Raw genomic sequence first — 115343 nt, forward strand, 5'->3', positions numbered from 1 at the left:
AGATTGAGGGATACGAGCATGTGCAGACGGCAGTTGCGCAGGGTAAAGGGGTGTTTGGGCTGGCATTGCACAACATGAACCTGGAGTTTGCCTGTCGGGGTTTAGGGTATACCCATCCTGCTATAGCGTTTTATCGTAAACACAATAATCCGTTGATAGATTATCTGCAGTACCATGGCCGGGCGCGCTCAAACAAATACATGATTCATAAACGCAACGCCAAAGCATTAATTCAGGCGCTGGACAATCAGGAGTTGTGTTTGTATCTGCCCGATCAGGATTACGGCAAAAGTCAGAGTATTTTTGTGCCTTTTGGCGGAGTGAAAGAAACCGCGACCTCTACCGCAACCCTTATGTTTGCCCGGCGGGCCAATTGCACTCCCATGATTTTCACCTCACATTACACGGCTAAAGGGTACAAGGTGAAGATATATCCGCCTATGCCCGAGCTGGCCGATATGGAATCTTATGAAGCACTTACTCATCTTAATGCGCAGGTAGCCGATATAGTTGCCGAGCAGCCCGAAAGCTATTTATGGATGCACAAACGTTTTAAAACCCGCCCTAATGAATCCGATCCGTCTTTGTATGATGGCTGATTTAACGCGGTGTCTGGGTTTTTACAAGCGCTGTGCTAGTGCGATAGCAAAAATTTTTTGCTACTCAGGCAAATAATCTGTTTAAAATAAAGTAAAAAAACAGGTTCACAAGTAAGTTTGTAAGCGTGGTTTACCAATACGGCGAGGTTCAAATAACAACTATGGCATCAAAAGGTTATTCAGGTACCGCGTTTTGGGCCAAACAAATTGGTCTGGCTATAGCTTTGATTGTGGTTGCGGGCTTACTTATTTATTTTCAGGATGGCGCTGAAACCGAGAGTCAGCAAGAACAACCTAAAAAATCGGTGTCTAAAGGATTAAGCGAGTTTTATCGCGACTTTCGGCAGTCAGCTTCAAATGCAGGCAGCGAGACATCATCTGAATTTGTGATTGAGGTAGAACAAGCCGAGGGTGGGTTAGACAAACAGCTGGAAAACCGTGGCAGCGAACGTCGGCCGGTAAACGATGCCTGGGTGGGCGAGCACAAATTCCGAAGCTTTAAAGCCGGAAGTACATTGCGACAAGCCATCTCTGATTATGCTGAAAAAGAAGGCATGCAGGTAATATGGGATCTAAAACAGGACTTTGTGATTAAGCATCAGTTTCAGGTTGATGACACGTTAGTGGGCTCGTTAACTCAAATTGCCAGCGCCGTGAACAGCAACTTTGCTGGCGATGTTCATACTTATGTGTGCCCCGATCAGCGGGCGCTGGTGGTTACCGCACAAGCCACCGGTTTTTTAGATAAAAAGTGCTCAAAAGTAAATTAAATCGATAATATTTTCTGCCATGCGCTTCTTACCCAGTGGCGCAGTTCATCAAGGGAGTCTGTACTTTGGGCGTATTTGTCATCAGCCAGGGTCAATTGATGATAATGATCGCGCAATTTAAGATAAGCTTGCTGTAATTGTTCACAAACATCGGCGCTGATAACCCCATGGTCTCTGGCGGTATCTAAAATGCTGAGATTATCGGTATGACTAATTAGCCGCTCAAACCGATGACTGTAGCCTAGCACCAGATACTGGGTCACAAATTCGACGTCTGTGATCCCGCCTGCGCATTGTTTCAAATCTACGCCTTCTTCGCGCTGATGCTCAAGGTGAGTGCGCATTTTTTCACGCATCGACGTAACATCACTAATTAGCGAGGGGAGGGGGCGCTGTTGGGTCAGAATTTGCTGGCGCACCACATCAAAGTGTGACAACAAACCAGCGTCGCCGGCTACTCCACGCGCTCTGACCAATGCCTGATGCTCCCAGGTCCAGGCTTCGTCGCGCTGATAGGTCTCAAAGCCGTCGATATGACAACATAGCAAGCCGGCAGAGCCAGAAGGACGAAGCCGCAGATCGGTTTCATAGAGCTGACCAAACAAGGTAGTCGTGTTAAGAAAATGCATAATACGTTGGGCCAGTTTTATATAAAACTGCTGCGCGCTGACTTGGCGCTTGCCGTTGGTTTGGGCATCGCGTGGGGCGTTATGTAAAAACACTAAATCTAAGTCAGAACCATAGCCCAGCTCGTATCCGCCCAGCTTGCCGTAGCCCACAACGGCAAAGCCCAGATTATTGTCGTCTAAGTGTTCAGGTTGACCGTAGCGCAGGGCAACCTGTTGCCAGGCGTAACGAATCACCGAATTTAAAATTGCTTCGGCCAGCATTGTCAGTTTATCACTCACTTTATTAATAGGCAGCGACCCATTAATGTCAGAGGCGGCAATGCGCAGTTGCTGACACAGCTTAAACTGACGACAAATGTCCATGGTAAGTTCAACATCGTCGGGGTCAACCCGTAACAAAAGCTGGCGCAATTCGTCCTGATATTCGCGCAGGCTATCAGCCGAACTGGTATTTTGCTGCTCTAAATACAAGGGTGTAAGTAGCTCATCCAGCAACAACGGAAACCGTTTTATCTGTATGGCAATCCACTCGCTGCGTTCACACAGTTTTACCAGCTGCTTTAATACATTCAAATTTTCGAGCAGTAAGTTCAAATAGGTGGTGCGGCCCGTGATAGCTTTAATCACACTTAATACCCGGCGCATAACCTGCTCAATACGGTCGGGGTGTGCTTCTACCAGGGTGTGTAATAATTCGGGCATCAACCCATCCAGAGTACTGCCACCACGCTCACCTAACCGAAACTGACGAAGTTTGGTTCGAAAATCTGTTAATCGTTTGAACACCTGCTCGCTTTCTGTTTTATCCAGATAATCCTTAAACAGGTTAATAAATTCGTCTGCAGCCAGATCAACCTGCCAGGCATCCTGACAAATAGAAAATAAGGTGTCGGTTTCATCGTGCGCCTGATGATGTTCTTCAACCAGGTCGTTAAACTGAGCATGAATAGCACTCATTTTATGATTGAGCTCAGTAATCAGGCTGTCATAATCTTCAAACCCCATAACTGCAGCGACGACCGTTTTGTCATTCTCGTCGTCAGGCAGTGTTTGGGTTTGTTCATCGTTTAGCTGCTGCAAGGTATGCTCTAGCTTACGCAAAAACAAATAGTTCTGATAAATCATCTCGATAGTATCAGACTCGACAATGTTTAATTCGTCCAGTGCCTCTAAGGTTTGTCTAAGCCCACGCTGGCGTAGCAATGGCTCCCGGCCACCATGAATCAACTGAAAACTTTGCGCGAAAAATTCGACCTCACGAATGCCCCCCGGACCCAATTTAATATTATTGCGCAAGCCGCGACGGCGAATTTCGCGATTTATAAGGCCTTTCATGTGACGTAATGCATCAATAGTGGTGAAATCCAGATACCGACGAAACGTAAAAGGGCGTAAAATTTGTAATAGCTCGTCGTTGTAATCGCCCCGCGGGTTTACTGGTCGGGCTTTGATCATCGCAAAGCGCTCCCAGCTGCGACCCTGCTCCTGATAATAATCTTCAAAGGCAGAAAAGTGACTTACCAGTGGACCACTGTCGCCAAACGGACGTAAGCGCATATCGACCCGAAACACCTGGCCATCAACGGTCACTTTATCCAGCGCGGCAATAAGCTTTTGCGCAACTTTGTTAAAAAACTGCTGATGTTCGAGTGACTTTCTGCCCCCCTGGGTTTCGCCTTTATAGGGATAACAAAATATGAGGTCTATGTCAGAAGAAAAGTTGAGCTCCATTCCGCCCAGCTTGCCCATCGCAAGTATCAACATTGGCTGAGGTCCGTAAGGGCCGTCGGGGGTGCCATAGCGCTTGCACAGACTGTCGTAAATCCATTGATAGGTGAAATAAATTAACGCATCGGCAAGTTCAGAAGTGGCGGCTAACGATATTTCAATCGTTTGCCGATTGTGCAGATCGTACCAGGCAAGTCGCAGCATATGCTGGTTACGATACATCCGAATGGCTTTTTGCATCGCCTCTTCGCTGGTAATATCCTTAAGTAGGTGGGTTAATTGCGCGGCATGATCGATATCGGTTGCGGGCTGCCGGGTAACGATTTCGTACAGCCACTCAGGATGGGCCAGACACTGACGTGCAATAAATTCGCTGCGTCCAAATGCGGTGACAATTTCATCCTGATGTGACATTAACTGGGCGGTATCATGCTGCTCACAAAAACGCGCCCAATGCACGGCGCCTTGTTCTTCAATAATCCTGTTCTTCTGCAATTGCGTAGGCATAATACACACCTTATGTGCCATCGGTGCACACCGATAAAAAAGTAAAGTATGTGAGGAGTCTGGCATATTCGCCAAACAGGCTCCAGCCTCTTGTGATATTACAAACCGTAGTTAGGGAGAAAAAATGGAAGCTTTGGTCAAATTGGTACCGCTGCCGCGTGATTTGTGGGTATATCTGACCATCGACCTGCTACTGGCCCTGGTATTACTGGTGGTGATGAAATGGCTGGCCGGTGTGTTTAAAAAGAGCTCTGTAGCTGATGAACTGGGCGTTAAAGACAATTTTGCATTCGGCATCAGTATTGCCGGCGGCATGTTGTCATTATGTATTGTGTTAGGCTCGGTGGTGGGTCGGCATGTGGGAGAAGGGTTCGAAGCTGCTGCTACGGGAATGATCACCTTCGGTCTTATCGGTATTGTGTTAGTGCAGTTTGGCCGCTATGCCCACGATAAGCTGGTATTGAACCGGGTCGATACCCGCGCGCTTATTAATGATCGCAGTGTCAGTATTGCTTTGGTTGATGCGGCCAGTCTTATCGGTAGCGCCATTATTTTAAGAAGCATGGTGTTATGGGTAGATGGCAGCGATGTTAACGCTCTGATTGCTATTTGCACGGGCTTTACCGTGGTATTAATTATACTGCTGTTTATGACGCGCATTTATGAAGTTCGTTACGCCCGGGATAATCAAAATGACTCGTTTCAGGGGGCCTTGCAAAAAGGTCAGCTGGCTTTAGCTGTTGAGCACGCTGGTAATTTGCTGGGGACTGCGCTTATTGTGGCCTCGGCGCGCCATTTGCTGAATTATCACCCAGACGGCTATGTCAGTAACGTTACAGGCTGGCTAATTGTGAGCGTAGTGCTATCACTGGCTTTATATGTGCTGGTTAACCTAAGTAAAAAGGTTATTTTATGGGGCCTGGATTATCGCCAGGAAGTCGACAAACAACATAATATCGGGGTGGCCTGCTTAGAGTTGTGTCTGGCGGTAGGTATTGCAACTATAGTAAATGGGGTTTTTGAATTTTTATCCTAACCTAAAATTTGGGCGACCAGCTGCGGCGGCAAACGTTCTCTGCAGCCTTTTATCAGGCTTAGCTTATGCGCTTTATTGAGCTGTTTAATCGCATATTCAAGTTGCATAGCACTTTGTTTTGTAGTCAGTTTAAAAGAGAGCCTATAATGCAACGGGGCTTTGCCTTTTAACGCTTTTGCGCCTCCGGCAAGTTCGCCCCGATGTTGTCGCAGTCGCCGATCTAAATCCACCGTTACGCCCGTATACAGTTGCCCTAAGCGGTTTTCGAGGATGTACACATACCACAGAGGTGTAGGGTTATCCTCATTTTGTGCTGAGACTGATATACTCATTATCAACTTTACTTATCTACGTCGAAAAAAACGCCATGATGTTACCAGATTTCAGTAAAACCCGGGTATTGATTGTGGGCGATCTGATGCTTGACCGCTATTGGGGCGGCAGTACCCAGCGCATCTCGCCCGAAGCACCGGTACCGGTGGTTAATGTAAATAGCAGCGAAGATCGGCCGGGTGGGGCCGCTAATGTGGCCATTAACGCCGCTATGCTGGGTGCTAAAGTTAGCTTACTGGGACTGGTTGGTGAAGATGAAAATGCCACAATACTTAAGCAGCGTTTGAAGTCGTTTGATATTGACTGCCAGTTTACCGCTATTGCTGACAAAGAAACCATCACCAAGCTTCGGGTAATGAGCCGTAATCAGCAGCTACTGCGTCTTGATTTTGAACAATCGTTTGCCTTGGTTGATAAATCGTATTTGCTAGAAAAATTTGAAGCGCAACTGCCGCACACCGACGTAGTTATTTTATCTGACTACGCGAAGGGATGCTTAAGTGAACCTCAGCAATTCATCGCTATGGCGCGGGCGCATCAAAAAGTTGTAATAGTTGATCCAAAAGGCACAGATTTTGCGAAGTATCGTGGGGCCTCGTTAATTACACCCAATATGGCCGAGTTTGCTGCGGTAGCAGGAGATGCAGATGACGAAGCTATGCTTACTCAGCAAGCGCAAGATTTAAAGCACGAACTCAGTTTAGAAGCCTTACTTTTAACCCGTTCTGAAGAAGGTATGACGCTTTATCAAAGCTCGCAGGGTGGTTTTCATTTACCTGCCAAGGCTAAAGAAGTGTTTGATGTGACTGGCGCAGGCGACACGGTGGTGTCAACACTTGCGCTGGCGTATGGCTCCGGCTCTTCGTTAGAAGATGCCTGTGTGCTTGCCAATACTGCAGCCAGTATTGTGGTTGGTAAACTAGGCACATCGGCGGTCACCGCCACCGAGCTGGCCCTGGCATTGCAAGAACAACATGGTCATAAAGATACGGGTGTATTAACCGAAGACAAACTGGCTCTGGCACTAACACAAGCAGGAGCGCGTGCCGAAACGGTGGTTATGACTAATGGCTGTTTTGATATTCTACACGCAGGGCATGTGTCTTATTTAGAAGCTGCCGCCAAACTGGGCGACAGGCTGATTGTGGCGGTTAATGACGATGCGTCGGTAAGCCGGTTAAAAGGGCCAGGTCGGCCGGTAAATAATGTTCAGCGCCGTATGGCGGTACTGGCGGGCCTGGGCGCGGTAGACTGGGTAGTGCCGTTTAGCGAAGACACACCGCAGCGCTTAATCGCCAGGTTATTGCCCGACATTTTGGTTAAGGGCGGCGACTATAAAATAGAAGACATTGCCGGTGGACAGGAAGTCATCGCTAACGGCGGGCAGGTAAAAGTACTGCATTTTGAAGAGGGGGTGTCGACCACCGCAATCATTAAACAGATTGTTAATAAAGATTCGCAGTTGTCGTCATCATAAACTATAAATTCTTCACTGCACAAAGGTCGTAGCACAGCGTAAGCGTTTAGGCTAAGCTAGCGTATCTTTTGAGCAGTAAGTCAGATGTTGAAGCGGTATTTTCATGTATGAAAGCTATTACGGACTGGACTCGAAACCATTCCAGTTAACGCCAGATCCAGATTTTTTCTTTGCCAGTCGCTGGCATAAACGTGCTATGTCGTACTTACAGTATGGTTTATCGCAGGCCGAAGGTTTTATTGTCATTACCGGTGACATAGGCACAGGTAAAACCACTATTGCCAATAGTCTGGTTGCCGAAATTGAAGACGACATCATGGTGGCGCACATTGTCACCCCTAAACTTAGTCCTGACGAGCTGGTTAAAATGGTCGCCTCTAAGTTTGGCTTAGAGGTAGCAGGTCAAACCAAAGCGGATATTTTAAAAGCCCTGGAAGTTTACCTGTACGACCTTAGCGCTACAGGCCGCCGGGCCTTGCTGCTGGTGGATGAAGCACAAAACCTGCCTCTGGAAACTATTGAAGAGCTGCGCATGTTGTCGAACTTTCAGGAGTTTGGTAAGCCCCTGTTACAAAGCTTTTTGCTGGGCCAGGAAGAACTGCAGCCTATTTTACGTGCGCCTAACATGGAACAGTTTCGCCAGCGTATTGTGGCCTCGTGCCACCTGGCACCACTGACTTTTGAAGAAACCAAAGAATACATCGAGTTTCGTCTGCATCATGCCGGCTGGAACGGTTCAGCGTTGTTTTCTGAAGAAGCCTATGCCCGTATCCACCACTTTACCCGGGGCGTACCGCGAAAAATTAATACCCTGATGGACCGTATCTTATTATTTGGATATTTAGAAGAGCTGGAAACGCTGGACGAAAAAGCGGTCGATTCGGTTATCAGTGAAGTAAGCGAAGAAATGTTTTTGCCCGAACAAAATGAAGCAGAGCAGGGGGCAGGCGAAGAAGATGAGTACGAGCCTACCGTAGGTATTGATTCGAACCATCGCCCTAAGAAAAAACTGATGACACCCAACGGCAACGAAATTCAGGATGCCGAATACTATAAAGCTATGTTAAGTGAGCTGGTCGATGCCCTTGATGACGCGATAAGCCATAAAATAAAGCTTACTCAATATATAGATAAACTGTTGAAGAAAAAGTATCGCACCTATGTACGATTAAAAGAAGACGATTAATAAAGTTGAATCGACATATTATTGACGCTGGAATAATTTATAGAAACACCGGATTTCATTTTTATTAAAGGTATTAAAATAAATAATAAGTTCAGTTACGGTATGCTCGGGGACAGACTTTATTTAAAAAGAAGGGGAAGGTAATTGTCTATTTGGTGTTTTTTCTAAAATAAATGGGTTAGTTTCAGCCATTAGTTATAAAGTGCGACAATTACTGGATATTTCTAATTGTTTGGTGGCATAATGCAGTTGCTAAAGAAGCTAACGGACGAGCTTTAAATAATAATAACAATAAATCCATATTCCACACATCAGCGAGCTTTTAGCTCGCTTTTTTTTGCCAAAAAAAACGCACCTTTTTATTTCTAAAAAGGTGCATCCATTTGAAACACAATTCCACACATGTTCTTTTGCAAAGACCGACAACCATCCTAATTGCCTTCTTACCAATACAAAAGCAATACCTGTGCCATAAATAGTAATGAGAAGGTACTATAAGTAATCATTAGGTATTAGAGAATAATCAGTGTCTTAGCTGAGTATTCAGGCGGATTGGCCGGACATACATTTGACACTGTAGCCTCAAAAACCTTTTACTGCGGCCAATTTTCCCGAAAGCATTGTAATAATTACACAGACCTTACGGGCTAACCTTAACGATACCTGCGCTTCGGCAGCGCAGTGTAGGCAAAGAGGTACATCGACTGGATTAAAAGAAAACCTGACAGCGGTGACGGCATAGCAGTACTTTGCAAAGTAGTACTTTACAAGGCAGCTATAGCACGCTGGTACGAGGTTGTAGAACAGTGGATGGCAGGGGGTTTAATGTAGCCCATATAGCAGGGTGTCATCGATTGGGCACGTTTACCTTAGACAGCGCACCAAAGCATCAAAGCCTTTTTTTGTATAATAACCAAGGCACAAAAAAGCTCTCCGAAGAGAGCTTTTTTAATATACCTTACAGGTACAACCGCGTTATCTGCCTTTACCAAACAGAACAATTTCGACGGTGCGTATTAAAATAAGGATATCTAATAGCATACTTTGGTGCTTAACGTAATACAGATCAAATTTAAGCTTTTCCATTGAATCTTCAACACTGGCCCCGTATGGGTAGTTAAGCTGGGCCCAACCCGCCAGGCCGGGCTTCACATTATGGCGCTGGTTGTAATAAGGCACTTCGCGCACCAGCTTTTCGACAAACTCAGGGCGTTCCGGGCGCGGGCCGATAAACGACATTTCGCCTTTGAAAACATTGAATAACTGAGGCAGTTCATCAATGCGGTATTTGCGAATAAAGTGACCAATACGCGTTACCCTGTCATCGTTTTTGCTGGCCCATTTGGCCCCATCTTTTTCAGCGTCAGGACGCATGCTTCGAAACTTAATGATGTTAAACAGTTTACCGTTTAAGCCCACACGTTCTTGCTTATAAAACACGGAAGTACTGGTACGCCGGCCATCATCTAACCAGATAATGGTGGCGGTAAGCAACATAAACGGCCAGGCAAATAAAAATATCACGGTGGCTAATACCGCGTTGATGGTGTAGTCCAACGCATCGCGCAGATAATTTTGGCTATGAAAACCATTTGAATAAATTACCCAGCTTGGGTACATCAGATTAACCACAATCTGGCCCGTTTCACGTTCCATAAAGTCAAGTAAATCGGTGACTTCTATGCCTCTTAACCGGCATTCAAACAATACCTCAATGGGTAGCGTGCCCCGGCGCTGGTCACAGGCTATGACAATTTCTTCAATATCATTATCGGAAATAAACTGCTGAAAGTTGTCATCCACTTTAACGTGAATAATTTCTTCCCGCTTTATGCCTTCTTCGCGATTGTCGCCTGGAATAGGTATAAAGCCGACAAGATCAAAGGCGATACGGTCTACATCGCGACGCATCCGTTTTTCGATGATGGAAGCGCGCTCGCCGGCTCCCAGTACCACAATGCGTACTTTGCCTAAGCCCAGCAGACCAAGACGATTGGTAAAGTACCGAAATATAACCAACGTAATGATAATGCTGGCTACCGCAGCCGGTAGGTAATACGGATGCATTGCTAATTCATCAAAAAAGGCTCGACTGATAATTTCGACAAAGAAATAACTTAACCCTACGCTAACAAATATCCGGCGTATTATTCCGCGAAATGTTTCTCTGAGCTTGGCTTCGTATAACCCCACAGACAATGAGCAAAGTAAAATAGAAACGGTTAATAAACCGACGTTAACCGCCAGTTTTTCAATATGTGCTGAATTTGTCAGCTCTAATTGAACCAAAATGAAATGGGTAATGTAACCCATATACGCTATAAGTAATGCCTCTGTAACAACTAATATGTTGGAACGCTTACTTTGATTGTGCTTATTTAAAGCCACACTTGGCCCCCTGATACTGCAACGTCGAAGTACATCATAAACTAATTATTGTAATAGACTACAAATGATGTTGGCATTATAGTGTTATTTACCGTAGGGTAAATTATCTTATTAAAAAAAATTCACCATAACGAGTTTGGGAAGATCTCTTATGTTTAACTCTAAAAGCATTATTCCTGTAGTTCTTGGGGCCGCAGTAACTTTATTATATGGGTGCAGCAGTACTTCCGACTTACCGCAAGCGAAGACTCGTGCATCAAAAACATCTAATGTTGATAATTACCAGTACCTCATTGGTCCTGGTGACGCTCTTAACATTTTTGTTTGGCGCAACCCAGAAATTTCTGGTCAATACACGGTACGTCCCGATGGCAAAGTCACCACGTCGTTGGTTGAAGACATTGAAGTTGCTGGCCGTACGCCTTCAACTTTGGCCCGCCAAATTGAGGAAAAATTATCTACGTTCATCAATAACCCTCGGGTAACTGTAAGCGTAAATAACTTCCAGGGCCCTCTTGCCGAGCAAGTACGGGTTATCGGCGAAGCAGCGAATCCACAGGCCATCAGTTATAAGCAAAACTTAACTTTGCTTGATCTAATGATTGCAGTGGGTGGGTTGACCGAATTTGCCGATGGTAACGGTGCTAAGTTAGTTCGGGTCAAAAATGGCGAGCAACATACTTATAATATCAATATTGACGATCTGATCCGCGACGGCGACATCTCGAAAAACGTCGATATTCTTCCGGGTGATATCATTATTATCCCAGAGGCCTGGTTCTAGCAGTAACGGAACAATTTAAATGCAGGATTTACAACCATCGATTGCGCAGTTCTTTGATTTTCTCAAAGGAATATGGATAAAAAAGCGCATCATAGTTATTTGCTCATGGATAATCTGTCCTATCGGGTTTTTTTATGTAGCGACATTGCCAAACCAGTATGAATCTTCTGCCAAGGTATATGTGGATACCGGCTCTCCGTTAGACCAGGTTCTATCGGGTATCGCTATCAAATCTGATCCTAAAGAAGAAATTAGGATGATGGCCAGGACATTACTTAGCCGGTCCAACCTGGAAACCATTGCAAGAGAAAGCGATCTTGATATTGCTACTACCAGCGACAGTGAGTTTAACGCTCTGGTTTCTGAGCTAAGTGATGAAATTGAGCTTATTTACACCGGCGAAGACAACATCTATGACATTATTTATACCAATGAAGCGCCAAATGCGGCGCAGCGTGTGGTACAGGAAACGTTGGAGTTATTTGTTGAAGGCTCGTTAGGCAATAATCGACGCGACACCGATACAGCCGGTCGCTTTTTAGATGAGCAAATTGCTGATTATGAAAATCGATTGGCAGAAAGTGAACAAAGGCTTGCTGAATTTAAGCGCAAATACAGCGAAATTTTGCCATTATCCGGAACTTATTATGGTTCGTTACAGGCCATGAAAAATTCACTGGAAGCAACCCGGCTAGAGATTCGTCAGACAAAGCAGCAAATAGATGCAATGAAAGCTCAAATCTCTAGCGGCAAAATGTCAGACAGCTTTGGTGTCAGAAACGAAGGCGAAAATGCGTTAAAGACTCGCTATGACGATCGTATTAAGTCGCTTGAAGATCAGCTTGATACTTTGACATTGCGTTATACTGAACAGCATCCTGATGTAGTAGAAACCAAGGCACTATTAGCTAACCTTGAAGAAGCGCGTCAAGAAGAGATACAGCAGTTCTTTAGCGAACAAGGCGATGACACAGGCCAGCCTGTTGGCGAATATAATAGCCAGCTATCGCTTGAAGTCAGTCGTTTGCAAAGCAATATTGCTTCTCTTGAGGTAAAAGAAGACGACCTTGAGAAAAAGATTGCTGATGTTGAATCAAGAATTGATTTGGTTCCGCAAATTGAAGCTGAACAAGCATCGCTTAACCGCGATTATGGTATTACTAAAAAGCGCTACGAAGAATTGTTATCACGTCGCGAATCGTCAGATTTATCTCGTCGCGCCGATGTGTCAGCTGAAGAATTTCAGTTCCGCATCATTGAGCCGCCTATGGTACCTAACAGTCCCTCTGGCCCCCAACGTTTAATGCTTTATACACTAGTGTTACTGGTTGGTTTTGGCGTTGGTATTGGTATAGCGTTCTTGTTAAATCAGGTGGCACCTATACTTGTCAGGGCGAGGCAGCTTAAAGATCTTACCGACTACCCTATTTGGGGCACGGTGACGCATCTTGAGGTAGAGCGAATCTCTAAAGTGAACAAAGGCAGAATTATGGCCTTTACACTAAGTTCACTGGCGATAGTAGTACTTTACGGAGCACTAATGACCGCCGAATTATTAAATGTTAATTTCCAGGGTATGTTGTAATGAGTAATACCATTGAAAAAGCACTGCAGCGTCGCCGTGAGGCGGCGGCTGCAGAAAACGCAAAAAATGAAAAACAACCTACACCTGGTGCCAATACTCCTAAACGCCGAAGTGCAGCACCTGCACGTGGTCCTCAGACGTTGGTAGAACCGTTCGATATTAATATTGAACGGTTAGAGGCTAACGGCCACGTTTCGGTTACTGGCCAGCGTCGGGGTATTAACGAGGAATATCGGGAAATCAAACGTAAGCTGTTAGCAAATGCGTTTGGCCCGTTAGCGTCAACCCTGAAAAACAGCAATATTATTATGGTTACCAGTGGGCGGGCTTCTGAGGGTAAAACCTTTACGGCTACCAATCTGGCGCTAAGTATTGCCGCTGAACAGGACAAAACGGTGCTGCTGGTTGATGCCGACGTGTTAAAACCCAATGTGTTAAACACGTTGGGCCTAGAGCGGCGTCAGGGCATTATGGAATACCTTACCGGTGAGGTAGACGATATCGCCGATGTGTTGTATCCCACCAACATCGATAAGCTTAAAATTGTTCCGGCGGGCCGAACTCACCACTTAAGTACCGAGTTACTGGCCAGCCAGAAAATGCATGAAACCGTAGACGAATTTGCCAATCGTTACCCAGATCGGATAGTTATTATTGATACCCCGCCGTTAATTGGTATTACCGAAAGTGCGGTACTGGCTAATTTTGCTGGTCAGGCCGTGGTGGTAGTTGAAGAGGGCCGTTCTAAACTGTCTGATATTCGTTTAAGTACAGAGCGTCTTAACCCAAACATGGCTATCGGGTTTGTGGTAAACAAAGTAGTGAATAAGGACGCCAACGACCCAGGCTACTATGGATATTACTATGCAGAAGACGAAAAAAAGGCTAATGAAGCATAATTTTGCTGTTTCAAAGTTAGCTGCTTTAACTACGCTATCGCTGGGCACTTCAAGTGCCTTCGCGGGCGATTTAACGTTAGAGCCAAAAGTGAGCTCGCAGGCTATTTTTCAGCAGCTTGAGTCTGGCACGCGAGGTGACCGAGATTTAACCACGCTTCAAATCGAACCTTCGTTACGTGCGTTGTATCACAGTCGTAAAGCAACGGTATCTGTCACCGGTACTGGCACTTACCTGGACCGAGAGTCTCAGGCAGGCAACAACAAAGACAGTTATCTTGAATACAGGTACGATGCAGAGTTTCGGCCAATAGATCGGTTACTTACGTTACAAGCGCGGGGAAGCTCGACTTACCGAAACGCCAATACTAACAATTTTTTGTTATCAGACTTTTTGGTAAATTCAAATGACTTAACACGTACCGAGTCAAATACCTTTAGTGCCATCACTGATCTTAGGCGAGGGGAGTGGGTAGCCGGTTCGGCAACAGCGGCGTATTCAAAAGTCCGAACCGAACAAAACGACTTTGACCAGAACAATAGCCGCCTGAACAACGATACTATTTCGTTGTACGGCACGTTATACAACGGAGACACTGCACGTTCGTACGCCTGGAAGGTGGTTGGTGACTACAGTGATACCGACCGCACATCCTCCACTCAACGTGATTTTGAAAGTTACAATGTTGATGGTTTTGTTGATAAGCAGGTCTACAATAATTGGGCTTTTCGTGTTTCGGCACAAAGCGAATCTCATACGTTTGGCTCATTTACCGATGGAGCGGAGCAGGAACGAGAGTTTGATAGTGTAGGTGCAGGTATTGCCTACCGGCAAAGTGCCTCCCGCTATTTAGCTGTTACGGCCAATAAAGCCAACTCTTCAAATGAAGAAAACGACGGTGATGTGTATCCAAGTATCGAAGTAGACTGGGCATTTACTACGCGCACCAGTTTGTTTGCTCGTTACGGCAAGCGGTTTTACGGAGACGCGGCCACGGTTCGATTTGAGCACGCGGCGAAACGAATCCGTACCTCATTCACCTACTCAGAAGATGTCAGTAATTTTTCTCAACTGTTGTCCAGCGAATCTAATGCGGCAGTATTTGTATGCCCGGGTAGCTTTTTATCAGCATTGTGTTTTCAGCCCTCAGGTCAGGGCTACGACTTACAGGCGGGTGAGCAACTGGTACAGTTAGGCGAAGACAACAACGCGCTTGAAGATGATGTAATTTTACGTAAAAACGGTAAATTACAAATTTCTTATCAGGCGAGCAAGCTGCGGGTGGGGGTATTTGCCCAATACAGCGACGACGATTATCTGGCGCAAAACCGTTTACGAACCACGCAGACGTTTGGCGTAAATGCCGATTACCGTGTGGGAGCGTTCACAAACTTTAATACCGCATTAAGTTTTGCAAATATTGAGCGTTCTCTAGAAGACGGTATATCTGGCGATGGTGACAATACACGCTTTTCTATGGCACTGAGCCGCCAGTTTTCACGCTATTTCAATGTGAATATTGGTTACTCTTATATCGATAGTAGCGGAGATATTCAAACCGGGGTGTTTGGTAACAATTACACCGACCAGCGTATTACGTTGGGTGTAGTGTACCAATACTAGCTAAACAAGCAGGCTACAAAAGAAAAAGACCAGTAGTGCAAACTACTGGTCTTTTTTAGTTTAAGAGTATTATTACCTGCGAGTTGCTGCTAACAAATATGTATTTTTAAAAACTTACTGATGAGTACGAAGCTTTTCTAACCAAGAGGTGTAGCGTACAGCTGTGTTTAAGCTTGCCGGAAGACTAAGTCTTGGCACAGTAAAAGGTTTTTTGTCGGCAATCTCGCGGATAAAATAACCTGGTTCTGAGGTGAGTGCACCAATAAATCCAGCTTCTTGCACTGCTTCTATACCTCTGGTGTCAAAATCTTCATTCATGCCTACCGGATAACAAAAAACGTTTGACGGGTTAGATACATGCGATGCCAGTATATTTTTACTGCGCTCAAGCTCTTCACGAATATCTTCTTTGGTTAACGTGGCCAAAGGGCTATGCGAGCAGGTGTGCGAGCCTATTGTCAGGCCATGAGACTCTAACTCTTTAAGACGAACCCAGTTGGTAGGCGTAAAATGCAGGCTGTTAATGGGGGTATCTGCGCAAAGTACTTCTTTTAATGCCTTTACGAAAGTCTGCCGGGCACTTTTTTCTAAGCGCTTAGCATGCAGCGATAAATAGCGTCTGATATAGCGCCGGTCTGTTAACGACAGCCACTTTTCACCAGGCACACCTAGTTCAGCTGCATTTAAACTGGTTTCTCTGGTAGAGAGCACGGTAGTGGTTATTTGAGCATCCCAAGGCAAGCTTTCACCTTCGACTAAATCTGTAATAACAAACAATGTCGGTTTTGTTTTGTACTTCAGAAGTAGCGGTATGAGTAATTCAGCCTGGTCCTCATAGCCATCATCTACAGTAAAGCAGATATAATTTTTGGCGGGATTAAGCGAAGCCGATGGGCTGAGTAGTTTATCAATACTTATAAACTCACACCCATGACGAGTTAACAGCTGAAGCAAAGCCTCAAGCATTTCTAAATCGACGCCGGTAAGCCCATGTGGGCCGGCGGGGCGGTGTAAGGTAAAAATGCAAACATGCTGACTTAATGCTTTGTTTAGCATCCAGTTCAGCCCGCGATTAAGATAAAGCGAGTGTATCAAGTTAATCTTCCAACTTCTTAATTAACGTCCTGTTGTCGTGACTGACAACTCTGCCTGAAATACCCGGCGCAATCTCTATACGCATAACTACAAAAAAAGCTGCATTTTGCTTTAATCTAATTCTTAAATTGGATGCATCAAACTTTCTGGTTAGCCTTAAATATTATGCTCTGCTAATATTCTGTAGCTACTATTCGCATCCATGCAGTTTTTTTATATGGGCACAATGCGACCTAGCACCAGTACGCTAAAAGAAATTACTGGCTTACGCATCGTTTATTATTACCAAATAAGCTACCATACTCGGCGCAGTAAGCCCACTTTTCCTTTAGTGGTGAAATGCCGTCGAATCTGACTAAAATTTGACGTCAACAGTATAGAAGTAGATCTCATTATTGAGTTCAACACTATAAACACCAAGTGTAATATGCGCACAGATTGCGCTTAAACAGGTTTGAAGTTTGTATGACAAATGTTAATGCGATGACCGTGGACGTAGAAGAATATTTTCAGGTTGAAGCCTTCGCCCAGGATATTTCGGTTAACGAATGGTCCAGTTATGAGTCTCGTTTACATATTCAGATGGAACGGTTGCTTACCACCTTTGCTCAAAATAATGTTAAAGCAACGTTTTTCACATTAGGATGGATAGCCGAAGCGCATCCAGAATTACTTAAAAAATTGGTAAGCGAAGGCCATGAGGTCGCCAGTCATGGGTTTATGCATCAGCATTTGTCCAAACAAAATGCGGATGTATTTTACGAAGATATCACTAAAGCGAAAAAGCTGATTGAAGATATCACCGGAACCGAGGTGAAAGGCTACCGTGCCCCATGTTTTTCTATTAGCGCCGATAACGACTGGGCTCATGATCTAATAGCCAAAGCCGGCTACAAATATAGCTCAAGCAGTTATCCGATTAATCATGACCTTTACGGGGTACCCAAAGCTCCGCGTGATGCGTATCGCTTATCAAATGGCTTACTTGAAATTCCGGTAACCACGGCGACAATAGGAGATAAAATTCTTCCTGCTGGCGGTGGTGGTTATTTTCGTTTATTGCCATTTTGGATGTTTAATTACCTATTCAATAAAGGCCAGAAGGGTCGCATCGGTAACTTTTATACCCATCCGTGGGAGTTTGACCCCGAACAGCCACGAATTGAAAGCAACATGAAGTCGCGTTTCCGTCATCATGTTAACCAGAAAACAGCGATGCAAAAGTTGGCAAAACTTTGTGCCAGCTACAACTGGACGAGTATGGAACAGGCTTACCTGGGTCAGGAGCATCCGGTTCTGGGAGACTGGCCAAGCGTAGCTAACGGCTTGTACACCGCCCCAGCGGTTTAGTTTTCAAAGGGAGCGTTGGCTCCCTTTTTTTGTATCCCTATACATATTTCCGGAAATATGGTCCCCTTTGTCGCGTTGGCGACAGCAACCAGAGGGGCGTAGCTTCGCTCTTCTGGGCTTCTCCGGATTTTGCCCCGGTGGCCCTTACGAAGCGTAAGCCATTTTTGCATTGCCCAGGCAACCCGAACCAGGGCAAACGGCACGTCCTGTGCCGGTTACCCTTGCCTGCAGCTTCCTGCCTTGGCTCTCGGGTTGCTTATCTGTGCATTACAAAAATACGCTTCTATGGGCGGTAAAGACGCTAGGAAGTATTAAGCTAATATGGACATTTGCTTACGAAGAATGAAGAAATCCCCTTAGAGTGAAATTAGCTCAGTGACACAGAAAAATGAGTGCCAGACGAGGGAGGGATCCCGAGTCAGGCCGTGCCGGTGCACGGATGCGCCGTCGCGGTTGGTGGCATTCATCTGTGGCGCTGGGGTAATGCTTTTCACGACAGGGTCGACAGGGGTTTCTAAAGGGGAGGAGAGAATTCCTCCCCTTTAGCTGCTGCCGGCAGCCCGGCGAGATGGTGGGTAAATTTGTTTGGTCCGGTAGGGATTATCCTGAAACTACTGCAATACATTTGATGATTCTTTGGAGGTATCCCTAATCATATTTGATGAAATATAACCGCCTTTGTCGCGTTGGCGACAGTAACCAGAGGGGCGTAGCTTCGCACTTCTGGGCTTTCACTTTTTCCCGCAAGAATACTTTCTAAACTACCGACAGCTTTTCTCTGCTTATCCCTATACATAATTCAGGAAATATAACCCTCTTTGTCGCGTTGGCGACAGCAACCAGAGGGACGGGCGTCGCCCCTCTGGGCTTCTCCGGATTTTCCCCCGCAGGCCCTGACGAAGCGTAAACTATTTTTGCATTGCTCAGGCAACCCGAACCAGGGCAAACGGCACGTCCTGTGCCGGTTACCCTTGCCTGCGACATCCTGTCTTGGCTCTCGGTCTGCTTATCTGTGCACTACAAAAATACGCTTCTATGGGCGGTAAAGACACGAGGAAGTATTAGACTAATATGGTCATTAGCTTACGACGAATAAAAAGATCCCCTTTAGCTGCTGCCGGCAGCCCGGCGTAGTGGTAGGTGATTTTGCTGTGTGCAGCAGGGATTATCCTGAAACTACTGCAATACATTTGCAGATATTTTAGAAATATCCCTAATTATATTTGGGGAAATATAACCACCTCTGTCGCGTTGGCGACAGCAACCAGAGGGACGGGCGTCTCCCCTCTGGGCATCTCCGGATTTTTCCCCGCTGGCCCTTACGAAGCGTAAGCCATTTTTGCATTGCACAGGCAACCCGAACCAGGGCAAACGGCACGTCCTGTGCCGGTTACCCTTGCCTGCGACTTCCTGTCTTGGCTCCCGGGTTTGCTTATCTGGGCCCTGCAAAAATACACTTCTAGGGGCGAAATAGCGCCGAGGATGTTGCCAATTCGGTTCAAATTCTACTTACGAAGAATGAAGAAATCCCCTTAGAGTGAAATTAGCACAGTGACACAGAAAAATGAGTGCCAGACGAGGGAGGGATCCCGAGTCAGGCCGTGCCGGTGCACGGATGCGCCGTCGCGGTTGGTGGCATTCATCTGTGGCGCTGGGGTAATGCTTTTCACGACAGGGTCGACAGGGGTTTCTAAAGGGGAGGAGAGAATTCCTCCCCTTTAGCTGCTGCCGGCAGCCCGGCGCGGAGGTGGGTAATTTCGCTGGGTCAGCAGGGATTATACTGAAACGACTACAATACATTTGATGATATTTTGGAAATATCCCTAATTATATTTGATGAAATATAACCGCCTTTGTCGCGTTGGCGACAGCAACCAGAGGGACGGGCGTCGTCCCTCTGGGCTTCCCCCTTTAGCTGCTGCCGGCAGCCCGGCGCGGTGGTGGGTAATTTCGCTGGGTCCGCAGGGAGTGTCTTAATAATTCTATAGAGGTATCAGCACATACCTGAATACATTTTGAATACGCTTCTATAAGCCGAAGAAATACAAGGCTGTAGCAAGCCTACGGCTAGCCACTGTTCCGTTTAAGCCATAACTCAGTAAACAACCGGTCTTTTGCATTTAATCCAAAAGAGCCTTTAAGCAACACGCCGCTATGGTTACTAAATGTATTCCCCCAGTCCTGCTTGTAACTTTCTTCGCCTCGTAAAAAATCGATGGTATCTAACTGCATGGTGGGTAGCTGCTGAATGATTTCGTGTAGCAAGATAATGCCAGGGGATAAAGAGCGCTGCTCGTCGGTAGTAACCGGAACATAATAATAGAGGGTATTTTGTTGTTTAAAACCTAAATGCGCGGCCAGATAGTCACCATCTTTTTTAATATACGCCAGATGCAGGTGGGCGCGGTAGTGTTTAAACAGTGCCAGCACGCTCTCGCGGTGCTTTTGGTCGGTAAGGCTATTACTGCCATGGCGCTGGGCACTTCTGTCTAAAATCCAGAGGATTAGTGACTCGTCAAACGCGGCATCAGCATTTACTTCAATATGTCCGGTTTGCTCAAGTTTGCGCTTTCGGCGGCGCGCCTCACGGGCAACTTTGGCTTTTACCGGTGCACCATTAAGCCGGTATAACGTGTGCTGCCAGGGCTGGCATTCATTTGCCCCGGCGCTGCAAAGTGCTTCATGAAATACCGGGGCGGGATAGGGTACATACCAGGATAATTGCTTAAGCGGTGATGTGCTGGTTTTTATATGCTCGTGCATTGCAGTAAAAACAGACGCGGTGTGCGCGTCATCGGTACATAAAAGGTGCTGATAATCGGTAAAACGCTGACAAAGGTGGGTAACTACGCGGGTGTTAAATCGTTTAGATAACCTCTTTGTAGTAAGGGGTAACACTGCAATGCACTCATTTTGTTCCCAGGCGCTGAGCACGTACACATCGTCCTGAGCCTGGAAACTCGCCTGGTGCTCACACCATTCATAACTGATAAAAGCAGTGGCAGAGGCATGTTGTTCCAGACTCTGCCAATGCGGTTTTAATGTTTTAAAGCCGCTCAGACCGGTATCAAGCTGAATACGCATCAGGGTAGCTGACTTGAAACAAAAGGCCCTATTTTTCGGGTCACCCATACCGGCAAACGTTGCCACACACCAATTGCCAGTTTAAATTTTGGATTGTCCGGGTTCAATGATTCGCCGGCCGGGTCCTGGCTAAATTGATACCAGTAATGTTGATGGGGTTCAGCGCCCCATTGTTTTTTAAACCGATAAGTACCAGCATCCTGGGTGGAGCGCCCAAAGTCGAACCAATGCATGCCTTTTGAAATAGCGAATTTAAGCATATTGTCGTAAAGCCACATATTCATGTTCATTTTGTTGGCTTCACGAACGGTAGAGGCCCACGGAATTTCCATCATATTTTGATGACGTAGCAAAAAACCGGTAGCAACAGGTTGGTTGTCAACATAGGCCATCGCGATGTAAGTATGTTCGGGTAACTTCTCAAGTAACAGTGCAAAAAAATCGCGGCTGTTCACCGGCGTACCTAAATCGCGCATGTTTCGGGCAAAAACATCATAGAAATCGTCAAGCAGTTCTTTGCCACCGACTTTAAAGCGTGGGCGGTAAGGTTCTGCTTTTTTAACCTGCGCGCGAATTTTTGCTCCAATCTCGTCATCAAATATTTCGGCTGAATCGGGCAATGCCCGCAGCATCGACACCTTTTTAGTTGAGGCCGAGTGCGATGATTTATGCAAAGTACGCACTTCAATATACTTGAGTGAGCCTTTTTCGCCTTCTTCTTTGGCCACACCCAGCAGTGCATCAAAAACATTTGAAAAACGTGTTACCGGCCCACCGTAGTTGAAAAACGGCATCGACACAGCAAAGTCACCTAATAGCGGTGTAGTCATAAACACCAGCGGCATGCCGCCAATAATGTTATCTGAAGCATCGCGAGCAATGAGTATTTCGGCGGTAACATGGGGCTGAGATGTTAAAAACTCCCACACCGGCCGGCTATGATAGGCAGAAGCACGGGGTTCTTTAGCGACAAAATTCCACCACGGATCTAAGTTCGCCGTATCTGCGGTTCGGGTGATGCTAAAGTCGCGATTAAAGCTTTCTTCGTGGGGTGCAAATTGTTTAGGTAAAACCCGTTTTGGAGTTTTGGCGCCATCATCATTATTTTGGGCCTTGAGTAACTTTTTTTGCTGAGCCTCAAGCGCTTTTACATCGGCGCTAACCTGTTGCATTTGTTCAATAAGGGCCGAATGCTCGGCGCTGCCCGTTTCAACACTTTTAAATTGCCGGGCAATTTTACCCTTACTGGCTTTTAACTTTTTTAATTCCGCTTTTACCGCTTCTGGTTCCATCGTGTTTTGCTTACTCATAAATCAGGCCGCAGGCTTGGAGGCAAGCCATTGGCGATGCGCATCAATGATATGAATCATTTGCTGTACATGTTTGGGTTTAACCCCTTTATGAAGAGGTAGAGTGAGTAGCCCGTCTGCTAATTGCTGGCAAACCGGCGTACTAAAAGGGGTTTGAACTAATGCTTTTACGCCCTCGATGCTTGCAAGCGAACGGGCATACATAGGCGATGCGCCTAATCCAGCCCGGTTTAGCTGCGCTACTAATGCATCGCGGTTTTCTTTTGAATGGGCAATAAGTGGAAATCGCAATAACCGTTTATGCGAAGCCTGTTCGGGCCACAGTACCGGTGCAGCCTGCAATAGCTGTTGCTGAATCTCACAATGACCCCGTAAATAGGCCAATACAGCTGCTGTCATGCCTTGCTGACGAACCCCCGAAAGTGACTCAACCGTGGTTAGTGGATGATATTCAGTTGCGCCAAGGTTAAGGCCTGGGGCCCGGGTTAACGCGCCGTATAAAAATGGGTGGCACAGCATATTAAATGCCTGAGATTTAAATCGTAACTGCGTACTGCTTTCTGACTGAGCGTTAAGATGTAACTTAAAATCGTTCACACGCTCATTATTCCAGGCCAGCATGCCACCACCTAACAGATTAACGGGTTTACCACGCCCAAATGAAGTGATAAAAAAGTCGGCCTGGTGCGTGTTTTCGGGTAATTTGTATTTTTCAAGACTGATCCGGCGGCAATTAATCTCGGTCTCAGGGAACCACTGCGCGTTATCTTCTATAATCAGGGTTTGCTGGCCCACACTGTCGCGCAGAGGTTGTAGCGGCATACTAATACCAAACAGGGCGGGGCAAATTATGGCATCAATTGCGCTGCCTAATTCTGCAATCTGCGTCTGATTGTACTGGTAAGAATCTGCCTCCAGGTCAACAATAACTGGCGTTGCATTGGCATAAACGCAGGCCGCCACTAAATCGGGACAAGCGTAACCCGGGATAACCACCGTAAAACGGGCGTCGCCAGAGCGCTGCTGAACTGCCCAGCGTAAAATAGCGCCAAGCGCCGCGGTGCCAGAGTTAACCAACGTATAGTCAAAGCCCACAAAATTCAGTGGGCTTGCTGCATAATCGGCAGACCACGACAACGCTTTGGTCCCTACCGGAGGAAGTTGGTTCCAGCTCATCGCGCTGATGGCTGCCAAACAGTCATGCGCTTACCTGATAAAAACTGAATGCCAGCATCTAGCAGGGCAATGTTTACCTGAGTGAAAAAATAAATAATTTTCGCCCATGATCTATTGCGTAGCGATTCTGACCAGTGCGCTGCTATGGCAATACCATAAAAGGCCAGCTGCGCCAAATACGCCAGAACATAAAACCCGCCTTCTTCCATCATACAAAACGGAGTGACGATAAACAGCGCGGCCAATGTCCACGGCACGGTCCAGCGCATTAGCTTGTGAGCAAATACCTGGTACGAAAACAAACCAAATTTACCCGGGTTCAATACCTCGGTGTGTCGCTCCAGGGCGGTCATACCACGTATTACTGTGCGAATTTTGCGCGCATATTCTTTGCTGGGGTCGGCAAGGTCGGTATAAAAACCCAATACATCAGGGGCAGTGACCGCTTTATAACCGGCTTGTACACAATTTAGCGCGGTATTAAAATCGCTGGGCGAATGAATGTCCCATTGCTCGCAAACTTCTACCCGGGCGGCAAAAAATGAACCGCTAAGGCCCACCAGCCCTGCCAGCTTAGACTCCTGGTTACGCAACCACATTTCGTATTTAACATACGCGCCTTCGCCAGCAACACTGCCATCTTTACTGACAAAGCGGTCTTCGCTTGAAATTGCGCCAACCTCGGGGTCGTCAAAATAGCGAGCCAACTTTAAAATACCGTCAGATTCAATACGGGTGGCCACATCAGAAAACACAATAATGCCGTAGTCTACGGTTTTAATTGCCGCTAACTGCGCATTTTCTTTTCCTAAGCGTTCTTGCGCCCGCACTAAGCGTACATTGCGGTCGGCGTAAGATTTCACTATTTCGTCGGTATTGTCGGTAGAGCTGTCTGATGCTACTACCAGCTTAAGTTTACCTTCGGGGTATTCAAGCTCTAACGAGTTTTCAATTTTGTCTTCAATCCGCTTTTCTTCATTATAAGCGGTGACAATAAGGGTAATGTCAGGGTATTCCTCGGGTTCTGACTCTGAAGCTGGCACATGATTACGCGCTTTGAACTTGTTCAGTAAAAGCAGGGTAAAAGGGTAAATAAAATAACTAAATACGGAAAGTAGTAAAAATAACCAGAATAAAAACGTCATATCCATTGTTTTAGTGGCTGCTCATGTTGTTGTTACTTTACAGAGAATCTCTGCCGAAGTACAAACATCCTGACGGGTTTCGATAAACCACGTGATTACTTTGTTCAAGATGCTTGAGTTGCACTAATATACGTAAAGAGTAAGATATGGCTCATCAAAATTAAGATAATTTTTAATGACTATCTGACAATATCTCTCATGCACAAATATGAGTTTTGTTAGCATTCCGGTAGAGTGACGATAGCGCCTTTGTAGTAACAGGAAACCGAAGTAAATATGGACAAATCAGGTTTAGTATCGTCAGTCAGCTGGAAAGTGCTGGCTGTTATTGTGGTCGCACTGGTTGTAACCGGGCTGGCCATCCCCGACACCTACCATACTCTGCATCAGTTATGGACCAAAAATAACGAAACCTACTCGCACGGTTATATCCTGTTAGGCTTTGCTATTTATGTATTGGTTACCGATTTTCGCTGGCAACATTTTTCCCCCTCATTTTTGTATGCCCCTTTAGCGTTAGCAGCCGGTCTGGTGTGGCTGGCAGCCGAGGCGGTGCAGATAATGCTCATTCAAACCCTGGTGTTGCCAGGGGTGTTTTGGTGTTTACTTGCTTCAATGGTTGGGTTTAAAAATAGCCTGAAGACGCTGGTGCCCGTGTTGTCTTTGTATCTGGCTCTGCCGGTAATGGACATTTTGGTGGTGCCGCTACAAAACCTGACTACCTGGGTAAATACTCGTTTAATTCAGGCGATAGGCATTACAGCTTATATCGAAACCTACAACATACACATGCCCTACGGCATTATGCGCATTGCCCATGGCTGCGCAGGTTTAAACTATTTATTAGCCGGGATGAGCCTGGGTATTTTTTATTCTTATTTAAATTTGCAGCGCTTGTCGCTGCAAATACGTGCCGTGGCGGTCATTCTTGTATTGTCGTTAGTGGGCAACTGGATTCGTGTTTTTGGCCTGATAATGATTGGCTATGAAAGCAAAATGCAAAGCGAGTTGGTGTACGATCACGGTTTTTTTGGTTGGATAATTTTTGCGATACTGGCGGTGGGTTTCTTTTTCTACGCAAAACGTCTTGAAGCTAAAGATGGTGAATTTGTAAGCAGTGGTCGTAAGCCCTCACTACCACTTTCAGCCAAGATGATTTCAGCTGTGGTGGTTACTTTGGTAGCTTTTTGGATAGTGCCGGTAAGCTGGCAGATGCTTAATAATAAAGTATCTGCAGAGGCTGTTGAGGTTAGTTTACCCGAGTCATTGTCTATGCTTAAGGCCACCAATGTGTCTTTGAATCGGCTAGGTGCAACTTACGAAGGCAATGACACTCATGCGGTTTACAGTGGTCGCGTGAACAATTACCGTTTAAATGTATTTGTGGCGTCTTATCGCACGCAAAAACAGGGTAAAGAGTTGATTTACTATGCAAATAAACCCGCTAACCGCCTACGCGAAAAAGGCACAGTGGAGGTTCAAGGTACACGTTTGAATGTCGCCAGTCCGGCGGCCTCGCAGCGTGTATTCTGGCTGTATAAAGTGGGTAATAGCATTACCCTTACCGATATGCAGACAAAACTGGCACAGCTGACTCATTTACTAGATACGCCGGTAGTCAGTGTTATGGCGGTTCAGGTAAATTGCCAGCGCCAGTGCCCCGATAACAATCAACTTAAGCAAGACCTGATGCCGCAATTACAGGCCATAGCTAATATCGAGGTTCGGTAATGAGTGGCCCCGCAGTAAAAAACACAACAATGAAAATTATGCACATTGCTTCTGGCGATAAATGGGCCGGGGCAGAAGTTCAGGTATGGACGTTGTGCGCCGAACTGGTAAAACAGGGACATCAGGTTAGTGCAATTTTACTCAACCCTGGGCGCCTGGCTGAGCAACTGGCAAAAGCGGGCGTAATCACCACGGTACTTAGTGAAAATCAGTTCAATTTTACTAAGCTGCTAAAAAAGATAAAGCTGGAGCTACGCCGAACCCAGCCCGATGTTGTGCATACACATCGGCAAAAAGAAAACATACTGGGTTCGCTGGCAAACCGCTTAACAATCAACACAAAGTGTTTTCGCACCGTGCATGGTGCCCCCGAGTTTGCCCCCAGCGCAAAACAACGCGTACAAATAACACTCGATCGCTATTGCGGTCGCTATTTACAGCATGGTGTTATTAGTGTGGCTGACGAGCTTACGCAAAAGCTGACTAAAATGTATCCGGCTTCGCATATACATACTATTGCCAACGGCATCAGCGCCGAAGCTGTACAACAAGACGCTGCGTCGCAACAGGTAAATGCGCTGCCAACAAACGTGCGTCATATCGGTTTTGTGGGACGTATAGAGCCGGTAAAGCGTGTAGATTTGTTTTTACAGACAGCAAAGCTATTGCTTAGCGAAAATAAGCATAAGGTTCATTTTCATTTATTTGGTGACGGACGCTTAAAGCCAGATTTTGAACAGTGGGTACAGGCCGAAAATCTTGAACAGCACATTACCTTTTATGGCCATACTGACAGTATCAGAGGCTGGATAAAGCAAATGGATATGCTGCTGATGCCTTCTGACCATGAAGGGCTGCCAATGACAGCACTAGAAAGCCTGGCACTGGGAACGCCAATGGTTGCACACGCCACCGGCGGGCTGGTTCCGCTGCTAAATGCTGCGCACTGCGACGGGCTGGTAAGCAACCACACTGCACAAGCTTATGCTAATAAAGTAAACCAAATGCTAAGCTCGCCAGGGCAGGTTGTTTTACCCGGCGAGTACGATGCAGCGCACAATGCGCAAAATATTTTGGCGTTGTATCGGCGATAGGTACTTAATAGACGTTGCCTTCCAGTTATTATGTTTAAAACGCGACGGTATGCGAAGTGGCCGTAAACAATAAAACAGGTGGTATTTACCTATACACTGACACGCTGGCCATACAACGAATTGATCAAGGCTATATGTATTCCAGTTAATGCATCCGGTGTTAGAGAAAGTTCCAACATAATAGTACTAATCCATTCTAAAACCTTCCAATCGTCGATGCTGTCGTACCCAGGCCGCATCTAACTTAAAAGTTAGTCAGCAGAAATTTCCGTTCTTCGATAGAAATTTGAGCGGTTATCGTAAATTCAAATTTGCAAACGCATTTAAAAACTTTTGGCGCCTGGCGATTAATAGAAAAACGTAGCAGTGATGAGGGTGAGGTGTGACTAGTTTCGTATTGACTACCCACCACTTTCTATAATCACAGACCCATTGCAGAATCTCACTTTTTAGCTCAAAAAAACAAGTCTTGGCATTTTTAGTGCATGCTTATCGTGTGCAGAAAATGGGGATAACAATCAAATAGCTATATGTAAACCACAGAATTTTTATTTATGCTGAAATGCAACGCCAAATCAGAGAAAAAATCCATGACTAAATCGTGGCGCGCCGCGGTATCTGAGCTTCGGATTCTGCAAGGTCTGGCTGGTAGAGAGAAGGAATAATACTGTCAAGATAGAGTTATGGTGCTGTCTTAGACACAACTGTCATTAGCTGCAATGGTACTCCTGTAATAAGGAGTGAGATATGGGTGGCTATGGTAGCTAAACGACTGTAACTAGATTGCTACTATCTTTACCATAATGAAAAATAAGCCCTTTCTTTGATTGTCAGGAGGCTATACGTTGAATATGACTTGGTTCAGTCATTTAGTCTTGGCTACTTATTGTATTACTGTAGTTACTAAATAAGAGTATTAATGTGAATGATTAAAGAGTTGTTTTATAAGGCAAAAAACTTACAATATTTCTTTACAAAGCCTGAGGAAATGAGGGTTCATATAGGCGCTCATAAAACAGCGACAACGCATTTACAGGATACGCTTGAACTATGTGAAAGCGAACTGAAAAAGTCAGGTATCAGATATATCAGCCGAGACAGGTTTAGAAACGAACTTGCATTTCTTGCTCAAGAGAAGGTTTTCACCGGTCAAAATAAAAGCGCTTTGGAAAAGCGATATACATTAGCTTCTAAGCTTTTTCAGTTTCACGGGAAAGGAGTGATTTTAACCGTGTCTGAAGAAAATATTATGGGAAATATTCTAGACGGATTATCTCCTTTTCCCTATCAAAACCCAAAGCTGAACTTCATCAATTATGCGAGACAAGTTACGAAGGTAAAGGTATTTGTTAGTTTAAGAAGTTTTTCTGGCTTCTATCCTGGCGCATACATTACGGCTTTACGATTTAATCCATCAGAAGCATTGCATCGAAAAAAAGTTTTGTTAAATCAACTTAATGAAGGTGCGTGCCCTTCGTGGGAAGAGGTGGTTAAGCGGCTACAGGCGGGGCTTACAGGCTGCGAACTGAAATGCTGGACCTTCGATGATTATCTACAAGACAAGAAGCATGTTCTAACTCATTTTTTAGCTAAAAAGCCGCCCGAATTACCAAATTTGCCAAAAACGATCAAAACCGCCACCCCCAGTACAGACGCTATCCAGGAGATTGAGTCAGTTATTGGCAAAAAAAGTTTCACTGTTACTCCAGCCTGGCGAAATCAGTGTGATAATATCTTTCAAAAATATACGGTAAGCGAGAACAATCCTAAATATACTTTTCTCTCAGAGACACTTCAGCAAAAGCTTGATGAGCAATTTGATAAAGATATCTCTGAATTAAAAAAAATGAATTATTTTATATAGCACCTACTTAAACAAAGAGGGAAGTATTTTTGAGAATGGAATTTTAGCAAAGTCAGCCGGGATCGGCGCTTTCTTCTGACTAATATGGGTATATGAGACGTAAAATTCACTGGGGTTATCGGTGTAATCGACAAAGCAATGCTGAAGTGTTTTCTTCCACGTCATAAAATGTAGGTACATAATTTCGCCACCTTCACTACCTTCTTCAAAAAGCTTACCTTCCTCCCAACGCCAGTGATTGAGTACTTTAGGAACGTGAGAAGGCTTCTGTTTACGCGGTTTTTTAAAGTTAAGCAGATAGTCAGGCCAGTAGACACGGATGTTTTCCCCGTTTTTTTGTTTCTTCTTTATAACTTCTGTCATACCGACTTCGTCGAAGTAATAACTATCGAGATTCAAAAAAGCATCTTTGTAAACGGGATGTGACTGATAAAGCGAATTTATTTCATCGTTGTTTCTGTATAGCGTAAAATGGCCTGCGATATTATTTTTTCTTGCCGAGATAACATCATGGTTATTCAGTATGTCGTCAGTTATAAATGAACGGATATTACCAAAAATGACATCGATATCGCAGTGTCCCCAGAACTCATAGCCTTGTAACTCGTTATTGAAAATTTTGCCGAATAAAGGCCGAATATCGTTTAGCTTATAAGGCCTTTGCATTTTGATGTCTAAACCAGTGACTTCACTAGCCTGTGCACTAAGCTCGGCAAGACTGCTTTTTACGAAAATTACATTTTCAGGGTGATTTTTTGGTATCTCGCAATCAGTAGGAATAAACCATGTAACCGATGGGTTTGCTTTACATGAGAGCAAAAATGCAGGCATCCATGTTGGCCACTTACCATAATATGGATTAATTAAAAGAATTTTATTAACATTGTTCCCGGGCATAGCAATTCCTAAGTAATCTAGCTATCGAATTAAATATCAGCAAATTAATGCTTTGAAGAAGGCGAAAAACAAGCGTCGTCACTTATTAGTTCCGACCTATCGCTTTTTTAATATTCTTTTTTATTTTAAACCACTTACGCTTTTTGTATTCCTGGAAAGGCTTAACCGGGTGATAAAGCATATTTTTTTCAAAACCAGCAAAAAGTTTGGGCGGCATATAGATAAAAGTACCTGGGCCCATACCCATCACTTCAGGCGAACTGGTATAGCACTTTGTGATGCTGTTTATATCAGTTATGGTCATCTTGTTGTAGCGTAGTACTGACGGCCAGCTGATTTCATGATGCCCGCTCCAACCGTTAGCGTAAGCGTTAATCAGTTTATGTGCAGCCGTATTCGATATTCTGAAGAACGGTAAGAAAACTGATTTATCAGACATACTTCCTTCTACTGGTGAAGTATAACTGTTTTGGGGCCACCATTCGGGGCCATAGCCTCGATAATTGGTCGCTAGTAACGCATCATTATTGTGGTTAAATTTTTGGATAAACGACGCCATATTACCTGTATAACGCACGTCATCTTCACAAAACCAATAATAATCATAGTTTTTGTTTTGATTAACAAACAACAGATGAGCAAGATCAAGGTTACCTGGCATAATAGCCCAGTTTTCCAGTGCAAACTTAGGCGTGCTACCCGAAAACACGGTACTTAATGAACGCCGGTTGTAAACCACGTGCCTAACGCCATCATCTACCACATCTTTGGCCTCGCCCGTATCATCGTAGGTAAGTACGCAAAAATCACTATTACCCTTGAATTGCTGCGCTAATTTTTTAGCATTCTTATCAATAGTACGTGAAAATAAAACGAAGCATACTTTCGAGCTCTGATTTTGATCTGATGATTTTTTAACGTCTTTGGTCATATGTTCGATATTATCTTTTTTGATATTTTCATCTACAGCAGGTGTTCAATAAACTAAGATAAACCTACATGAAGTACAAATGGGCGTTGTATGAATGACGATTTACTATGCTTGAACTGAGATAGCATAAGCTATCTCAGTTATTTATTACTCAAGCAGGCTCTTCGGTACCTTCTACAAGCTCTCTGAAATAATCTGAGTTATCAAGCAGCTGTTGATAGGTACCCTGATGCTCAATTTGTCCGTTTGAAAAGAGGTAGATTCTGTCACATTTTTCAACCGTACTAAGTCGGTGCGCAATCATAATTACTAACATTTCATCAGTTAGTTTATTAATCTCTGACAAAATTCTTCGTTCAGTAATATTATCCAACGCACTGGTTGCTTCATCCAGAATTAAAATTGAAGGTTGTTTATACAGCGCCCGTGCAATTGCCAAACGCTGTCGTTGTCCACCGCTAAGCATTTCTCCGTTTTCGCCAACCATTGTTTCGTAGCTATCGGGCAGACCTTCTATAAACTCATGCAGGTTGGCCTTTTTAGCCACTTCTACAACACGCTCATGGTCAATATCTGCTTTGGGTATTCCAAAGCAAATGTTACTGGTTATAGTGTCGTCTACGATAAACACAGACTGAGGTACATAGCCGATTTTGTTTTGCCAAGCGCGTGATCGGCTATAGGTAAGTGGTATACCATCAATTTCAACGGTACCCTGGCTGGGCGTAATGAGCCCGGCCACTAAATTAGCTACCGTCGTTTTACCAGCGCCTGACCCGCCTACAAAAGCAACTAATTTGTTGACTTCAAGGGTCATATTAAGGTTTGAAATCACGTTTACTTCGCTATTAGGATAATGGTAATTGACAGACTGTAGTTGCATACGCTGAAAACCATCAAATGAAACCGAGGTATCCTGTTTTTGAGTAATTTTACGGGCGCGTTCACTTGCTGTGCTAAAGGATGTCCATACCTCATCAACCACGCTTGAGTTGCCCTTAATAGAGGTAACCGCTTTATAAATAGTTTGCGCGGCAGGAAGTAGCTTGTATCCCGCCATCGCATAGAAGCTAAGCGTGGTAACAATTTGCTGCTGAGGTGTGCCTGAAGTTATAAGATAAATGCCCAATACAATAATCGCACTAAAGACAATTGTTTCTACAATAAAGCGGGGAAGCTCACCAGAAAGACGAATATAGGCCTGAGCGGTCAGACCACGTTTTGTAGTTTTATCAATTTCGCGTTCGTACCAGGGTTCAGCACCTAATAGCTTTATCTCTCGAATTCCTTTAATAGACTCAGTTAGCATTTTAAGTTTGCTGCGGCTGACAGCTGACACTGTTTTACCGGATTCGACCGCACGCCGTCTGATTGCAAAATAAATAACAACATAAACAGAACTAACAATTAGTGCGGCAATAAGCGCCAGTAGCGGGTCGACCACAATAAGCCCGATAACAATAAACAGGGTTAGAATGACCTGAGAAACAGCCTGTAAAAAAGGCTGAAAGACCATATACACCATACGGGGTATCTGGCCTGAGATAGTAGTAATCAAGTGACTGGAGTTTTTTTCCAGGAAGAATATATACTGATTTTTCATATATGCGGAAAAAAGCTTTCGCTGTAAGCCACTACCAATATCAATAGTAAATTTTATTGAAAGCCACAGCACCGCTGATGCGACAACATTCGATATTAGAATTATGGAGCAAACACAAATCGAGTAAATCAATAGAAAATTCAGATAGCTGTCGGCGCCGGTTAGCTCATAAGCCATTCTGAAATATTTGTTAGTTTCCAGGTAGCTAGGGTCAGAAAGTAGAGTAATGTAAGGAGCTAAAAATCCAATACTTCCCATTTGAAGCGCAGCAGAAAAAATAAAACAGGCCTGAAGTATCAGAAATTTTATTTTTTGCGTGCGGTTAAGTAGCTGTCGAATATGGTTAAGGGGCAACATCTATTTTTCTCTTTAATCAATCATACCGGTTTGGTAATTATACGTCTGAGAGACTCGAATTGTGGCGTTCAGGACTATTCTACAGGATAAACGAAGCATCTTCAGAATAGTGATCAGGTGACGGTTTATCAAACAAAAGCCTTTTTGTTTTTTAAATATCTAATGGGGGCTGATGCTACCTTTAATCATAGAGCAGGTAAATAAACTGACCGTTCTTATTACTAAATACAGGGATACAAATTTTTAACATATTGTACACTTTACTATTCCCGCATTAATACAATTGTACATGTATAGGCGTTAAACCGTGCGTAGTGTACTAGTTGTACTGCCCAAATACTTCTTAGAGATCACCTAAAATAAAACTCACCCAAAAATATGAAAAAATGAAGCAAAACTATATAAGCGTTTTGTAATAATAAGGCGCACAATAAAGAATAATTACATACCTCTATAAGTCTTAATATATTACTACCATGCCTTTCAGACGTTCATCGCTGCTAACCAGGCTTAAAGAAAGAGTGTCCGCAGCCAAGGTTATGCGCTACAGAAACGCAAATCACTGAAACGCAACGATAGGGTAGCGGACACCTCGCCGGGGTAACCGGCGAGCAAGAATAATAGTCGGGCATAGTGAAAGTGTAAAAATATCAAGGCTGAGCGCATGATCAACAGTTAAGCGATGAATATTACAACTGTTCGTACCCTAAACGGTTTAGCATAAAGCCTGCTTTACCATTAAATATTTTAATGTCTTCTGGCGATAACCTTTTAATGCTGCTGGCATTCATGTCTTTCACACTGTCGTTACGTTCATGAATCGAAAAGTTTTCTGACGTGACATCAGGAAACTCAGGCAGGTCTAAAAAGTTGGCAATTTTATTGAGTTCGTCCTGTGGCGAGCGTGCCAGGTCTTCATAACGCATTAAATGAAATTTATTAAGATGTTTTGCATCATCTAACATAACTTCATTGCTGCGCGCCCACTGCCAGGCCGACTTATCCATTGGCCAGCCATCTTTAATAGACTTAGGGTCCCCTTTACGCGAAATACCTTCGGCAACAGCATAACCGTTGCGAACAATGCCAATAAAATGGGCATTTTCAAAATGCTTTTGAAACCAACGGGTACGGGCAGCATTGGGCGGTGATTTTTCTACTAATACCGGTTTGCTTAAGTCTAAGCGCATACCCCATTCTTTTTTTATGCGTTCGACATCAGGGCCCTCATCATTTTCATTCAGGCAAAAAATATCTTCCCGATCGACCCACATTCTGGGAATGCCCAGGTCGTAGTCCTTTTGAAACTGGTCTGTAATAAAATGACCTTCGGTAGGCAGGGCAGACATATCAGGGTGGCGGCCCATAAGCTCCGAAAGCAGGGTCGTACCTGAGTTGTAGCAACCCACTATAAAAACCCATTTTTTAGGTTTTGGAGTGGGTTTGGCCGCAATTTTTACTTCGCGATAAATATTGCCTAGTGCTTCGCGGGTTACCGCCTTAAATCGGGTTCCTTTCATAGGTATTTTTACTTTCTCTGTCGCTACATATTTAAACTAATACGCATTTTCTAAACGATAGACTTAGCCGAAGATCAAAATAATGATATCTTACGCGTCGTTTTGTCGGCTAACCGTGGCTGCAGTACTTTACCGGAGTAATAATGTTTAAGATAGAGAAGCCTACCGCAATTGACAGAATTAGGTTTGGTATTACGTCTTTATATTCAAAAATTGCGAAAAGGGTAGGTTATCACCAGTCTCAGATTGTAGTCTGTGGTTACCCCAGAGGGGGAACATCTCTACTTTACAACATGCTATCGGCAACATTGCAGCATAAGTTTACGTTTACGTCTTTTGAAAAATACTATATTCACCATATTCATAAGTTGGGGAATATCGCGTCCAAGGCTCCGTTAGACATAAACCACCTAGAGTATATAGACCAACTCAACATACATAAAAAGAATATCACGGCCATTATTGTCATCCGGGATATCCGTGATGTCGTGACCTCAAAACATCCTATTCAAAGCGATGAGTACTTCATTGGGTATGATTTTAGTTACTGGCCGCAAGGTAACTCTCTTGCAGACTGGAAGTACGATGCGCCTGGTGTTCTGGCGATTACAGATAAAATTAGAAAGCTGCAGAATAACCCTGAAATCTACGTGTTGAGATACGAAGATCTAGTAAAAGAGCCTGATGTAATTCAGTCAGATTTGAAGAGCCGGTTTGGCTTACCTTTCAAGGGTCTGTTTTCTAAATATCATGAGTTCAAGGGTGATCTTGCCTACAAGTACGAAGGTAAATACAAAGCCAAAGATGAAAGCCTGGTGATGGAAGGCAAAGCCGTTCAAAATCGGGCGAAACGCTGGCATCAGGAGAAGTATCGCGAGCGTTTGGTTTCACAGTTTGAACAATGCCCAGAATTGTTTGATATCTTAATTGAGTTCGGTTACGAATCTGATCGTACGTGGTTTGAACAATATAAAAACAACTCCAAGATTGATGTGTAGTAATGAATAAAGTTACATCAAACCGTCGTCCCGCTATTTTATGTGTTGCTAACTGGAAGTCAGACGTGGGCTATGCCTGGTGGCTTATGGAAAGCTATTGGGTAAAAATTAGCGAAATGTATGCAAAACAGTACGATACCTTGTTGGCGTATCCTGAAATAAATTCGGTACCGGAGGCTATTGAACACAGCGATATTACCTATTTTCAGCATACATTTCGCGCCACTTCTTTTGACGATATTAAACGTAATATCGCCTTGATTAAAAAGTACAATATCAAAGTGCTTTATTTGTCAGATTATGGTGTTTCAAGCCCCGCATTTGCACTATACCGTATGGCGGGCGTAGAAAAAATTATTGTGCATGACCACACACCGGGCTTACGAAGCAAAGCTACCGGTTTAAAAAAACAGCTTAAAAAGATTAAAGCAAATCTACCGCTGTTGCGGGCCGACGCTGCCTTTGGTGCCACCAGTTTTGTTACTCGCCGGCTTACCGAAACCGCGTGTTTTGATGCGTCTCGCTGCTATACCGTGCAAAATGGAATACTTCCGTTTAACGCTACCGCTACCTCAAAAGACAGGTGGCACCAACTTGTTGGCGACACTAACGCCAAAGTTATTGTTACTGCTGCGCGGGCCAATCGGTATAAGGGCATCGACTTCGCTTTAAAAACCATTGCTAATTTGGTGCATACACATAATCAAATCAATATTGTTTACCTGTTATGCGGAGACGGACCCGACTTAGAAGGCTTTAAACAACAGGCAAAAGCCCTGAACATAGAAGCGTATTGCCGTTTTCCGGGGCGCGTGAACAATGCCAGCGAATTGCTGGGATATTGCTATGTAGGCTTTCAGCCAGCTCAGGGCGAGGTGGGTTACTCATTGTCTATTTTAGAATATATGTACGCAGGTTTACCCGTGATTGTGCCTGACAACGTGTCGGTATGTGAAGCGACTGAAAATAATAAAACAGGCGCCATTTATCCATCGGCAGATGATGAACTGGCCGCCAAAGCTATCGCCGGTTATTTGGATAACACTGATCGCCAGCAGCAGCATGGCGCAATGGCTAAACAAACGGTAGAGCAATGCTTTACTTTACAGGCAACGCATCAGGCGTTAGCAGATGCATTAACGTCAGTAGTAGGACGCCAATAAATGAGTGGACCCGCCTTTAAAGCATTTCAAACATATAACAATGAATCAACGCTAAAGATACTGAGCCTGGCTGCGATGTATCCCAGCAAAGTTCAGCCCTGGATGATTAATCATCTTTATCAGATTGAACAAAACGGTGGGCAAAACAGAGTTCTTTCTGTTGAAACAGAAGACTATGCTTTTGATTCAAAGCTCAGCAGCTACGATCTTGCGAACTACTACTGGAGTATGGGCAGCCATCGTAAAGATCAGATGGCAAATGCACTTAAACAGCTTTGTCGTCCGACAGTTGCAGCAAATACTGTCAAACTATTAAGTAAAGACTATTGGCCCGAGTCGCTTAAGAAAAAAGTGATGCATGGATTAAATGCTTACAGCTTTACACTAAAGCCAGACATTATTCATAGTCACAGCGAAATAGCAGGGTCTCGGTTCTTAAGCTTAATAAAAGCGAATGGGGCGCCATTGGTGCATACTTTTCATGGGCAAACTCCCGTTGGCGTTCCCTCTATTAGCGTAGAAGCCCGACAGCGTTACTCAAAATACGCACAAGCTATTTTTGTGAATACACAATTTGCAAAAAAGCAATACGAAGCGTTAGGCGCCCAAAGTGACAATTTTGCCATTATTCCACAAGGTATCGAACTTGCCCAATGGCCCTTTAAACCTAGTGCGCCACCTACCGGGGGCCAGCCTTTGCATCTGCTTACCGTAGGTCGGATCGTAGCTGAAAAAGGACATAGGTATGTTATTGACGCTTTAAAGTTACTCATCGATTCGGGTATAAATAGTCAGTATCATATTGTCGGCCGCGGCCCGGAATCTGAAGCCCTTGAAGAGCAAGCACAACGATTAGGCATAGCTGACCGTGTTGTTTTTCACGGCGTATTAATGGGGCAGGCATTAAAGCAGCAATATACAAACTCGCACATTTTTGTTTTGCCCAGTCTTAAAGGCGATGGGCAGGAATGGGAAGAAACTCAGGGCGTTGTGATTCAGGAGGCCCAGGCATCAGGCTTATTAGTTATTGGTGCCGACTCAGGTGGTATAGCTGAATGTATCGTAGATGGTGAAAATGGATTTGTTGTGCCCGACCAACAACCGAAAGCTTTGGCTTATAAAATTATGGAAATTATGAATGCACCTGATAAATGGCAGCAATGGCAGCGTGCTGGCAGGCAGTGGACGAAGAATAACTACGACCTTGAGGTAGTAGGTTATAAAGTTTTTGACATATACCAAGACATAAATAAACGTAATAGTAGTCGCTAACCACCCATCAGTCGTTAGTGTCTTACCCTATCTTTATCGCTCTCCATCATTAATATAAAAATTGCATTGAAATATATATGCAATAAAAACCGTATTTTAAGTAAAACCTCTTAATTGTCGTGAAAATTGTAAAGGCAGCAGTATGGACTTAAGTAAGTTAAATAAAAACCCCGTAGCATGGTATACCACTGGTACTATACTTCGGCAACTTACTGCAATTATTATGCTGCCCATATATACCCAGTATCTTTCGCCAGAAGAATACGGAATAGTAGGGGTGCTTGCGGTAATATTAGGTGTTTATGAGCTTTTTTTGGGTGCCAGATTTGGGGTGGCATTGCCTAAATTCTTTTACGACAGAGAAACGTCAGAACAAAGATATGGTTTGATTTCTACCGCATTATTGTCGACCATTACTATGAGCGTAATTGGAGCCGCAGTATTTAGTGCATCAGCCCCTTATTTGGCGGCCGATTTCTTTGAACGACCTGAGCTAACCTATGCATTAGTTGCTTACGGTATAACATTATTAACAAGTTCTATAGAAGAGTATACGCTCGTCTTCTTTCGTCTGGAAGATAAGCCTTTTTTCTTTTTTGTAATGTCTATGGCTAAGTTATGTATGCAGTTATCTTTAAATGTATATTTCTTGATATACCTGGGCATGGGTGTAGAAGGTGTGATTTACAGTGGTGTTATCGCGTCCGGATTTTTCGCAGCTATTTCATTTGTGTATACGATTGGCAAATGTGGCTTTAAGTTTAATAAAGCTGAACTAAATTTATTGTTAGTTTTTACCTGGCCTATTTGGCTTTCGGGTTTTGCGACGCTGTATATTACTTTAACAACAAACTTTTTAATAAAGCATTTTGCATCATTAGAAGAAGTCGGGTTTTATCACTTTGCGCTTAAATTCAGTAGCTTAATAGGGTTGTTGATTTGGCGACCATTTAACCAGTGGTGGCAAACAGAACGGTTTAAAGTTGCTAAAGATATATCCGATCCAAAGCCTATTTTCTCTTCCGCGTTTATTTTAATCACTACGTTAATGAGCATAGGTGCTTTCGGAATAAGTACAGGTGTAGAAACACTCATCGACATAATGGCTGACCCTGCCTATTTAGCGGCCTCTAATATTGTTCCCGTACTTTGCTTAATGACTCTTTTGAATCTACTGAACTTCTTTTTAAACTTTTCTTTTTTTAAGGCTGAAAAAACAAAAGTTTTGCCTAAGGTGATAGCTTTCAAAGCAATCCTGCTAACGCTAACGCTAACCAGTTTTTCGTATCAGTGGCAGTTGTACGGAGCTTTGTCTGCGTTATTACTGTGCCAAATCGTAGAGTTTTTCACTATGTATATATTGAGTAAGAAGTATTACGATTTAGGGTTGCCAATTTTAGCGTTTCTTACAATGATATCAGCAACAGCAATAGGGATACTGGTAACGATAAACTTTGTAGGCCTTGATATACCATTGTGGCCACGTATAGGTTACCTGGTTGGGTGTTTCCTCCTTTACCTGATATTTGTTACCGTTTTCCTCTTTGTTATCACCGAACATGGGAAACAGTTAATCAGCTTTACACGAAGGCGTTGGAGTTAAATACTCAAATTTTTTGCCGTGCTTTGACAGCTAGCCGAGATTGAAAATGTTTTATAGAAAAGAAATAGATGGTTTAAGAGCGTTAGCTATACTTCCGGTAATTTGGCTTCATGCTGACTTGCCTTATCTGTCCGGCGGATATCTTGGCGTCGATGTTTTTTTTATCATTAGTGGCTTTCTTATCACTTCCATCATTGTTCATGAAATCAATAAGGATAAATTTTCATTAATCTCGTTTTATGAGCGTCGGGCACGGCGAATATTACCCGCCTTATTGTTTGTTATTGCTGTAACAAGTATCTTCGTACCCTTGGTGAGTTCAAACCCGGATTATCTAAATAGCTATGGCCTTAGTGTTTTAAGCACTTTAGCTTTTTCGTCGAATTTGTATTTTTGGCAAACTTCAGGTTATTTTGGTTCAGTTTCTGAGTTGTCGCCAATGTTGCATACCTGGAGTTTGGCTGTTGAAGAACAGTTCTATATATTCTTTCCATTGGTTACCTTATTTTTACTTCCCTTGGGAAAAAAGAAATTCTTTTATACCTTATTGGTATTTTTAGCAATAAGCTTAGTTATTGCACAATGGGGAGCTTCTTACTCACCTACCGGCAATTTTTATCTTCTACCCTCCAGAGGATGGGAGTTACTTGCAGGAGCTATAGCGGCGCTGATATTTTCAGGTAAACGAATATCTTTAATTAAAGATACTTACAAATCAGCTTTATCAATGATAGGTTTTTTATTGATAATCGTGTCGTATTTTTTATTTGATGCTTCGACACCGCATCCTTCCTTTCTGACCTTGCTACCCGTGGCAGGAACAGCACTAATATTACTTTTTTCTAACGAGAAAAATTTTATAGGAAAGGCGCTTTCCAATAAAGTTTTAACTACTATAGGTTTGTTGAGTTATAGCCTTTATTTATGGCATCAACCTATCTTAGCTTTAATGAAAAAAAGCTATTCAGAACATCTTTCAGTCGTCCAGATACTGTTCGCTGTCACTCTTACATTTATACTGAGCTATATATCGTGGCGTTTTATCGAAAATCCTTTCAGGAAGAAAAATAAGTTTAGCCAAGGCTTCATTTTCAAAACATCTCTTTTTTCGATTTTAGTGTTTTTTGTTATAGGGGCAATTTTTAAAGAAAATTTGCATATTCAGCGTTATTTTTATCCAAGCGAAATGACGAGATTTGACAAAATAAACGAAGCCAAAGCTGCACATGCAAATCAAACTATGTTTGATAATGGGCAGTGCAAATTCTGGTCACCCGTATTAGATGAGAAATTTGTCCAGCGTTTTGCCGATTGCGCAGAAAAGCACAGGCGAGCGGTCTTTATTCTTGGCGGAAGCCATGGAATGGATTTGTATAACGCCATAGCTTTAAACAGCGCTAATCACTTTGTTGTAAGCGTATCAAGAGGGTTTTGTCGGGCTCACGATTTTTTGGAGAAAACCTCTAATCTACCCAAATGTCAGTATGAGGATTTTAAGACTTTTTCTGAAAGGTACAAAAATAGCATTTCGCTTGTACTATATACGCAAACGCCTGATAGGCTATTTTCAGTAAACTCGCTAGATAAAGCTTCCCCTGATACACTTTCCAAGACTAGTATGGACGAAGTCGTGACGTATTTAGCAAGTCTGAAAAACGATCTGTCGCTTGATGTAATGATGATAGGAATGCTACCACCGTTAAATAAGTCGCCAATAGACTGGGATTATCGGCTGCCATTCTCAAAACAATACGAACATATCATCTCTCCAAACTCTATTTTACTCACAAAATTGGTAGACAAAGAGTTTAAGAGCAAACTTGCAAAGCATAGTATTCCTTACATTTCTAAGTTTGAGGGGTTTGCTTTAAATTTACCAGAAGATTTACATCATAGTGGCAACATAACTTACTCGGATAATAGACATATTAGTTATTACGGTGAAAAATTATTTGGAAGAAAACTAGTTCAGTATTTGAATAAAAATAACTTTAAGCAGTTATCTCCTTTGCCTGAAAATAATACTCAATAAAGCGGTTGAGCATTGTACTGAAGGTATTATCATAGGGTTTAATTAAAGAAAATAATGCCAATGAAACGAATAATTACTTTCGGCACATTTGACCTGTTTCATGTTGGTCATGCTAATCTTTTTGAACGCGCTGCAGCTATGGGTGACACATTGATTGTGGGCGTTTCTACCGATGATCTAAATGCTGATAAAAAGGGACGCACGCCTATTTATAGCTTTGCAGACAGGGTAAAGATTATCAGTAGTCTTCGTTACGTAGATTTGTGTTTTGCAGAAGAATCGCTTGAAAAAAAATCAGAATATTTGCGACATTACCAGGCTGATATATTGGTGATGGGGGATGACTGGAAGGGACGGTTTGATCATCTTAAAGATATTTGCGACGTTGTTTATCTTGAACGCACCCCGTCGGTTTCGACCACTGAAATTATCGAAGTTATTACATCGAAGTAGCGGTGAAAAAGGACGCTTAAAGGTGCACCAGCCCACTTTTCATGAAGTCAGCATCGGCACCTTATTAAACAAGCTACCGAAGTCCGAAGTTACTTAACTTGGCTTTAAATTTTAGCGGAGTATCGCTGATATCATTATGAACACCAATGCGCAGTAGTGAATGTGGCGAAAGATTATCCGCAGTATTAATGCCTCGCATGGTGGTTACCGCAGCATCATAGTGCTGGCATACCAGGTTATGCGCTTCTTCTGAAAAATCTCCGTTAGGAAAACAAAACGTTGATACAGCCACACCTGTTTTTTGTTCAAGAATAGACTTAGCTTCAACCACTTCTTCAAACAACTGTTCGGCAGACAAATTCTCTTTCAGGCGGTAATGCCGGCGAGTATGGCAGCCCACTTCCACATGCATGGTATTTTTGGCATCTAACAATTGCTCTAAAGAAATCATCTCTACCGGTGCATGGGTGGCTGCCGGTATTGGTTTTAATGCCTGATAAATATCATGGTCAGAATACTGTTTTAGCTTGTCGATAACCTGGGCTGCGTTGTCGCGACTCATCGGCACTTTAATATCTTCACCGGTGAGTTTAAGTAACGCCTGCCATTCATCGGTAATGGCTGCTTCAGGGCTAAGCAGCAGGGTTAATACTTTATTTGGCCAGAAAGGGGCGGGCTGACCTAAAAAGTCGGTAACGACATACAAGGTGCTAGGGTACCCAAACTGTTTTAGTACCGGAAACGCATATTCGTAGTTGTCTAACCAGCCGTCGTCAAAGGTAATGGCTACCGTTAGCGGGGCGCGCTCCTCGGTGGTTTGTGTCATCCATTGCGACACCGTCATCACCGGTAGGCGTTCGTCTTTAAGCGTTTGCATGTGCATAGCAAAGGTAGCTTCTGATACCACCATGCCGGGTTCTTCGCGCTGGTAGCGGGCATCGGTAACCGGCAATACACGATGGTACATTAATACAATCAGCTTCTTGTCACCGCGCTTTACTAACGACCAGCCCAGGGTGCCTGCTGTAGCCGAAACAATATTTTTAATAAATTGCTTAACCACGTAAAATTCCTATCGGTAATGCTTTAACTCAAACCAGAACGGACCCATATCGTCCAGCCGGTTTACCTCGTGTTTGCGGCCGCTGAATTTGGGGGTTAAAAAATGCCCCACGGCGGCCAGTTTATCACCTACCGAGCTTTTCGTGTCTTTAAGCTGCAGATATAAATTATCAACATCACCCAGGAACCAGCGTAGCTGTACGCCTTCGTTAAAACCGGTAACCGGTTCAAGCTGCTTGTATTCGCCGTCAAATAACAGGGCGGGAAAGTTTACCCCGGCATCAATTGAAAGCTGTAGCGACCCCCACAGCCGGGTGTTAATTTCCATTAAATAAGGCGTACCGTCGCTGGCGACTTTAAATTCGACCATGGCCGCACCGTGCCAGTTAACATTATCAAGCAAGGCTTTGGCGTGTTGTTTCATTAACGGGTTAACCGGGGCGCTTTCACTTAGTACACTCACGCCGCCAGAGGGCGGTTTTTCGCGCAAACGCTTATGGGCAAAAAAAGCTTTGGCCTGACCTTGTTGGTAATAACAAAAAATACCCGCACCCTGGCCATCAATATACTGCTGAACCATAAACGGATAATACTTAAGGTACTCTTTTTCGGTAAGCAGTTGTTCCATTTGCTGTTGGGTGTCGACAATATGCACCTGAGTTTCAAGCCAGCGATTTTCGACCAGCACTTTAGACAGTGCCGGTTTTAATACGCACGGAAAACTGACGTCCGTCCAGTTAATATCGTCGGGGGTTTCGCAATACTGAGAAAACGGTACCGGTACACCTAAGCGTTGTGCCAGCTGCGTAAGTTCAGTTTTATTGCTCAGGTCTAGTAATGTTTTAAAGTTGCTGAATGGCAGCTTACAAGGCGGCAGCGTATCGCGGTGCTCTACCAGGGTGCGGCTGGTAACTTCGGTAACCGGCAACAAAAAGTCTATCTCATACTTTATTACGGTAGAATGAACCCACTTTAAGAATTCAGCCGTATCAGCACTCGGATTCGGCCCCTGAAGATACTTTTGGGTATATTTGGAACACCCGGCCAGGGCGCTGGGCGTGCTGTCGGTTGTGTAAACAATAATATCTTTGCGCTTACCCAGGGCACGGGTGGCTGCCAGCGCACTGCGCTGAGCGGCATCAAAAATAAGAACGGCTGTTTTTTCCATGGCGTTACAACAATGTCCAGTATGCAGCAAGGATTATGCTTGGTATCCTTGTCTTTAGTAGTAAAACATTAGGAAGTTTGTCGGCTTACGCCTTACACTCCATTATGACTTATAAAATCTTACATTTAATCGACACCACCGGCCCTGGCGGGGCCGAAGATGTGTTTATTACCTTAGCCGATAAGCTTCGTACTGAGCAAACCGACTCTGTGGCGGTAATACGTGGTGAAGGCTATGTTGCCAACACTTTACGTAAACGCGGTATTGAACCGATCATAATTGACTCAAAAGGCAGCTTTAATGTTGGCTTTATTCGTCAGCTTTGTCAGCTTATAAAAAAGCATAACATTGGGTTGATACAATCACACCTTTTAGGCTCAAATGTTTATGCCAGCATTGTAGGGTTGATTACGCGTACCCCGGTTATTGCAACCTACCATGGTATGGTAGATGTGTCGCCTAACGAACGCTTTAAAAAGCTCAAACTGTGGTTTATGCGAAATGGTATTGCCCGGTTTGTGGCGGTAAGCCAGTCGTTGCAACAAAAAATACAAGAACACCAGTTACTGGTGCCCGAACGTACCAGCGTTATCTACAATGGTATTGACGTGTCGCTGTATTCACCAACACGTAATACACAATTAAAAAACAAACTAAACCTGCCTGAAAACACCTATCTTTTAGGGGCCCTGGGTAATGTACGCACATCAAAACGGTACGATTTACTGGTAGACGCCGTAGCAAAAGTTAACGCAAAAGGAATAAACTTTGCTGTAGTGGTTGCCGGTGACCCCAAAGCTTCACTAAAAACAAAATTGAATGCCCAGATGCAAAAGGCAGGGGTGAGCAATATTCATTTTATCGGTTTTATAGACGATACCGCTGAGTACCTGCAAAGCCTTGATGGCTTTGTTTTATCGTCTGACGCCGAAGGGTTTTCAATCAGTACCATTGAAGCCATGGCCAGCGGCTTGCCGGTTATTGCCACTAAGTGTGGCGGCCCAGAAGAAATCATTCAAAACGAAAACCAGGCAACGCTGGTAGAGGTTAATGCAGAAGCATTGGCACAGGCAATAACGGCGAACATAACACATCACCAGCCCGGTACAGTGAATAAGCAGGCAATGGAGCGGGTGAGTCAAACCTTTTCGCAATCGGCCATGGTATTAGCTTATGCACAGCTGTATAAAACAGCAGACAGCCAATACCCCGAATATAAAGTAAAAATGGAGCCCAGCGCTTGAATTATACAAAATATATAGCTGATAACTATGGCTCAAAGCGTGGGCTTGCCAGGTATGTCAAATTTAACCTAAAGCATTTGTTGGGTACTTATCGCAGTGCCGACCGCGATCAGGTTGGCAAAGTTGAACGGCTTATTTATATTTGTAGCGGCAATATTTGCCGTAGCCCATTTGGCGAAGCCGTAAGCATGAAAGCAGGGTTTCCGGCAATCTCTTTTGGTTTGCACTGCCGTGGCGACGATGAAGCGTTTGAAAAAACCCTGCATTACGCTAAACGACATGGCTACAACTTAGAACGCCACCGTTCAGCCCGCATGCAAGATTATCAGCCCATGCCTGACGATTTACTGATTGTGATGGAACCTGCGCATTTAGATGAGCTGAACAAACTCTACCCAGAACAAAACAAAGTACTCATTGGCCGCTTTGCCAATAAGCCAACGGTGTATTTGCACGATCCCTACAACACCAATCAGGTGTTTTTTGATAAATGCATGCAACAAATTGAAGAAGCAACCTTGTCTTTAATCAATACAATAAAGAAGTAGAAGTATATGAAAACCCAGGCAACGGAACTCAAGGACACTGACTTTGTCTTTTTGAAAGTCAAAAATCTATGGACCTATTTCAAATCCGAATCTTTGGCGTTTAAAAGTATTTGCGCTTATTTATTTATTGAATATGCTCGGCCCCAAGAAATTTTCCCTATTATAGATATACTGCCGTGGGCGCAGGCTTTTCTTGTACTGAGCTTCCTGGGGCTTTTTGCTGACAATAAAGCAAAGTTCAATTTCTCAGGAATGCATTTTCTGGTTTTACTTTTTACGCTGATAATTCATCTTTCTATTGCAGGCGCTTATGAGGTTACTTGGGGCTTGGAATTTTATATTCTATTTATGCAATGGGTAGTTATCTATTTTCTCATCACCTCCTTAGTTTCTACGAAAGAAAGATTCTATATCTTTTTTCTTGTGTTCTTTATTTGTAGTTTAAAGATTGCATTTGGTACAGCCAGAAACTTTGCTTTTCGGGGATTTGGTTTTACTAGTTGGGGCTTGAAAGGACCGTCAGGATATTTTGAGAATTCCGGAGAGCTAGCAGTTTTGATGTTGATTCTTTTCCCCATAAGTTATTTTTTCTACAGAACATATAAAAAAGATGTCCGTGTATGGGAGAAATATCTTTTGATGGCAGCCGTGATCTGCCCCATTTTGACTATACTCGGCTCAAGTAGCCGCGGAGCTCAGATAGCTCTGGTTGTTCAGTTACTGGTAATGTTTTGGCGGCAAATATTTAAACCAAAAATTTTTATATCTATAGCGGTTTTGGCTTGGCTGGGGTGGCAGGTTTTACCTGCTGAACAGAAGCTTAGATTCACCGAAATTGGAGAGGACAAGTCATCTATTCAACGCACATTATATTGGGAGAATGGTTGGGAAATGATGAAAGACCATCCTGTATTGGGGGTGGGATACTTCAATTTCAGACCGTACTTTCAGGATCACTATCCCGAAGACGTGCTATACGGATATGCGCAGCTTCCCCACAATATTTTCATTCAGGTAGGTACTGATGCAGGGTTCCTAGGCTTGGGAGTCTATATATTAATTATCGTACTTTCGCTAACACGTCGTCTACCACTAAAATTAGGTTCGAACCGAGATATTGGGCCTTATTATTTAGCTGCCTGGCAGGGGCTTAAGATAGGAATAATAGGTTTTGTCATCGCTGGGCAGTTTGTAACCATTGGTTACTATCCATTCCTCTGGATTTCAATTGCCCTTCAAACAGCACTTAAATTTGCCATTCAGGAAAATTTCAACAGAAAAGCGTAACCTTTCATATGAGTTCACAAGCAGTAAATACAAACAAAGCCTGGATAACCTGGGAACGACAACCGAGAAATCGCTCAATGGCGGCTGTATTTGAGGCCGATTATATTGAGCTGTGTACTTCGAAGAAAGGGGTATCCAGATACTTGGAATGTATAAGTTACACCTTTAAAGCTTTACGTCGAAGCCATTACGATATTGTTTTTGCGCAAAACCCATCGATAGTTTTGGTTGCTGTCGTAGCTGTACTAAAACTATTTTTCAAGTTTAAGCTAGTTATTGATGCTCATAACGCAGGGGTGCGACCCAAAGAAGGGCGAATAGCAACGCTAAACTGGTTAAACCTCTTTCTTCTGAAACGCGCTGATGTTGTTATCGTAACTAACGAACAATTAAAGCACTATCTAGAAACTCATAACGTAACGGCGGTAGTGTTCACCGATCCTCTTCCTAATCTGGCGAAGCCAAAATCACTTGGATTAGACAATTTTGTTTTTGTTATCTGTTCATGGGCTGAAGATGAACCTATCCATGAGTATTTACAGGTAGCGAAAGAGCGAAAAGATCTTAACTTCGTATTTTCTGGGAACTACAAAAAGTATTTCACTGAAAACGAGGTAGCTTCTTTACCAGAAAATATTAAACTGCCGGGCTTCGTCGCTGAGGATGAATACGCAGGTTTAGTGATTGATGCAAAAGTTATTTTAGATCTGACTACGAGGGAGGACTGTCTGGTGTGTGGGGCATACGAAGCAATATCAGCGAACAAAAAAGTTATTCTTTCCGATACTAAGGTCAATAAAGACTTATTTGGTAAAGCCGCATTTTATACTAAAAATAATAGTATTGATCTGAATATCGCCATTGATATAGCGTTGCGTACTGATATTGATGAACACATCTTACAATTCAAATCGGACTATAATACCACTCAGGTCAATGCCAAACAAAATGTGTTCGCCACACTTTGAACTTTTTATATACTCGAATTTATGCATATTCGTAAGGTGCAGTTATGCCATATTTTAAGAAAATAGTAGCCGTAGCCCTGGCAATGTTAGTCTTTCAACCGTCTTTTGCGGCTGAAAGTAAGAAGGAATGGACTTACGAAGCAAAAATGCCAATGCATGTGGTATACCCTCGACCAGATTGTGAAACTAGAGATGTGGCCAGACATAGATGGGCGCATACGGGTATGATATATCGAATCCCCATCGGCATCCAAGGCGGCGCTTGGCCATTTACATATCAATTAATTGAAGGGCCAGAAGGTGCTACTATTGGACGAAGTGAAGCTGACGAAAACTACGGCATCGTTTCGTGGAAACCTGAAACAGCGTCATCTTTCGAGACAACATTTCGTGTAAGAGTAAAGGATAAAGTAGGGAATAATACCGACATTAGATGGTCCGTAAAGGTAGATAACAGTAAATTTTTATTTATCCAGGATGGTTATGAAGGACGTAAGCTGGGTACTATCGATCAACCATTAGAAGATATTGAAGATTGGTATCAAAATGATAGAGACAATTCTGACTATCACAATAAAATAGTCGTATTTCGAGGAGGTGAATACTCTTTAATTGGAGACGATGGGGCGAACAATAATATTGCTTTAGATGCAGATACGAAAACCCCTAGCTTAATTGGTTTTCCCGGCGAACAAGCTGTAATCGACTCATCGCGTTCCAAGATTTTTACCGATGTGGGGAGCCTAAAAGATTTGTATGTTGCGGATCTAAACTGGAAAAACTCACGGCAGGACGTTAAAAACGCACATTTTTTTTGGGCTATTGGTGATGTAACAAGAGCCACATGGTGGAATAATAGTTTTTCGAATCACGGGATGGGTACAAAAGGTAATGATAATCCCGCCGGTGTTTTTATATCAAACCGATCTCATCATAAAAAAAATATCCTATACAAAGATAATAAACATGATGGCTTTATGAATGGCCGTGGTAATGGCTCATATGTAGATATCTACTATTCTAGCTATGTCTTGATTGAAGGCAATTACGCTTCAAATAGTGATAATGCATGCGGATTCTGGGCAAAAGGCACAACAAGCTTTGTTACTATAAGAGATAATCACGCTTACGAAAATATTGGAAGTGGCGGCATTTGTGTAGGTTATGGTAAGGAATCGCCTGAAATACCTCATGATCACGAAGTTGCATGGAATAGAATTGTTATAGCCGAAGGAAACAAACGTGGAATGGCACTTCTATGGGCTAATCAGAAATCATGGGATGGTAAACACTACAACTCACATATTTACAGAAACACATTAGTCAATGGTATGAGTTGGATCCGATTTAAAGGACAGAATGGTTATTTTTCAGACGGAAATGTTGTAGTAAACAATAATCAGAGGTATTGGGGGGAAAAAATAATGAAAACGTACCAACCAAATTTAACTGGAACTCAATCCGACTTTATTGTTGATAAGGAAGGAAATTTAACAGGGTTCGCAAAAGATTACGAGGGCTTGGCGGGTTATCAGCGGTAAACTAATTTCTTTATTTTTAAGCTGGAAAAGTTTAATTTATCTTTTTCAGCTTTTTTATTTTTCAATTATTAGAGAATTTCATTCTTAAAATAAACTCACTATCTAAAGGTAAAGCTTTCAAGATTTTTTATATTTCTCTAACGTTTGGCGAGGGTTACATTATTTGTGTAAATACACTGTTAATAACACAGCTATTTCGGAGAATATACATGCGGCGCTTCTATACTCCGCAAGTGTTATATCATTGGGTGAGTTATGCGTCGGCTCCTTGTAATAAATCTCAATCCAATTTTCAGTGATTTTCCTCACTAGATTTAGCTTGTTGAAGAGGTAGTTACAAGCGCGCAGATTGCTCTCAATTAAGACGTTTTATATTGTCGATTGATGTGATTGTACAATGAGTTTACTTTTTATTTATCTCTAATGTCTCCGAGGTTCTGCTAGCGAAAATGTGATACTTTGTCAGATGATTTTTCAAACGGAAGTGAGTTGAAAATATTGTGTACCTAAGCATATTTTTTAAACTGTAACTAGGTTTAGAATTACTATATCCAAAATTCTTTAGGGATTTGTGGCATCCAAAAGTAAATTCTTTTACCAATTCTGGTTCAATATTTTTCCAGCGTGCTAAAGCCGAACGATTGTGGTCCTGGCCCAAACGACCAAAAGCACTATTCGGTTGTGTAGGGTTAAGGATAGTCTGTAAATCATAATTAGTGCTTTCTGTGTCAAGAAAACTGGAGAGCGTAGCCACCCCTTTTTCAAGGTCACTTAAAAAATTCTCATATCTTATAGTTAAAACATTTTTTTCAGTCTCAAGCGAAGTTTTGCTATTAGTAATACCCCACGCTACTAAAGTATAATTTAATTTATCTGCTTTTGACCGGAAAGGCGATGGTGGGTTTACCCAACCTAATTTCTCCTGAGAAAGACTAACATCTCTACCATCTCTCACAATACGGACGAACTTCGCTTGTGGACATACCTTAGAAATTTGATTCACAAAATGTATATTTGCAGGAGTGCTGTCTACGATGTACTTTTTATTATCTTTCAAAGCCATTTCAGTCAAGAAGTTAACTAATAATGTTGGGTAACTAACGCTTTTTTCTAAAACCTCTTCAAACTCTTTCTCTGAAAGATTGGAGCGAACAAATTGACGTGAGCTAAACCAATCATTTAAAAAAATTTTTTTTCTGCTAATAGAGTTGAAGATATCGCCGTAACGTTTACGACAAACTGTCATAAGCAGTGTTTCTGCACGGTAATTAAAGAAAGATGCATCTGACGATAACAATTTTCCGAGCATCGTAGTTCCTGAGCGAGCGGAACCAATTACAAAGATGGGGGTAACTTCCATAGTCACATAAACTCCGTTTCATCCATGGGTTATATAGCAAGCTCAGCTAACATATTTTTTCACAGAAACAGCTATAAAAAAATATTGATAAAGGTACTTGTATTTAATACCTATCACACGTAGCCGGCTGTCTTCCAAGCTCTTTTAAACTTATAAAATAAAGAGTATCAGATATTAGAGTAATAGAATATGTATATCTAATACTTTCCATTGTATAGATAACTCAGAGAGCGGACCTTCAATATCACTGTACGGTGTAAGAGGTATGTAGTTAGAAATACCGCTACGCAACTAATTACAAAACCTAAGAGTGGCGGGGGAGCCAGTTTCACCATGTAAACGCTGATGAGCATGAGTGCCAGAAAGTGGAACAGATATATGGAATAGGAAGCATCAGAAAGCTTTCTGGATATATTAGAATGATTGGGGAGAAACTTAGAGAAAAAGTAAAAACACAGCGAAACACTGCACCATTGAGCTAGTAGGTAACCATACTCCTTTGCGATAATAGTCGGTAGGCCCCATGATGCCGGCAACAGCATATAGGGAATATACAGTGCTGCACCAAGAATTGCACCGCTGTAAATAGGTTTTAACCCGGTGAAGGAATGGTAGATTTCCCGCCGCATGGAGATGGCATAACCGAATGCAAAAAAGACAAAGTTGTAAAGTAAGCTATAGGGCGTAAACAGACCATATTTACGAACATAGATAGGAACGCCAAGTTTATTTAAAGACATGATACCCAGGGTTACAAAGGGCAAAACAAAGACCAGAAGCCAGAATGGAACGTAGTTAAAAGCTTTTATTGAAGAGACCAGGTTAACCAGTTTTTGAATAACGCCCCATTGGTGAAGCAGAGCAGTTATCAGAAAAAAGTAGATAAGGTCAATCAGGAACCATAAGTGATTGATATAACGGCCTGAGCTGAAAAAATCGGCGAGGCTGAGTTCCATCCAACCTGTATTTACTAATAAAAAATACATAGCAAGGTTGAGGGTGAATATGGTGGTTATTAGCGGAATAGCGATACGCGCGAGGCGTAGCTTTAAAAACCGACTGACACCGTATTTCTCCAGGGTCAGATAACAAAAAAAGCCGGAAACCACGAAAAAGGCAGGCATTCTGAAAAGATGAATGCTATCTACAAGATAATGCATAATAACACTAGTGTGCGGGTTTACCACCTTCAGCACTGCCTCTGGGCTGTAAATCTCAGCACCATGATATGCGATGCCCAGAATCATCAAAATGCCCCGCATCGTATCCAGATAATGGATTCGGGCACCTAACTTTTCGTACAAAAGATCGTCCTTTGAAGTTTTATATTATCAAAATTAAAAATACTGTGCAAAGCTTGTTGTTCCAAAACGAAACATTAATATACGTAAAATCTATCACTGCCCCGATCTAATTTAATTAGCAATAAGCTGCGTTGATTCATACTGCGTCAGTTGGAGTCATGTTGTGTTCTAATCGGTATTGTCGTTCGACTATAAGTTTTGGATGATACTGGTCAGTCTGTGTACAGTCCAGAAGCAATACGGGTATCGTCAACAGTTTTTTATAGCAACGCATGGGGTAAGTCACTAAGTTAGTGAGGTTTCCGAAACGTTGCGGGTTAAAGCCTGTGTGGTTAGCGAAATGCTCCAGTTACTTTCTGTCTCATTCTTAGCTTCATAAACGGCCTTTCTATTATAATGAGGGAAAGCGTAGCGAGAATTACAGTGCAAGCAGTACCTATAATCATCCCAATAAACATATTATCGGAAAACTTGAATCCTACGCCGAGACCAATTGGATGATATAAGTACATTGGATAAGAGATTTTAGCTAAATTTGTAATTAAACGTGCGTTTGCAAGCTTTAACCAGGGGGTTTCTGATAGTTTCATAATACATAGCATAATCGCTATTGCTAAGCTTCCTTCGAAAGTGAAGCCTACTGTATAGTGAAACGCCTGGATAGACGTCGAAATGTTAAGGCTTACCCCTGCTAGTAAAAGAATAAGCAGCCAACCGAAAGAAGGCAACGAGAATGAAGAGTAGGGTTTTCTAGATAAAAGAAATGCTGCAAGAGATCCTATTAAAAGTGAATCAAAACGTGTATCAAGCGCGTTATAGATCCACGGTATTTTATGTTCAATCGGAACGATATCAGTGTAGATAATTGTTCGCCACATGATACTAAGAATTATCGTACCTACAATCACCTGTACAGGCCTATTTATTTTAAAGGCAAATAGCAGAACTAATGGATAAATCAGATAAAATTGCTCCATAGTCGATAGCGTCCATAAATGCGCCACCATACCTGAACCATGGCCAAATAGTGCGTTGTAATAGTTGACTGTGTGGGTAGCCGCGAAAAGGATTAAGTTATGATCCCATGTATCGCCAAGAATTACGGTATCTAACACGTATGCTGCGATAATAAATGTATAGTAGGCAGGTGCAATTCTCAAAAATCGATTTTTCCAAAACCTTTTTGTATTTACCGCTTTTTGTAAATCGAATTCTTTGAGTAACGATCTTGTGATTAAAAAGCCAGAAAGTGCTAAAAGAAATGGTACGCCGATGCCCCGAAATGTCGTAAAACCCGCGTGACTCAAAATGATAAAATAAACAGCTAATACTCTGACTAAATCGAGCCCTGGCAGTCTTTCCTCACCTACAGTAAACGATCTTTTAATATTTTCTGACAAAATCCTGCTCGCTACGTACTTCTTTAAGATACAAAATAAATTAAGTTTACATTATATGACGCGATAAGAAAAAGCCCGGTAAGTGCCGGGCTATCTGATTACATCTTCGCTTCAATCTCTTTTTTAGTATTTATCAGAGCTTTTTGATTAGGTTTAACCTTCAAAGCCTGCTGAATCCATTTGTAGGCTTCATCTTGCTGACCCTGTTCGTTTAGCAGCCATGCCAGGTTATTCATTGCCTGCCAGTTTTGTGCGTTTGCTTCAACTACCTTGCGATATTGCGCAATAGACTCACTTTGATTATTGGCCCGGGCCAGTTCGCTGGCATACATTTCACGGGTATTGCTGTTAGCTGGCTGGTTAGCCAGATACTGTTTTAATACCGTAAAGCCTTCTTGCTGGTTACCTTGTTCTTTCAGGGCCTGATACAGTGCCTGAACCGTTCGGCTGTTGGCCGAGGCTTCATACGCTGCCCGTAAGTTATTTACCGCCTCACTGCTATTACCGCTGGCAAGGGCTACTTTACCTTGTAACAGTTTAACTGCAGGCGACTGAGCTTGCTGCTCGCTCAGTTTGTCCAATTGGGCTTTTGCTTCGTCAGGTTGCTTTTTAGCCAGGTAGATATCGGCAGCCAGAAGTATCGCCTGGGTTGTTACCGGGGTGTTGTTGTTAATTAACGGCTGTAATGTACGCATGGCTGTATCGTTGGCCCCTTGCAGGGTTTGCGTGCGTGCCAGCATATAATGAACTGCCGGTGTCGACATTTCATTTTCAATCAGCTTGTTTAAACGATATTCAGCTTTGGCATGTTCACCTATTTGTAAAAACGAGCGCGCAAGCAAAAACTCAGCTTTAGGTTTAGTCTGTATCGGGAAATTTGCATTTTTACCAATGTCGATGGCTTCGTCGAAATTACCGGTCAGTACATTTGCATACATTTTGGTGTATTGTTGTGAATCTTCGGCAGTGGTTACCTGATCAAGCAGTTGTTTTGTTTTATCTGCTGAATTCTTACTGTTCTGCGCAGCTAAATAGGCACCTTTTAACGCTTGTTCATCGTTAGGGGCTTTGTTCAAAACGTCGGTGAAAAGAGTAAATGCCTGGTCGAACTGCTGGGCTTCCATCGTACGCATGGCTTCATGATTAAGCGCCGATATATTGTCTTTATCAAGTTGTCTTACTTTTTTATATATTGCATCTAGCGCATCGTAGTTGCCCTGATACTTCTCAAACTCTGCGGCAATCAAATAATTATCGACGTTGTCAGGTTCTTCGTTTTGCCATTGTTCAAGCTTTTCTCTGGCGGCGTCTTCGCCTTCTTCGTTCACTTTAAGGGTTAGCAGAATAAGTTTGGCTTGTTTAGTGTTACCTTCAGCTTCTTGCGCCAAAATGCGGTTAGAGGATTGACGCACCATGTCTAAGCCTGACTGGTCACCCGAAATCAGTTTAAATAAGCCCACTTCCTGACGTTGTTGTTCAGTTTTGATGCTCTCGCCATCAATTTGAGACAGCAACTGGTTTGCACCCTTAGAAAAACCATCACCTATAAGACGCATACTGGTGATAACCGACAGCTCTGCATTGTCGTTTATCATTTCGGGGCTACGGTCAAATATCTCTAATGCGTCGTTGCTGGCGCCGGTTTCAAGCTTAGCGGCAATATAAAGCTGTTTGGCGGGGTGGTTAGCCGGTACACGATTTACGATGCGCTCTAAGTTAGCAATAGACTGTTCGTAGTTTTTCAGCTTGAAATGGGTCATACCTGCCACATAGGCAGTAAGCGGGCTTTGTAATCCTCCGTTTTGCGCTTTTTCTATATGGTTAGAGGCTTTTTCAAAGTCTTCATCAGCCAACGCCACAATAGCGGCAAGCTGATTTGCCATTGCCTGGTTAGGATAACGATTTAAAATTTCGTTAATATACTTAGTGGCTTCATCAAACCGCTCTAGTCGAATTAACGACTCGGCAATATTAAAGTTCAGACGTAAAAAGGCAGGTTTGTCTTCAAGCAATTGCTGAAAGTTTTCCAGCGCGGCTTCGGTTGCCCCCATGCCGTATTGAATTTCAGCAATAAGAGTACGGGTAACCCAGTCGTTCGACTGCTTCTTTTCGACGTCAGCCAAAGCCTGTTCGTCGGCACTGTTAGGATTGATTACAAACTGATCTACCAGGGTAAGTAAGGTGGCGTCACGTTCGTCCAGCTGACTCTTATCAAGTTTGTCAATTATTGACTGAGCTGCTTGTTTATCGCCCTGACGACCTAGTACTAATGCTTCGATAATTTTTACAAATGCAGAAGCTTCAAAACCCTCGCGTTGTTCAAGTTGCTCGATAGTGTGCAAGGTAGCATCATTATTGGCATAGGCATAAGTAGCACCGATGTAACTGTCAGAAAACTTTACAGGTGATTCGCCGGCCTCTATGGCTTTATCAAACGCGCTGACGGCATTTTCCATACTGCCCATTTTGTAATAGGCCTGGGCCAGCAGTAAACGGGCCTCTGCGTTGTCAGGTGCCTCTTGAATAGCTTGTTTTAATTCTATCAAGGCTTGCTGATATTCATTATTTTCAATAGAGGTGCGGGCCTGAGAAAGCTGCTCTTCGATGGTTTGTTCGGCACAACCGGCCATAAGAGCCAGGGGCAGTGCGGCAATCAGTATTTTTTTAGTAAATGTTTTTTTCATAAATAAGGACTTTTTAATGAAGATATACAGGCACTTTAAGCGGTTTGGCAATAAAGTTAAAGAAGATACGCCAGAATGAAAGTTTTATATTTAAATAGGCGTTGATGATCCTTGCTGCTTTGACGGATCAGTATATTTAATAAATTTTGCAGGAACACCACCTACTACGGTGCTGGGCATAACATCTTTTACCACTACAGAACCCGCTGCTATTACTGCACCTTTTCCAATTGTTACGCCCTGAGTAATGATACAACCTGCGCCAATCCACACTTCGTCTTCTACGGTTATAGGCTTAGAACTGGTGCCTCGACCTGTTTTTTCATCATGGACTAACCCATGACTTGCTGTTTCAAACATAGTATTTGGACCAATAAGCGCATTTTTGCCAATGGTTACTTTTTCTTCGGGTACACCGAACCGAACGTTAGTGTTTAAAAACGAACCTTTTCCTATTGTAATGTTCTTTGCCCCACCAATAGGACGAATAGTAATAGGTGCCCATATTTGGCAGGCGCCTTCTATTACCACACCTGCTAACGAAAGAAGCCGATGTCGTGATTTATCAAAGAATTTAAAGCGAGGTAAGTAGTTTGCGAGTGTGAGAAATACTGTTTCGCGCATCATGTCTGTTTAGAAATGTATGGGGGATTTATTTTATAGTGTTGTCAGGCTTGCGGCTAATCTTTTATTAGTGGGTAACTTTAAATCTAGCGGCAGTCTTACTTAAAGGCTGAGGATTTGAAAACTGAAAGCCACAAAAAAAGCGACCCGAAGGTCGCTTTTTTAAACTATGGCGTGCGTAAAATTAAGATTTACGACGGCTGGTAGCACCAAGACCTAACAGGCCAAGTGACAATACAGCAATAGTTGAAGGTTCTGGTACATCAAATACGGCGCTTACGTCGCCAGTAATTTGCTGCTCGCCTTCTAGAGGAATGTTATCAAAGTCGCCATCTACACGAACGTTCATGTAGAAAGGAGTAGGAGATACAAAGTAAGTATCGCCATCTTCAGTTAATTCGAAGTCACGGAACATGAAATCAAACACGCCACCGAAACCGTAAAGCAAACCAACGTTTTGGCCGATAGTTTGGCTTGAACCTAACAGCATGTCATCAGCAGTGTTCGCTAAATCTAATGTTGCTACGTCGTTAGCAAAAGTATCCTGGTCGGCATCAAGGTACAAAGAAAAAGAACCAGTATCTGCAGATAATGAAGAGTTAGAACCCATTGCGCCAGGGCTCATTACCGTACCTTCAGCAGTAAACGTTGCATAAAGGTTATAGTTAGCGCCAATTACTGAACCGATTTGTGAACTGTTAGCAGTACCGCCGTTGCCAAACAACTGGTTCATTGAAGCGAATGCAGAAACGGTAAAACCACCTTCGTCATCAAAGTTGATGATTTCGGTATAGCCGCCATTTAGCTTATCAGCCTGAACGATTCCGCCACCGTATGGAGTTTCGTCAATTTCGAAATCCAGGAAGTCAGCTTGGCTAGCAAAAGAAGCCGAAAGACCAGCAGTAAGTGCGATAGATTTTACCAATGTTTTAATTTTCATTACTTTCTCCATATTCCAATGTGAAGAGCTTGTAGTAAACCCTGCACAACCCTATGCACGTGGAGTACCAACTTTATAGGTCGTTGATACCCTCAGAGTTTTGTTTATTGCGAAAAAATGAATGTAAAAAAGTGTAAATTACTCTGACACCAAATAGGTTGAAAAGTGAGCTTTTCAGACTTGTTTTTATAACTTGTCCCGCTTGTAGCAGCTGGTGTGGAAACAAGTGAAATTGATATAGGCTACTAAAATAGGGTGGTATAGCACTATTTTGTATTTTTTCAAATTAAAAAGTATTGGATTTAATCAAGTGTATTAAAGGTTATAAGGTGGGGACAAAGGGATTTTGGTCTGCAGGGTGGTTATAAAAAGCGTACTTACCAATACCTATGTTAAAGAAGGCGGCTAATGTGAGCCATTTTTTATTATGCCATAAAATAGGCGGCCTGGTAGCCGCCTATTGTGCAATATAAACTAACCTTCGTCATTAACATTTTCGACGGCGGGTTGCGCCAACGCCTATCAGTCCTAAAGCTAATATAGCCAGTGTTGAAGGTTCGGGGATAAATACCGCACTCACATCCCCAGTGATGGTTTGTTGGCCTTCTAACGGAATAGTATCAAAGTCGCCATCTACGTTTACAAACATATAAAACGGCTTAGGAGATACAAAGTAAGTATCGCCCTGCTGCGTTAATTCAAATTCGTTAAACATAAAGTCAAACACTCCACCAAACCCGAATAGCAGGCCCACATTGCTACCTATTGAGTTGCTGGAGCCTAGCACAAGGTCATCACTGTTATTGCTCAGGGTGAGTGATTCTACGTCCAGGGCACTCGTATCCTGTTCAGGATCCAGGTACAGCGTGAACGAACCGGTTTGGGCAGAAAGTGATGAATTAGACCCCATGGCCCCCGGTGTCATCACAGTGCCTGTTGCGGTAAAGGTAGCGTATAGATTGTAATTAGCCCCGATAACCGAACCTATCTGCGAACTATTAGCCGTGCCATCGTTACCAAATAGCTGATTCATTGAGGCGAAGGCAGACACCATAAAACCGCCTTCATCGTCAAACGTGATTATTTCAGTAAAACCGCCATTTAATTTATCGGCGGTAATAACTTCGCCGCCGTATGGCGATTCATCAACCTGAAAATCCAGAAAGTCAGCATGACTCGCAAACGTTGCAGCAAGACCCGCTGTTAAAGCTAAAGATTTTACCAATGTTTTGATTTTCATAACTATCTCCGTATCTCACATGACAGGCTGAAGTAGCCCTAATCTAGTACTGCATTACTAGTGCCAAACCTTAAGTAACTAAAAAGTATTAGGTTAATTTTTGAGCAAAATGAATGTGTAAAATAAATCGACAGTGTTGGAGAGCCCGCCGCGAAAGACGTAGGCGTTATGACATAGCTGGGTGGGCAGGTCTTACTACAATAGATAAGAATATCGGTAGAGGATATTCAGGTTTACCAAAACTGGATGAAGCGGTGAATCGCCGCATGGTTTTCGTACAACAAAAAGGACGACCAAAACGTTTAATGTAGAGCTATGAATGATTAATTAGGCAAGACTGTATTTATATAAGTTAACTGATAGGAGTGTATGGATAAAACACGGTTTTAGGTAATGGCTTTTGAGAGAGCTTGAAAGGACGACGTTTGGATAGCGAACAAAGGCGACTAAAGCGGTATAGAAGCGTACCAGTTAACCTAAATAAAAAAGGCGACCCTGAGGCCGCCTTTCTTTAATAGCGTTTCGTAAAATTAAGATTTACGACGGCTGGTAGCACCAAGACCTAACAGGCCAAGTGACAATACAGCAATAGTTGATGGCTCTGGCACATCAAATACGGCGCTTACGTCACCAGTAACTAATTGCTCACCTTCCAAAGGAATGGTGTCGAAGTCACCGTCTACACGTACACTCATGTAGAAAGGAGTAGGTGATACAAAGTAAGTGTCGCCGTCAGCAGTTAGTTCGAAGTCACGGAACATGAAATCAAACACGCCACCGAAGCCATACAACAAGCCAACATTTTGTGCCAGGTTAGAACTTGAACCTAACAGCATGTCGTCAGAAGTCATCGACAAGTCTGAAGGTGAGTTCACGTCTGCAGTCGTATCTTTGTTAGGATCTAAGAACAACGAGAACGAACCAGATTCTGCTGATAATGATGAGTTAGAACCCATTACACCAGGAGTCATCACAGTACCAGTGGCAGTAAACGTTGCATACAAGTTGTAGTTTGCGCCGATTACAGAACCAATTTGTGAGCTGTTTGCAGTACCGTCGTTACCGAACAACTGATTCATAGAAGCAAAGGCTGTTGCGGTAAAGTTACCGGCATCATCAAAGCTTAGTAATTCAAAGTAACCGCCATTCAGTTTATCAGCAGTAACAACTTCACCGCCATACGGAGTTTCGTCTACTGAGAAATCAAGAAAGTCAGCCTGACTTGAGAAAGATGCTGCAATACCAGCAGTAAGTGCTAAAGATTTTACTAATGTTTTAAGTTTCATATTCCGTACTCCATATTCCAATGTGAAGTGAAGCTTCAATAAGCCTCTGGTATTAGATAGCAGTAACCGTGCCAGTGTGTAAGATGCTGTTTTTTATGAGTTATAAAGTTTGGTCTAAAGTATAGTGTAAATTTTGTTGACACTTTATCATTAGCATTTGTTAAAAGTCTGATTAGTATTTTAAAGGGGGGTGCAGCAACAGGTGACATACTTTTGTGCAAATCAGCAATCAGTAAAACTAACGTGGCCAACAAGGCACAAACAAAAGACCCAAAGGTGTAAAATATTAAATTGGTATGGAATGGAGTAGAGCAGTTTGCCTAGGTACTCTTAACCAGCGCAAGGTACTTGGTCGCTGACACTCGTTACAGAAGTTAAGGTTAAGGGGTAAGGTAAGGGGCTGGATTTTCAGATAACAAAAAGGCGACCCGAAGGTCGCCTTTCTTTAATTAATAGCGTTTCGTAAAATTATGATTTACGACGGCTAGTAGCACCAAGACCTAACAGGCCAAGTGACAATACAGCAATAGTTGATGGCTCTGGCACATCAAATACAGCGCTTACGTCACCAGTAACTAGTTGCTCACCTTCCAAAGGAATGGTGTCGAAGTCACCGTCTACACGTACACTCATGTAGAAAGGAGTAGGTGATACAAAGTAAGTGTCGCCGTCAGCAGTTAGTTCGAAGTCACGGAACATGAAATCAAACACGCCACCGAAGCCATACAACAAGCCAACATTTTGTGCCAGGTTAGAACTTGAACCTAACAGCATGTCGTCAGAAGTCATCGACAAGTCTGAAGGTGAGTTCACGTCTGCAGTAGTATCCTGGTTAGGATCTAAGAACAACGAGAACGAACCAGATTGTGCTGACAATGATGAGTTAGCGCCTTGAGCACCAGGAGTCATCACGGTACCAGTTGCAGTAAAGGTTGCATACAAGCTGTAGTTTGCACCAATTACAGAACCGATTTGCGAGCTGTTAGCAGTACCGTCGTTACCGAACAACTGATTCATAGACGCAAAAGCGGTAGCGGTAAAGTTACCAGCATCGTCAAAGCTTAATAATTCAAAGTAACCGCCATTCAGTTTATCAGCAGTAACAACTTCACCACCGTAAGGGGTTTCGTCTACTGAGAAATCAAGAAAGTCAGCCTGGCTTGAGAAAGATGCTGCAATACCAGCAGTAAGTGCTAAAGATTTTACTAATGTTTTAAGTTTCATATTCCGAACTCCATATTCCAATGTGAAGTGAAGCTTCAATAAGCCTCTGATATTAGATAGCAGTAACCGTGCCAAAGTGTAACACCTTGTTTTCTATAGATTATAAAATTTGATCTAAAGTATAGTGTAAATTTTGTTGACACTTTATTATTAGCATTTGTTGAAGAGTTAGTAGGTATATACTATTCAGGTAATAGCGAACAACCCTCGGGTGACCTACGTTTGTGCGAAGCGGCCAATGGGTAAAATTGGCGTGGCTAGCAAGACATAAAGAAGAATGCCCGATGCTATAAAAATGTTTTCGTGGTATTAAGTAGAGCCAGCGGTCTGCTTAGGTAGCCTTTATAATCAGAGCAGGGTAGCTGCGCACCGCAATTTGCGATAGAGGCTAAGGTTAGCAGTGACCGGCGTTTATATCTTCAGATAACAAAAAGGCGACCCGAAGGCCGCCTTTCTTTAATAGCGTTTCGTAAAATTAAGATTTACGACGGCTGGTAGCACCAAGACCTAACAGGCCAAGTGACAATACAGCAATAGTTGATGGCTCTGGCACATCAAATACGGCGCTTACGTCACCAGTAACTAATTGCTCGCCTTCTAGAGGTATGGTGTCGAAGTCACCGTCAACACGAACTGTCATGTGGAAAGGAGTAGGAGATACAAAGTAAGTATCGCCGTCTGCAGTTAGTTCGAAGTCACGGAAAGTAAAGTCAAATACACCGCCGAAACCATACAACAAACCGATGTTTCGACCCAGGTCGCTGCTTGAACCTAACAACATATCGTCTGTAGTGTTAGAAAGGTTAAGAGGGTTTGTTACATCAGCAGTCGTATCCTGGTTTTGGTCAAGGAACAAAGAGAATGAACCTGAATTACCTTGCAAAGATGAGTTTGCACCTTCAGCTCCAGGAGTCATCACTGTGCCGTTTGCTGTGAATGTTGCATAAAGGTTGTAGTTAGCACCCACTACTGAACCAATTTGTGAACCGTTAGCAGTACCTTCGTTACCGAACAATTGATTCATAGAAGCAAACGCTGTAGCAGTAAAGTTACCGGCACCGTCAAAGCTTATTAGTTCAAAGTAACCGCCATTTAGTTTATCAGCAGTAACAACTTCACCACCATAAGGAGTTTCGTCAACCTGGAAGTCCAGGAAGTCAGCCTGACTAGAAAAAGACGCTGCGATACCAGCAGTAAGGGCTAAAGATTTAACTAATGCTTTAAGTTTCATATTTTGAATTCCAAATTCCAATTTGAGTGTTGCTTCAATAAGCTTCTGACATAGGTAATGCACTAGCCGTGCCAAATTATAAGTTCATGTTTTTGATATATTAATATCTTTAGTAATGATCGCCGTGTAAATTTTGTTGACACTTTTGGGTGGTTTTTTATGGCACTGCTACCAATAATTTAGCTATATAAAGGCTGCACACAAATTTTGTGGCCGCAAATGCTAAGTTGCTTTGCGCAGCATAGGTTAAACTGGCGTTTAAAAGCAGTTTAACCTATGCCTGCGAAGGTAAGGTCTACGGTTAATACAAGAGACGGCATCGATTGTTATTAAATTAGTATGCTATAGGTGTAGATGGGAACAAAAAAGGCGACCGTTTCTGGTCGCCTGTTATAATAAACGTTTGTCGCCGCTAGTTATTGGCAGCTTATGACTTGCGACGGCGAGTAGCGCCTAAGCCTAATAAGCCTAAAGACAACACCGCAACAGTCGAAGGCTCTGGAACATCGAACACTGCGCTTACGTCGCCTGTTACAAATTGCTCGCCCTCAAGAGGGATATTATCTAAATCGCCATCTACCCTTACGCTCATGTAAAACGGCATTGGAGAGACAAAATAAGTATCGCCTTGTGCGGTTAGTTCAAAGTTATGGAACATGAAATCAAACACGCCGCCAAAACCGTAAAGCAACCCAGCGTTTTCACCCAACATGTTGCTAAAACCTAATAGTTCATCATCTGCGGTGTTGCTCAGCGTTAGTGTGGCCAGGTCGGTAGCCGCAGTGTCCTGGTTTTTGTCTAAGAACAAAGAAAAAGACCCGGCTTCACCTTTTAAAGAAGAGTTAGACCCGAATTCACCCGGTACCACCACGCGCCCAGACGCTGAGAAGGTGGCATATAAATTGTAATTGGCGCCCACGACCGACCCAACCTGTGAACTGTTTGCCGTACCGTCGTTACCAAAAAGCTGGTTCATCGATGCAAAGGCTACCGCAGTAAAATTACCGGCATTATCAAAGTTAATAATTTCGGTGTAGCCGCCATTTAACTTATCGGCTGTGATGATTTCGCCGCCATAAGGGGTTTCGGCAATCTGAAAATCAAGAAAGTCGGCGTTGCTTGCAAAAGAAGCAGCAATACCTGCAATTAACGCCAGTGTTTTAATCGTTTTTGTAAATCTCATCATATCTCCACAGTCCGTTTTGAAGTACAACATACCTGATGCTCGTTAAGCATAATTAGCACCAAGGTTTAACTTGTTGAAAGTGAGAATAAAATTAGAGCTAAAAATGGGATATGTAAAAAAACCTGACAAAGATGAATGGAGGTGTGTAATAAAAGCTGACAGTCTTGTAGACAATGGGCAACCTACGCTGCCTGGCTATGCATTGTGGGCAATGCATGGTTTGCCAGGTAGCAGAGTAGGTTACTTACACTAGAGGGACCATTAAGATATATGTCAGCGTTTATGGAGTCTCAGGCCATTTAATCATCGCTGACTATGCGCTTCGCAATAGTAAATTTTAAACGCTGAATAAGTCCACGGTTACCTCTTGGGCAGTGGGTGCGGGTGAGCTTATTGCGATAGGCATCAAAGTGCAGCCCGTAAGGCGCACATTCTACCTTGCCCCGATTCAGCAAAATTTTTAATGCATAGGTTTGGGCCATGCCTGCACACAGGTTAACTGCCATAGGCGTAGAAGGGCCGCGACGTTCTTTAAAGCTCACGGCCGTGTCGTCGACTAAATAGTTGCGCTGCAGCATGGCAGGCGACAAACCTATAAGAAACTGAATTAGCTGGCCCTCTTCGGTTTGTTTGTCGTTAAACCGAAAATATTCTTCAAAGGTCATTTTGCCGGGCATAAAACATAAAATGGCACAGCCCATACCTAATGGTGCAGCAGTAACCACCGGTATGTTTTTGTCGTAACATTTTTGAAAAACCAGTTTGCGCGCTTTCAGAGCAAAAAAATCAAGGCTATCGACATACAAATCGACATCTTCTAAAAAAGCGTCTACGTTTTCTTCGTTAACCCCGTCACCAAATTCGCGTAACGACATTTCTGGATTGATGTCGTGCAACATGGTCGACATCACATCCATTTTGTTTTGGCCCACCGTGGATAAAAACGCACCGGCCTGACGATTAAAGTTGTGTACTTCGTATTCGTCGAAGTCTGATAAGTTGACTTTGCCAATACCCAGGCGTGCCAGAGTAAGCGCATGCAAACTGCCTACGCCGCCGCAACCTGCTATCGCGACACGTTTATTGCGTAATTCTGCCTGTTCTTGCTCGGTGACCCAGCCAATATTTCGCGAGAATGCTACATCGTAATCAAACACGTCTGAATCTCTTTGTTTAAAACCGTTTGCATTATTATAAAGGGTTTACCACCCTTGTGACGAATTTCGCCTGCATGGTTAGGTATGTATTAAGGTGTTATTCATGCATACTATAGCACTTTAACGCAATATAATTTTGTGCATCTAAACAGATAACCCGATGTTTTGAACAAGGAGTAAGTTTTTGTTAAACAAATTGTTATCTACACTTATTATCAGCTGGCTGTTTGTCAGTACTCTGGCCTACAGCGCTGGGCTGCCAGATCAGGTAAAAAAAATTAAACCGTCTGTGGTAGGGGTAGGGCGCGTTGCGCCATTAGCCACGGTGAGTCATCAGCTTATAGGCACCGGTTTTGTAATCGGAGATGGCCATTACGTGGTGACTAACGATCATGTTGCTAACGCCAAAGGTCAGGAAGATTTGAAGTATCGTCGTGCTGTGTTTTATGGCGAGGGTCGACGGGGCAAAATTATCGAGGTCACTGATGTGTTTGAAGACGCCGAACATGACTTGGCGATACTAAAAATTGCCGAAAAACTTCCGGCACTGAAATTGGCTGATCAACAACAAATTGCCGACGGCACCACCATAGCTACAACCGGCTACCCAATGGGGGGCATATTAGGGCTGTACGCTGCTACGCACAAAGGCATTATTGCTGCTTTCACGCCTAGCATAACAGCGGCTAAAAATAGTCAGCAAATTTCTGAACGATTCTTGCAGGGATTGCGTAACCGGTTCATGATATATCAGCTGGATATTGTTGCTTACCCCGGTAACAGTGGAAGTCCGGTGTATTTAGCCCAAAGCGGTGAAGTATTTGCAGTAATTAATAAGGTATTTGTTAAGCAAACTAAAGAATCGGCTATTAGTAACCCGAGCGGCATTACCTATGCCATTCCGGTTGAACACATTTATGCATTAGCCAAAAAACATAATATTCCTATAGAGTAAATCACATACCCTTTAGCTAGATAATATCGTTTCTTTGCATAATAAAGTATGCAAACATCATTAAAAAATGAGCGTAGTATTTGTATGTCAGTAGAATTTAAAAAGATTGGAGTCATAGGTTTAGGCTATGTTGGCTTGCCTTTGGCGGTAGCGTTTGGAAAATATCGGCCCACCGTGGGCTTTGATATTAATACCCGCCGGGTAGAAGAGCTTCAAAATGGAACTGACCATACTCTGGAAGTGTCTTCAGAAGAATTGCGAGGTGCAGAGCAACTAAGCTTCACGGCTGATAAGCACGACTTATCTGAATGCGATGTGATCATTGTCACTGTGCCTACGCCAATTGATCGCAACAAACAACCCGATATGACCCCCCTGCACAAAGCCAGTGAAATGATTGGGGAAGTAATCAGCGCCAACAGTGTGGTTATTTACGAGTCTACCGTGTATCCAGGGGCGACCGAAGAATACTGCATTCCACTTATTGAAAAAGTGTCTGGTTTAACCTACAACAAAGACTTTTTTGCAGGTTACAGCCCCGAGCGTATTAACCCGGGCGATAAAACCCACCGGCTCGACTCTATTGTAAAGGTGACCTCGGGTAGCACCCCCGACATTGCTGACAAAGTGGATGCGTTGTATTTAGAGATTATTAAAGCAGGTACGCACAAGGCGTCGTCGATTAAAGTGGCCGAAGCAGCCAAGGTTATTGAGAACACCCAGCGCGATCTGAACATTGCTTTAATTAACGAATTAGCAATGATTTTTGATAAAGCTGGCATTGATACCGAAGAGGTGCTTGAAGCGGCTGGCAGCAAATGGAATTTTTTGCCCTTCAGACCCGGGCTGGTAGGCGGTCACTGTATTGGTGTTGACCCTTATTACCTGACCCACAAAGCTGAAGAATTAGGACATCACCCGGACGTAATTTTAGCGGGACGTCGTATTAACGATAAAATGGGCGAATACGTGGTTTCTCGGCTGGTAAAAACCATGCTCAAAAAGCAAATTATGGTGAACGGCGGTAACGTTTTATTGCTGGGCATTACGTTTAAAGAAAACTGCCCGGACATTCGTAATACCAAAGTGGTCGATATTGCCAGTGAGCTAAAAGAATACAATGTAAATCTGGATATTTACGATCCGTGGGCCAATGCTGATGAAGTGCGTCATGAATATGGCCTGGAGCTGGTAGATGCCCCCGAACAAGGTAAATACGACGCGATCATTGCCGCAGTAGGTCATCATCAGTTTAAGTCGCTATCTAAAGACGATTTGCGCGCGTTGTGTAAGCCAAATAGCGTAATATTCGATTTAAAATACATGTTTGATAAATCAAGCGTAGATATTCGCTTATAAGGAATTGGTAAAATGAAAGTGCTAGTTACCGGTGCGGCAGGTTTTATAGGCTCGCATGTCTCAATGTATTTGCTTGAGCGCGGCGATGAAGTGGTAGGCCTGGATAATCTGAACGACTATTACGATCCAACGCTTAAAGAAGCGCGCCTTGAGCGTATTAAAGCGTTGCCCAGCGCCGACAAATTTCGTTTCGTTAAAATGTCGGTAGAAGATCGCGACAGCATGGAAACGCTTTTTGCCGATGAAAAGTTTGATAAAGTCGTGCATCTGGCGGCTCAGGCAGGGGTACGTTACTCAATAGAAAACCCTCATGCCTATATCGACTCTAATATTGTCGGTTTTATGAATATTTTAGAAGGTTGCCGCCATAACAAAATTAAGCATCTGGTGTATGCATCGTCTAGCTCGGTTTACGGTGCTAACGAAAACATGCCTTTTGCCGTAGAAGACAATGTTGACCATCCAATGTCATTGTACGCCGCCAGTAAAAAGGCGAATGAATTGATGGCGCACACCTACAGTAATCTGTATAACCTGCCAACTACAGGTTTACGTTTCTTTACGGTATATGGGCCGTGGGGTCGCCCTGATATGGCGCTGTTCCTGTTTACCAAAGCTATTTTGGAAGACAAGCCAATCCAGGTATTTAACCATGGTAAGCATCGCCGCGACTTTACGTACATCGATGACATTGTAGAAGGTATTATTCACACCTTAGATACGACCGCTGCAATTGACCCGAACTGGAGTGGCGAAAAGCCCAATCCGGGTTCAAGTAAGGTGCCGTGGAAAGTGTATAACATTGGGGCACAAACCCCAGTCGAGCTTCTTACCTATATTGAAACCCTTGAAAACGCATTAGGTAAAAAAGCCGAAAAAGAATTATTACCACTACAACCAGGCGATGTGCCAGATACCTACGCCGATGTCGAAGCCTTGGTAAATGACACGGGTTATCGTCCGTCTACCACCATCGAAACCGGTATCAATAATTTTGTCGAGTGGTACAAAGATTACTACAAGGTTTAACAAACAAAGGAAGGCTGATTGAATCATCAGCCTTAAGTTTGAATAGCATTCAAAGCCTGCTTTTGACTTAACGTTAAAAGCAGGCTTTTTTGTGCCGGTGTATAAATGCTTTATAGCTGAGCAGTGGACCGTCACTATTTAAATATGTACAGCCACTGTTTGGTGGGAATACTGGACAGTCACATTTAACGGGCCAGCGGACAGTCACTTTTTAGATATGGACAGCCACTGTTTGGTAAGCAGGGAGGGTTGGGAATACTGGACAGTCACTTTCTATATTCCTGCACAGTCACATTTAACGGGCCAGTGGACAGTCACTATTTTATGCAACTATTGGCTATATTTATGGGCTGTCTCAGGATGTGTTCCGAACACAGATTAATAAGCCTGGCGCAAAAAGCTGAGCAGTGGACAGTCACTTTCTATATTCCTGGACAGTCACTATTTAGATGAAGAATCAACACAGTCACTTTTTATATTCCTGGACAGTCACATTTAAGGGGCCGTCACATTTAAGGGGCCGTCACATTTAACGGGCCAGTGGACAGCCACTATTTTATGCAACTATTGGCTCTATTTATTAGCAGTCTCAGGTGTCTTGCGAGCACAGATTAATAAGCCTGGCGCAAGCTGAGTAGTGGACAGTCACTTTTTAAACACTGGACAGTCACTTTCTATATTCAACCATTGGTTTTAATTATTGGCTGACTCAGGATGTGTTGCGAACATTTTAGATATGTACAGCCACTATTTGGTAAGCAGGTAACTGAGCAGTGGACAGTCACTATTTAGGATGAACACTGGACAGTCACTTTCTATATTCTTGGACAGTCACTATTTTATGCAACTATTGGCTCTATTTATTAGCAGTCTCAGGTGTATTGCAAGCACAGATCAATAAGCCTGGCGCAAAATGCTGAAGTAATAGTTACAGGCTTGCTGTCTATAGTTATCTGTGTGCAAGGGCTCGGGCACCGATAAAAATATTAGAGAAACTCGCCCTGTTCTAAGGCGATAGAATGAAGTGTTTTATACAGCCCGATTAAAGCCGTTTAGTTTTAAAGTTATGATGTAGCGATACATCATAGGCTGCTGATTTTTGAAAATTCAAAAATGATTCGTTAGATACAAAGATTGCAACCGTTTCAATTAGCATACAAAATTTGTGAACTGACCTTAAGGTGCACGCTTTTTTAAAGCCAGGCACACCTCTTGATTGGGTTGCGTTTGGTATTAAGTGTCTATCCTTGCGTTGTACATTAAATGTGCAATATTAAAACTGCTCTAAAGCGCCATGCGATTAAGCGGTTCGCCTAGTGGCTTAAGTTCCTGGTCAAAAAACGTTTCAGTGGCGGGTAGTTGATGTCGAATATCTTGTCTGATGGAATCAAGCATTAAAGCAAAACCTGGCTTGATGTTATTCATCAGTAATTCGCGGTTGATGTAATAGGGCGCACGTTTGCCATGGTAGTCTACCACCGGGCCAATTTGTTCAAACTTAATGCCTACAAAACTCATACTGCGGGCCAGTCTGGGTTCCATCATAACAAACGCATGGGCAATATTACTTTCGATACCGGTAGCGGCAGCGGCAAAGTACAAACCTACCGCAATAAACGGAAAACAGCGCATTTCGGTTTCAGAGTAGGCTTGTTGGTTAATTACACCGGTTGCGGCGCCAGCAAAGCGGTCCATTTGACGCCGACGAAACTCAGCCGGTACTGCCAGACGTGAAATTTCACAAATGTCTTGTCGGGCAAAGTTACTGGGGTTCAGGTCTTGTCGGGTAATAGAATTTAAACAGTATTTTTCTATCGGAAGCTGTTCATGATCGCGCTGCGGGCGCACAATTCTAACAGTGCCTGCCAGCGCGTTGCTATTAAGATGTCGAATTAAGCAATGTCGTGAAAAATGATCGAATTCGTCTATTTCAAGACCATTGGGCGCTACAGGTTCAAATTTTAATTCTTCACAATACACCTTATGACGAATTTTAAATACCGAATCGCGAAGCTCGTGCGAGTCTGCCATAACCGGTGTTAAATAGGAGCCAAAGTGCGATGAAATATAATTTGCCTCTCGTAGTTGCTGGTAACCTTTAAACAGCTTACCTAATTTTGATTTGCTTACCCGGCGGGTAAGATTGTTCATAATTGTTTGTCTATTAGCCATAAAGAAAACTACTGAAGTAAATTTTAATCCACACCCATGCAATCCGTGCATGGCCCTTTTGACGCTAAAGCAGTACGTATAAGCTCTACGTTAAGTCTGGACCCAGTATGCTTAAATTCCCATCAATATTCATTACACTATAGACTATTATGAGTATCTGTATTTATACCTGTGTTGTAATCGTAAAAGAGGTTGGCGGGGATTGCGATGGCCGTATAGCGCGTAAAGTCAGGACCAGAATGTAATCTACGGGGTATATAATAAAAATCAGGTGAGAAATAGGTTTTATCAAAAATACCTAAAAAAGGCTGAGCAAGAGGTCAGCCTTTTTAAGTACGAACGGGATTATATACGTGCAGAATCAGAATGCTGCTGAAGGTATTGCTTCATTTGCTTGCGACGCTCATGTAATAGCGGCTCGGTGTAACCATTGGGTTGACGGGTGCCTTCAAAGATTAAATCGCGGGCGGTATTAAACCCTATTTTAACTCCGCTCTCGGTGGTCATGGGAATGTAGTTTGGGTCGTGCTGATTCTGGTTGTCGACCAGTTTAGCCATGCGTTCAAGACTTTCTTCTACCTGCTGCTTACTCACCACATTGTGTAATAACCAGTTGGCAATATGTTGTGAGGAAATACGCAGCGTTGCCCGGTCTTCCATTAAACCCACATTATCAATATCTGGCACTTTTGAGCAGCCAATACCCTGATGTACCCAGCGCACGACATAACCCAGTATACCCTGCACGTTGTTGTCGAGCTCGCGCTGACATGTCTGGGTGTCAGGATGACTGTCTTGGTCAAGTAGTGGCAAGGTCAGCATGTCGGGCAAATAATCTTGCGGTTGTTGGTGCAGCCTGGAATGCAGGGCCATTACATCTACCTGGTGATAATGCAGAGCATGCAAGGTGGCCGCGGTAGGTGAGGGCACCCACGCGGTATTGGCACCTGCTTCAAGATGGGCAATTTTTGTATCCATCATCGCGTGCATTTTATCGGGCATTGGCCACATGCCTTTACCAATCTGTGCTTTACCTGACAAACCGCAGTGTAACCCGGTAGCCACATTCGCCTGTTCGTAAGCTGCTATCCAGGGCCGATTTTTTAGGTCTGCTTTGGGCGCAAAAGCCCCCGCGTGCATAGAGGAATGAATTTCGTCGCCGGTTCTGTCTAAAAAGCCGGTATTGATAAATACTACCCGGCTGTTGGCCTGTGCAATACAGGCCTGTAAATTTAAACTGGTGCGACGCTCTTCATCCATAATTCCCATTTTTAACGTGTTTACCGGTAAACCAAGGGCTTGTTCAACCTGACTAAATAACGTGTGGGTAAACGCGACTTCTTCAGGGCCATGCATTTTTGGTTTTACAATATACACGCTGCCGCACTGTGAGTTATGCACTGATTTGGGGCTATCAATATCATGCAAGGCAATACATGCCGTGATCATGGCATCCATCAGACCTTCAAACACCGGTTCGTCGTTTAGTAAAATGGCGTCGTTTTGCATCAGATGCCCCACATTTCTGATAAACATCAGACTACGCCCTTTAAGGGTGAGCGATTCACCGTTATTGGCGCTGTTATAAACCCGGTCAGGGTTCATTGACCGTGTGTGGGTTTTACCATTTTTAGTGACATCAACCTGTAGGTCGCCGCGCATCAGTCCCAGCCAGTTTTTGTAAACCTGGGTTTTATCCTGGGCGTCTACCGCGGCCACCGAATCTTCACAGTCCATGATGGTAGTTAGCGCTGACTCAATAAGTATATCGTTGATGCCGGCGGTGTCGGTTTTACCAATAGGCGCGTTACCGTCGATTTGCAGCTCAAAATGCAGGCGGTTATGTTCAAACAGTAACGCTGACGGGTTTTTAGTCTCACCCTGATAGCCTTTAAAGGCTGCCGTATTTTTAAGTGTCGAGGTAGTGCCATCGCTAAGTGTTATCAGCAAATTGTGGTTAGTTATCTGGTAACGGTTTACGTTGAGGTGCGACCCCTGCTCAAGCGGTATAATATCATCAAGCCATTGCTTGGCTTTTTCAATTACTGCCTGTCCACGCTCAGTGTTGTATTGTTTTCCCGGTGCCAGGCTGCCTCGTGTGTCAATCACGTCAGTACCATAAAATGCATCGTACAGGCTACCCCATCGGGCATTCACTGCATTAAGCGCGTAGCGGGCGTTATTGATAGGCACCACAAGCTGAGGGCCAGCATTGCGGGCAATTTCATCATCAACATGGGAAGTCGTAATTTGCACATTATCGGGCGGAGTAACCAGATAGCCAATATCGGTTAAAAAGGCTTTAGTATCTTTTGTACTTATATCAGGTTGCTGCTGATACCAGTCGTCCAGTTGTTTTTGAAAGTTGTCGCGGGTTTTTAATAACGCTTTATTTTGAGGCGTTAGTTTAATAAGTAAGGCTTCGAAGGCCGACCAAAAGTGATCAGGTGATACACGGGTGTCGGGCAATACCTGTTCGTTAATAAAGGTATGCAATACCGGCGCAATGTTAAGGTGTCCTATGGCAATAGACTTTTGCATCAACGTTCTCCACATCTGTGTGTACCGCTGCTAGCGGCTTTACCTGTTTTATACTCAGTGTAGAAGGTATGCGGCCCTAATATTAATTTATGGTTTGTATTTTTGTCATTTATTTTGTGAATGGTGCTTGTTGATTCATTTGTTCGGCGACTTCGCTAATTAATCGACGCAGCCAAATGTGGCCGGCATCATGATGAAGCAGGGCGCTCCAGGCCATCTTTAGTGCAATAGGTGGAATATCAAAAGGCGGTGTTTTTAAAACAACCTGATCATCGTCAGCAAACAAGCGTGCGGCTTTGGTGGGTAACGTTGCAATAAGATTCTGAGTTTTCGCCATTTGCAGGGCGGCATGATAATGACGGGTAAATACCCTGATATCACGTTGTTTGCCTAATTTGGTTAGCTCAGCGTCGACCCACCCCAGTTTTTGTACTTCATTTGGGTCGATACCCACGCCCACCCCAAAACCGGTTTTACTTACCCAGATATGACGCGACTCGAGGTATCCGGTCAAGTCCCAGTTATCGGCAAGGGGATGACTGGCGCTCAGCACACAGCTGAAGGTGTCATACCAAATCACTTTTTGGTGAAACGAAAGTGGAAGCTCTTCAAACCGGTTAATTGCCATGTCTACCTTGCCCTGCTCAACGTCATGAAACGTCACATCGCTGGGCGTGATCAAATCTAATGTAATATTGGGTGCCTGTTCAGCCAGTTTGCTCAGCAGCCCCAAAAGAAGCGTGCTTTCTGCATAGTCACTGGTCATAATTCTGAATGTGCGGTTACTGGAGGCAGGGTCAAAATCGGTCTCGGGCTGAATAGAGCTTTCTAGGCGGCTAAGTACATCGCGAATGACGGGCTGTAATTCCAGTGCGCGTTTGGTAGGGGTCATGCCATCGCTGGTGCGCACCAGCAGCGGGTCTTTAAATAAATCGCGCAAACGTTTAAGACCGTTACTCATCGCTGGCTGCGTAATACTAAGCTGGTTAGCCGCGCGGGTCACACTGCCTTCGCGTAGCAGTACATCTAAGTACACCAGTAAATTTAAATCGACTTTTGCAATATTCATAATTCTGATTTCTTGTTTTTGTTATCAGCCAGTCAGCCAGTATAAATACAAACCGGCCTTGTGTCAGATGTGTTTATCGCGCTGTATCGTGACTAAATGATTAAAAGTAATTGAATTAAAAACACACATAAACGCTTTACTAAAAGCGTGGGGTAAGCGGAAGATAATACAAAGCAAAAAGCCCCGAAAGGGGCTCTTTGCTGCTTATGCTAAAAGCAAAATCCGTTAGCCGTCAAACTGATTCATGGTGTTGTCATCACCCGATGCTTTAAGTGCGCCTTCGCCTGAAAAATACTCTTTGTGGGTGTCACCAAGATCTGAACCCGCCATAACCTGATGTTTTACACACGCCAGACCTTCACGAATCTCTTTACGTTGTACCCCTTTAACATAGGCCAGCATACCTTCTTCACCAAAATAGCCTTTGGCTAAATTGTCGGTAGATAGTGCTGTGGTATGGTAAGTAGGAAGCGTTATCAAATGATGGAAAATTCCTGCTTCGCGTGCAGCGTCTTGTTGAAAACTCTGAATTTTCTGGTCGGCTTCCTGAGCCAGTCCGGTATTGTCATACTCAGCTGACATAAGTTTGGCACGTTCGTACTCACTAACATCTTTACCCTCTTGCTGCCAGGCATCAAAAACCTGCTGACGAAAATTCAGCGTCCAGTTAAACGACGGTGAATTGTTGTAAACCAGCTTGGCATTGGGTACCACTTCGCGAATAGCGTTTACCATCTCGGCTATTTGACCTACATGAGGCTTCTCGGTTTCTATCCACAATAAGTCTGCGCCATTTTGAAGCGAGGTAATGCAGTCAAGTACCACTCTGTCCACACCCGTATTCGGTTTGAAGCGAAATAAGCCATTAGGCAACCGCACAGGTTTTACCAATTGGTTGTTTTGCTTAAGGGTAAGGTCGCCTTCGTTAAGCTCGTCAATACTGTTTACCTGTTGGGTGTCAAGAAAGGCATTGTATTTGGCGGCAAGATCGCCTGGCTGTGTCGAGACCGGGATTTTTTGCGTCAAACCTGCACCCAGTGAATCGGTACGCGCAACAATGACGCCATCATCGACGCCCAGTTCTAAAAAGGCATAGCGAACCGCATTAATTTTAGCTAAGAAATCTTCATGTGGAACGGTAACCTTGCCATCCTGATGACCGCACTGTTTTGCATCTGATACCTGATTTTCAATCTGAATACAGCAGGCGCCGGCTTCAATCATTTTTTTAGCCAGCAGGTATGTGGCTTCTTCGTTACCAAAACCGGCATCTATGTCGGCAATAATAGGCACGACATGGGTTTCAAAGTTGTCGATTTGCTGCTGTATCTCTGAGGTATCCAGATTTTGAGCTTCGGCTTCGTCAAGCTGCTTAAACAATGCGCCTAAAGCCTGTGCGTCGGCCTGGCGTAAAAAGGTATACAATTCTTCGATTAAGCTCGCAACCGATGTTTTTTCGTGCATAGACTGGTCAGGAAGAGGACCAAACTCTGAGCGCAATGCCGCTACCATCCAGCCAGACAAATACAAATAGCTTTTGCTGGTGGTGCCCTGGTGTTTTTTAACGGCCAGCATTTTTTGCTGACCCACAAAGCCATGCCAGCAGCCCAGTGACTGAGTGTATTGTGTCGAGTCGGCGTCGTAGTCGGCCATATCTTTACGCATAATACCGGCGGTATAACGGGCAATATCTAAACCGGTTTTAAAACGGTTTTGTGTTTTCATACGTGCCGCGAAGTTAGGGTTGATACCTTCCCATCTGCCTTTATGAGTAGATTTCAATGTAGCGATTGCGTCGATGTCTTGTTGAAATTGCGACATAGTTGGCTCCCTGAATTATATTGTAGTCGCTGATGGTATGGGTGAAATCCAGCAGCGGGGTTCGTAAGGTCCATTTAAATGTAGCGCTACTCACCAAATAACAAAAATCTATAATTTATATACTCTTCATTCACAACATGAATTATATCTGCTGAAGGCAACTGTGGTCAGGGGAGTTACTCATACGCTTCGTTTTTTAATTTGTCTTTTTATAGGGAAACCAGGTTATGGCTTCCTGATTTTAGAGCTAAACATGACCGAAGGTATTCAACCCTGTTGAATGAAAGGCTTGAGGCTAAAGCAGGTGTACGGTGTTGTTTATTGCTTATCTATTTTAAGCGTGGTTTTTTCACGACTTAACTAATTTATTTGGTGCCGAACACCCGGGTGCATTACACTGGTTTAGATTATTTTTCACGGATGTACTCATGTTACGAAAACTCACCATTGCTTCACTGGTTGGGATAGCGGCTTTACAAGGTTGTGCCCAATCTGACTCAAATCCAATAACCAAAAATGCGCAACCTATTGCGCCCCAAGCCCCTAAAAATATTATCATGGTGGTGGCTGATGGCATGGGTCCGGCATATACCACCGCGTATCGTAATTTTGCTGATGACCCGACAACGCCGCAAATAGAGCGGGTTGTTTTTGATAATATTTTAGTTGGCAATGCCTCAACGTATCCCGCGTCGGTGTCTGGCTATGTCACCGATTCTGCCGCGGCGGCTACCGCTATGGCTACCGGGGTTAAGTCTTACAATGGCGCTATTGGTGTTGATGTGAATAAACTGCCCGTTGAGTCAGTATTGCATCATGCAAAAATACGGGGCTTGCGTACTGGGGTCGCGGTTACGTCTCAAATAAACCATGCCACACCGGCCTCGTATATTGTTCACAACGAAAGTAGACAAAACTACAATGCTATTGCTGACAGCTACTTTGATGAGCGTTTAAACGGCAAAATAGTTACTGACGTTATGCTTGGTGGGGGGACGCAGTATTTTGAACGTGAAGATCGTAATTTGGTGGGCGAGTTTATCGACGCTGGTTACGAGTACGTAGATACTTATAACAAACTGGCGACATTGCCCAAAGGCTCGAATGTGTTAGGTCTGTTCGCCCCTAAAGGTTTACCGCCGGCATTAGATGACACCCGAGCTACCCGGTTATCCTACCTGACCCAGCATGCCATTAAGCATTTAGAAAACGATCAGGGTTATTTTTTATTAGTAGAAGCCAGTCAGGTAGACTGGGCTGGTCATTCTAACGATATAGGTTCGGCAATGGCAGAAATGGCCGATTTAGCCGCCACTATCACGTTTTTAAAACAGTACGTCAGCGAAAACCCGGATACGCTGGTGGTACTCACCGCCGATCACAGTACCGGTGGTCTGACAATAGGCGCAAACGGCGATTATGTATGGTCTCCTGAGTTTTTACACTCTATGAAAGCCTCTACCCGTAGTATTGCCCGTGATCTGCCCACCATAGACCAGCCGCTAGCGTTTATTAGCCAACAGCTAGGATTTGCTTTTGATGAAAACGATCATACATTTTTAGAAAAAGTGATTACCAACGAAGATGAAAACGCTCGTGAAGCGGGCCTGAAACAGTTTTTAGATATGAAAACCAACACCGGCTGGACAGGTTCGGGCCATACAGGTGTTGACGTTGAAGTTTTTGCGTTTGGTGCGGGTAGCCAGGCTTTTGCGGGCCAGATAGACAACACTGATATTGCCAAACGGCTCAAGCATTTTGTAGATGGGACTGCCGTAGCTCGGGGCGAAAAGCCTGTGCCGGTATCACAACCCGATAGCGAAAATGCAAACCGGCCTTGCGACTTCAAAGAAGACTGGCGCTGCCTGTAAGTTCGTATCACCGCTTTATTAAATCAGCAAAAAGGCCAGTCACTGTAAAGTAACTGGCCTTTTTATTTGGCGTTAAAATGGGCCTTAACTAATTGTTTAAAAAGTTATCCAAATCTTCGCCGGTTATTTTAGAAATTTGACTAAATAAATACCACAGCGCGGCCACCAGCAAAATAGTACTGGGTATCACAATAACCGGATAACTTAAGGCGGTCATTCGGCCAAGCTCTTCGGTGTAGGCGGTGGTACCAGGCTCGCTGACCAGAATCATTTTAGCTAAAACATAATTAAGCACTGATGAGACAAAAAACGAGGTAGCCACAATATACGAACTGTTGGCAACTTTGCGGCGAAACTCTGGCTGTTTATTCTTTTTATCCAGGGCATTGTTCAATGCGGGCCAGTTGATAATATTGTCGTTTAATATAAGCATACGAACCAAAGGCTTTTTGGTGTACTGAGTTGCAAGTACCGCTAACCCGATAAGCGCCGGAATCGCTGCCTCTTTAATCGCTATGTATTCAGCCGGAAGCTTAAGCAAGCTGATGCCACCGGTCAGTAATACGCTCACAATACCTAAAATAGAAAAGCCGTTTACTTTGCCTGACTGTTTCAGGTCCCAGATACCATAACCAATAGGAAACACCAACGCCGCAACAATACTCCACGCTGGCCCTAAATACTCAGGCGCACTGCCATAGCTCATCACCACAACAGGAATAATAATATTAAAGGCTAAATTGCCAAAAAAACCCTGATTTTGTTTTTGTTTCGTTTGCTCTTCCGAGGCCATGACTACATCACTTAACTTATATTAAAAGCGTTATTGAAAAACTAACTACAAGACTCAGAAGTCTGTCTATAGTGCTATTATACCAGTGCATGACATGACACACATCCACCGTACAATAATTCTTGCTTAGCGTATGAATAAACAGTGTTTACTGTTTCAAACCGTCTTTGTTGCACCCCATTTCCAGGCTGAAAACAAGCCGGCCACAAATCCGAAAAAATGGTACTCGTAAGAAACAAACCCATTGCTGGGTAATATTCCGATAATTAAGCCCCCATAAACTATGGCTACTAATACCGAAATTATAATGTACGGGATGCGCCGGGTCATAAAACCTGCTAATAATAAAAACCCGAAGTAGCCATACACTATGCCACTGGCGCCAATGTGGTAAGCCGAGCGGCCAAACATCCACACACAAATGCCTGATACCAAAAATACAGTAACAGTAACCCAGCCAAACGTTCGCTTACCCCACTGTAGCGTTAACCACATAAACAGCATAAGCGGTACTAAATTGGCTACCAGATGTGTAGGTGAGCCATGCACAAACGGGGCCGTAAAAATATGCCACCAGCCTGGTATAAAGCGCGGCATAATTCCCAGCGAGCTCAAACTGCGCATAGTGAATAAATTAATGAGTTCCAGGGCTATCAGAAGCGCACCAATAATGGCAAGAAAACGAAACTGTTGTTTAAGTTTAGGCAATTGATTCATAAAATAATATGCGGTACAAACCGGGATAAATCCTGCGTGATCAGCGAGGTGTCCTCTCTGACAGAAATGCCAGCCGGGAGGTTGTCGACCAACCAGCTGCCTATAAGCGTGTAATTACGCGAAAAACGCGGAAGCGGATGAAAAGCTTGTAAAATAAATCCTTCCTCGCCATAAGGTCCGGCCGACAAAGCTTGCTCCTGATTGTTTTCAAGTAACGAAATATTCGCCCCTTCACGGGAATACAGTGGCTTTTTAACCCACTTGTCAGTAAGCGAGGCTTTAGGGTCGTCAGCAAAAAATGCAGGTAACAGGTTAGGGTGGTTTGGAAACATTTTCCATAGTTGCGGTAACAATGCTTTGTTGGATAGCACCGATTTCCACATGGGTTCCAGCCAGTTAACATCAGCCTGGGGCAGGGCTTCAGCAAATTCTTCGCGTAGCATAAATTCCCATGGATAAAGCTTAAAACAATCGGTAATTGGTGCATTGTTCAGGTCGGTAAACACGTGGGTATCGGCCAGCCCTATATCTTCAATAAAAACAAAGTCGGCGCTTAGCCCGGCGGCATTAGCGCAATCCTGAAGATACTGCACTGTCCCCCGGTCTTCCTGGGTATCCTGGCAACAAGAAAAATGCATTTGGTCAATATTGTACCAACGGGCAATATCAGCAAACCGATGCACCAGTTTTTCCTGCAAAGAATTAAATTGATCAGCCCCGCGAGACAGTAAACCGCGTTCAACCTGCTGCTCTAACCATAACCATTGCCAAAACCCGGTTTCGTACAGCGAGGTTGGCGTGTCAGCATTGTTTTCGAGTAATTTGGCCGGGCTCTTGCCATCGTAAACCAGATCAAGACGCGAATACAGCGACGGGTCGCGCTGCTGCCAGGAGGTTTTGATTAAGTCCCAGCAATGTGAGGGTATTTGAAAGCGGGTTAACAGTGCTTCGCTGTGAACCACTTCTTCTGCTACCGCCAAACACATTTGATGTAATTCAGCGGTAGGGGTTTCTAAATCGTTTTCTATTTGATTTAAAGAAAACTGATAATACAGCGACTCGTCCCAGTAGGGCTCGTTGTACATGGTATGAAAATGAAAGCCGTATTCAGCGGCTTGGTGCTTCCAGTCAGGCCGCTCGGCAATACGATGGCGCAGCAACTAGCCGCCCCAGCCACTAGAGCGAGAACTGCCACCCCAGCTCGATTTTGCCCGAACCGAGCTGCCAAATCCGCCACGGCTCATGGTGCGGGTAACAGTGGGTTTAGGCTTAAAACGCTTTGGACTTACCCGATAATTACGTTTGCGAATATCCCCATCAAATATATGACCATCGGCAGTCACCCAGCGCGAACGAAATGACGAGTAGGGCGAGTATGAGGTGAACAAAGGCTGCGAATAGTAACTGCGCGGTGACAACAGCTGGCTTACCATATAACCGGCCATAAACGGCATGAAAAATGAGCCAGAGTTGTTTGTAACCTGGCGGCACTGATTCGGGCCAAATTCGTATTCACAGTCGTTTTCAGAAGAAAACTTAGGACTGGTGCGCGCGGCTTCTTCTACCGCCTGCTGATACGCCGCCTGACACTGCTGTTGTGCATCTGGGTAGTCTTGATTGCAATCATCTACCGAGGTGTACACTTTGGCGGGCTGGCGATCATCAGCACATGCGCTCAAAAATACACTGGCGACCCCAAGTGCCAGAGGCTTTACCGCAAAGGCTTTACGCATACTCGGTAAATTTATTTGTCTGGTACGTTTTATCGTGGTCATGTCTTACCTCCTGCCTAGTAGGTCATGCAGGCGGCATTGAGTAGGCCTACCGCAATCGACATAGCCGCCAGCATAGTACCGGCAGAAACTTCATTGTTGTCGATACGCTCGGCAATGCGAGGCATAAAGCTAAAACGAAGCAGTGCGAACGCCAAAGATTGCGCAATAATGGCAACCACGCCCCAAATAGCAAAATCGATAACCCCCAATGAATTAGCCGCAGCGCCCGACAAGGCCAGCGAAAAACCAACAATTGCCCCACCAAAACCTATAGCGGCAGCAACATTTTTATCTTCTTTAACCAGCTTCCATTCGTCGTGAGGCGTAACTAAGGCGTACACAAACTTAAAAACAAATAAAAATATTACTGAAAGCACAAAATACAGAGCGAAGTTATCTAGCCCCGCCAGTGATGCCATAACTGTGTCCATACTAAATTCCTCTAGCCGTTAATGGTTAAATCGGTGGGTTGTACATCAAAACCTGTGCTGAGCACCAGACACCGGTCTTTGTTTTGCCCTATTATTTTTTCTTCGCCTACCACCAGCAGTGATTCGTAGCGATCGTTGTCCAGCGCGCGTTCATACAACATCATAAATTGATCCGTGGTACTGGTGTCGCCGTCTTCTTCGTAAGTGGTTTCGGTGACCGCCACCGGTGGCGAGGTCTCTCCTACCGCATCCCAGACCCGGGTATACGTGTGCCCGTTAAGGTTGTAGGTAGGCTGAGAGATGAGTGTATCTAAGCAGTGTTGCCACTGTTTGTCATCGCCAACGGTCTGGGTTTCGTAAAAATGCCACAGTTTTACGTCAGTAATGTGATTTTCGGTCAGTCCGCCGTCGGTGATGACCTGTAAAAAGGCCTCATCGTCGGTGTAGAATCGCAGCATTGTGCCCCCCGAGTCCAGATTTGCCTGGCCTACCGCCTGAATAAGTTGGGAGCGTGCACAATTTTCTATCGTAAGTTCAGGCTCTAGCAGTTTAAGCTTTAAATCAGCCAGTTCAAACGATCCGCCTAAATAAAGTCCCATAATCTCAGGTGCTTTAGGCGCGTCGTTGTTTTTGTCTTTACCAAACAGTTTACTGAACATAGCAAGCTCCTGTCATAAAAGTTATTGCGCCAGTTTGGCCCAGTCGATGTTGTAAATACGCGAACCGGCAATATAAAACAGCGTATCTTTTGGCGATAAAGTATCGTTAAAATCGGGGTTAACCACCATTTTCTGGTAAATACCGCCGGGGGCATAGCCAATAAAAATAGCATCGTACTGCTGTTTTAAACCAATGAATACGTCACCCACCGTTAAGCTGGCGCAATTGTCGGGCAGGGCGACCGAAAACTGAGCCTGGCCGGCATCCACACTCAGTAAATCGTGGTGCAGCATACTTGAACCCGGATCAAACACCGATTTGGCCAGCATTTCTACTGCCACACTGGGCGTGCACTCAACATTAGGACAATGGGTTTGCAACAGGCTAACTAACGAATCGTCGGTAAAATAGGCCACCTGATGTGCATTGGGATTTCGATTAGTACAGTATAGAGCGGTGGTTAAAGTGACATCATCTTGCGGGTTGTCAATTAATATAACCCCGGCATCGGCAATGCAGGCGCGATCCATATCTGGGTCTTTGTTGAATGATTCAACATGGACAAATTCAATTTGCCCGGGCAGGGGATTGGTTATATCGGCTTTTACACACAAAACAATATCGGGCTTGTCGGCCAGATCTTCACGTTCTTTCAATAGCAAATCTAAAAGCAATAACGTTTTTTGCTCATTCCAGCCAATCACTAATATATGATTTTTTACGTGCAAGTTTTTCATTCCTGTCAGTCCTTTTTGCCACTGATCACTTACCCAGGCCGCTACCCGGCCAATGACCATAGCAAAGATGCTCAAGCCTACGGGGATAACATACAGGGCCACAATAACTTTGCCGGTTGTGGTGACAGGCGATAGGTCGCCATAACCTACCGTTGAAGCAGTAACCGCCAGCCAGTAGATAAACTCTACTTCACTGGTGAGCGCAGTTTCGCCTGCAGCCATCAGTAACGCAAAGCTTGTCAGCCCGTAAACCAGAGTCAGGACTATGATGGTATACCAGCGCGATTCGCTGAAGTATTGCACCATAAGTTTGCGAATATAGCTCCAGGAGCCTATAGGTTGCGTAGTTTCCTGTTTTCTCAAATGCTTATTGTCTCTTTGGGCGCAAAGTGATTACCTTTTGCGCAGCGGGTAATCGCTGAAGTTTAAATCGAATGACGTTACTTTACCTAAGACCACACTAATGTCATCCCCAGAACCACAAATTATTGTAACCATCTATAAAAAAAGGCGCTTCACAGCGCCTTTATTAGTGGAAGATAACTTACTTACCCAGAATGCGGCTAAGCTCGTCATCGGCAGAGGTTTTCCCCCCTTTAATACCGGCGTCAGCTAACCGTTTTTCTAAGTCAGACGACGACTCTTCACTGGCAAGCTCTTCGGCCGCTTCAAGTTCGGCGCTGCGCATTTTTTGCTTGTCCTGAATACGCGACAAGGATTCGGTCGCGGTTTTCATCTTACTGTTGGCGCCCATATGGCGTGATGACACCGCAACCTGGGCTTTTTGCACACTCTCGGTGGCTTTTACCATATCGACCTGTTGTTCAAGGCGACGTAAGTTTGCTTTGGCTTGCTGAATATTGCCCGCAAGTTGTTTTTCAGATTGCTGAAACTGGTCAAGATAAGACTGTTCCTGTGCGCGCTCTTCTTTTAGCTCAGACACTTTTTGGGCACAATCAAGCGCCAGGGCGCGGTCGTTGTCTGCCGCTTTACGGGCATGCGCTTCGTACTCGGCAATAGACGCATTAAAGCTGTCTATTTTTTGTTGCGACAGTTTGCGCTTAGCCAGAATTTGCGTACGTGCATGATCTGACTTTCTTAATTCTTCTTTTGCTTCACGGATTTCCTGCTCCAGGATACGTATCGCCTGACTATCGGCAACATTTTGAGCCGCTTCAGTGGCACCGCCTTTTACTGCGGTAATAAGCTTTTTCCAAACAGACATAAGCTGCTCCTGTGAAAATAATCGTTAGTGAAGGTGTGTTTCGTAGGCATCTAAAAAAGATGCGACATTTTGAAACAGGGTTTCTACTTCTATCACTACGCTTTCAGCCTTTGACTGGGCACTTAATGCGCCAAAAGCGGTGTAATATTCTTCACCATTAATGGTGGAAATACCCACGGTAGTGAGCGGAAAAACCATATGGGTAGAAAGTATTTCGTGATCAAGTGCGGCTTTGTCGTTTACCTGATTGGCTGAAAACAACAGACTTTCAACCAATATCTGCTCGCCAGATATGGCCAGCCATGCATCAATGCCGTCTTGATTAGCAATAAGCAGGCAGCCTTCTTCCTTAGTTACAACATAATCGTCGTATTCTTTTAACAGGGCTTCAAGCTGCATTAAATCCCAGCTCATAGGTTTCTCCTTTAATGTTGATGCGATATTAAGTGACCGTACTTTACCCAGATTTGTGCAGACCGCCAACATTCGCACCATCAGTGTAGACAAAGTACACCCTGATGGTCAATAATAAATAGTGTTCCAATGTGTAAAAAAATGTGTCTTTGTAAATTATAACTCACAAATGGTGATTATGTGACTACTCAGAAAAACTGGCGTTTACTGGTTCAGCGTTTGTTAAAGGCGCAAATGAGTGTGCGCGGAGTTAAATACCAGCAACTTAGCGAAAGGTTGGCTCAGGCAGGCATAGAGCAAAGTGCTGACAACCTGCGCAATAAGGTCAACAAAGGTATTATGGGGGCAGATTTATTATTGCAAATACTAATGGTTTTAAATGTGCGGTCGCTGGTTATGTCAGATTTACAGGAAATCCTCGCTGATCTTGAAGACCAGGAAAGGTAAACTAGGTGATGACAAAAAGCGTCGGCCCTCAGAAGATGTTTGTTTCAGGTAATCATAAAAACAGTAAAAAGACTGAGCAAACATGAAGAGGCAGGGGATAAAAAACGAGCCCGGTCAGCGTTCCGGGCTCGGCTAAATAGAATTCGGTCGGAGAACGTCATATCTATTTGAACGCTATTTTATCCGTTTAGGCCGCAATGTATATTGGTTCGCCGTATCAGGTAAACTACGAACGTATTAGTAGGTATACCTGCTAGTCAGGCGTTTCTTTTTCCATCAATAGGTTAGATGTTGGAACCGTTAATGAAACTCAGTGATTTTAATTTTTCTTTGCCCGAAAAACTCATAGCGAAATACCCCACGCAGCGACGCAGCGCCAGTCGGTTGCTGCATTTGGAAGGTAAAAGCGGTGCGGTTACCCACCGTATGTTCGCCGATATGTTGACCCTTGTCGAAGAGGGGGATTTATTAATTTTTAACAACACCCGGGTTATTCCGGCGCGTCTTAAGGGCAATAAAGCCACGGGCGGACAGGTTGAAGTGTTGGTTGAGCGGATTTTGCCCGACGACACCATTCTTGCTCATGTGCGCGCCAGCAAAGCGCCGAAACCAGGAACTCATCTTACGCTTGAGAATCACATTCAGGCGACGGTGCTTGGCCGTCGTGATGCGTTGTTCCATTTACAGTTTACCAACGATGAAAGCGTACTAAACCTGTTAGAAGCCTATGGCCATATGCCTTTGCCGCCGTATATCGACCGGCCTGACGAAAACAGTGACAAAGAACGTTATCAGACGGTATACAACCAAAAACCCGGGGCCGTAGCGGCGCCCACCGCAGGCTTACACTTTGACGATGACATGTTGCAAAGCCTGCGCGATAAAGGCGTAGAACTAGGTTTTGTAACCTTGCATGTCGGGGCAGGCACCTTTCAGCCAGTGCGGGTCGACAACATTCTTGAACACAAAATGCACGCCGAATACGCTGAAGTTGACGCTACTGTGGTTGAAGCCATTGAACGTACTAAGGCTGCGGGCAAACGGGTGATAGCGGTAGGTACTACCTCGGTTCGCTCGATTGAGTCGGCGGCGAAAGCCGCGGGTGACAATGCGCTTATCGCGCCCTTTTTTGCTGATACCGAAATATTTATTTATCCGGGTTTTAATTTTGAAGTCATTGATGCCATGTTCACCAATTTTCACCTACCCGAGTCTACACTGATGATGCTGATAAGCGCCTTTGCCGGGCGTGACAACGTGATGAATGCATACCAGCAGGCAATTGAATCTGAATACCGCTTTTTTAGTTATGGCGACAGTATGTTCATTGAAAAAGCGTAAAAATACGACCAATCATGGTATCGGCACATGATCTGTAGCACAGAACTGGTATAATCGCCGCCAATTATTCAGACCCCGGCGCCATAGCGCCTGAAATCGGGACCACAAGTTCATGCAATTTGAGTTGTTAAAAACACAAGGCAAAGCCAGACGCGGCCGGTTGAAGTTTGACCGTGGCGAGGTTGAAACCCCCGCATTTATGCCGGTAGGCACCTACGGTACGGTAAAGGGAATGACCCCGGAAGAACTGGAAGCCAGCGGCGCGCATATTTGTCTGGGCAATACGTTTCACTTAATGCTGCGTCCTGGTACCAGCATTATTAAACAGCACGGCGACCTGCACGATTTTATGCACTGGAACAAACCTATTCTGACCGACTCAGGCGGTTTTCAGGTGTTTAGTTTGGGCGACTTACGCAAAATAACCGAAGAAGGCGTGACTTTTCGTTCGCCCATCAATGGTGAGAAAATTTTGCTGACCCCTGAAAAATCAATGGATGTTCAGCGCGATTTAGGCTCTGACATTGTGATGATTTTTGATGAGTGCACGCCCTTTCCGGCGACAGAACAAGAAGCCAGATTGTCAATGGAAATGTCATTACGCTGGGCCGAGCGCAGTAAAACTGCCCATGGCGATAATCCGGCAGCGTTGTTTGGTATTATTCAAGGCGGTATGTACGAAGACTTGCGCGACACCTCGCTGGCGGGTCTTGAAGAGATTGGCTTTGATGGCTACGCCATTGGTGGTTTGTCGGTAGGCGAACCCAAAGAAGACATGATTCGCATTATTGAGCATACCGCGCATCAGATTCCGGATAACAAACCCCGCTATTTAATGGGCGTGGGTAAACCAGAAGACATTGTTGAGGCTGTACGCCGTGGTGTAGACATGTTCGACTGTGTTATGCCCACCCGAAATGCCCGTAACGGTCATTTGTTTGTTACCGATGGGGTAGTAAAAATTCGTAATGCCAAGCATCGCAATGACACCGCGGCATTGGATGAAAATTGTGACTGCTACACTTGTGAAAATTACTCCCGGTCTTATTTACATCATCTGGACAAATGCAATGAGATATTAGGTGCCCGCCTGAATACCATTCATAACCTGCGTTATTATCAGCTGGTTATGCAGGGTTTGCGCGACGCCCTTGATGCAGGCTCATTAGATGAGTTCGTTACCGAATTTTACGCACAAAAAAATATGCCGGTTCCGGCGCTATAACAACAACGAAAGATAGAGGAATATTATGAGCTTATTCATTTCAAACGCTTACGCACAGTCAGCCGGGGGCCAGGAAGGCGGCGGCTTCGAAATGCTAATCATGCTGGGTGTGTTTGGTCTGATTTTTTACTTTTTGCTGTATCGCCCACAGGCTAAGCGTGTAAAAGAGCACAAATCATTAGTCTCATCACTAAGTAAAAACGATGAAGTGCTGACACAAGGCGGTTTGGTTGGTCGTATCGTAAAGGTGGTTGAAGATAAAGATTTTATCGAAATTGCCTTAAACGAGACCAACACCATCGTTGTACAGAAGTCATCAGTTACCGCCGTTTTGCCAAAAGGCACAATGAAAGCAATCTAATAAGTTCTACGCCGGAGCCGGGCATAGTGTCTCCGGCGTCCGGCAAAAAGGAATTTGTCTGTGTTAAACAAGAACTCTGTCTGGAAGGTGATTCTTGCAGTCCTGTTTGTCGGACTGTGTGCATTGTATGCCCTTCCCAATCTTTACGGTGAAGACAACGCCGTTCAAATCTCGGCCGGCCGCGACGCGGTAGTTACCCAGCAAATGGTATCGCAGGTTGAGCAAACCCTGTCTGCAAATAACATCAGTCCTAAACGGGTTGAATTTGAAGACGAACAAATATTGGTGCGCTTAACCGGGTCTGAAGATCAGTTAAAAGCACGTGAAATGCTAGAAAAGGCACTTGGCGACGATTACATTGTGGCTATGAACCTGGCGGCAGATACCCCCGAATGGCTTGAAAATTTAGGCGCCTCGCCTATGAAGCTGGGCCTGGATTTACGTGGTGGTGTGCACTTCTTAATGGAAGTGGACATGAGCGAAGCGATTGCCAAATCGTTAGAGGATGCCGAAAGTGATTTTCGGACCGCGCTGCGTGAAGAAAAAATTCGATATCGCACCGTCACAAAACGTGACAACCATGTTGATATTAAATTTCGTAGCGAAGAAACCCTGGAAAAAGCCCAGTTTTTCTTACGTAATCGCAATCGCGATCTTCAGTTCACCGAAGCCGGTGACATGGTACTGCGCGCTACGTTTTCTGAAGATAAACTAAATGAGATTCGTGATTACGCGGTAAAACAAAATATTACTATTTTGCGTAACCGGGTTAACCAGCTAGGTGTTGCCGAGCCGCTGATTCAAAAGCAAGGTGCGGAACGTATAGTGGTGCAGCTACCGGGTGTTCAAGATACCGCCCGCGCCAAAGAAATTCTGAATGCGACCGCTACTCTGGAATTTAGACTGTTAGATCGCGACAACGATGTGCGTGATGCGGTCAGTGGTCGGGTGCCACCGGGCTCACAGTTAATTGAAGACAAAAATGGTCAGCCGCAGTTACTTGAAAAGCAAATAATGCTGACCGGTAACCATATCATTGATGCCAATAACAGCGTGGATGAATACGGCATACCGCAGGTGAATATTTCTTTGGATTCAGAAGGCGGCAATAAAATGTCGCGTGGCACCCGGGGTAATATTGGTAACCCCATGGCCACGGTGTTTATTGAATACAAAACCACCGGCGAGAAAAACGAAAACGGTAAGCTGATATTTGAAAAGCACGAAGAAGTTATCTCGGTAGCCACCATTCAGGCGCAACTGGGTAGCAGCTTTCGCATTACTGGTCTGGACTCGCCTAAAGAAGCCCGCGACTTAGCCCTGCTGTTACGTGCCGGAGCGCTTATTGCGCCCATTCAAATTGTGGAAGAACGCACCGTTGGGCCAAGTCTGGGTCAGGAAAATATCGATCTGGGTATGCAGGCCATCGTTTACGGTTTATTAGCGGTACTGGTCTTCATGCTTATTTACTACAAGGCATTTGGTATTGTGGCCAATGTAGCCTTGGTGTCTAACCTGGTGATGATTGTCGGGATTATGTCTATGATACCCGGAGCGACATTAACCTTGCCGGGCATGGCGGGTATTGTATTGACCGTGGGTATGGCGGTGGACGCCAATGTTCTTATTTTTGAGCGTATTCGTGAAGAGCTCAGAGACGGGCGTAGCCCACAACAAGCCATCCATCATGGTTACGACAGTGCGTTTTCAACCATATTAGATGCCAACATCACTACCTTTATTGCCGGCCTGATTTTGTTTGCAGTAGGTACCGGTCCAATTAAAGGCTTTTCAATCACACTGATGATTGGTATTGCGACTTCTATGTTTACGGCCATTATGCTAACCCGCATCATCGTTAATGCGGCGTGGGGCGGACGTAAAGTGAAGAAATTGGCGATTTAAGGAGAAAGCGAATGCGTATTATCAATCTATCCGGCACCGTCAATTTCATGCGCCTGCGTATGGTTACCACTATTATGTCAGTGGTGTTATTAGCAGGGACTATTGGTTCACTTGCCATTAATGGTCTGAACTGGGGACTGGATTTTACCGGCGGCACATTAATTGAGGTCGGTTACGAAGAGCCTGCTAATTTGTCGAATATTCGTAAGCAATTAAATGCTTCCGAATTTGACGATGCCGTAGTGCAGAATTTTGGCTCAAGTGAGGCGGTACTGATTCGTATCGCCCCGCGCGAAGGAGTGAAGTCAGCGCAAATAGGCGACCAGGTACTGCAGGCTTTGCGTACCGGCGATACTGTCGTTGAAATGCGTCGTATTGAGTTTGTTGGCCCGAACGTGGGTGAAGAGCTTACCGAGCAGGGCGGTTTGGCCATGCTGGTGGCGTTACTGTGTATTTTACTGTACGTGGCAATGCGGTTTGAATGGCGCTTTGCGTTAGGGTCGGTCACAGCATTGGCCCACGATGTGCTATTAACGCTGGGCCTATTCTCAATTTTACAAATTGAGTTTGATTTAACGGTATTGGCCGCCGTGCTGGCGGTTATAGGTTACTCACTTAACGACACCATAGTGGTGTGTGACCGTATTCGGGAAAACTTCAGAAAAATCCGTAAAGGCGAGCCGGTTGACATTGTGAACATCTCGTTGACACAAACATTAAACCGGACCCTGGTCACCTCACTGACCACGATTATTGTATTGATTGCGCTGTTTTATAAAGGCGGTGCGTTAATTCACGGGTTTGCTACGGCACTGTTATTTGGGGTTATTATTGGTACTTATTCGTCTATTTATATCGCCAGCTCGGTTGCATTGGCACTGGGTATAAGTAAAGAAGATTTGATGCCTCCTCAGGTTGAAAAAGAAGGTGCGGACATGGACCCGCATCCATAGCCGATACTTTTTAGCTTAAAACAATCATGTAAGCCGCCTTTTCTACAGGCGGCTTTTTATTTTGCGAAGATATGATAATCTTTAGATGGAATTTAAACTAAGGATTGGTTATGACATTTCGCAAAATCTTGTGCTCGGCCTTACTTACTTTGTCTACAGCGGTAAATGCAGGGGTGACTCCCTGGTTAGATTTTCAGCTGGAAAATGGACATATCGCCTTTCCTGTCACCATTGCCAATCAACCTACCTACGCCATTTTAGACAGTGGCTCGCAAATTCATGCCATTAACCAGGCCTTTGTGGCAAAAAACGAGCTGGAATTTTCGCGGGTAGGCAAAGTGCGCATTCAGGGTGTTTTCGGTGAAGCACGCCGCGATAAACTGTCTAATGTCCCGGTAGGGATTTTCGGCAGTACGATGGAGCTTGACGGCGTAATCGAAATGTCGCTGGGGCATCACTCTCGCGGATTATTGCTAGGCGCACCACTGTTTTACGGCAATATTATGCAAATTGATTATCCTAACAATCAGCTGCGTCTTATAACCCGGGATTCGATGGATTTGGCTGACTTTAAAAATATTCCGATGGTTGACCAACGCGGTACGGGGATGCCTTTGGTTGAAGTTGCCCTTAACGGGCGAAAAGTATGGTTGGTATTAGATACGGGTAATTCTGGCGGCATAATTATAGAGCGCACCTTAGCCGAAAGCTTTGATTTTGTAGACGCGAAAAACGAAGTCAGTGGCGCGGCAGGGGCTACTCGCGAGTCTCGTATTGAATCGCTGCGTATTAAAGAGGTGGTTTTTGGCCCCTATACGTTAGAAAACGTGCTGGTGTCATTTAATGCTCAAGGCAGTGGAATCAATCTGAAAAACCAGTTTACGGTAACCGGGTCAAGGGTTAAAGGAAAGCGGGTGGTGGGGTTAATTGGCTACGATGTACTTAAGCACTTTATATTGACCATGGATTATGGCCGCGGTCATATGCATGTTGGGCTTCCCGAAGACAAAGGCTAAGTTTTAGCGCGGGCAATGAAACAACATATCATCTGATTTATAATGACTATGTTGTGGTACTAAGCACAGTATCTTTTGATGAATACTGTGCTTACATTGTTTTCTTACACGCTTTACTTAAGGTGTTTTACCAGGCCCTGAACTACTTTAGGGCTACCGGCAACCACTTCACCTTTATACAGCGGGTCGTTGTTACCGGCAAAATCTGTCACCAGACCGCCCGATTCACGAACCAATAATTCACCGGCTGCAATATCCCAACATTTAATGCCGCGTTCCCAGTACCCGTCGTGACGGCCCGCAGCTACATAAGCCATATCCAAAGCAGCACTACCAGCACGGCGAACATCGCCACACTCATGGAAAATTTTGTTGAGGCTTAGGGCGAACTCGCCATATTGCTGCTTATTTTTGTACGGCAAACCTGTGGCTAACACCGTGTTGGCCAGATCACGTGGCTTAGTTACCCGCAAGCGGTAACCATTTAACTGCGCACCTTTGCCCCGGCTGGCGGTGAAGATTTCACTACGAATAGGATCAAAGACAACCGCCTGATCAAGACGGCCTTTATAAAGCAGCGCAATAGAAACGGCAAAATGAGGAATGCCTTTGATAAAATTGGTGGTGCCATCTAACGGGTCAATAATCCACTGAAAATCAGGGTCTTCGCCTTCGGTTTCGCCGCTTTCTTCACCCAAAAAGCTATGAGTAGGGTAAGACTGACGAATTTTGTAAATTATTGCTTTTTCTGCTTCCTTGTCGATATGAGTTACATAGTCGTTATTGCCTTTTTCTTGCAGTTGCAAGTCATCACGGTTTTCAAAACCACGGACAATAATTGTACCTGCCGCACGCGCAGCGCGTACCGCAATATTCAGCATAGGATGCATAGTCACCACCAATTGTAAAAGATCGAATGTCGGCCGCTTGTTCAGCAGCCGATAAAAAACGCGCGAAGTGTACCTACAGTTCATTCATTATGCAATGCAAGAGAGCATGTTGCAGGGTAAAATTTGATGCTGTCTCGCAATAGCAGGTCAATCCACACCTGTGGTAAACTTTATAACAAACCATATATACAAAACGAAACCATGCTGGAAAATATCAGGGTTGTGCTCGTCAATACTTCACATACGGGCAATATTGGCTCCGCGGCCCGGGCTATGAAAACAATGGGGTTGAGCGACCTTTATTTGGTCGACCCGATACAGCCACCTGATGGTAAATCAAGTGCGATGGCAGCCGGGGCGGGCGATGTTCTTGGCAATGCCACCACCGTGGCTACGCTAGAAGAAGCGGTGGCAGGGTGTGGCCTGGTAGTAGGCACCTCTGCTCGTTCGCGCACACACTCATGGCCTATGCTTGACCCTCGCCAGTGTGGTGAAAAGATGATTGCTGAAGTCCCCAAGTACCCGGTAGCGTTAGTGTTTGGACGCGAAAATAATGGCTTAACCAACGAAGAGCTGCAGCAGTGTCATTATCATGTGTGTATTCCGGCAAACCCTGAATACAGTTCATTGAATCTTGCTATGGCGGTACAGACCCTTAGCTATGAAGTACGTATGGCCTGGTTAAGTAAAGACACCATTAACGAAGAGCCAAATGAGTATCCGTTAAGCGATGATTTAGAACGGTTCTATCAACATCTGGAATCAAGCCTGATGGGCACCGGCTTTGTGGTTAAAAATCATCCCGGGTTAGTCATGACCAAACTTCGGCGGCTATTTAATCGCGCCCGACCTGAATCTCAGGAACTGAATATTTTGCGTGGCATCCTTTCTTCTATCGATAAAGCGGTTAAAAAAGACTAAGTATTCATGTTCACAAGAATAAAAGACGATATCCGTGGCGTGTTTCACCGAGACCCCGCTGCCAGAAATACCTTTGAAGTATTAACAAACTATCCAGGATTGCATGCTATCTGGATGCATCGTGTTGCTCACCGGCTATGGCGTTCTGATTTTAAGTGGCTGGCCCGCAGTGTGTCTACGTTTAGTCGCTGGCTAACGGGCATCGAGATACATCCTGGAGCCAAATTGGGCCGTCGATTTTTTATCGATCACGGCATGGGGGTGGTCATTGGCGAAACCGCAGAAATTGGCGATGATGTCACCTTGTATCATGGTGTTACGTTAGGGGGGACATCGTGGCAAGCGGGTAAGCGCCATCCCACCCTTGAAAACAACGTAGTGGTCGGTGCCGGCGCTAAAGTGTTGGGTCCAATCACTATAGGCGAAGGCGCTAAAGTAGGCTCAAATTCAGTGGTGGTTAAAAGTGCTCCGGCCGGCTCTACGGTGGTTGGCATTCCAGGACGCATTGTACTCAGTCAGACCAATCGGCAAGAAGCAGAGCAAAAAACCGATAAACGCAATTGTATTGCCCAAAAATACGGTTTTGACGCCTACGCCATAGCGCCTGATAATCCCGATCCGGTGGCCAATGCAATGGGCATTATGCTGGAACATATGCACCAGATGGACAGCAAGGTTGAAGAGATGTGTTCCGTGATTCGGGCGATGGGTGGCGATGTATGCACCGATAAAATTCATTCGCTGAGCAAAGAAGACTTTGCCGACACGGGCATTGACCCTACTGTAAATCAGGGTGAAGAGACCCTGGATGAATTTGACCCTAAGATTTAAAGTCTGTAAACCAATACGCTTAAGCCTAACAAAGAGTTGCTAAGGCTTGTTAAACCGGGGTTACAAATAGCTTTGTATAGTTAGATAGCACCAGAAAGCCAGGCAGTGCTTGCAGGGTAAATAGCCCTTAATGGGCAGAAAATGTTAACCCATTTTTTGCAAGGCCGGGGAGCTAGTGACTGGTATCGGCGCTAGCCCTACCATGGTTTATCCAGATTTATGGCACACCATACCTTGCAATCGTTCAAAGCACAAAAGGCGAAAAATCACCCCCTGGTCTTTGTTATGACACGTAAAGCCTGGCTCGTAAAACTAAGCTGGCTTAGCTTTCGTCTTTTTTAGGCTCGGAATTTTTATCTTCGGCTTTTTTCACTCTGATTTTAGCCTCGCCTACCATCTTATCATTTAAGTTTTTAATGGCCGCTTTGGCATCGCCAGGTTTTGGCATTTCTACGAAGGCAAAGCCTTTTGACTCTTTGGTTTTCTGATCTAAGACCAGATTGCACGATTGTACAATTCCGTGTGCGCTGAACAGGTTGGTTAATTCGGCTTCGGTAGTGGTTCGGTCTAAGTTTCGGACTAAAATTTTCATAATTAATATTTCACGCAGTAAATAAGGCACTAAAAGAGAATGTGAAGCCACGCGTAAGCGCTACGACCTGACTATTCGTAAGCATTTCGGGCACGCTCAGTTCATCATTGTAATGCATTTTTTACCAGTCCCGAAATCAGCCTGTATATTAACACTTTATAGGGTCAGGTTTTCGCTTAACTTGTTCTATCTTTTTAGCATCGGTTGAAAGACAAAATCAATCAGACTCATTGAGACAGCCGAACCAGACTTTGAAAAAGCAGTGAATTCTTTGTGCTAAGATTTACAATGCTTTGTTTTGGCTAATATTTTTTCGTAACCACCCCAAAGTGAATACCCCCCGATTGCGTGATTTACCACCAGGCCCAAATACTTGACCAATTTAGTCAGGTATGGAACAATTCTGCCATCAAAAACGGCAGGGGAGTTCTATGAAATTAACATCGAAAGGCCGGTACGCGGTAACCGCTATGCTTGACGTGGCGCTGCATTCTAGCCGTGGTCCGGTTCCTTTAGCCGACATCTCTGAGCGACAGGAAATTTCTTTGTCGTACCTTGAACAACTTTTCTCGCGATTACGCAAAGAACAGCTGGTGAGCAGTGTACGTGGCCCCGGCGGCGGTTATTTGTTAGGGCGTGAGCCGGTTGATATTGCCATTGGTGAAGTTATTCGCGCGGTGGATGAGTCGGTCGATGCGACCCGATGTCAGGGTCAGTCTGATTGTCAGGGTGGAGAGCGCTGTCTTACTCACAGCTTGTGGCAGGACCTTAGCGACCGAATCAGTGTTTTTCTGGATGGTATTTCATTAGGTGAGCTGATGGCCAAGCGGGATGTGCTAGAGGTGGCCGACAGACAGGATAAAAACGCGCTGGGTAAAGCGCAGGATATACAGGTGAGCATACAGTTGTGAGCAACCAGACCCAACCTCCGGTTTATTTAGATTATGCCGCCACCACCCCGGTTGATCCGCTAGTAGCTGAGCAAATGATGCAGTGTCTGACCATGGATGGCAATTTTGGTAATGCGTCTTCACGTACTTATCGCTATGGCTGGATGGCCGAAGAAGCTGTGGATGTGGCCCGCAGTCAGGTGTCAGATTTACTAAACTGCGATCCCCGCGAGATTGTATTTACCTCAGGAGCGACCGAGGCCAACAATTTAGCCATAAAAGGGGTGGCGCAGCAGTATCAGGATAAAGGTCGGCATATCGTTACTGTGGTGACCGAACACAAAGCGGTGCTTGATACATGCGCGTATCTACAAACTCAAGGCTATGAAGTAACGTATCTGCCGGTGGACGAGCAGGGGTTACTAAATCTGAATGAGCTTGAAAAAGCGCTGCGTGATGACACCATTTTAGTGTCGGTAATGCACGTGAATAACGAAATCGGGGTAATCCAGGATATCACTGCTATTGGCGAGCTATGCCGTGCACGCCAGATTGCGTTTCATGTGGATGGTGCCCAAAGCGTGGGTAAATTGCCTGTTGATTTAAGTACGCTGCCAGTAGATTTGTATTCGTTGTCGGCCCATAAGTTTTACGGGCCCAAAGGCAGCGGCGCATTATATGTACGTCGCCGTCCAAAGGTTCGGGTTGCTGAACAAATCCATGGTGGCGGCCACGAGCGCGGTATGCGCTCAGGAACACTGGCTACCCATCAAATTGTGGGATTAGGTACCGCGTGTGAATTGGCCGGTGAAAACCTGCCCGAAGAAATGATGCGCATTAGCGCTTTGCGCGACAAACTTTGGAAGGGTCTGAGTGCACTGCCAAACAGTCAGCTTAATGGGCACCCCACACAGCGGGTCGCCGGCAATTTGAATGTCAGCTTTACCGGTATTGATGGCGAAAGCCTGATAATGGCGCTCAACACCATTGCGGTGTCATCGGGTTCAGCCTGTACTTCAGCCAGTATGGAGCCGTCTTATGTACTGCGAGCTATCGGCTGTGACGCCGAAACCGCTCACAGCGGACTCCGTTTTTCTGTAGGTCGGTATACGTCGGATGAAGATATTGACCAGGCAATAGAAAAAGTAACCAGTGTGGTTAAAAGTATGCTTGAAGCTAATCGTCAGTAACCACGCTATGCATTTATTCGCGTTGAATAAAACCTGATATTCGGGCATGATCCGCCGCGCTCAGACCAGGCGGTATATAGCAATTTATACAAAGCGCCGGTACACCACACCGGCATCCGGGTAATACTTGAGTGATTTACTCAGGTATTATACAATAGAGCACAGTTTTAAGGCGTTGAGCAGCTTTTTACGCACCACTAAAAAGTGATGTAGGGCAAGACCGTCATGGCCCTTTTATTCAATGCTCCGCTATGGCAGGCAAACAAGTGAGACTTCAATATGAGTGAACAGAGCGAACAGATAGATCGAGCGCTGGAACGTAAGTACGATGCCGGCTTCTACTCTGACATCGAGTCTGAAACATTTGAAAATGGCTTGGACGAGTCGGTTATCCGTCGTATCTCAGCAATGAAAAATGAGCCTGAATGGATGCTGGACTGGCGTTTGAAAGCCTATCATGCGTGGCTTGAGATGGACGAGCCGGAATGGGCACATGTCCATTATCCAAAAATTGATTTTCAGGCAGTATCGTATTATTCCGCGCCTAAAAGCATGAAAGACAAACCGCAGTCGCTGGACGAAGTCGATCCAGAACTTCTGCGTACCTACGAAAAGCTGGGTATTCCGTTGCACGAACAGGAAATGCTGGCCGGCGTAGCAGTAGATGCAGTGTTTGACTCGGTCTCAGTGGTAACGACTTTCCGCTCGAAGCTGGAAGAGGCGGGCGTTATTTTTTGTCCTATCTCAGAGGCAATTCAAAAGTACCCTGAGCTGGTGAAAAAATACATCGGCTCTGTAGTACCTCGTAGCGATAACTTTTATGCAGCGCTTAACTGCGCGGTATTTACTGACGGCTCGTTTGTTTACATTCCAAAAGGTGTGCGCTGCCCAATGGAATTATCGACCTATTTTCGTATTAATCAGGAAAACACCGGCCAGTTTGAACGGACACTCATTGTGGCTGAAGAAGGCAGCTATGTAAGCTACCTTGAAGGTTGTACCGCGCCTCAACGTGATGAAAATCAGCTGCATGCCGCAGTAGTAGAGCTGGTGGCCATGGACGATGCACAAATTAAATATTCAACGGTGCAAAACTGGTATCCCGGCGATGAAAATGGCAAAGGCGGTATTTACAACTTTGTGACCAAGCGGGGTATTTGTCATACCAACGCCAAGATTTCGTGGACCCAGGTTGAAACCGGTTCTGCGGTTACCTGGAAATACCCAAGCTGCATTTTAAAAGGTGATAACAGTGTTGGCGAGTTTTACTCTGTAGCATTAACCCGTGGTCGTCAGCAGGCCGATACCGGCACCAAGATGATTCATATTGGTAAAAACACCCGCTCAACCATTATCTCTAAGGGGATTTCGGCGGGCAGAAGTAACAATGCATATCGCGGTCTGGTGTCGATGGGCCCTAAAGCCGACGGGGCGCGTAACTTTACCGAGTGTGACTCGTTACTTATTGGTGATACCTGTGGCGCACACACATTTCCGTATATAGAAAGCCGCAATCCTACTGCGATTGTAGAGCACGAAGCCACTACCTCAAAGGTAAGTGATGACCAGCTGTTTTTGTGTCAGCAGCGTGGTATGGATCCTGAAAAAGCCGTCTCGATGATTGTGAATGGCTTTTGTAAGGAAGTATTTAAAGAATTACCGATGGAGTTTGCGGTAGAAGCCGGCAAACTTCTCGAAATCAGTCTTGAAGGTTCAGTGGGGTAATAATGCTTAAGATTCAGAATTTACATGCAAGCGTCGAAGACAAGACCATCATTAAGGGTCTTGACCTGGAAGTAAAGCCAGGTGAAGTACACGCAATCATGGGCCCGAACGGTGCCGGCAAATCCACGCTGGGTTATGTTCTGTCAGGGCGTGATGGTTATGAAGTAAACGAAGGCACCGCCACCTTCAATAATCAAGATTTATTAGACATGGACGTTGAAGAGCGTGCTCAGTCTGGTTTGTTTTTAGCATTTCAGTATCCGGTTGAAATTCCTGGCGTAAGTAATATGGAATTTATGAAAGAGTCGGTAAATGCGATTCGTGAAAAACAGGGTAAAGAGTCGCTGACCGCTGCCGAGTTTTTGAAAAAAGCCAAAGAAGCCTGCAAACAAGTGCAGTTGCCTTTAGCATTTTTGAAACGCGGAGTGAACGAAGGCTTTTCGGGCGGTGAGAAAAAACGCAACGAAATTATGCAAATGATTTTGCTACAACCTACCTTAGCCATTCTAGACGAATCAGACTCGGGTCTGGACGTAGATGCATTGCAGGTTGTTGCCGACGGCGTTAACAGCCAGCGCGACGGCGAGCGTAGCTTTATTGTGGTAACCCATTATCAGCGTCTGCTTGATTACATCAAGCCTGACTTTGTGCATATTCTGGCCGATGGCAAAATTGTGAAAAGTGGCGATGCTTCGTTAGCCCAGGAAGTTGAGAAAAACGGCTACGCATTTTTAGGTAAAAAATACGAGGAGTCAGAAGTATGAGTCAATGGCTAAATCAGGTCATTGAGCACGCGTCTGTCCCATCAGATTTTCTGGCCACTGTGCGCCAGCAGTCGCGTGAGACCTTACAACAACAAGGCTGGCCTGGCCGCCGTGCTGAAAGCTGGCGCTTTACCCCACTCACCTCAGTGGCAAAGCGCGAAGTGAAGTCGGCAACCGATGTCACTGCGCAACATGCACCAGAAATTGATGGTTTGAACGCTATTGAGTTGGTGTTTGTGGATGGCAAACTCACCACCGATTGTGACAAGTTAGAGGTACCTGATGGGGTGCTTATTGCCACCTTCGACAACTTGAGTGAAGCAGAGCAACAGCGGGCCGCCAAAGTATTTGGACAAGTTAAACCTGAACATCATGTGTTTGGACTGGTTAACGATGTAGCCAGTGAGCAGGGCGTATTTATTGATGTAGCCGATAACGTGACTCTTGAAAAAGTTATACGTATCACAAATCTGGTCAGCCAGGATGTAGACGCTCACACCCGGGTAGCGGTGAACATTGGCGAGAATGCCAGTGCCCGTATCGTCGAGCATGCGCAAGGTGATACACCCAGCATGACTACGGCGTTTGTTGAGTACATGATTGGCGACAATGCACATCTTGAACACTATCGGTTTGCACTGATGGCCGGACAGGCTAAACAAATTGGTGGCAGTCATTTTGCGTTGCATAACGGCTCGACATTAAACAGTACAATTGTGGGCTATGGTAGCGAGTTGTCGCGTCTGGATGTGGATATTATTCACCGCGGTGAACATGCTGATGCCAAAATGAATGCGGTCTATTTGCTGGCCCAGGGCGAGCTGTTCGATCTGCATTCAAATATTGAGCATACGCAACCTAATGGCACTACCGAAGAAAATGCGCGCGGTATTATCGGCGATAACGCCAGAGCCGTGTTCAATGGTCGTATACATATTCATCGCGATGCACAAAAAACGCTGGCCGAGCTGAATAATCGTAATTTGCTGTTGTCACGCAAAGGGCTTATTAATACCAAGCCTGAGCTAGAGATTTACGCAGACGATGTGAAATGTGCTCACGGCGCCACCGTGGCCGAGATTGATGAAGAAGCATTGTATTATCTGCTAACTCGCGGAATTTCTCGTAGCAAGGCGTTGGTGATCCTTAATTTTGGGTTTATTCAGGAGCTGGTAAATCAGGTGCCTGACGATGCAATACGTGAATGGCTACTGCCTAAATTAAGCGAGCGCTTTACCCGGATGGAGGTAAAATGAGCTTAGATGTCGCTGCGCTACGTCAACAATTTCCTATTTTGTCTCGTCAGATAGACGGCAAACCGCTGATTTATCTTGATAATGCGGCGACAACGCAAAAGCCGCAAGCGGTTTTAGATGCCATTATAGATTATTACACAACGTGTAATGCCAATGTACATCGGGGTGCGCATCAGTTGTCTGATGAAGCAACCCGACGTTATGAGCAGGCTCGCGACACCGTGGCTCGGTTTATAAACGCCAGTGTCCGCGAAGAAGTTATTTGGACCCGGGGCACCACCGAAGCTATAAATTTAGTCGCCAATGGGTTAGCTCAGCGATTACAGCACGGCGACGAGGTTATGGTGACCGAGATGGAACATCATGCCAATCTGGTTACCTGGCAACAAGCCTGTAAACGTGCAGGCGCCACCTTAAAAGTGGTGCCTATTAATGCGCGCGGCGAGTTAGATGAAGTCGAATTTGCGAACTTGTTAGGCCCGGCAACCCGCCTGGTTGCTATGCCTCATGTGTCCAACGCATTAGGAACAGTAAATCCGGTTAAAACCTTAACGGCCAAAGCTAAAGAAGTGGGCGCGTGGGTATTAATTGACGGCGCGCAGGGTATTGCCCACGGCGATGTGGATGTACAGGCTATAGGATGCGATTTTTACGCCTTTTCAGGACATAAAATGTTTGGGCCTACCGGTATTGGCGCGTTATGGGGTAAACGTTCGGTTTTGGCCGACTGGCCCGTGTGGCTGGTAGGTGGCGAAATGATTCAGGAAGTTACCTATCAGGATGCTACCTGGGGCGAGCTGCCCAATCGCCTTGAAGCCGGAACTCCGGATATTGCTGGTGCAATTGGCTTAGCGGCCGCGATTGACTGGTTTGATAGCCTTGATAAACAGGCCATTCAAACCCATGAAAAAGCCCTGTTGGCCAGTGCGCATGCTCAGGCCGAAGAATTTGACGGTTTGCAGATAATTGGCACCGCCAGAAACAAAATTGGTGTAATGAGCTTTATGCTTGATGGCGCGCATCCAGCGGATGTGGGATTTATTCTGGATCGGCAAGGCATCGCTATTCGCACCGGAGATAACTGCGCTCAACCGCTGATGAATAAACTGGGAATACCCGGTACAGCGAGAGCGTCGTTTTCAATTTACAATACGATGGACGAAGTAGATGCTTTGTTCTCGGCGCTGGGTAAAGCCAGAACGATGTTGGCTTAACAGGAGACGATATGAGTGTTGAAACCTTTGTACCAAGTACCACTGTTGTGTCGCTAACTGATGCAGCAACAAAACATTTTTCAGCTAAGCTGGCTAAAGCCGATAAACAATGGATTCGGTTGTCAACCCGGGTAAGCGGCTGCACCGGCTATGCCTATGTACTTGATTATGCAGATAGCCCTGAAGCCGACGACGAGACAATTGATGCCGGCAACGGTGTCAACGTTGCTATCGCCAGCAATGCTGTGACCTTATTACAAGGCACTGAAATCGACTATGTGATGGAAGGGGTGAACGGTGTAATTAAGTATTACAACCCCAATGTAGTAGACGAATGCGGTTGCGGCGAAAGCTTTAATATAGGCTAAGGCAATATAAATGGCAGCACAAAAGATGGTCGTCACTGAACGTGACTGCACCGCAAGGTTGGTTCCGGCCGGCGACAAAACGGTTATTCGTGAAGGTGAGTTTGTTAACATCACCCAGGAGCTGGGTGGTAACTACACCATTACCTGGCATGGCAATATGTACCGGATTGATGGTACGGATGCCGACGCCATAGGCCGTAAGCCTCAGGTACTGGATTTTGAAGCCCCGACCGATGGTTCTATCAGTGAACAGCAGGTTTGGGATGCGATGGAAACCATTTACGATCCGGAAATTCCCATTAATCTTGTGTCTTTAGGCTTGATATACAAAGTGACTATTGATCAGGACAGTCACAAAGTGAGTGTTCAGATGACCCTTACTGCCCCAGGCTGTGGTATGGGACCGGTGTTAGTAGGTGATGTTGAATACCGGGTAGGGATGGTTCCAAACGTCGACAGCGTTGATGTAGAGCTGGTATTCGATCCGCCCTGGTCACGAGAGATGATGAGCGAAGAAGCTCAGCTTGAAGCAGGTCTGTTCTTTTAATTACTTCTTGGGATAAGCAACATTATGCGATTGCCTGATAGTCAGGAAATTATTGACGATATTGCGTTTTTCGATGACTGGGAACAACGCTATCAGTACATTATTGATTTAGGTAAAGCCATTCCGGGTTTAAGTGATGAGCAAAAAACCAGTGACCGCCTGGTTAAAGGTTGCCAGAGTTCGGTGTGGATGACTTCGCGCATTGATGAAGGGCGCATACAGTTTGATGTCGACAGCGATGCGGTTATTGTTCAGGGACTGTTAGCATTGGTACTGGCAGCATACAACGATAAAACACCGGCACAAATTTTGGCGTTTGATATTGATGGCTATTTTACTGAGCTGGATCTTGAACGTCATATCAGCCCCACACGCGGCAACGGCTTACGTGCCATAGTGGGTAAAATTCAGGCACTGGCGAAATCAGCGACCCGATAATCTGCAAATTAGAGGGGCTTACAACAATTAATATGCAATTAACCTTAAGGCAATGAACATCGCCTCTGGTCAAGTTGCTAAGAATTGCCTATAATTTGCGGCCAAAATATTATTCGACTTTTCGGAGAAAAGAAAAATGGCTCTAGAGCGTACTTTTTCGATTATCAAGCCTGATGCAGTAGCAAAAAATGTCATCGGTGCAATTTACAACCGTTTTGAATCAGCGGGCCTGCGCATTGTTGCATCTAAAATGGTGCACCTGAGCAAAGAGCAAGCTGAAGGCTTTTATGCTGAGCATAAAGAACGTCCTTTCTTTGGCGCTCTGGTAAACTTCATGACCTCTGGTCCGGTAATGGTTCAGGTTCTTGAAGGCGAAAACGCCGTAGTTAAAAACCGCGAAATCATGGGTGCAACTAACCCAGCTGATGCGGCTGCCGGTACATTACGTGCCGATTATGCTGCTTCTATTGATGAAAATGCGGTACACGGTTCTGATGCTCCTGAATCTGCAGCTCGCGAAATTGCTTACTTCTTTTCAGAAGAAGAAATTTGCCCACGCACTCGTTAATTACGAAGCTGGATTGCGAAAAGGAGAGCTCAGGCTCTCCTTTTTTGTTAGGGCTTATTTTGTTAAGGGATAGTTTGTTAAAGGATATTCTTTGTCCTATCGCAGGCCTGTGCTTTTACCGACTACGCGGCTATGGTAAAATTCGCGCCTAATTTTTGTACGATACGTCCGGTTTTCTTAGACGTATCGGTTTGTGCTGCTTTTAAATAAGCAACCTATTGATTTATATAGTTTAAGGTAAGGTCAGTCATTTTATGGCAAAAACAAATTTGTTAAATCTCAATCGCGAAGGCCTGCGTGCGTACTTCAAGGAGATTGGCGAAAAACCATTTCGGGCCGATCAGGTGATGAAATGGATATACCATCAGGGTGTCAGTGACTTTGCCGAGATGTCGAATCTGAACAAAAGCCTGCGTCAAAAGCTTGAAGAAAACTGCGAAATTAAAGCCCCTGAGATTGCGTATTTCCAGGAAGCCAGTGACGGTACCATCAAGTTTGCCTTAACATTGGAAGGCGGACAAGAAGTAGAAAGTGTCTGGATTCCTGAAACCGACCGCGCTACTTTGTGTGTATCCTCTCAGGTAGGGTGTGCATTAGAATGTACCTTTTGTTCAACCGCGCAGCAGGGCTTTAATCGCAATCTGTCAGTCAGTGAAATTATTGGTCAGGTATGGCGGGTTGCTACCTTCTTAGGATTGTCTAATGACACCGGCAAGCGTCCGGTAACTAACGTAGTCATGATGGGTATGGGCGAACCTTTGCTTAATCTTAAACACGTGATCCCGTCCATGGATTTGATGATGGACGACTTTGGTTTTGGATTGTCTAAGCGCCGGGTTACCTTAAGTACTTCGGGCGTAGTGCCTGCTTTAGATAAGCTGGGCGATACCATTGATGTGGCTTTGGCCATTTCTTTACATGCGCCTAACGATGAGCTGCGTAACGAAATTGTACCTATTAATAAGAAGTACAATATAGAGACATTTTTGGCGGGCGTTAGACGCTATCTTGAAAAGTCGAAAGCCAACCAAGGCAGAGTTACCATTGAATATGTGATGCTTTCACATATTAATGACAGCACCGATCAGGCACACGAGTTGGCTAAAGTATTGAAAGATACGCCATGCAAAATAAACCTGATCCCGTTCAATCCGTATCCCGGGTCGCCATACACCTGTTCATCTAATTCGCGAATTGATCGGTTTTCTAAAGTGCTGATGGAACACGGTTATACCGTGATGGTCCGCAAAACCCGCGGGGATGATATAGATGCCGCCTGCGGCCAACTGGTGGGTGATGTGGTTGATCGCACTAAAAGAATGTTGAAAAAACAGATGAAGGGCGAGCAGATTTCGGTGAAAATGGCGCAGTAATCTAATTGATACGGAGGTAGTCGCCCTATGCGCAAAAGCCTAATTGCTTGCGTTTTTGTTTTATCAGGATGTGTTAGTCAGTCTCAACCGGGCATGCTTAGCGACAACTTTGATCAGTCTGAAGCAGCGCGTACCCGAATGTCTTTGGGTCTGACCTATCTTAAAAACGGTGACTACACCCAGGCTAAGAAAAACCTCGACCGGGCCCTGGAGTTTGGTCCCAGGCTGGCCGACGTACATTATGCTTTGGCCTATTACTACCAAACCGTTGAAGAAACCCCACGAGCGGTAGAGTATTATGAGAATGCATTAGATTTGGCCCCACGTAATGCCGATATTGCCAACAGTTATGGTGCATTTTTGTGTCAGCAGCGGCAGTACGATAAAGCGAATAAATACTTTTCCAAAGCGGTAGACAATAAACACTACGCCAATACCGCGCAAACGTATGAAAACATGGGGCTGTGCGCACGCGAGCAAAATCAGCATCAAAATGCTATTAAGTACTTCAAAACGGCGTTGAATCATCAACCCTCCCGAGGTAAAACACTGATGTTGTTAACTCAGGAATACCTTGAGACGGGCCAGTATGCAGAGGCTGAAAACAGTTTAAGGCGGTACCAAAAGATGGCGCGAGTTACCGCCCAGTCGCTGTGGTTGTCGGTACAGGTTGCTGATGCCCAAAATGATGCTAAAGCAGTGCAAAGTTATGGTGAAATGCTTCGCGCTTTGTACCCTCAAAGCGCCCAGTTTAAGCAGTTTCAGACGCTGGAAAGCCAATCGGGTAGCCGCAACAAGCAAGCTCTGATAAATGATAAAACGGCGGCGCCCGCTGGGTCTGATGATTCCGTCGCATTGAAAAACAAGCCCGGTACACCGGGTATGCCAGCTACGCAATCCACAAAATTGGTAAGCTTAGCTGAAAATCCGCAGGTTCATGTTGTTCAAAGCAATGAGAACCTGTACCGTCTTTCTGTTAAATACAACATTAAAATGTCTTCCCTACGTTCTTGGAATAATCTGGCACAGGCGAATGTGCTGGAAGTAGGCTCCAGATTATGGCTGGTCCCCCCTGAGCAACAAACAAACCAGGTAGTTGAATGAATTTAGAAGAAACCACTGAAAAAAGCGCTGATGAGACGTCTATGCAACATCAGCAGACGCCGGGTAAAATGTTACGCGAAGCTCGTGTTCAGCAAGGGTTATCGCAGCAAGATGTGGCTAACAAACTTTTTTTAAAAGCACATACCATTGAACATATCGAGTCTGATGAAATTGACGACTCAATGTCAGTTACCTTTACCAAAGGGTATGTGCGCAACTATGCAAAGTTTTTAGGCATTGATCACGAACTGGTTATCGAGCGATTTAATCAGTTACACACGGCCACAAAGCCTCCGGCAGCATTACAAAGTTTTTCGCAGCGTGTCGCTAAACAAGCGCATGATGATCGCTGGATGATGGTGACCTGGGCCATATTGTTGTTGCTGGTTGCTGCGGTTGTTATCTGGTGGTACCAGCAAGATGATAACGCCAATGAACAGACGATGGCGGTAGATGCACCAACCAGTAAAGTGACAGCCAGCGAGCGAACCGAAGGGGTTGTTCCGCAACGTCAACCGGCTGATCGCCAGCAAACTCAGCAACAACCTCAGTTAAAAGCGGTTCCGCGAACGAACAGTGAACCCGCTGTCGATTCGCAGCCAGAAAACGATACGACCTCCTCATTGAGCACACCGCCCGACGCGGATGCTCAACTGGCTGCAACGGAGCCTTCATCAGCACAAACGCAAAGTGAAGAGTTAACCACACCAAGTGATAGCGCGCCACAATCTGCAAAATTCACATTTAATGATGAATGCTGGGTAAATATTGTTGATGCCAGCGGCGAAGTACTGGCAACAGGTATTAAAAAGGCGGGGCGGGTAATGGAAATCTCCGGTCAGCCCCCCATCAGTGTTACGTTGGGCGCGCCTGATGATGTAGCTATTGTTTATGCGGGTGAAAATGTCGATATTTCTGGGTTTCAGAATGGTCGTACCGCACGCTTCTCACTACCTTTGCGGGGATAAACATGTTTGGTGAAAGTCCGATTAAACGCAGAAAATCAATTCGTATTAATGTAGGCAATGTGCCCATTGGTGATGGAGCGCCAATTGCGGTGCAGTCGATGACCAACACGCCAACCACTGACGTAGCGGCAACGGTGGCACAAATTAATCGAATTGTGGGTGTGGGCGGTGAAATAGTTCGTGTGTCAGTACCTACAATGGACGCGGCTGAAGCCTTCAAAGAAATTCGCAAACAGGTGAGTGTGCCTTTAATCGCCGATATTCATTTTGATTATCGTATCGCTCTGAAGGTCGCCGAATACGGCGTTGATTGTTTGCGTATCAACCCCGGCAATATTGGTAATATGGATCGCGTGCGTTCGGTAGTCGATTGCGCCAAAGACAAAAACATTCCTATTCGAATTGGAGTGAACGGCGGTTCACTGGAAAAAGATTTGCAGGAAAAATACGGAGAACCCACCCCTGAGGCTTTGGTCGAGTCGGCTATGCGCCACGTGGATATACTCGATAAGCTTAATTTTAATCAGTTTAAAGTAAGCGTGAAAGCTTCCGATGTTTTTTTAGCGGTCGGGGCGTATCGTGAATTGGCTAAACGTATCGACCAGCCCTTGCATCTGGGAATTACTGAAGCCGGCGGTCAGCGCGCAGGCGCAGTTAAAAGCTCGGTAGGTTTAGGGATGCTGCTGGCCGAAGGCATCGGCGATACGCTACGGGTTTCTTTGGCCGCTGACCCGGTGGAAGAAATTAAAGTAGGTTTTGATATTCTAAAGTCATTACGCATACGCTCACGTGGCATCAATTTTATCGCATGTCCAAGCTGTTCGCGTCAGGAATTTGATGTCATCGGCACCGTTAACGCCCTTGAACAGCGTGTAGAAGATATTCTCACGCCAATGGATGTGTCGATTATTGGCTGTGTAGTTAACGGTCCGGGTGAGGCAGAAATATCTGACCTGGGCCTTACCGGCGCGCGTAATATGAGTGGCTATTATGAAGATGGTAAGCGTCAAAAAGTACGCCTGAAAAACGATGAGCTGGTTGATCAGCTGGAAAAGCGTATCAGAGCAAAAGCGAACCAGTTAGATGAAAGCCGAAAAATTGCGGTAGCAATAAAAGACGAATAACCCACGGATGTCCGATGTGGCAAACGTTGTTGTTTCCCTACAAAGCCCCTATAATGCGGGGCTTTTATTTATCAGCAGTATGAGATATTCAGGTGGCTAAAACAATACAGGCTATACGCGGAATGAACGACTGCCTGCCGGAAGTATCCGGTATCTGGCAACAGGTAGAATCAACCTTACGATCAGTGGTAGCCAGTTATGGTTATCAGGAGATACGTACTCCGATAGTTGAGAGTACCGACTTATTCAAACGCTCTATTGGTGAAGTTACCGATATTGTTGAAAAAGAAATGTACACTTTTGATGACCGAAATGGCGATAGCCTGACGTTGCGTCCTGAAGGGACCGCAAGTTGTGTACGGGCCGGTAACGAGCATGGTCTGTTGTACAATCAGCAACAGCGGCTTTGGTACATGGGCCCGATGTTTCGCCATGAACGACCTCAAAAGGGGCGTTACCGGCAGTTTCATCAGTTTGGCGTAGAAGCTTACGGTCTGGCCGGTCCTGATATTGACTTAGAAGTGATACTGCTTAGCGCCCGGTTTTGGAAGGCATGCGGTATTGCCGAGCATGTTACCTTGCAGATCAACTCATTAGGCTCTAATGAAGCGCGCCAGGCTTACCGCGAGGCATTGATTGAATTTTTAACCGCCCGCGCTGACCAGCTTGATGAAGACTCACGTCGACGCATGACCACCAATCCTCTACGTGTATTGGATAGCAAAAATCCAGAAGTACAGGCCGCGTTAGAAGGCGCGCCTTCGCTACTGGATCATCTTGACGCCGAATCAAAAGAACATTTTTCACAGTTATGTGAACGATTACGTTCAGCAGGTATCGAATATGAGATTAATCCACGGTTGGTGCGCGGATTAGACTATTATAACCGCACTGTATTTGAATGGGTTACCGATAGCCTGGGATCACAGGGTACGGTGTGTGCGGGCGGTCGTTACGATGGTCTGGTAGAGCAATTAGGCGGAAAATCAACCCCTGCAGTTGGCTTTGCGATGGGTATCGAGCGACTGGTATTGATGCTCACCACCTTAAAGGCTGAAGAGCAAGATACCAGCAGTGCAGATGTGTTTATAACCGCTTTGGGTGACGACGTTACAGATTATGCAGTCAGCGTTGCCGAACAACTGCGTAACACGCTGCCAGGGGTTCGGGTAATGATGCATTGCGGTGGTGGTAATCTTAAAAAGCAGCTAAAACGTGCTGATAAAACCGGCGCTAAAGTTGCTTTGTTACTGGGCAGCGAAGAAGCCGATAACCACCAGGTTACTATTAAGCCACTGCGCGATGGACAAAATCAGAGTACCGTTTCCTTAGATTCGTTAAGTGCAGAATTAGAATCATTAATTAGTTAACTAAAATACACAGGTCGCAGAAAGGCGGCTTGCCGGACGTACAATACAGAGGTCAGAGATGGAACAGTTCGCTACAGAAGAACAACAAGTAGAAGCGATAAAGCGATTCTGGAAAGATAATGGCATGGCCATCGTTTTGGGCGCAGTAGTAGGCTTGGGCGGCCTGTGGGGATGGCGCTATTACAGCGAAACACAGCTTGAAAATAAAGCTCAGGCTTCCGTTGAGTATCAGCAGGCGGTTGAAACACTACCTTCACAAGCCGGGCTAGATAATGTAGACAAGTTTATCAGTAGCCACAACGATTCTGGATATGCCAGCATTGCCCGGTTTATGAAAGTAAGCAAGTTGGTAGAAAACAATGAGCTTGATCAGGCGGCAAATACGTTGGAAGAAGTAATAAGTACTACTGATGACAACAACTTAAAAGCATTGGCAGGAATTCAGTTAGCGCGAATTCAGCTTGAACAGAATAATTTTGATCAGGCTTTGGCCACCTTGGGTGGTTTGAACAACGATGCATTTAGCAGCTTAATTGCAGAAATAAAGGGCGATGTTCTGGCAGCTCAGGGTAAACCTGACGATGCTCGTATGGCCTATACCAAAGCGCTGGAAAATAACGCCAGTAACCAGTTGGTTAAAATGAAGCTTGATAACCTGTCAGTTGTCACTGGCTCATAAGAATTCAAGAGGTAGCTAGTTTGTCACGATTAACGTGTGGTCAGAAGGGCCGAATTTCACGCACCATGGGTTTAGCGCTGGTGATGAGTATCTCATTGACCGGTTGTACAACGGTTTCAAATTGGTTTGCTGAAGAAGAAGAGATAGCAATACGCACTCTTAAGCCTATTGATGCAGAGTTTGAACCTGAAGTAATCTGGGATACCGATGTTGGCGATGGTATAGATGACTATTTTTCGCGCTTACGTCCGGTTTATGGTGATAACAAAGTATTTGCGGCCAGCCGTCATGGCGAAGTTGCTGCTTTGGACCCAGAAACCGGAGAGAAACACTGGCAGCGTAATTTAGCCACGTTTGCCGACGACGGTATGTTCAGCGCGGTTAGCCAGTTGTGGCGTTCAGGCGAGTCTGCCCGTATAGGCGGTTTGGCCTTTAACGAACAAACCGTGTATGTAGGTACCGAAAATGGCGCCATCATAGCAATGGATTCAGCCACCGGTGAAACCCGTTGGTCGCACTCTGTAGAAGGCGAAATACTATCCGCTCCGGTGGTTTCTGAAGGCGTGTTGGTTGTAAATACAGGGGCAGGCACGCTGTTTGGTATTGATGCCGATTCGGGCGAACAGCTGTGGTTAAACGAAAGCGATGTTCCGCCACTGACCCTTCGTGGTATTTCTGCGCCAATAGCCGCTAACGGTGGCACGATTGTAGGCACCCCCACGGGTAAGATACAGGTTAATATTATCGACTCGGGGTTGGTTGCCTGGGAAACCGCCATCACCAAACCGGCGGGCGCGACTGAGCTTGAACGTATTGTCGACGTAGATGTCACCCCGCTTATGTATGGCGGTATTATTTATGCAATTTCTTACAATGGCACATTAGCCGCCATTGAGCTTCGTAGCGGCCGCGTTATCTGGAAACGTGAATACGGGTCGTATCGTGACGTTACGTTAAGCGACAACACCTTGTTTGTGGTTGATAATAAATCCATTGTTTACGGTTTGGATCGTCGAAACGGGGTGGAGCTATGGTCACAAAGTTCACTTAAACAGCGTAATCTAACCGAAGCCTTACCGGTAGGTGATCACGTAGTGGTAGGCGACAAATGGGGCTTTTTACATTGGATAAACCAGGAAGACGGCAAAATAGTTGCCCGTTATGACCTGGGTGGAGACGATGAAGACGAGTCTGTCTACGTATCGCCAATTGTTGTTGATGATAAAATTGTAGCGATCACCCGCGACGGTACGGTAGCGGCACTGACTATCGGGCAGTAGCTATCGAACTTGGTACAAAGCTATGGTAGATGGCTGACGAAACTGTCGTTTACCGTTACACTATAGCTATATAAGAACAAGCCGCGTGCTAACGCGGCTTGTTCGTTTTTGTTTATATCTCATGTAGGAATACATTAATGTTGCCTGTAGTTGCACTGGTGGGCCGGCCTAATGTCGGAAAATCCACGTTATTTAATCGACTAACCAATACCCGGGATGCCCTTGTGGCTGATTTTCCGGGGCTCACCCGTGATCGAAAATACGGACAGGCTACTTTTGATAGCAAACAATTTATTGTGGTAGATACCGGCGGCATTACCGGAGACGAAGCCGGCATCGATGCTCACATGGCCCAGCAGTCTTTACTGGCCATTGACGAAGCCGATGTGGTGCTGTTTTTAGTCGACGCCCGTGCAGGCCTGATGCCCGCTGACCAGGGTATTGCAGAGCATCTGCGTAAGGTTGACAAAAAAGTGTATGTGGTCGCCAATAAGGTTGATGGTATAGACGGCGATAGCGAAAGCGCTGACTTTTTCGCGCTGGGTCTAGGTCATGTCTATCAAATAGCTGCCGCCCACGGCCGCGGGGTTTCTCAGCTATTAGATAAAGGGCTTAATCCTTTAGCTGAGCAATTTCCTGAAATGGAAGTGGTGGCTAAGCCAACCCATGAAGAGCTTACTTCAGATGAACAGCTGGAACGTTTAAAAAATCTTCCGATAAAATTGGCGATAGTGGGTAAACCCAATGTGGGTAAGTCAACACTGACCAACCGAATTCTGGGTGAAGACAGAGTGGTGGTGTACGACATGCCGGGTACTACCCGAGACAGCGTATATATTCCGCTTGAGCGCGATGAACGCGAATATATTTTGATAGACACCGCGGGGGTAAGAAAACGTCGGAAAATAACCGAAGCGGTAGAGAAATTTTCGATTGTTAAGACACTGCAGGCAATTGAAGAGTCTAATGTTGTTTTGCTGGTCATCGATGCTCGTGAAGGTCTTTCTGATCAGGACTTAAGTTTGTTAGGTTTTGTACTTAACTCGGGGCGTTCGCTGGTTCTTGCGGTAAATAAATGGGATGGCCTGGATACCGATGTTAAAGACGAAATTAAACGTGAGATAGACCGTCGTTTAGGTTTTATCGATTTTGCGCGTTTGCATTTTATTTCAGCGTTGCATGGGTCGGGTGTAGGCAACTTGTTTGATTCGGTAGTCGAAGCGTACGATAGCGCTACCCGCCGTATTAATACCTCCATTTTGACGCAAATTATGGAAATGGCTCAGGATGAACATCAGCCACCGTTGGTTCAGGGACGCCGGGTCAAAATGAAATACGCCCACGCAGGGGGCTACAACCCTCCGGTTATTGTGATTCATGGTAATCAGGTAGATCGCCTTTCTGGCGCTTATAAACGTTTCTTAATGAATTATTTCAGAAAGTCTTTGAAAATTATGGGTACGCCAATTCGTATTGAGTTCAGAGAAGGCGCAAACCCGTTTGAAGGCAAAAAGAATAAGCTGACCCTGGCGCAGGAGCGTAAACGTAAGCGTTTAATGACGTTTCATAAAAAAAGTAAGTAAATGTGAAAAGGGGCGAAAGCCCCTTTTTTGATTGTGTTTTGCTGTGCTGTGCCCAGGAGGGGTACTTTCAAAACTATCGACAGTTTTATCTAGTTTATCCCTACACATATTTCAGGAAATATAACCCCCTTTGTCGCGTTGGAGACAGCAATCATAGGGACGGAGCTTCGCTCTTCTGAACTTCCACTTTTTCCATCAGGGATACTTTCAGAGCAATGGACAGTTTTTCTCTGCTTATCCCTAATGATATTTCAGGAAATATAACGGTCTTTGTCGCGTTGGCGACAGCAACCAGAGGGACGGGCGTCGCCCCTCTGGACACCCCCGCTAGCCCTTACGAAGCGTAAGCCATTTTTGCATTGCCCAGACAACCCGAACCAGGGCAAACGGCACGTCCTGTGCCGGTTACCCTTGCCTGCGGCTTCCTGTCTTGGCTTTCGGTTTGCTTATCTGTGCCCTGCAAAAATACGCTTCTATGGGCGGTAATGAGGCTAGGATGTATCACCTCCTTAATCGGCTTTGCAACGCAGAATGAAAAGCACCCTTTAGCTGCTGCCGGCAGCCCGGCGTAGTGGTGGGTGATTTGGGTGTGTCAGCAGGGATTATCTTAATAAATCTGTAGATGTATCAGCGAGTCACTATTCACTATTCATATACCTATACGCCTCTGAGGACTGAAAAAATCACAGTTCTGGCTTAAACAGGGCTTTTCTTTGTTACTGAGCTTAAAATAACGCCGTCTGCCACGCGGGTTTCAATAGTCTGTCCTTCATTAATCTGCTCAATAGAGGTGACCGCATTTTGTTCGGCAAAAGTAATACTGTAGCCGCGTGCTAAAGTGGCTAACGGGCTGACAGATTGTAGAAGTTGCACTGTGTTGCCAAGGCGTTGTCGGGAGTTATTAACTTGCTTTTCTATCGTCTGGCTTAATCGATAATCCAAGGCGGAATGCCGTGCTTTAAGGCGCGCTAGCTGCATGGCGGGGTTTTGCTGATTTAAACGGCCGGTGAGCTGGTCAAGCCGGCGCTGTAATTGTGTTAAACGGGTGTTGGTTTGATGAACCAGTGTCATTTGTAATTGATCGACGTGTTGCCACTGTGTTTTCAACTGATTTGCTGGGTGGCAGGCTTTTAATCGCTGAATAAGTAATGACAGTGAATGCTGACGCTGACTATTT

At 44.7% G+C, this 115343-nt stretch carries 97 protein-coding genes (2 of these 97 cut by a window edge); 55 read left to right on the plus strand and 42 right to left on the minus strand.

Annotated elements, in window-relative coordinates; genetic code table 11:
- Together lpxL and JK130_RS01975 are read left to right on the plus strand one after the other, a co-directional pair.
- A protein-coding gene (lpxL, locus tag JK130_RS01970; RefSeq protein ID WP_218352537.1) for an LpxL/LpxP family Kdo(2)-lipid IV(A) lauroyl/palmitoleoyl acyltransferase crosses the window boundary here: on the plus strand, positions 1–599 show its 3' portion. It extends 331 nt beyond the left edge of the window; the window shows 599 of its 930 coding nt (coding positions 332–930); the start codon falls outside the window, past its left edge; the stop codon is at positions 597–599.
- 161 nt (positions 600–760) lie between these two features.
- Positions 761–1369, plus strand: a complete 609-nt coding sequence (locus JK130_RS01975; protein ID WP_218352538.1) for a TcpQ domain-containing protein — start codon at positions 761–763, stop codon at positions 1367–1369.
- Here the strand turns inward: JK130_RS01975 and glnE are convergent.
- A complete protein-coding gene (glnE, locus tag JK130_RS01980) occupies positions 1366–4233 on the minus strand; it encodes a bifunctional [glutamate--ammonia ligase]-adenylyl-L-tyrosine phosphorylase/[glutamate--ammonia-ligase] adenylyltransferase (protein ID WP_218352539.1) in 2868 nt (955 codons plus the stop codon). The two genes, JK130_RS01975 and glnE, sit on opposite strands and share 4 nt — an antisense overlap.
- Positions 4234–4357: 124 nt before the next feature.
- Between glnE and JK130_RS01985 the strand changes: the two genes are divergently transcribed.
- Positions 4358–5269, plus strand: coding sequence for a DUF350 domain-containing protein (locus tag JK130_RS01985; protein ID WP_218352540.1), 912 nt, complete (start codon positions 4358–4360; stop codon positions 5267–5269).
- Here the strand turns inward: JK130_RS01985 and JK130_RS01990 are convergent.
- A complete protein-coding gene (locus JK130_RS01990; RefSeq protein WP_218352541.1) occupies positions 5266–5601 on the minus strand; it encodes a GIY-YIG nuclease family protein in 336 nt (111 codons plus the stop codon). The genes JK130_RS01985 and JK130_RS01990 overlap by 4 nt on opposite strands.
- Positions 5602–5636: 35 nt before the next feature.
- Here JK130_RS01990 and hldE point away from each other — a divergent pair, with 35 nt between their 5' ends.
- Together hldE and JK130_RS02000 are read left to right on the plus strand one after the other, a co-directional pair.
- Positions 5637–7079: a bifunctional D-glycero-beta-D-manno-heptose-7-phosphate kinase/D-glycero-beta-D-manno-heptose 1-phosphate adenylyltransferase HldE gene (gene hldE, locus JK130_RS01995; protein ID WP_218352542.1), complete on the plus strand. Its 1443-nt coding sequence runs from the start codon at positions 5637–5639 to the stop codon at positions 7077–7079.
- Positions 7080–7182: 103 nt separating this feature from the next.
- Positions 7183–8265, plus strand: a complete 1083-nt coding sequence (locus tag JK130_RS02000; RefSeq protein ID WP_218352543.1) for an XrtA/PEP-CTERM system-associated ATPase — start codon at positions 7183–7185, stop codon at positions 8263–8265.
- A gap of 975 nt (positions 8266–9240) precedes the next feature.
- Here JK130_RS02000 and JK130_RS02005 read toward each other — a convergent pair.
- Positions 9241–10653 (minus strand): TIGR03013 family XrtA/PEP-CTERM system glycosyltransferase, encoded by a 1413-nt coding sequence (locus JK130_RS02005; RefSeq protein WP_218352544.1) that lies wholly within the window; start codon positions 10651–10653, stop codon positions 9241–9243.
- Between the two features lie 151 nt (positions 10654–10804).
- On the opposite strand from JK130_RS02005, the gene JK130_RS02010 reads away from it, so the two are divergent.
- The 4 genes from JK130_RS02010 to JK130_RS02025 are packed head-to-tail and all read left to right on the plus strand — an operon-like array spanning position 10805 to position 15542.
- The gene (locus JK130_RS02010; RefSeq protein WP_218352545.1) at positions 10805–11437 is read left to right on the plus strand and encodes an XrtA/PEP-CTERM system exopolysaccharide export protein; all 633 of its coding nucleotides are present in this window, start codon (positions 10805–10807) and stop codon (positions 11435–11437) included.
- A gap of 19 nt (positions 11438–11456) precedes the next feature.
- Positions 11457–13022, plus strand: coding sequence for an XrtA system polysaccharide chain length determinant (locus tag JK130_RS02015; RefSeq protein WP_218352546.1), 1566 nt, complete (start codon positions 11457–11459; stop codon positions 13020–13022).
- The gene (locus JK130_RS02020) at positions 13022–13921 is read left to right on the plus strand and encodes an XrtA-associated tyrosine autokinase (RefSeq protein WP_218352547.1); all 900 of its coding nucleotides are present in this window, start codon (positions 13022–13024) and stop codon (positions 13919–13921) included. The genes JK130_RS02015 and JK130_RS02020 overlap by 1 nt, the downstream gene beginning before the upstream one ends.
- Entirely contained in the window at positions 13887–15542 is a 1656-nt protein-coding gene (locus JK130_RS02025) for a porin family protein (RefSeq protein WP_218352548.1), read from the plus strand. The genes JK130_RS02020 and JK130_RS02025 overlap by 35 nt, the downstream gene beginning before the upstream one ends.
- A gap of 114 nt (positions 15543–15656) precedes the next feature.
- Here JK130_RS02025 and JK130_RS02030 read toward each other — a convergent pair whose 3' ends face one another.
- Complete coding sequence (locus JK130_RS02030) at positions 15657–16637, minus strand: polysaccharide deacetylase family protein (RefSeq protein WP_218352549.1); 981 nt, start codon at positions 16635–16637, stop codon at positions 15657–15659.
- A 465-nt stretch (positions 16638–17102) separates the two neighbouring features.
- Here JK130_RS02030 and JK130_RS02035 point away from each other — a divergent pair, with 465 nt between their 5' ends.
- Entirely contained in the window at positions 17103–17987 is an 885-nt protein-coding gene (locus JK130_RS02035; RefSeq protein WP_218352550.1) for an XrtA system polysaccharide deacetylase, read from the plus strand.
- A 2067-nt stretch (positions 17988–20054) separates the two neighbouring features.
- On the opposite strand, the gene JK130_RS02040 is transcribed toward JK130_RS02035, so the two are convergent.
- Genes JK130_RS02040 through JK130_RS02055 form a run of 4 tightly spaced genes read right to left on the minus strand, consistent with a single transcriptional unit; the run spans position 20055 to position 24708 of the window.
- Positions 20055–21071 (minus strand): GNAT family N-acetyltransferase, encoded by a 1017-nt coding sequence (locus tag JK130_RS02040; RefSeq protein ID WP_218352551.1) that lies wholly within the window; start codon positions 21069–21071, stop codon positions 20055–20057.
- Positions 21071–22381 (minus strand): FemAB family XrtA/PEP-CTERM system-associated protein, encoded by a 1311-nt coding sequence (locus tag JK130_RS02045; RefSeq protein ID WP_218352552.1) that lies wholly within the window; start codon positions 22379–22381, stop codon positions 21071–21073. Before JK130_RS02045 ends, JK130_RS02040 begins: the two co-directional genes overlap by 1 nt.
- 3 nt (positions 22382–22384) lie before the next feature.
- Positions 22385–23575: a DegT/DnrJ/EryC1/StrS family aminotransferase gene (locus JK130_RS02050; RefSeq protein WP_218352553.1), complete on the minus strand. Its 1191-nt coding sequence runs from the start codon at positions 23573–23575 to the stop codon at positions 22385–22387.
- On the minus strand, positions 23554–24708 hold the full coding sequence (locus JK130_RS02055; protein ID WP_218352554.1) for a glycosyltransferase family 2 protein: 1155 nt from the start codon (positions 24706–24708) through the stop codon (positions 23554–23556). Before JK130_RS02055 ends, JK130_RS02050 begins: the two co-directional genes overlap by 22 nt.
- A gap of 270 nt (positions 24709–24978) precedes the next feature.
- On the opposite strand from JK130_RS02055, the gene xrt reads away from it, so the two are divergent.
- The 3 genes from xrt (at position 24979) to JK130_RS02070 (ending at position 29391) form a co-directional block, all read left to right on the plus strand.
- Positions 24979–26433 carry an exosortase gene (gene xrt, locus JK130_RS02060; RefSeq protein WP_218352555.1) on the plus strand — a complete coding sequence of 485 codons (1455 nt, stop codon included), beginning with the start codon at positions 24979–24981 and terminating at the stop codon, positions 26431–26433.
- Positions 26433–27527, plus strand: coding sequence for a glycosyltransferase (locus tag JK130_RS02065; protein ID WP_218352556.1), 1095 nt, complete (start codon positions 26433–26435; stop codon positions 27525–27527). Before xrt ends, JK130_RS02065 begins: the two co-directional genes overlap by 1 nt.
- Before the next feature lie 925 nt (positions 27528–28452).
- Positions 28453–29391, plus strand: a complete 939-nt coding sequence (locus JK130_RS02070) for a hypothetical protein (RefSeq protein WP_218352557.1) — start codon at positions 28453–28455, stop codon at positions 29389–29391.
- 3 nt (positions 29392–29394) lie between these two features.
- On the opposite strand, the gene JK130_RS02075 is transcribed toward JK130_RS02070, so the two are convergent.
- The 4 genes from JK130_RS02075 to JK130_RS02090 all read right to left on the minus strand — a co-directional run bounded on the left by JK130_RS02075 (position 29395) and on the right by JK130_RS02090 (position 34699).
- Positions 29395–30288, minus strand: coding sequence for a DUF6625 family protein (locus JK130_RS02075; protein WP_218352558.1), 894 nt, complete (start codon positions 30286–30288; stop codon positions 29395–29397).
- An 85-nt stretch (positions 30289–30373) separates the two neighbouring features.
- Positions 30374–31219 (minus strand): hypothetical protein, encoded by an 846-nt coding sequence (locus JK130_RS02080; protein WP_218352559.1) that lies wholly within the window; start codon positions 31217–31219, stop codon positions 30374–30376.
- A gap of 151 nt (positions 31220–31370) precedes the next feature.
- Complete coding sequence (locus JK130_RS02085) at positions 31371–33179, minus strand: ABC transporter ATP-binding protein (protein WP_218352560.1); 1809 nt, start codon at positions 33177–33179, stop codon at positions 31371–31373.
- Between the two features lie 689 nt (positions 33180–33868).
- Positions 33869–34699: a sulfotransferase family protein gene (locus tag JK130_RS02090; RefSeq protein ID WP_218352561.1), complete on the minus strand. Its 831-nt coding sequence runs from the start codon at positions 34697–34699 to the stop codon at positions 33869–33871.
- Between the two features lie 143 nt (positions 34700–34842).
- Between JK130_RS02090 and JK130_RS02095 the strand changes: the two genes are divergently transcribed.
- The 6 genes from JK130_RS02095 to JK130_RS02120 all read left to right on the plus strand — a co-directional run bounded on the left by JK130_RS02095 (position 34843) and on the right by JK130_RS02120 (position 42220).
- Positions 34843–35697 carry a sulfotransferase domain-containing protein gene (locus tag JK130_RS02095; protein WP_218352562.1) on the plus strand — a complete coding sequence of 285 codons (855 nt, stop codon included), beginning with the start codon at positions 34843–34845 and terminating at the stop codon, positions 35695–35697.
- A gap of 2 nt (positions 35698–35699) precedes the next feature.
- Positions 35700–36860, plus strand: coding sequence for a glycosyltransferase family 4 protein (locus JK130_RS02100; protein ID WP_218352563.1), 1161 nt, complete (start codon positions 35700–35702; stop codon positions 36858–36860).
- Positions 36861–38132 (plus strand): glycosyltransferase family 4 protein, encoded by a 1272-nt coding sequence (locus JK130_RS02105; RefSeq protein WP_218352564.1) that lies wholly within the window; start codon positions 36861–36863, stop codon positions 38130–38132. It begins immediately after the preceding gene.
- Positions 38133–38274: 142 nt separating this feature from the next.
- On the plus strand, positions 38275–39735 hold the full coding sequence (locus tag JK130_RS02110) for a lipopolysaccharide biosynthesis protein (protein WP_218352565.1): 1461 nt from the start codon (positions 38275–38277) through the stop codon (positions 39733–39735).
- A 46-nt stretch (positions 39736–39781) separates the two neighbouring features.
- Positions 39782–41767, plus strand: a complete 1986-nt coding sequence (locus JK130_RS02115; RefSeq protein ID WP_218352566.1) for an acyltransferase family protein — start codon at positions 39782–39784, stop codon at positions 41765–41767.
- Between the two features lie 60 nt (positions 41768–41827).
- The gene (locus tag JK130_RS02120) at positions 41828–42220 is read left to right on the plus strand and encodes an FAD synthase family protein (RefSeq protein WP_218352567.1); all 393 of its coding nucleotides are present in this window, start codon (positions 41828–41830) and stop codon (positions 42218–42220) included.
- A gap of 73 nt (positions 42221–42293) precedes the next feature.
- On the opposite strand, the gene JK130_RS02125 is transcribed toward JK130_RS02120, so the two are convergent.
- Positions 42294–43283, minus strand: a complete 990-nt coding sequence (locus tag JK130_RS02125; protein WP_218352568.1) for a polysaccharide deacetylase family protein — start codon at positions 43281–43283, stop codon at positions 42294–42296.
- A 9-nt stretch (positions 43284–43292) separates the two neighbouring features.
- Positions 43293–44450, minus strand: coding sequence for a carboxylate--amine ligase (locus JK130_RS02130; RefSeq protein ID WP_218352569.1), 1158 nt, complete (start codon positions 44448–44450; stop codon positions 43293–43295).
- A gap of 35 nt (positions 44451–44485) precedes the next feature.
- Here JK130_RS02130 and JK130_RS02135 point away from each other — a divergent pair, with 35 nt between their 5' ends.
- From JK130_RS02135 to JK130_RS02155, 5 genes are read left to right on the plus strand one after another with little or no spacing between them, the layout of a single operon-like run.
- Positions 44486–45694 (plus strand): glycosyltransferase, encoded by a 1209-nt coding sequence (locus JK130_RS02135; protein WP_218352570.1) that lies wholly within the window; start codon positions 44486–44488, stop codon positions 45692–45694.
- Positions 45691–46242 carry an arsenate-mycothiol transferase ArsC gene (locus tag JK130_RS02140; protein ID WP_218352571.1) on the plus strand — a complete coding sequence of 184 codons (552 nt, stop codon included), beginning with the start codon at positions 45691–45693 and terminating at the stop codon, positions 46240–46242. The genes JK130_RS02135 and JK130_RS02140 overlap by 4 nt, the downstream gene beginning before the upstream one ends.
- 6 nt (positions 46243–46248) lie before the next feature.
- Positions 46249–47529: an O-antigen ligase family protein gene (locus JK130_RS02145; RefSeq protein WP_218352572.1), complete on the plus strand. Its 1281-nt coding sequence runs from the start codon at positions 46249–46251 to the stop codon at positions 47527–47529.
- A gap of 8 nt (positions 47530–47537) precedes the next feature.
- Positions 47538–48497 carry a glycosyltransferase gene (locus tag JK130_RS02150; protein ID WP_218352573.1) on the plus strand — a complete coding sequence of 320 codons (960 nt, stop codon included), beginning with the start codon at positions 47538–47540 and terminating at the stop codon, positions 48495–48497.
- A 44-nt stretch (positions 48498–48541) separates the two neighbouring features.
- Positions 48542–50038 carry a hypothetical protein gene (locus JK130_RS02155; RefSeq protein ID WP_218352574.1) on the plus strand — a complete coding sequence of 499 codons (1497 nt, stop codon included), beginning with the start codon at positions 48542–48544 and terminating at the stop codon, positions 50036–50038.
- 403 nt (positions 50039–50441) lie between these two features.
- On the opposite strand, the gene JK130_RS02160 is transcribed toward JK130_RS02155, so the two are convergent.
- The 12 genes from JK130_RS02160 to JK130_RS02220 form a co-directional block, all read right to left on the minus strand.
- On the minus strand, positions 50442–51398 hold the full coding sequence (locus JK130_RS02160; RefSeq protein WP_218352575.1) for a sulfotransferase family protein: 957 nt from the start codon (positions 51396–51398) through the stop codon (positions 50442–50444).
- A gap of 197 nt (positions 51399–51595) precedes the next feature.
- Complete coding sequence (locus JK130_RS02170; protein ID WP_218352576.1) at positions 51596–52702, minus strand: acyltransferase family protein; 1107 nt, start codon at positions 52700–52702, stop codon at positions 51596–51598.
- Between the two features lie 332 nt (positions 52703–53034).
- Entirely contained in the window at positions 53035–54102 is a 1068-nt protein-coding gene (locus tag JK130_RS02175; protein WP_218352577.1) for an acyltransferase family protein, read from the minus strand.
- A gap of 98 nt (positions 54103–54200) precedes the next feature.
- Positions 54201–56786 (minus strand): XrtA/PEP-CTERM system TPR-repeat protein PrsT, encoded by a 2586-nt coding sequence (prsT, locus tag JK130_RS02180; RefSeq protein ID WP_218352578.1) that lies wholly within the window; start codon positions 56784–56786, stop codon positions 54201–54203.
- A 90-nt stretch (positions 56787–56876) separates the two neighbouring features.
- Positions 56877–57413: an acyltransferase gene (locus JK130_RS02185; RefSeq protein WP_218352579.1), complete on the minus strand. Its 537-nt coding sequence runs from the start codon at positions 57411–57413 to the stop codon at positions 56877–56879.
- Between the two features lie 181 nt (positions 57414–57594).
- Positions 57595–58350, minus strand: coding sequence for a flocculation-associated PEP-CTERM protein PepA (pepA, locus tag JK130_RS02190; protein ID WP_218352580.1), 756 nt, complete (start codon positions 58348–58350; stop codon positions 57595–57597).
- Between the two features lie 487 nt (positions 58351–58837).
- A complete protein-coding gene (pepA, locus tag JK130_RS02195) occupies positions 58838–59590 on the minus strand; it encodes a flocculation-associated PEP-CTERM protein PepA (RefSeq protein WP_218352581.1) in 753 nt (250 codons plus the stop codon).
- A gap of 530 nt (positions 59591–60120) precedes the next feature.
- Positions 60121–60876 carry a flocculation-associated PEP-CTERM protein PepA gene (gene pepA, locus JK130_RS02200; protein WP_218352582.1) on the minus strand — a complete coding sequence of 252 codons (756 nt, stop codon included), beginning with the start codon at positions 60874–60876 and terminating at the stop codon, positions 60121–60123.
- A gap of 468 nt (positions 60877–61344) precedes the next feature.
- Complete coding sequence (gene pepA / locus JK130_RS02205; protein ID WP_218352583.1) at positions 61345–62100, minus strand: flocculation-associated PEP-CTERM protein PepA; 756 nt, start codon at positions 62098–62100, stop codon at positions 61345–61347.
- 475 nt (positions 62101–62575) lie between these two features.
- A complete protein-coding gene (pepA, locus tag JK130_RS02210; RefSeq protein ID WP_218352584.1) occupies positions 62576–63331 on the minus strand; it encodes a flocculation-associated PEP-CTERM protein PepA in 756 nt (251 codons plus the stop codon).
- A gap of 427 nt (positions 63332–63758) precedes the next feature.
- Positions 63759–64517 (minus strand): flocculation-associated PEP-CTERM protein PepA, encoded by a 759-nt coding sequence (gene pepA, locus JK130_RS02215; RefSeq protein ID WP_246587666.1) that lies wholly within the window; start codon positions 64515–64517, stop codon positions 63759–63761.
- Positions 64518–64816: 299 nt separating this feature from the next.
- Complete coding sequence (locus tag JK130_RS02220) at positions 64817–65674, minus strand: ThiF family adenylyltransferase (RefSeq protein WP_218352585.1); 858 nt, start codon at positions 65672–65674, stop codon at positions 64817–64819.
- 184 nt (positions 65675–65858) lie between these two features.
- Between JK130_RS02220 and JK130_RS02225 the strand changes: the two genes are divergently transcribed.
- From JK130_RS02225 to JK130_RS02235, 3 genes are all read left to right on the plus strand, one after another.
- Positions 65859–66629 carry a S1 family peptidase gene (locus tag JK130_RS02225; RefSeq protein ID WP_246587667.1) on the plus strand — a complete coding sequence of 257 codons (771 nt, stop codon included), beginning with the start codon at positions 65859–65861 and terminating at the stop codon, positions 66627–66629.
- Positions 66630–66713: 84 nt separating this feature from the next.
- Positions 66714–67988 carry a Vi polysaccharide biosynthesis UDP-N-acetylglucosamine C-6 dehydrogenase TviB gene (gene tviB / locus JK130_RS02230; protein WP_218352586.1) on the plus strand — a complete coding sequence of 425 codons (1275 nt, stop codon included), beginning with the start codon at positions 66714–66716 and terminating at the stop codon, positions 67986–67988.
- A gap of 12 nt (positions 67989–68000) precedes the next feature.
- On the plus strand, positions 68001–69017 hold the full coding sequence (locus tag JK130_RS02235; protein WP_218352587.1) for an NAD-dependent epimerase: 1017 nt from the start codon (positions 68001–68003) through the stop codon (positions 69015–69017).
- Between the two features lie 1284 nt (positions 69018–70301).
- Here the strand turns inward: JK130_RS02235 and JK130_RS02240 are convergent.
- The 4 genes from JK130_RS02240 to JK130_RS02255 form a co-directional block, all read right to left on the minus strand.
- Complete coding sequence (locus JK130_RS02240) at positions 70302–71189, minus strand: PEP-CTERM/exosortase system-associated acyltransferase (protein WP_246587668.1); 888 nt, start codon at positions 71187–71189, stop codon at positions 70302–70304.
- Positions 71190–71534: 345 nt separating this feature from the next.
- A complete protein-coding gene (locus JK130_RS02245; protein ID WP_218352588.1) occupies positions 71535–73730 on the minus strand; it encodes a malate synthase G in 2196 nt (731 codons plus the stop codon).
- Between the two features lie 109 nt (positions 73731–73839).
- A complete protein-coding gene (locus tag JK130_RS02250; RefSeq protein WP_218352589.1) occupies positions 73840–74799 on the minus strand; it encodes a LysR family transcriptional regulator in 960 nt (319 codons plus the stop codon).
- A 225-nt stretch (positions 74800–75024) separates the two neighbouring features.
- Complete coding sequence (locus tag JK130_RS02255; RefSeq protein ID WP_218352590.1) at positions 75025–76620, minus strand: isocitrate lyase; 1596 nt, start codon at positions 76618–76620, stop codon at positions 75025–75027.
- Between the two features lie 428 nt (positions 76621–77048).
- Here JK130_RS02255 and JK130_RS02260 point away from each other — a divergent pair, with 428 nt between their 5' ends.
- On the plus strand, positions 77049–78491 hold the full coding sequence (locus JK130_RS02260) for an alkaline phosphatase (RefSeq protein ID WP_218352591.1): 1443 nt from the start codon (positions 77049–77051) through the stop codon (positions 78489–78491).
- A gap of 88 nt (positions 78492–78579) precedes the next feature.
- Here JK130_RS02260 and JK130_RS16585 read toward each other — a convergent pair whose 3' ends face one another.
- The 9 genes from JK130_RS16585 to JK130_RS02310 all read right to left on the minus strand — a co-directional run bounded on the left by JK130_RS16585 (position 78580) and on the right by JK130_RS02310 (position 85243).
- Positions 78580–79284 (minus strand): VC0807 family protein, encoded by a 705-nt coding sequence (locus JK130_RS16585; RefSeq protein ID WP_246587669.1) that lies wholly within the window; start codon positions 79282–79284, stop codon positions 78580–78582.
- Positions 79285–79440: 156 nt separating this feature from the next.
- Complete coding sequence (locus JK130_RS02275; protein WP_218352594.1) at positions 79441–80001, minus strand: rhomboid family intramembrane serine protease; 561 nt, start codon at positions 79999–80001, stop codon at positions 79441–79443.
- Complete coding sequence (locus tag JK130_RS02280; RefSeq protein ID WP_218352595.1) at positions 79998–81161, minus strand: glutathionylspermidine synthase family protein; 1164 nt, start codon at positions 81159–81161, stop codon at positions 79998–80000. Before JK130_RS02280 ends, JK130_RS02275 begins: the two co-directional genes overlap by 4 nt.
- Positions 81162–81776, minus strand: coding sequence for a DUF1190 family protein (locus JK130_RS02285; protein ID WP_218352596.1), 615 nt, complete (start codon positions 81774–81776; stop codon positions 81162–81164). It abuts the gene before it with no gap.
- Between the two features lie 14 nt (positions 81777–81790).
- The gene (locus tag JK130_RS02290; RefSeq protein WP_218352597.1) at positions 81791–82207 is read right to left on the minus strand and encodes a DUF350 domain-containing protein; all 417 of its coding nucleotides are present in this window, start codon (positions 82205–82207) and stop codon (positions 81791–81793) included.
- Between the two features lie 11 nt (positions 82208–82218).
- Positions 82219–82866, minus strand: coding sequence for a YjfK family protein (locus tag JK130_RS02295; RefSeq protein ID WP_218352598.1), 648 nt, complete (start codon positions 82864–82866; stop codon positions 82219–82221).
- A gap of 21 nt (positions 82867–82887) precedes the next feature.
- Positions 82888–83910, minus strand: a complete 1023-nt coding sequence (locus tag JK130_RS02300; protein ID WP_218352721.1) for a potassium channel family protein — start codon at positions 83908–83910, stop codon at positions 82888–82890.
- 238 nt (positions 83911–84148) lie between these two features.
- Positions 84149–84829 carry a PspA/IM30 family protein gene (locus tag JK130_RS02305; RefSeq protein ID WP_218352599.1) on the minus strand — a complete coding sequence of 227 codons (681 nt, stop codon included), beginning with the start codon at positions 84827–84829 and terminating at the stop codon, positions 84149–84151.
- Positions 84830–84853: 24 nt separating this feature from the next.
- The gene (locus JK130_RS02310; protein ID WP_218352600.1) at positions 84854–85243 is read right to left on the minus strand and encodes a DUF2170 family protein; all 390 of its coding nucleotides are present in this window, start codon (positions 85241–85243) and stop codon (positions 84854–84856) included.
- 234 nt (positions 85244–85477) lie between these two features.
- Between JK130_RS02310 and JK130_RS02315 the strand changes: the two genes are divergently transcribed.
- From JK130_RS02315 to JK130_RS02345, 7 genes are all read left to right on the plus strand, one after another.
- On the plus strand, positions 85478–85690 hold the full coding sequence (locus JK130_RS02315; protein ID WP_220099449.1) for a DUF6471 domain-containing protein: 213 nt from the start codon (positions 85478–85480) through the stop codon (positions 85688–85690).
- A gap of 303 nt (positions 85691–85993) precedes the next feature.
- Positions 85994–87031 (plus strand): tRNA preQ1(34) S-adenosylmethionine ribosyltransferase-isomerase QueA, encoded by a 1038-nt coding sequence (queA, locus tag JK130_RS02320; protein WP_218352602.1) that lies wholly within the window; start codon positions 85994–85996, stop codon positions 87029–87031.
- A 112-nt stretch (positions 87032–87143) separates the two neighbouring features.
- Complete coding sequence (gene tgt / locus JK130_RS02325) at positions 87144–88256, plus strand: tRNA guanosine(34) transglycosylase Tgt (protein ID WP_218352603.1); 1113 nt, start codon at positions 87144–87146, stop codon at positions 88254–88256.
- A 25-nt stretch (positions 88257–88281) separates the two neighbouring features.
- Entirely contained in the window at positions 88282–88617 is a 336-nt protein-coding gene (yajC, locus tag JK130_RS02330; protein WP_218352604.1) for a preprotein translocase subunit YajC, read from the plus strand.
- A 60-nt stretch (positions 88618–88677) separates the two neighbouring features.
- Positions 88678–90522 (plus strand): protein translocase subunit SecD, encoded by a 1845-nt coding sequence (gene secD / locus JK130_RS02335; protein ID WP_218352605.1) that lies wholly within the window; start codon positions 88678–88680, stop codon positions 90520–90522.
- 11 nt (positions 90523–90533) lie between these two features.
- Positions 90534–91475 carry a protein translocase subunit SecF gene (gene secF / locus JK130_RS02340; protein WP_218352606.1) on the plus strand — a complete coding sequence of 314 codons (942 nt, stop codon included), beginning with the start codon at positions 90534–90536 and terminating at the stop codon, positions 91473–91475.
- A gap of 110 nt (positions 91476–91585) precedes the next feature.
- Complete coding sequence (locus JK130_RS02345; protein WP_218352607.1) at positions 91586–92491, plus strand: aspartyl protease family protein; 906 nt, start codon at positions 91586–91588, stop codon at positions 92489–92491.
- A 113-nt stretch (positions 92492–92604) separates the two neighbouring features.
- Here JK130_RS02345 and suhB read toward each other — a convergent pair whose 3' ends face one another.
- Entirely contained in the window at positions 92605–93381 is a 777-nt protein-coding gene (gene suhB / locus JK130_RS02350) for an inositol-1-monophosphatase (RefSeq protein ID WP_218352608.1), read from the minus strand.
- A gap of 201 nt (positions 93382–93582) precedes the next feature.
- On the opposite strand from suhB, the gene trmJ reads away from it, so the two are divergent.
- Positions 93583–94302, plus strand: coding sequence for a tRNA (cytosine(32)/uridine(32)-2'-O)-methyltransferase TrmJ (gene trmJ, locus JK130_RS02355; protein ID WP_218352609.1), 720 nt, complete (start codon positions 93583–93585; stop codon positions 94300–94302).
- Positions 94303–94308: 6 nt separating this feature from the next.
- Positions 94309–95133: a serine O-acetyltransferase gene (gene cysE, locus JK130_RS02360; protein WP_218352610.1), complete on the plus strand. Its 825-nt coding sequence runs from the start codon at positions 94309–94311 to the stop codon at positions 95131–95133.
- A gap of 322 nt (positions 95134–95455) precedes the next feature.
- Here the strand turns inward: cysE and JK130_RS02365 are convergent, their stop codons facing one another.
- Complete coding sequence (locus tag JK130_RS02365) at positions 95456–95725, minus strand: RNA recognition motif domain-containing protein (protein ID WP_218352611.1); 270 nt, start codon at positions 95723–95725, stop codon at positions 95456–95458.
- A 431-nt stretch (positions 95726–96156) separates the two neighbouring features.
- Between JK130_RS02365 and iscR the strand changes: the two genes are divergently transcribed.
- The 18 genes from iscR to der all read left to right on the plus strand — a co-directional run bounded on the left by iscR (position 96157) and on the right by der (position 114166).
- Positions 96157–96636 (plus strand): Fe-S cluster assembly transcriptional regulator IscR, encoded by a 480-nt coding sequence (gene iscR / locus JK130_RS02370; RefSeq protein WP_218352612.1) that lies wholly within the window; start codon positions 96157–96159, stop codon positions 96634–96636.
- Positions 96633–97805, plus strand: coding sequence for an IscS subfamily cysteine desulfurase (locus JK130_RS02375; protein WP_218352613.1), 1173 nt, complete (start codon positions 96633–96635; stop codon positions 97803–97805). The genes iscR and JK130_RS02375 overlap by 4 nt, the downstream gene beginning before the upstream one ends.
- Positions 97806–98084: 279 nt before the next feature.
- Positions 98085–99530, plus strand: coding sequence for a Fe-S cluster assembly protein SufB (gene sufB / locus JK130_RS02380; protein WP_218352614.1), 1446 nt, complete (start codon positions 98085–98087; stop codon positions 99528–99530).
- A gap of 2 nt (positions 99531–99532) precedes the next feature.
- Complete coding sequence (sufC, locus tag JK130_RS02385; protein ID WP_218352615.1) at positions 99533–100294, plus strand: Fe-S cluster assembly ATPase SufC; 762 nt, start codon at positions 99533–99535, stop codon at positions 100292–100294.
- Positions 100291–101550, plus strand: coding sequence for a Fe-S cluster assembly protein SufD (gene sufD / locus JK130_RS02390; RefSeq protein WP_218352616.1), 1260 nt, complete (start codon positions 100291–100293; stop codon positions 101548–101550). Before sufC ends, sufD begins: the two co-directional genes overlap by 4 nt.
- A complete protein-coding gene (locus JK130_RS02395; RefSeq protein WP_218352617.1) occupies positions 101547–102764 on the plus strand; it encodes an aminotransferase class V-fold PLP-dependent enzyme in 1218 nt (405 codons plus the stop codon). Before sufD ends, JK130_RS02395 begins: the two co-directional genes overlap by 4 nt.
- An 11-nt stretch (positions 102765–102775) precedes the next feature.
- Positions 102776–103132, plus strand: coding sequence for a HesB/IscA family protein (locus tag JK130_RS02400; protein ID WP_218352618.1), 357 nt, complete (start codon positions 102776–102778; stop codon positions 103130–103132).
- Between the two features lie 10 nt (positions 103133–103142).
- A complete protein-coding gene (gene sufT, locus JK130_RS02405) occupies positions 103143–103679 on the plus strand; it encodes a putative Fe-S cluster assembly protein SufT (protein WP_218352619.1) in 537 nt (178 codons plus the stop codon).
- Between the two features lie 24 nt (positions 103680–103703).
- On the plus strand, positions 103704–104117 hold the full coding sequence (locus tag JK130_RS02410) for a SufE family protein (RefSeq protein WP_218352620.1): 414 nt from the start codon (positions 103704–103706) through the stop codon (positions 104115–104117).
- 136 nt (positions 104118–104253) lie between these two features.
- Positions 104254–104685, plus strand: coding sequence for a nucleoside-diphosphate kinase (ndk, locus tag JK130_RS02415; protein ID WP_218352621.1), 432 nt, complete (start codon positions 104254–104256; stop codon positions 104683–104685).
- 254 nt (positions 104686–104939) lie between these two features.
- Positions 104940–106058, plus strand: a complete 1119-nt coding sequence (rlmN, locus tag JK130_RS02420) for a dual-specificity RNA methyltransferase RlmN (protein ID WP_218352622.1) — start codon at positions 104940–104942, stop codon at positions 106056–106058.
- A gap of 27 nt (positions 106059–106085) precedes the next feature.
- Positions 106086–107162: a type IV pilus biogenesis/stability protein PilW gene (pilW, locus tag JK130_RS02425; protein WP_218352623.1), complete on the plus strand. Its 1077-nt coding sequence runs from the start codon at positions 106086–106088 to the stop codon at positions 107160–107162.
- Complete coding sequence (locus tag JK130_RS02430; RefSeq protein ID WP_218352624.1) at positions 107159–108130, plus strand: RodZ domain-containing protein; 972 nt, start codon at positions 107159–107161, stop codon at positions 108128–108130. Before pilW ends, JK130_RS02430 begins: the two co-directional genes overlap by 4 nt.
- A gap of 2 nt (positions 108131–108132) precedes the next feature.
- Positions 108133–109254, plus strand: coding sequence for a flavodoxin-dependent (E)-4-hydroxy-3-methylbut-2-enyl-diphosphate synthase (gene ispG / locus JK130_RS02435; RefSeq protein WP_218352625.1), 1122 nt, complete (start codon positions 108133–108135; stop codon positions 109252–109254).
- A gap of 92 nt (positions 109255–109346) precedes the next feature.
- Positions 109347–110624: a histidine--tRNA ligase gene (gene hisS / locus JK130_RS02440; protein ID WP_218352626.1), complete on the plus strand. Its 1278-nt coding sequence runs from the start codon at positions 109347–109349 to the stop codon at positions 110622–110624.
- A gap of 58 nt (positions 110625–110682) precedes the next feature.
- Positions 110683–111303, plus strand: coding sequence for a YfgM family protein (locus JK130_RS02445; protein WP_218352627.1), 621 nt, complete (start codon positions 110683–110685; stop codon positions 111301–111303).
- A 65-nt stretch (positions 111304–111368) separates the two neighbouring features.
- Positions 111369–112583: an outer membrane protein assembly factor BamB gene (bamB, locus tag JK130_RS02450; protein ID WP_425514579.1), complete on the plus strand. Its 1215-nt coding sequence runs from the start codon at positions 111369–111371 to the stop codon at positions 112581–112583.
- 137 nt (positions 112584–112720) lie between these two features.
- Complete coding sequence (gene der, locus JK130_RS02455; protein ID WP_218352629.1) at positions 112721–114166, plus strand: ribosome biogenesis GTPase Der; 1446 nt, start codon at positions 112721–112723, stop codon at positions 114164–114166.
- 696 nt (positions 114167–114862) lie between these two features.
- Here the strand turns inward: der and xseA are convergent.
- Positions 114863–115343, minus strand: partial view of an exodeoxyribonuclease VII large subunit gene (xseA, locus tag JK130_RS02460; protein ID WP_218352630.1) — the 3' portion only. 872 nt of this gene lie beyond the right edge of the window; the window shows 481 of its 1353 coding nt (coding positions 873–1353); its start codon lies beyond the right edge, outside the window — the gene reads right to left on this strand; the stop codon is at positions 114863–114865.

This window comes from Alteromonas lipotrueiana, from assembly GCF_019249245.1.
GTDB lineage: Bacteria > Pseudomonadota > Gammaproteobacteria > Enterobacterales > Alteromonadaceae > Alteromonas > Alteromonas lipotrueiana.

Excerpts from the sequence above, each read along its gene's own strand:
- JK130_RS02395 (WP_218352617.1), top strand. The coding sequence starts at position 101,547 with ATGAGCTTAGATGTCGCTGCGCTACGTCAACAATTTCCTATTTTGTCT.
- glnE (WP_218352539.1), bottom strand. The coding sequence starts at position 4,233 with ATGCCTACGCAATTGCAGAAGAACAGGATTATTGAAGAACAAGGCGCC.
- JK130_RS02155 (WP_218352574.1), top strand. The coding sequence starts at position 48,542 with ATGCCATATTTTAAGAAAATAGTAGCCGTAGCCCTGGCAATGTTAGTC.
- ndk (WP_218352621.1), top strand. The coding sequence starts at position 104,254 with ATGGCTCTAGAGCGTACTTTTTCGATTATCAAGCCTGATGCAGTAGCA.
- sufD (WP_218352616.1), top strand. The coding sequence starts at position 100,291 with ATGAGTCAATGGCTAAATCAGGTCATTGAGCACGCGTCTGTCCCATCA.
- JK130_RS02245 (WP_218352588.1), bottom strand. The coding sequence starts at position 73,730 with ATGCAAAAGTCTATTGCCATAGGACACCTTAACATTGCGCCGGTATTG.
- secF (WP_218352606.1), top strand. The coding sequence starts at position 90,534 with ATGCGTATTATCAATCTATCCGGCACCGTCAATTTCATGCGCCTGCGT.
- JK130_RS02250 (WP_218352589.1), bottom strand. The coding sequence starts at position 74,799 with ATGAATATTGCAAAAGTCGATTTAAATTTACTGGTGTACTTAGATGTA.
- JK130_RS02145 (WP_218352572.1), top strand. The coding sequence starts at position 46,249 with ATGAAAACCCAGGCAACGGAACTCAAGGACACTGACTTTGTCTTTTTG.
- queA (WP_218352602.1), top strand. The coding sequence starts at position 85,994 with ATGAAACTCAGTGATTTTAATTTTTCTTTGCCCGAAAAACTCATAGCG.
- JK130_RS02045 (WP_218352552.1), bottom strand. The coding sequence starts at position 22,381 with ATGAGTAAGCAAAACACGATGGAACCAGAAGCGGTAAAAGCGGAATTA.
- JK130_RS02430 (WP_218352624.1), top strand. The coding sequence starts at position 107,159 with ATGAATTTAGAAGAAACCACTGAAAAAAGCGCTGATGAGACGTCTATG.
- pilW (WP_218352623.1), top strand. The coding sequence starts at position 106,086 with ATGCGCAAAAGCCTAATTGCTTGCGTTTTTGTTTTATCAGGATGTGTT.
- JK130_RS02135 (WP_218352570.1), top strand. The coding sequence starts at position 44,486 with ATGCTTGGTATCCTTGTCTTTAGTAGTAAAACATTAGGAAGTTTGTCG.
- JK130_RS02000 (WP_218352543.1), top strand. The coding sequence starts at position 7,183 with ATGTATGAAAGCTATTACGGACTGGACTCGAAACCATTCCAGTTAACG.
- JK130_RS02345 (WP_218352607.1), top strand. The coding sequence starts at position 91,586 with ATGACATTTCGCAAAATCTTGTGCTCGGCCTTACTTACTTTGTCTACA.
- JK130_RS02300 (WP_218352721.1), bottom strand. The coding sequence starts at position 83,910 with ATGGTGCAATACTTCAGCGAATCGCGCTGGTATACCATCATAGTCCTG.
- JK130_RS02075 (WP_218352558.1), bottom strand. The coding sequence starts at position 30,288 with ATGCCCGGGAACAATGTTAATAAAATTCTTTTAATTAATCCATATTAT.
- JK130_RS01985 (WP_218352540.1), top strand. The coding sequence starts at position 4,358 with ATGGAAGCTTTGGTCAAATTGGTACCGCTGCCGCGTGATTTGTGGGTA.
- prsT (WP_218352578.1), bottom strand. The coding sequence starts at position 56,786 with ATGAAAAAAACATTTACTAAAAAAATACTGATTGCCGCACTGCCCCTG.
- JK130_RS02275 (WP_218352594.1), bottom strand. The coding sequence starts at position 80,001 with ATGAATCAATTGCCTAAACTTAAACAACAGTTTCGTTTTCTTGCCATT.
- JK130_RS02110 (WP_218352565.1), top strand. The coding sequence starts at position 38,275 with ATGGACTTAAGTAAGTTAAATAAAAACCCCGTAGCATGGTATACCACT.
- tviB (WP_218352586.1), top strand. The coding sequence starts at position 66,714 with ATGTCAGTAGAATTTAAAAAGATTGGAGTCATAGGTTTAGGCTATGTT.
- pepA (WP_218352581.1), bottom strand. The coding sequence starts at position 59,590 with ATGAAAATCAAAACATTGGTAAAATCTTTAGCTTTAACAGCGGGTCTT.
- JK130_RS02295 (WP_218352598.1), bottom strand. The coding sequence starts at position 82,866 with ATGTTCAGTAAACTGTTTGGTAAAGACAAAAACAACGACGCGCCTAAA.
- sufT (WP_218352619.1), top strand. The coding sequence starts at position 103,143 with ATGGCAGCACAAAAGATGGTCGTCACTGAACGTGACTGCACCGCAAGG.
- iscR (WP_218352612.1), top strand. The coding sequence starts at position 96,157 with ATGAAATTAACATCGAAAGGCCGGTACGCGGTAACCGCTATGCTTGAC.
- pepA (WP_218352580.1), bottom strand. The coding sequence starts at position 58,350 with ATGAAAATTAAAACATTGGTAAAATCTATCGCACTTACTGCTGGTCTT.
- sufC (WP_218352615.1), top strand. The coding sequence starts at position 99,533 with ATGCTTAAGATTCAGAATTTACATGCAAGCGTCGAAGACAAGACCATC.
- JK130_RS02035 (WP_218352550.1), top strand. The coding sequence starts at position 17,103 with ATGACAAATGTTAATGCGATGACCGTGGACGTAGAAGAATATTTTCAG.
- JK130_RS02260 (WP_218352591.1), top strand. The coding sequence starts at position 77,049 with ATGTTACGAAAACTCACCATTGCTTCACTGGTTGGGATAGCGGCTTTA.
- pepA (WP_218352584.1), bottom strand. The coding sequence starts at position 63,331 with ATGAAACTTAAAGCATTAGTTAAATCTTTAGCCCTTACTGCTGGTATC.
- JK130_RS02055 (WP_218352554.1), bottom strand. The coding sequence starts at position 24,708 with ATGGATATGACGTTTTTATTCTGGTTATTTTTACTACTTTCCGTATTT.
- JK130_RS02070 (WP_218352557.1), top strand. The coding sequence starts at position 28,453 with ATGATTAAAGAGTTGTTTTATAAGGCAAAAAACTTACAATATTTCTTT.
- JK130_RS02285 (WP_218352596.1), bottom strand. The coding sequence starts at position 81,776 with ATGACCACGATAAAACGTACCAGACAAATAAATTTACCGAGTATGCGT.
- JK130_RS02290 (WP_218352597.1), bottom strand. The coding sequence starts at position 82,207 with ATGGACACAGTTATGGCATCACTGGCGGGGCTAGATAACTTCGCTCTG.
- xrt (WP_218352555.1), top strand. The coding sequence starts at position 24,979 with ATGGACAAATCAGGTTTAGTATCGTCAGTCAGCTGGAAAGTGCTGGCT.
- JK130_RS02040 (WP_218352551.1), bottom strand. The coding sequence starts at position 21,071 with ATGCGTATTCAGCTTGATACCGGTCTGAGCGGCTTTAAAACATTAAAA.
- bamB (WP_425514579.1), top strand. The coding sequence starts at position 111,369 with ATGGGTTTAGCGCTGGTGATGAGTATCTCATTGACCGGTTGTACAACG.
- pepA (WP_218352582.1), bottom strand. The coding sequence starts at position 60,876 with ATGAAACTTAAAACATTAGTAAAATCTTTAGCACTTACTGCTGGTATT.
- JK130_RS02065 (WP_218352556.1), top strand. The coding sequence starts at position 26,433 with ATGAGTGGCCCCGCAGTAAAAAACACAACAATGAAAATTATGCACATT.
- sufB (WP_218352614.1), top strand. The coding sequence starts at position 98,085 with ATGAGTGAACAGAGCGAACAGATAGATCGAGCGCTGGAACGTAAGTAC.
- JK130_RS02235 (WP_218352587.1), top strand. The coding sequence starts at position 68,001 with ATGAAAGTGCTAGTTACCGGTGCGGCAGGTTTTATAGGCTCGCATGTC.
- JK130_RS02310 (WP_218352600.1), bottom strand. The coding sequence starts at position 85,243 with ATGAGCTGGGATTTAATGCAGCTTGAAGCCCTGTTAAAAGAATACGAC.
- JK130_RS01990 (WP_218352541.1), bottom strand. The coding sequence starts at position 5,601 with ATGAGTATATCAGTCTCAGCACAAAATGAGGATAACCCTACACCTCTG.
- hldE (WP_218352542.1), top strand. The coding sequence starts at position 5,637 with ATGATGTTACCAGATTTCAGTAAAACCCGGGTATTGATTGTGGGCGAT.
- ispG (WP_218352625.1), top strand. The coding sequence starts at position 108,133 with ATGTTTGGTGAAAGTCCGATTAAACGCAGAAAATCAATTCGTATTAAT.
- JK130_RS01975 (WP_218352538.1), top strand. The coding sequence starts at position 761 with ATGGCATCAAAAGGTTATTCAGGTACCGCGTTTTGGGCCAAACAAATT.
- suhB (WP_218352608.1), bottom strand. The coding sequence starts at position 93,381 with ATGCATCCTATGCTGAATATTGCGGTACGCGCTGCGCGTGCGGCAGGT.
- JK130_RS02100 (WP_218352563.1), top strand. The coding sequence starts at position 35,700 with ATGAATAAAGTTACATCAAACCGTCGTCCCGCTATTTTATGTGTTGCT.
- cysE (WP_218352610.1), top strand. The coding sequence starts at position 94,309 with ATGTTCACAAGAATAAAAGACGATATCCGTGGCGTGTTTCACCGAGAC.
- JK130_RS02185 (WP_218352579.1), bottom strand. The coding sequence starts at position 57,413 with ATGATGCGCGAAACAGTATTTCTCACACTCGCAAACTACTTACCTCGC.
- pepA (WP_246587666.1), bottom strand. The coding sequence starts at position 64,517 with ATGATGAGATTTACAAAAACGATTAAAACACTGGCGTTAATTGCAGGT.
- JK130_RS02410 (WP_218352620.1), top strand. The coding sequence starts at position 103,704 with ATGCGATTGCCTGATAGTCAGGAAATTATTGACGATATTGCGTTTTTC.
- JK130_RS02090 (WP_218352561.1), bottom strand. The coding sequence starts at position 34,699 with ATGAAAGGAACCCGATTTAAGGCGGTAACCCGCGAAGCACTAGGCAAT.
- JK130_RS02445 (WP_218352627.1), top strand. The coding sequence starts at position 110,683 with ATGGAACAGTTCGCTACAGAAGAACAACAAGTAGAAGCGATAAAGCGA.
- JK130_RS02150 (WP_218352573.1), top strand. The coding sequence starts at position 47,538 with ATGAGTTCACAAGCAGTAAATACAAACAAAGCCTGGATAACCTGGGAA.
- JK130_RS02025 (WP_218352548.1), top strand. The coding sequence starts at position 13,887 with ATGCAGAAGACGAAAAAAAGGCTAATGAAGCATAATTTTGCTGTTTCA.
- der (WP_218352629.1), top strand. The coding sequence starts at position 112,721 with ATGTTGCCTGTAGTTGCACTGGTGGGCCGGCCTAATGTCGGAAAATCC.
- JK130_RS02085 (WP_218352560.1), bottom strand. The coding sequence starts at position 33,179 with ATGTTGCCCCTTAACCATATTCGACAGCTACTTAACCGCACGCAAAAA.
- JK130_RS02120 (WP_218352567.1), top strand. The coding sequence starts at position 41,828 with ATGAAACGAATAATTACTTTCGGCACATTTGACCTGTTTCATGTTGGT.
- tgt (WP_218352603.1), top strand. The coding sequence starts at position 87,144 with ATGCAATTTGAGTTGTTAAAAACACAAGGCAAAGCCAGACGCGGCCGG.
- JK130_RS02255 (WP_218352590.1), bottom strand. The coding sequence starts at position 76,620 with ATGTCGCAATTTCAACAAGACATCGACGCAATCGCTACATTGAAATCT.
- JK130_RS02095 (WP_218352562.1), top strand. The coding sequence starts at position 34,843 with ATGTTTAAGATAGAGAAGCCTACCGCAATTGACAGAATTAGGTTTGGT.
- JK130_RS02305 (WP_218352599.1), bottom strand. The coding sequence starts at position 84,829 with ATGTCTGTTTGGAAAAAGCTTATTACCGCAGTAAAAGGCGGTGCCACT.
- JK130_RS02020 (WP_218352547.1), top strand. The coding sequence starts at position 13,022 with ATGAGTAATACCATTGAAAAAGCACTGCAGCGTCGCCGTGAGGCGGCG.
- JK130_RS02105 (WP_218352564.1), top strand. The coding sequence starts at position 36,861 with ATGAGTGGACCCGCCTTTAAAGCATTTCAAACATATAACAATGAATCA.
- JK130_RS02015 (WP_218352546.1), top strand. The coding sequence starts at position 11,457 with ATGCAGGATTTACAACCATCGATTGCGCAGTTCTTTGATTTTCTCAAA.
- JK130_RS02400 (WP_218352618.1), top strand. The coding sequence starts at position 102,776 with ATGAGTGTTGAAACCTTTGTACCAAGTACCACTGTTGTGTCGCTAACT.
- trmJ (WP_218352609.1), top strand. The coding sequence starts at position 93,583 with ATGCTGGAAAATATCAGGGTTGTGCTCGTCAATACTTCACATACGGGC.
- JK130_RS02080 (WP_218352559.1), bottom strand. The coding sequence starts at position 31,219 with ATGACCAAAGACGTTAAAAAATCATCAGATCAAAATCAGAGCTCGAAA.
- JK130_RS02115 (WP_218352566.1), top strand. The coding sequence starts at position 39,782 with ATGTTTTATAGAAAAGAAATAGATGGTTTAAGAGCGTTAGCTATACTT.
- rlmN (WP_218352622.1), top strand. The coding sequence starts at position 104,940 with ATGGCAAAAACAAATTTGTTAAATCTCAATCGCGAAGGCCTGCGTGCG.
- pepA (WP_218352583.1), bottom strand. The coding sequence starts at position 62,100 with ATGAAACTTAAAACATTAGTAAAATCTTTAGCACTTACTGCTGGTATT.
- JK130_RS16585 (WP_246587669.1), bottom strand. The coding sequence starts at position 79,284 with ATGGCCTCGGAAGAGCAAACGAAACAAAAACAAAATCAGGGTTTTTTT.
- yajC (WP_218352604.1), top strand. The coding sequence starts at position 88,282 with ATGAGCTTATTCATTTCAAACGCTTACGCACAGTCAGCCGGGGGCCAG.
- JK130_RS02160 (WP_218352575.1), bottom strand. The coding sequence starts at position 51,398 with ATGGAAGTTACCCCCATCTTTGTAATTGGTTCCGCTCGCTCAGGAACT.
- JK130_RS02365 (WP_218352611.1), bottom strand. The coding sequence starts at position 95,725 with ATGAAAATTTTAGTCCGAAACTTAGACCGAACCACTACCGAAGCCGAA.
- JK130_RS02315 (WP_220099449.1), top strand. The coding sequence starts at position 85,478 with ATGAGTGTGCGCGGAGTTAAATACCAGCAACTTAGCGAAAGGTTGGCT.
- JK130_RS02010 (WP_218352545.1), top strand. The coding sequence starts at position 10,805 with ATGTTTAACTCTAAAAGCATTATTCCTGTAGTTCTTGGGGCCGCAGTA.
- JK130_RS02130 (WP_218352569.1), bottom strand. The coding sequence starts at position 44,450 with ATGGAAAAAACAGCCGTTCTTATTTTTGATGCCGCTCAGCGCAGTGCG.
- JK130_RS02240 (WP_246587668.1), bottom strand. The coding sequence starts at position 71,189 with ATGGCTAATAGACAAACAATTATGAACAATCTTACCCGCCGGGTAAGC.